The following is a 115,343-nucleotide window of genomic DNA, read 5'->3' on the forward strand; positions in this document are numbered from 1 at the left end:
TGCCCGGGACGAACTCGACTCTCAGGTGCTCCGCCAGGTAGCGGCGCCAGGGGCGGAGCCAGGCTGGCGTGGTGGGCCCGTTGAGGGTGCCGTCCGTCTTGGGCATCGGTAGCAGGTTGTTGAGGTAGAGCTGGGCGAGCGTGTTGCCGTTGGTGCGCGCGTCACCCCAGGCGCCATCGAATGCGGCCAGCACCCGGGGAGCGAACTGCATGTCGTGCTTGAAGGCGGGGCTGTACTGGTAGCGGCGCGTACCGGACTGGGGGTCATACCCCTCCAGGTACTCCCACCAGGAGATGCGCTCGTATTCATGCTTCCTGCGCTCGGGACTGGTGCATAGGTAGCGCCAGAGGCGCAGGGTGAACTGGAGGGTGTCCGTCGGCGGATGGCCGGAGGACGCGAAGCGGATTCGACTGCACTGGGCGGTGATGCCGTGGCTGCTGGCGGGCACCAGATTGTCGAACGCCCTGCGACCGGTAGGCCTGTCGTGGTCATCCAGGATGGGGGTTTCGACCATCGTGGAGAAGAGGTGGCGGTAGCAGGAGGGGAAGAAGAGGAAGCCGTGCTCGCCGGGCAGGTAGTGCACGAGCTCGACCAGGAGCTCATCCCTGTCTTCCAGCTCGGGGTAGGGGTCGTCCATTTCCCGCGCGAACTGTTCCTCCTCGTCGGCTACGAGAGCGCTCCGGGCTGGAGGAAAACCCGACCAGTACCAGTAGGCACGACCAAGCAGGTACTCATGCAGCGCCTCTGCGGTGGTCCTGCGCGTAGGGGTGCGCCCTTCGTTAAAGGGCTTGGGGATGCGGATGTGGATGATGCCTGGAAAGTATGCTTTGGGGGCGAGGTCGCTGCTGCTCAGGAACGTGTCCACCTCCTGCGGATACAGCCGCCAGTCTTGCACCACCCAGTCCCTGGAGTAGTCGTAGAACAGGCGGTACTCATCGCAGGTGGTCAACTGACCCTGTTCGGGAAAGTTGCCCAGGGCCCCCTTGGCCGCGCGCTGGAATTGCGAGCGGGCCATGCCTCCCACGGCCAGCCTGGACTCCGCCCAAGGGACGATGGCGTGGTTCCTTTCAGGCTCTCCCATTTCGTCGTACTCCTGCGCGGGCTCGTAGACGCGCACCCGGAAGCCGCGGCGGGCCAGCTCGTGCGCCGCCGTCAGCCCGGCGATTCCGGCGCCATAGATATGGACCCGGGCTGGGCCCCTTCGTACCCTGGGATTGTCGCCAGCCATGCCGTGCTCCTCAATGCGGGGGCCACCGGATGCCCGGCCAGAAGGGCCGAGGCATCGCCTCCAAAGACTCGCGTACCCTGCTCAGGAAGGACTTCAGGGCCTCGGCGCCGCTGGATGAAGCCAACGACGGGACGAGCGGCATGACGAGCGGCTCCAGGTGGAGCACATCCCAGACATGGGGCAGACCCGAGGCGAACAGCTTCGCGTCCAGCTCACGGAGCGACCCCAGCTCGGGCAGTTCATGCTGCTCGGGGTCCCAGATGCGGCAGTACTCGCCAATGGGCGTCATGCGGAAGTCGGGTGAGCCGGTCAGGGTTCCCTGGCCGCCGTAGTCGGGCACGGTGGGCGTGGCCCGCGTGCTGGCAACGCCCCGCTGCGGCGCGTTCTCCTGCGGCTTGGGGTGGGCCAGGCAGTGGTCGATGATGGCGTTGACCGCATGGCGGGCGGATTCATTGGCCGACTCCATGGTGGTCATCCGCGTGAAGGTCTTCAGATACGTGCCGGCGAAGACGAGCTTGCCCCAGTGCACCTGGTAGCCGCCGTGCCGTGCCTGCCACAGCCCCTTGGGAAGGTCCGCCTCCGACGGAGCCGCGGTGGATGGCGCCAGTGGATTCCAGGGCTCGGCGCCGGGTCTGCGGTCCCAGTCGCCCAGGATGGGAATGAGGTAGGGCGCTCGGTTCTCGATGGGGCGTTCCTTGCCGGTGGCCGGGTCCTCCTCGAAGTGGATGTGCCGGTCCATGGAGTACCAGGAGGGCTCCGGCAGGACGAAGCTGTACTGGGGCTGGGGCGCGTGGGACAGCGGAGACTGGTGCTGCTCGGTGGCCTGCTTTATCTGCCGCCACACCTCGTGGGCGATTTCGTGGCGGGAGCTGTCGGAGGGACTCTTCTGTCCGGGCTCGCGGACGTACCAGTTGCCAATGTCGACGCTGAGCACCGCGGCGAAGCCATCCTGGGCGAGGGTGGGGGGCGTGGCCCAGTACTGCTGGCTGTTGATGGCGGACAGGCCCCACGGCGCATCCAGGAAGTACAGGTAGCCCTCGGCGAGCCGGACGGAAAAGGGAAAGAAGAACTGGATGCCGGTGAGCGTCTGGAAACGGTCCCAGGGTACGTGGCCGGGGAGCACGCCGGGCGTGCGCGGCTGCTCCGGCTCGGGCCCGCGAGGGTTCGGCGGAATCCGGGTGGTGAAGCCGCGCAGCCCCTGGACGACGCCGATTTCCGGCAGGCCCTCCGTCAGCCTCTCCGCGGTCACCGCATCGGTGGCCAGGACGTAGTAGTCCACGGGGTCTTCGATGGGGTCTTCACCCTCGTCGTGCTGCTTCCCGACGCTCGTGTCCGGATATTCCCAATCCCCCGTCTTCACGTAGGGGATGAGGGTGTCCTCCTGGAGTTCGAATCGGGTCAGCCTGCCCGGGACGAACTCGACTCTCAGGTGCTCCGCCAGGTAGCGGCGCCAGGGGCGGAGCCAGGCTGGCGTGGTGGGCCCGTTGAGGGTGCCGTCCGTCTTGGGCATCGGTAGCAGGTTGTTGAGGTAGAGCTGGGCGAGCGTGTTGCCGTTGGTGCGCGCGTCACCCCAGGCGCCATCGAATGCGGCCAGCACCCGGGGAGCAAACTGCATGTCGTGCTTGAAGGCGGGGCTGTACTGGTAGCGGCGCGTACCGGACTGGGGGTCATACCCCTCCAGGTACTCCCACCAGGAGATGCGCTCGTATTCGTGCTTCCTGCGCTCGGGACTGGTGCATAGGTAGCGCCAGAGGCGCAGGGTGAACTGGAGGGTGTCCGTCTGCGGATAGCCGGACGAGAACAGGTCCTTCAGCTCCTGCAGCATTTCGAAGGGACGGGAGGCGGGAGCCCGGCGCAGGAAGCGGATGCGTCTGCCCTGGGCGGCGATGCCGTAGAAGCTCGAGGGAACGAGGTTGTCGAACACCCTGCGACCGGTAGGCCTGCCGTGGTCATCCAGGATGGGGGTTTCGACCATCGTGGAGAAGAGGTGGCGGTAGTACGAGGGGAAGAAACGGAAGCCGTGCTCGCCAGGCAGGTAGTGCACGACTTCGACCAGCAGCTCATCCTTGTCTCCCAGCTCGGGGTAGGGAGCCTCCACCTCCTGCGCGAACTGCTTCTCCTGCTCGTCCACGATGATGATCCGGTCCGGGGAGATCCGCGGTTCATCGCGGTCTCCAATCATGTAGTCGCGCAATGCCGCCGCGGCGTCACTGCGCGTAGGGGTGCGCCCGATGTCTGAGGGCATGCCGTGGTGGATGTGGACGATTCCTGGAAAGACCGCTTTGGGAAAGAAGTCCCTGTTGTGCAAGAAGTCGAACACTCTTGAGGGGTCCAACCCCGTGGTGAGCCAGTCCCCGGAGGGGTCGTAGACGAGGCGGTACTCATCGCAAGTGGTGAACTGGCCCTGCTCGCGGAAGTTACCCAGGGCACCCTTGGCGACGCGCAGGAACTGCGAGCGGGCCATGCCGCCCACGGCCAGCCTAGGGTCCGTGTCATAGGTGTCGGGGCCCGTTTCAGGCACTCCCATTTCGTCGTACTCCTGCGCGGGCTCATAGATGCGCACCCGGAAGCCGCGGCGGGCCAGCTCGTGCGCGGCCGTCAGCCCGGCGATTCCGGCACCGTAGATGTGGACCCGGGCAGGGCCCTTTCGCGTGTGCGTCGAAGGAAGGGTGTCCATGCGGCGGCTACCTCGTCCCCGGCGCGCGGGCCTTGAGCAGGGTCTCCAGCCCTTCGCGCACCTTGCGCAAGAGCTCCAGCAGGGGCTCCGCTCCGCCCGGGGTGCCGAGCGACGGAGCGAAGGGCCTCGCGAGTGCCTCCAGGTTCAGCACGTCCCAGACGTGGGGCCGGCCCTCCGCGAAGAGCTTCGCGTCCAGCTCGCGCAGCGGCGCCAGCTCGGGCAGCTCGTGCTGCTCGGGGTCCCAGATGCGGCAGTACTCGCCAATGGGCGTCATCCGGAACTCCGGCAGGCCGGCGAGCGGGCCCAGCTCGTCGCTCTGTCCTCCCGGAGCCGGAAGCGGTTGAGGGCCCGGGTCCCGGCTGCGCACCTCATGGTGCGCGAGGTAGTGGTCGATGATGGCGTTGACGGCGTGGCGCGCGGACTCGTTGGCGGACTCCATGGTGGTCATCCGCGTGAAGGTCTTCAGATAGGTGCCGGCGAAGACGAGCTTGTTCCAGTGCACCGGGTAGCCGCCGTGCTCCGCCAGCCAGAGCCCATCCACCTGGATGAGCTTCGGCGGCGGTGGGGAACGCAGTGGGTCCCACGGCTCGGTGCCGGGCCGGCGGTCCCAGTCCCCGACGATGGGGATGAGGTAGGGCGCCAGGTTCGCCACGGGGCGCGCCTCGCCGGTGGCCTTGTCGCGCTTGAAGCGGATGTTCCGGTCCACGTGGTACCAGCTCGGCGCGGGCAGGGAGAAGTCGAACTGGGCCGAGTTGGGCAGCGGCACCTTGTGCAGCTCGGTGGCCTGCTTGATTTGCCTCCACACCTCGTCGGCAATCTCGTGGTGCGAGCTGCGGGAGGGACTCTTCTTCCCCTCCTCGCGCACGAACCAGTTGCCGATGTCCACGCTGAGCACCGCGCCGAAGCCGTCCCGGTCGAACGTGGGCGGTGTGGCCCAGTACTGCTGACTGTTGATGGCGGACAGGCCCCACGGCGCGTCGAGGAAGTAGATGTAGCCCTCGGCGAGGCGGACGGAGGCGGGGAAGAAGAACTGGATGCCGGTGAGCGTCTGGAAGCGGTCCCAGGGGACGTTCCCGGGGAACACGTCCGCCGGGCGCGGCTGCTCGGGCTCGGGCCCGCGCGGGTTGGGCGGAATCGTGGTGGTGAAGCCGCGCAGCCCCTGGATGACACCGATGGGCGGCAGGTCTCGCGTCACCGCCTCCGCGGCCGCCGCGTCGGTGGCGATGATGTGGTAGTCCACCTTCTCGACGACGGCCGGGTGGCCGCCGCCCCTCAGGGGCGGGTTCGTCACCCGCGTGTCCTCCTCCTCCTGCGACTCTCCCTTGCGCCTCCAGAAGGGCTTGAGGCGGCCCGTCTCCACTTCGAGCTCGAGGCGGGTCAGCGCGCCCGCGTGGAACTCCACCTTGAGGTAGTCCCGCAGGTAGCGGCGCCAGGGCCGCAGCCAGGCCAGGGTGGTGGGGCCGTTGAGGGTGCCGTCCGTCTTGGGCAGCGGGAGCAGGTTGTTGAGGTAGAGCTGGACGAAGGTATTGCCGTTGGTGCGCGCATCGCCCCAGGCTCCGTCGAACGCGGCGAGCACGCGCGGGGCGGACTGCATGTCGCGCTTGAAGGCGTCGCTGTACTGGTAGCGGCGCGTGTTCGCCTTCGGGTCGAAGCCCTCCAGGTACTCCCACCAGGAAAGCTTCTCGTAGTCGGCCTTCCTGCGCTCGGAGCAGGTGCTCATGTACCGCCAGATTCGGAGCGTGAACTGGAGGGTGTCGGTGGCGGGGTAGCCGGAGGCCGCGAGGTCCTTCAACTCCTGGAGCATCTGCACGGGGCGGGTGGAGGGTGCGCGGCGGAGGAAGCGGATGCGGCGGCCCTGGGCGGCGATGCCGTAGAAGCTGGAGGGGACGAGGTTGTCGAAGACGCGGCGGCCGGTGAGCCGGTTGTCCTCGTCGAGGATGGGGGTCTCCATCATCGTGGAGAAGAGGTGGCGGTAGTACGAGGGGAAGAAGCGGAAGCCGTGCTCGCCGGGCAGGAAGTGCACCAGCTCCAACTGGAGACCCTCCTTGTCCTCGAGCGGCAGCGGCGGTGTGACGAGGCACTGCGCGAGCTCCTGGGCCTCGGCTTCCTCCAGGATGATGACGCGCGCCGGCTCGAGCTTCGTGTCCCAGGTGTTGGTGGCGGTCAGGAGCCGGTGCAGCGCTTCCGCGTTGCGCCGGCGCCGCTTCCGGATGGCGTCGTTCTTGCCCGGGGGGACGCGCAGGTGGAGCACGCCCTGCGTCTCGCCGCGCGTGAAGAAGCCGCACCGGTTCAGGAAGTGGTGGAGGTCGGCCTCGGCCTCATCGGGGACCTCTCCCATCCGCCCGCCCGGCTCGAAGTTCTCCGGGTACTTGAGGAACATGCGGCCCTCGTCGCTCCGCGCGTCCTCGTCGGTCCCCAGGAAGTTGCCCGCCGCGCCCCGCTCCGCGCGCATGAACTGCGTCCGCGCCAGGCCGCCCACGGCCATCCTGCGATTCAGGGGATGGGGCGCCCCTTCGAGCCGCCCTGCCTCATCGCACTCCTGGGCGGGCTCGATGACGCGCACCCGGAAGCCGCGGATGGCCAGCTCGTGGGCCGCCGTCAGCCCGGCGATGCCAGCGCCATAGATGTGGACGCGGGCCAGGCTCTTGCTGATGGGCTGGTTGGGTTCACGTTCTTGCTCATCCATCTCGGGAGCCATGGGACTCACCTCGTAGTGGGGGACCTGCAGGAGCGCCCTCGCGGCACACCGCGCGCAGCCGCGCGAGCAGCGCGGGAAACGAGGGGCAGCGCACCGCCCCGTGGACGTAGGTGACGAGCCCCTCGTGCAGCGCCATCAGCGAGGCGAGCGGGCCCACCACCTCCAGCGCGTCGGTGAGCACGGCCCGGGTGAGCGACAGCCGCGCGTCCAGCACGTCCGCGAGCACGCCCCGGCCCGTCACCAGCAGGGCCTGTGCCGCCGGTCCGGTGGACTCCACCCGCGCGCCGCCGGACTCGAAGCCGAGGAAGAAGCGCTCCGCCCCCACGCACACCTCCACCGTGTGCCCCTGGAGTTGCTCGCACATGAGGGCGTGCTGCGCCGGCTGCTCGCGCGCGAGCGCCTGGAAGGACTCGGTCAGCAGCCTTCCCACCGGCCCCTCAGTCCCGGATGAGCTCATGGACACCGGTCGCCTCCAGCTCGAAGGGTTCTCCGCCAATGCACCCGTGCGACACGACGCGGCCGCTGAGCTCGTTGATCACGGACACCGTGCGGGGCTCGCGCTCGCCCGGGGTGATGACCTGGGCCAGCTCCTCCGCGGCGAACTGGAGGTGGAAGGAGTCGCCGCCGGTGGCCACCGACAGCTCCGTGCGCGCGGGCAGGTCGCACGCCAGGCCGGGGGTGAGCAGCGCCATCTCCGGGGGCACGGTGAGGCGCCGTGTGGGTTGGAAGTGGCCGTGGTGGAGGACGCGGATGTCCCTGTCCCGGAAGGTGCGCACCGCGCCGCCGCTCCTCCAGAGGAAGAGGGACTGGTAGCGCACGCTCGTCCTGCGCCGGTCCGTCATCCGGGCGAAGACGGCGCTCCACGGGTGGGCGGCGTCGGCCGGCAGCGCGTGCGCCCACTCCCAGGAGAAGTCCCCGCCCCAGCGGAAGTGGCCCCAGTTGTGGTCGTGGTACGCGGGTGCTCCGTCCACGCGGTGCGTCCTGCTTCCGAGGGTGACGGTGCCCCGTGCCTCCAGCCGGGGGACGACGACCCACGAGAGCTGCTCCCCCGGGGCGAGCGGGTGGTTGGTGAAGAGGAGCGGCCGCATGGTGGGGACCAGCTCCAGCTCGGCGGACAGGGCGTGCTCGCGCAGGCAGACGGCGAGCAGGTAGCGGCCCTGCTCGAAGCGAAGGGTGCTGGCGCCGAAGCGCGCGTCGATGCGGCCGGGGAGGACGTGCACCTCGGACTCGGGGAAGCGCTCCATGCCGCCCTCCCACGCGTCGCCCCGGACGAGCACCGTGAGCCGCGCCACCTCCGCGCGCCGCGGGTCGGCGGCCCACGGGTCGTCCTGGAGGCTGAAGTTGATGAGCAGGTGCGCCGCACCGGCATTCACGAGGAAGTACTGCCACTCCTTGTGCCCGCCCCGCCCGCCGAGCCGCGCGGGCGAGCGCCGGAAGTAGTCGAGCCGGGGCAGCAGCTCCGCGAGCTCTGTCTGCAGCGCGCCGTGCGGGTCCTGGCGCGACATGGTCAGCGCAGCATCTCCCGGAGTCCGGGCCGCGGGGCGGCCGGTGTCTCCGCGCGCGAGGCGTCAGCGGGAGCGCTCCGAAGTCCATCAACGCCCATGGGCGTGAGCGCGGAGCACAGGTGTCCACGGAACGCGATGAGCCCGAGCACGAGGTACAGGAAGCGCCCCTCGCGGACGTCCTGTCCCCCCTCGGGCTCCGGGCACTCGGGGGGCGCGCCCGGCGGGGGCAGCAGTGCGTCCAGCCGCCGCAGGGCGGAGACGAGCCCCAGCAGCAGGAGCACGGGCAGGTTCTCGTCGCAGTAGTCGTCGCGGACTTCATCGAGGCTCGCCATCCCGGGGCTCACCTCCAGGGGAGAAAGAGGGCTCTGGCCGTGCGGCGGCGAGGTTGGGGGACTCCGCGCGCCGCAGCAGCGCGTCCAGCCACGCCGAGGGCAGGACGGTGTTCGGGTCCTCCTCCAGCATGTCCATCCCGAGCGCCCCCCACAGCTCGCTGGCATGGCGGATGAGCGGAGATGCGGCGAGCGCGGTGGCCTGGCTGTGTCCCTCCGGCGTGGCCGCGAAGCGCCGTCCCTCGGCCACCAGCGCGGAGAAGGCCGCCTGCGCCGCGACGGGGTGCTGGAGCAGCAGCAGCCGCGCCCGGTGCAGGAGCGCGACGACGTCGCCCGCGTGCGCGGGTGACCCGGCGTCATTCTCCGGCGGTGGCACCATCGGCTTCGCCTCCGTGCCCGGAGAGAGCGTGCCCTGGAGGACCAGGCGGTGGATGCGATGCAGCTCCTCCCAGATGAAGGACCGCACCCGGAGCGGGTCCAGCGCGTTGGGCGTCAGCGGCGTGCCCAGCAGCAGTCGCAGCAGCTCGTCCATGAGTCCCCCTCGGCGTCACCGGACGCGCGCCAGCACGTAGGCCACCAGCGAGTCGAGCAACCGGCGGTGCACGGAGTCGGGCAGCCACTCACGACAGGCCGCCAGTCTCCGCTCCGCGTCCTCCGCCCACTGGCGGGCCACGCCCTGGGCATGCTCCAGGCTGCCCTGGCGCTCGATGAGTGACAGCAGCAGGCGCACGTCGGCCTCCGTCTTCACCGGGCCCCGGGCGTCATGGGCGCGCAGGGCCTCGCGCAGCCGGGCCTCGCCGGGTGGCGTCAGCGCCCCTTCCTCCACCAGCCGCGAGAGCAGCGCTTCGAGCGGGATGCCGGAGCCTTCCGATGACGCGTCCCCCGGTTCCTCCGGGCGGGGCAGGCGGAGGATGCGCGCCACTTCCCGCCGCTCCGCTTCGGAGGCGCCGCGCAGCATGTGCAGCAGCATGAGCGTGCGCTTGCCCTCCCAGAGGTCCCCGGCGATTTCCTTCCCGTAGTCGGACTCCTGGCCGCGCAGGTTGAGGACGTCGTCCTGAATCTGGAAGGCGATGCCCAGCGAGCGCGCGAAGGCCGCGAGCGCGTCGATGCGCTCCTGCGGCGCCCGGGCGGTGATGGCGCCCACGGTGACGGGGGTGATGAAGCTGTACCAGGCCGTCTTCTGCTCCACCATCCGGACGTAGTCGTCATCCGTGACGTCGAGCACGCCGTGGCGAATCCACTCCAGCTCCAGCGCCTGTCCCTCCACCGACTCGCGCGTCATCCGCGCCACCGCCTGGAGGATGCGCAGCGCCGGCCCCAGCCCGAGCACCGCCACGTTGTCGAGCAGCGGCTGCAGCGCGAGGGCCAGCATGGCGTCCCCCACGTTGACGGCGATGGGCAGCCCATGCGTGCGGTGGAGGGTGGGGCCGCCGCGACGCATGAGCGAGCCATCCTCGATGTCGTCGTGGATGAGGAAGGCGTTGTGGAACAGCTCCAGCACCGCCGCCGAGCGCACCACCGCGTCCAGCTTCCCGCCCAGTGCGCGGCAGGAGGCGATGCACAGCGCCGGCCTCAGTCCCTTGGCCTCACGCAGTGGGTAGTCGAGCATCAGCGCGTAGAGCGGAGACGCCTCGCGCTGCTCGGCGGGGATGATGCGCTGGATTTCCTGGAGCGCGAGGACGCGGCAGTCCTCGAGGTAGCCCAGCAGCTCCGCCGAACCCATGAGCGCGTCTCCCTGCTTGTTTCGAGGGAGGCGGAGGGTGCCATCTTGTCTCGCCGCGCGGAGCAGTCCCCCGGTAGGGAGGCTTGTCTGGAATTGCGCAGGCCGTGAGGGGTTGGGACGGGTCGGGGGGGACTATGGGGAGGGGGGCAGTCCCGGCTAGGCTCTGCCGCGCCTCCTTCCGGACCCTTCTTCATCCATGAGCGCCTCCCCGCAACCCTCCTCGCAGTACCGTCCCGACCTGGACTGGATTCGTTTCGTCGCCATCATCCTGGTCCACGTCCACCACGTGGGGCTCATCTTCGGCCCCTTCAAGTGGATTGTGAAAAGCCCCATTCCGCTTCCGGAGTTGCGGGGCCCCATCCTCGCGGGAGGGACGGTGCGGCTGCCGCTGCTGCTGCTCATCTCCGGCGTGGCCACCGCCTACGCGTTCCGTCAGCGCTCGGTGAAGGGGCTGCTGGGAGACCGCGCGAAGCGGCTCCTGATTCCGCTGCTGTTCGGCATCTTCTTCATCACCCCGCCGCAGATCTACATCGAGCGGCTCATCCAGGGACGCTTCAGTGGCAGCTACCTGGAGTTCTGGCCGAGCGTCCTCAACTTCGTCCCGTGGCCCAGGGGCAGCCTGAGCTGGCACCACCTGTGGCTGCTCTGCTACCTGTTCCTCTACAACGTCCTGATGCTGCCGCTGTACGCGTGGCTGCGCACCCCGAGCGCCGAGCGCTTCTGCACCCGGTTCGAGGCGTGGGTGACGCGCGGGGTGAACGTGTGGCTGCTGTTCCTGCCGATCGCGGCCATCCGCGTCATCTTCGACGGCTACCCGGCGAACATGGCGCTCATCAATGACTACTGGCTGTTCAGCCACCTGCTGTACTTCTTCATCCTCGGCAACTTCCTGGGGCGCAGCCCGCGCTTCTGGGAGTACCTGGTGGAGAAGCGCAAGCCGATGGCGGTGGTGTCAGCCGTCACCTTCGCCGCCTACTGGGCGCTCCCCCGGTTCTCGCTCGTGCCGGACTCGCTGCTGCTCACCTTTGCCGGGTGGAGCTTCATGCTGGCGGCGCTCGGGTGGGCGCGCGCGCTCGTCACCACGACGAAGCCGTACCTGAAGTACGCCCGCGACAGGGCCTTCCCGTTCTACATCCTCCACGAGATGGTGCTGGTGGTGATGGCCTACCCGCTGCTGAAGCTGCCGCTGGGCGGGTGGTCGCTCTTCATCCTGCTGACGGTCACCTCGATTCTGGGGACGTGGTTGCTGACGGAGGTCTTCTTCCAGGTGCCCTTCCTGCGGCCCCTGGTCGGCCTGAAGTTCCGCCGCACGCCGCGCCAGGTCGTCGCGGAGCCGCAGGCCGCCGCGAGCCCGCCCGCCGTCTGACGAAGGACGGCGGGAAGTCCTCGGAGGGAGCCGCCTGCCCGCGCGGCTCACCTCCGTTGCCGCCCGCCTCGCCCGAGAGGGCGGGGCCGTACGCCGGGAGGAGCCGCCAGCGCTGGCAGCCCCTCCTGGCGCGTGCTTCAGCTCGCGGCCGGCGGAGTCGTGGCCGGCTGCGAGGACTCCTGCACCGCGGCCTGGGCCACGGCCGCGTGGGTGGGCGCCTGGGCGGCCTGGGCCGCCACCTGCGTGAGCAGGCCCGTCATCCGCCGCGCGAAGCGGTTCGGGTCGGAGATGGTGCTGCCCTCGGTGAGCAGCGCCTGGTCGTGGAGCAGCTCAATCCACTCCGTCACCTGCGCCGCGTCCGGCTGCCGCTCATTCACGGCCTTGAGGTGCGCAATCACGGGGTGGTTCGGGTTCACCTCCATGATGCGCTTCACGCGCGGCATGCCCATGCCCTTGCCGCGCTGCTGGAGCAGCCGCTCCAGGTACGCCGGCGAGCCGCCCTCCGGCACGACGAGGCACACCGGCGAGTCCGTCAGTCGGTCCGACACGCGCACCTCGCGCACGGAGTCCTTGAGGACGTCCTTCATCTTCGAGGTGAGCGTCTTCAGCCCCTCCGCGTGCTGCTCCTGCTCCTTCTTCTGCTCGTCGGTGGCCTGCAGCTTCAGGTCGGACGTGAGCGCGGACACCAGCGGCTTGCCCTGGAACTCGCGCAGGCCCTGCGCGGCCCACTCGTCCACCGGGTCCGTCATGTAGAGGACCTCGAAGCCGCGCTGCTTGAGCGCCTCCAGGTGCGGGCTGTCCGCCACCGCCTGCCGGGACTCGCCGTAGATGTAATAGATGGCCTCCTGGCCCTCCTTCATCCGCGACACGTAGTCCGCCAGCGAGGTGAGCCCCTCTTCGCGCGAGCTCTCATAGCGCAGGAGGCCCCCCAGCTTGTCCTTGTGCTCGGCCTCGGTGGCGAGGCCCTCCTTCACCACCGTGCCGAAGGCCTTCCAGAACTCGCGGTAGTCGTCCGGCTTGTCCTTGGCCAGCTTCTCCAGCAGGTCCACCGACTTCTTCACCACGTGCTTGCGGATGGCGCGCACCACCTGCGAGTCCTGCAAGAGCTCGCGCGACACGTTGAGCGGCAGGTCGTCCGAGTCGATGACGCCGCGCACGAAGCGCAGCCACTGCGGCACCAGCTCCTCGCAGCGGTCCATGATGAAGACGCGCTTGACGAAGAGGCGCACCCCGCGCTGCTGCTGCGCGTTCAGGTCAAAGGGCGGGTGCTTGGGCACGAAGAGCAGGCCGGTGAACTGCTGGTTGCCGTCCGCGCGGAAGTGCGTCCACGCCAGCGGCGCCTCCCAGTCGTGCGTCAGGTGCTTGTAGAACTCCTGGTACTGCTCGTCCGTGATTTCGGACTTGGAGCGCTGCCACAGGGCGCTGGCCTTGTTGACGACCTCCAGCGACGTTTCCGTCTTCGCGTCGTCCCCCGTCCCGGTGGTCTTCTTCACCTGGAGCTTGATGGGGTGGCCCACGTAGTCCGAGTACTGCGTAATCAGCGTGCGGAGGCGGTACTCCTCCAGGAACTCCTTCTGGTCCGCCTTGAGATGGAGGGTGATGGCGGTGCCGCGCGTGGCGCGCTCGGCCTTCTCCACGGTGAAGGAGCCCTTGGCGTCCGACGCCCACTTCCACGCCGGCATGTCCTTGCCGGGGGCGCGGCTGACCACGTCCACGTGGTCCGCGACGAGGTACGCGCTGTAGAAGCCCACGCCGAACTGGCCGATGAGCTGCATGTCCTTCTGGCCGCGCTGGGACAGGGCCTCCAGGAACTCGCGCGAGCCGGAGTGGGCGATGGTGCCCAGGTTCTTCACCAGCTCGTCATGCGTCATGCCGATGCCGGTGTCCTCGATGGTGAGGGTGCCCTTCTCGGCGTCGGGGGTGATGCGCAGCTCCAGGGCCGGCTCGTCCGCGAGCAGCTCGGGCTCCGTAATCGAGCGGAAGCGCAGCTTGTCGAGCGCGTCGGACGCGTTCGACACCAGCTCACGAAGGAAGATCTCCTTGTGGCTGTAGAGCGAGTTGATGACCAGGCTGAGGAGCTGGTTGATTTCCGCCTGGAAGGCGTGGGTTTCCCTCTGGGGGGAGTTCTCGACAGTCATGTGGAAAGGCCTCCAGCGCTCCCGTGGAGCGCGAGCGTCGCCTCCCCATAACCATGGAAATGGGCGTGTCGAGGGCAGAAGTCCGGAGGCAGGCCGGCCAGCCAGGCCAGCGGACGCCTCCGGGTCTCCTCCCACCCGTGGCTACGGGGCGGCGTGGATGTGCTGGTAGTTGTAACCGAAGTTGCTGTCCCAGTACGTCTGCCCGTTCACCTCGTAGCGGACGTAGAAGAGCAGCACGTTTCCGGAGATGGCCGGGAGGTGGGCCTGCCAGCGCTCGACGCCCTGGACGTTGGGGCTCTGGATGTAGGCGTAGCCGTAGGTGTAGCCGCTGACGTACGAGGCGGCGGCCTCGTGCGAGGTGGCCCAGCCGTCCGTGGTGTACACCACCGTCAAGTTCTTCGCGTAGGCGAGGTTCTTCACGTCGACGCTGACGTCCAGGTCGCCATTGTCCCGCCAGAAGCTGGAGTCCACGAGGACGTTGGTGCGCAAGAGCGGCCCGTCATTCCGGCCGAGGAGGTAGTTGGCGCCGCCGTTGTTGTCCCAGTAGGAGGTGCCGCCCACCACGAAGCGCGCGACGAACTCCAGGTCGCGGCTGGGCTGCGGGTCGGTGCCCCAGCTCTGGTACTGCTTCGTCACCTTCCACACCTCGAAGCCATTGCCGGCGGGGCCCACGTAATAGGCGGGGAGCAGCACCCAGGAGCTGTCGGGCTGCTTCTGCTGGATGTAGACGAACTTCTCGTAGGCCAGGTTCTTCACCACCAGCGTGTAGGTGACGTCCTGCCAGGACTGGCCATAGCGGCTGCTCACTGTGCTGACGGCCTTGAGCAGGCGGACCTCGTCCGCGGCGAGGGCGGGGGTGGAGGTGAAGCCCAGGGCCAGCGCGGCCACGAGGGCCAGCAGGGCACGCCAGCGGGGCGCGGAAGCGGGGGTTGTCGTTGTCATGGCGGGGGTTCCTCGCGAGCCCGGCCTTGGCGCCGGGCACTGGGGGCCTGGGTCATCCAGGGCCCGCGCATGTTGGCAGCCCGCTCGACCTGCGTCGCGCCGCGTCTGGTCAAACCGTTTCGTTGGAATCTTCCAGCTCGCGGGCCAGCCTCGCCTCGTACCTCCGCACGCAGACGCCCACGAACCTCCGGAACCTCCGGATGCCGGGCACCGAGTGGATGGGTGTCAGGTCCACCATCTCCAGGCGGGGACGGAGCGCACCCACGAGCTTGCGAGGCTGTACGCCGAGCAACTCCGCCAGGACCTGGCGTGGCCTCATCCGGGCGCGCGCGAGTTGCTCCGGCGTGGGGGCGCGGCCGACGAGCTGGCGGATGAGTTCCGGGTCGCGGAAGAGCAACCCCTCCGGCGGCGTCCTCAGAAAAAACACTCGTAGCCGCGAGGCCAGTCCTGAGTGTTGCAGGAAACCGTAGACGCGGAGCTTGTCGCGCTCCCGTTGATTGGGGCCCGGACCTTTGGAGGGACCGATCACCAGGGCGATATCCAGTTCGTTCATCAGGCGTGAGCCGGCCTCGGTGACGGCACCGTCCCAACCCCCCCCGTTCTTCAGCCGGACTCTTCCCGCGAGCTCGGGCCCGAGCAGCTTCTTCAAGACGAGCACGGCGGTGTTGCTCGAAGTGATGACGTGCGGAATCACGAGAAATCCTCCTTCTGTAGCCGGTAGCTCAACGCCCCACGCTCGACTGCCTTGCGCCACTTGATGCGGAGGGCCGCTCGCATTCCGTGCTGAAGCGCCAGGTCGATGTCCGAGCCCTGCCACAGCAGGATGTTCCGGATGGGGTGGACGCTCACGGCTCCAACCAGCGACATCGAGAGCTGGCTGCTGCTGAAGAGAAGGCCCACGGCGGCACCGGGGCGACGCTGGAGCTGGAGCGCCAGCTTCGCGATGGCCGCGAAGCCGACGGACTCGGCGTGGTCCTTCGTCTCGACGATGCAGGCCAGTCCATCGGTGTAGATGGCCCCGTCCAACTGCTCGGTGTCATTGACGTAGGGCCACACGACCCTGGCTCGCTCCAACTGGAACGCGCGCAGCAGCATGAATTCGAGCGCCCTTCCGGGTGGCCAGTCCTCCAGCACCTCCCGGGCCTTCACCCGCTCCCACAACACGCGAATCTCGACCGGTCCCATCCCCTGCACCCTCCTCGCGTATTTCTTCTCGACCCCCACGCCACCACCTCCTGTATACAACCTGTGAGGTAGAGGAGTCTATGAGCTACCCCTGACATGCCATGGGCCCGTGGGCCGCCGGTCCAGGAGCAATCCCCCTGCCACCCATCCACCACTCGCCATACAGCGAACTGGGAGGGGGCGCGGCGTTGGAGTAGGGAAGGGGACATGAACCGTACCCTCCTGTCCCTCGTCGGCGCGGTGCTGCTGTCGGGCACCGCCTCCGCCGCGGAGAAGACCCCCGCGCGTGTCCCGGATGCCACCGAGCTGCAGCGCCAGACAGCGCGCTTCGCTCCCGTGGAGCTCAAGGTCGACCTCAAGGCCCTGCCCGACGCCGAGAAGCGCGCCCTGGGCAAGCTCGTCCAGGCCTCGAAGCTGCTCGACGTCCTCTTCCTGCGCCAGCGCTGGGCCGGCAACGAGACGCTCCTGCTCGACCTGCTCCACGACGACTCGCCCCTGGGCCGCGCGCGCCTGCACGCGTTCCTCCTCGACAAGGGCCCCTGGAGCAGCCTCGACGAGGCGCGCCCCTTCATCCCCGGCGTGCCGCCCAAGCCGGACTCCGCCAACTTCTACCCGGCCGGCGCCACCAAGGCCGAGGTGGAGGCGTGGATCAAGTCGCTCCCCGAGGCGCAGCAGCACGAGGCCACCGGCTTCTACACCACCATCCGCCGCGGCCCGGACGGCAAGTTCATCTCCGTCCCCTACAGCGTCGAGTACCAGGGCGAGCTGGCCCAGGCCGCCACGCTGCTGCGCGAGGCCGCCGCCCTCACGAAGCAGCCCACGCTCAAGGCCTTCCTCACCGCCCGCGCGGACGCCTTCCTGTCCAACGACTACTACGCCAGCGAGGTGGCCTGGATGCAGCTCGACGCCACCATCGAGCCCACCATCGGGCCCTACGAGGTCTACGAGGACAACTGGTTCAACTACAAGGCCGCCTTCGAGTCCTTCCTCGGCCTGCGCGACGAGGCCGAGTCCCAGAAGCTGGCGAAGTTCAGCGGCCAGCTCCAGGGCCTGGAGAACGAGCTCCCCATCGACGCGAAGCTGCGCAACCCGAAGCTCGGCGCGCTGGCGCCCATCCGCGTCGTCAACAGCCTCTTCTCCTCCGGTGACGCCAACCGCGGCGTCCAGACGGCCGCCTACAACCTCCCCAACGACGAGCGCGTGACGGAGAAGATGGGCTCCAAGCGCGTCATGCTGAAGAACGTCCAGGAGGCCAAGTTCGAGCGCGTGCTGCTGCCCATCGCCAAGGTGGCGCTCACCGCGAAGGACCAGCAGGACGTGTCCTTCGACGCCTTCTTCACGCACATCCTCATGCACGAGCTGATGCACGGCCTGGGCCCGCACAACATCACCGTGGAGGGAAAGCAGACCACGGTGCGCCAGGCGCTGCAGGTGGCCTCCAGCGCGCTCGAGGAGGCGAAGGCGGACATCTCCGGCCTGTGGGCGCTGCAGCAGCTGGTGGACAAGGGCGTCATCGACAAGTCGATGGAGCGCACCATGTACACGACGTTCCTCGCCTCCGCGTTCCGCTCCATCCGCTTCGGCGTGGACGAGGCGCACGGCAAGGGGATTGCGCTCCAGCTCAACCACTTCCTCGACACCGGCGCGGTGAAGGTGAACGCGGACGGCACCTTCGCGGTGGTGCCGGAGAAGATTCGCGCGTCCGTCACCTCGCTGACGAAGCAGCTCATGGAGGTGCAGGGGCGCGGCGACCGCAAGGCGGCCGAGCTGCTGCTGGCGAAGATGGGCGTGGTGCGCCCCTCCGTGCAGAAGGTGCTGGAGCGGCTCAAGGACGTGCCGGTGGACATCGAGCCGCGCTACGTCACCGCTGACGAGCTGGCGCGCGACGCGACCTCCGCGGCCGATACCGCCGTACGGAAGTAGCCACCGGCCGCCGTCCCGTCCGCCGCGCGCTGCTTTTCCATGCGCGATGGACGGGGCATGGCCAGTTAGCAGGTGAGATGCACCCTTCGGCCCGCCACTCCCGTCCGGCTCCGCCCGACCCCTGGGGCATCGTCCTCGCGCTGTGCATCCTCGGCGCGTGGGGCGGGCACCTCGTGTGGCTGTTCCTGGCGCCCGGGCTGCCGTGGGACGCCCCGCTCACCTGGCTGCATATCGCCCTGCAGGCCTGGCTGTGCACCGGCCTCTTCATCACCGGGCATGACGCCATGCACGGCACCGTGTCCCGCCATCGCTGGGTGAATGAGGCCGTGGGCACGCTCGCCTGCTTCCTCTTCGCGGGGCTGTCGTACCGCCGGCTCGTGGTGAACCACCGCGCGCACCATGAGCAACCGACGGGCCACGACGACCCGGACTTCTCCACGCGCACCCAGTCCTTCCTGCCGTGGCTGGGCACCTTCATGGTCCGCTACACCACGCTGCCGCAGCTGGGCGTCATGGCGGCCAAGTTCAACGTGTTCGTCTTCCTGGGTGTGTCGCAGCCGCGCATCTTCGGCTTCTGGGTGGTGCCCGCGCTGCTGGGCACGCTGCAGCTCTTCTACTTCGGCACGTACCTGCCGCACCGGCGCCCGGACACGCAGGACATGGCGCCCCACCACGCGCGCACCCAGCCGCGCAACCACCTGTGGGCCATGCTGTCCTGCTACTTCTTCGGCTACCACTGGGAGCACCACGAGTCCCCCGGCACGCCCTGGTGGCGGCTGTGGCGGATGAAGGACGCCCGGGCCCGCGAGGCCGCGCTGGACGCCCGTGGTAACCGAAGGGGCGGGTCAGCCGTTATACAGGGGCCATGAGCGACAAGCCGCCCGCCGAGCCCCCCAGCTCCGAAGTCACGCCCGAGGCGCTCTACCTGCGCCGCCGCGAGTTCCTGAAGAACACCGGCCTCTTCGCTGGCACGGCCGCCGCCGTCGCCGGGGGCCTGTACCTCCTGGGCCGCAAGCAGACGCGGCCCATGGACGCCTTCGTCCCGGACGCGGGCCTGCTGGATTTGCCGGTGGCGAAGGCGAAGGGCCCGTACGACACCGACGAGCCGCGCACGTCGTACGAGGACGTCACCACGTACAACAACTTCTACGAGTTCGGCCTCGACAAGAACGACCCGGCCCGCTTCGCGCACTCGCTCAAGCCCCGGCCGTGGACGGTCGTCATCGACGGCGAGGTCCACAAGCCGCAGACGGTGGACATTGACCAGCTCACCTCCTGGTTCCCGCTGGAGGAGCGCATCTACCGGATGCGCTGCGTGGAGGCCTGGTCCATGGTGATTCCGTGGCTGGGCTTCCCGCTGGGGGAATTGCTCAAGCGCGTGGAGCCCACGAGCCAGGCGAAGTACGTGGCCTTCACCACGCTGCAGGACCCGGAGCAGATGCCCGGCCAGAAGCGCGGCACGCTGGACTGGCCCTACGTGGAGGGCCTGCGCCTGGATGAAGCGCAGCACCCGCTGACGCTGATGGCGGTGGGGCTCTACGGGCGGCAATTGCCCAACCAGAACGGGGCGCCGATGCGACTGGTGGTGCCCTGGAAGTACGGCTTCAAGGGCATCAAATCCATCGTCCGCATCTCCCTCACCCGCGAGGAGCCGCCCACCACCTGGAACCTCGCCGCGCCGGGCGAGTACGGCTTCTACGCCAACGTGAATCCCGCCGTGTCCCACCCGCGCTGGAGCCAGGCCTCGGAGCGCCGCATCGGCGGGGACCTCGAGCGCCGTCCCACGCTGCCCTTCAACGGCTACGCGGAGCAGGTGGCGCACCTCTACGCGGGCATGGACCTGCGGAAGAACTTCTGAGCCGTTGCCGAGCCCCAGCGAGCCCCATTCATGGCCTCACCTCCGCACCCCTGGCTCAACCCCGCCCTCACCGTGGGCGGCCTCGCTCCGCTGATGATGCTGGCCGTGCAGGGCCCTCGCGGGGATTTGGGCCCCAACGCAGTGGAGGCCGCGCTCAACCAGACGGGCCTCTTCGCGCTGGTGCTGCTGACGGCGTCGCTGGCCTGCACGCCGCTGCGGCTCGTCTTCAAGTGGACGTGGCCCGCGCGCATCCGCCGCACGCTGGGCCTCTTGGCCTTTACCTATGCGGCGTCGCACTTCCTCGTGTACGCGGTGCTGGATCAGGGGCTGAAGCTCGGCGCAATCCTGGAGGACATCGGCAAGCGCCCCTTCATCACCGTGGGCTTCACCGCCCTGATGCTGCTGGTGCCGCTGGCCGTGACGTCCACCAACGCGTGGGTGCGCCGCCTGGGCTTCCCCCGCTGGCAGCGCCTGCACAGGCTGGCCTACGTGGCCGCCGTGCTGGGCGTGGTGCACTTCGTCTGGCGCGTGAAGAAAGACCTCACGGAGCCGCTGCTGTACGCCGCCGTGTTGGCGCTCCTCTTCGCAGTGCGCGGAGCGGAGGCGATGCGCAAGCGCCGGGCCCGTGCCGCGGTGGCGGCCCGGAGCGCGGCGTCGTAGCGGCGGGCTCGGAGGCAATGCGCAAACGCCGGGCCCGTGCCGCTGTCTGTCGCGACCCGAAGCCCGGCGTCCTGGCCGCTGTGGTGTGGAGGCGGAAAAGAGAACGCCGGACCCCCTGCCGCGTCGGCGGCTCGGAGCCCGGCGTTTCGAGCCGCTGGCGCGGCGGGGACTACTTGCGCGGCAGCGGGAGGATGGTGTCCACCAGCGTCATCAGCTGCGCGCAGCTCACCGGCTTGCGGACGAAGGCGCTGATGCCGGCCTTCTGACCGAGGGCGCGGACCTCCGCCACGTTCGGGTCGCCGGTCATCATCAGGATGGGGACCTTGGACAGCTTCGCGTTGGTGCTCGCGCGAATCTGCGCCGCGAAGTCCGCGCCGTTCATCCCGTCCATGTGGAAGTCGGTGAGGATGAGGTCCACCGGGCCTGACTCGGCCACCTTCAGTCCCTCTTCGGCGGACTCCGCCTCCAGGAACTCGAAGTTGCGGGCCATCAGGTAGATCTTCAGCAGCGTCCGGATGGAGCGGCTGTCGTCCACCAGGAGGACGCGCTGGGGCGCGGCGCCAGCGGCCGGACGAGTCCCCAGAGGTCGGGTCGTCTCCGTCGTGGAGCGGTTGGGTACGGGCTCTGGAGAGGGGAGGGTTCCGGCCTTCATCGGATCATCAACCTCAGGTGGGGCTGTTCCCCTGGAAACTTTGTCATGTTGACGGAAGGACAGGCCGAAGTCAAAGCCGGGAAGCTCATGGGACTTCCAGGACGAAGGCCTGACTCTCCTCTGCGGGAAGTCCTACGCCAGAGGCGATGACCGGGTCCAGTTCGTTGGGTACCCGCCATGTCTGGCCGGTGGATTGGATCAGAACCAGGGTGTAGCGCCCCTTGGGAAGCTCCTTGAGGGGGGCGGGCGCCGCGGCATTCGCAGCGTCCAGGGCCAGCGGACGCACCGCTACCTGCAATTCCTGAATCACGGCGGGCGTCATGCGCGGGTTGCCCTGCTCATCCGTGAGGGCGGCAATGGGTCCATCCGGAACCAGGCCGGCGGCGAGCACCACGAGGCACGGCTTGCCGTCCAGGGTGCTGTCCGCGTGGAGGCAGGACAGGCTGCCGGCGTCGAGCACACCGTTGCGGTCCAGGTCGTTCTCCTCCAGCAGGGGGCCGTGCCCGGTGCCATCCAGTTTGCGCACCACCACGCGCGGCCAGAGGTCCGGCACGCCGTCCTTGTTGGCGTCGTCCGGCATGCCGTCGCGGTTGGCGTCCACGTAGCTGACCATGAAGCCAGGCGGGCGCTGGTCCACCACATTGCCCTGGAGTGTCATGCGCTGTAGGCGCAGCACCTTCGTGCTGGAGCCCATCATCCGGTCGCCCAGCACCTGGAAGGCGGGCCTGTCCAGCGGCACCCGGGCCGAGTCGGCGAAGCTCACCGAGACGCCGGTGAGGGGCTGGGGCAGGCCGTCCGCGTCCGCCGTGACTTCCAGCGTGAGGGGCACGCCCGTGCTGGGGTCCACCGCTGCGCCGCCCACGTCGCCCTCGTTGGGCTCGCTGGTGACGCCGTACCAGGGGTTGAAGTCCGGGCGGTGGCAGGGCTGCGTCGCGGTGGCGCCGCAGGTGTCCGCGTCGATGAAGCCGCGCAGCGTGTAGCGCCCCGCCGGCACCAGGCTGAAGGTGAAGGGCGCGGTGAAGGGGCCGGGCAGGTTGCCCCCCAGCGCGGGGCCGAAGAGCTGCTCCGAGGGGATGACGGTGAAGGCGATGGGGCGGCCCGTGCCCTGCGGCGGGGGCGGCCGGTCCGCGTCGTAGAGGAACACGATGGCGTTGCCCCGCGCGCGGGACTGCACCACGAGGTTGCCCTCGATGCGGGCGGTGTGGGTGTTCTGGCGGCCGTCCGCGGTGGGGACGATGGGCGGCGCCTCGCAGCCCAGGCCGATGATGGAGGTGAGGGCGAGGCCGCCGAGGGCCTTCGTCCAGGACAAGGTGGGGCGGCTCATGGAGTCACCGTCAGCGTCGCATAGACGCGCCGCTCGATGCGATTGCCGAAGGGGTGCTGCGAGTGCGCGCCGGCCAGGTGGCTGCCCACCAGGGCCACGTCCACGGTGTCCTTCACGGCCTGGTAGCCCACGCGCGCGTTGACCACGGTGTAGGCCGTCAGCGGGTTGGACAGCAGCTGGATGCTCGTGGGGTCCGCCGCGGCGGGCTCGCGCTCGATCCAGGTGGTGGACGAGGTGAAGGCCGCGTCCACGCCGAACTCCAGGTCCGCCCTGGTGCGGTAGGTGACGCCGCCGTACAGCTTGAACTGCGGCGCCTGGCTGCACGGGCCGCACTGGGCCTTCTCATCGCGGTCCGACGTCACGTTCTGGAAGGCGGCGCTCGCCTTGAGACCGAGGCCGTCCACCGGGGCCATGTTGGCGCCCACCTCCATGCCGCGCGCGGTGTAGACGGAGTCCTCGTTCTGGAAGAACGAGCGGCCGAGCAGGTACGAGCCGGTGCCCGCGTCGTAGGACTCACCCGCGGGCAGCCGCTGCACGGCGGACAGGCCGATGAGGTCCCTCACCGTGTTCTGGTAGAGGGCCACGTCCCAGTCCACGCCCAGCGTCGGGGCCTCGCCGCGCCAGCCCAGCTCGAAGGCGGTGAGGCGCTCGGCGCGCAGTTGTGTGCTGCCGGTGGTGAGCGCGCTGGCGCCGTTGACGCCCGGCACGGGCACGGGGATGCGGGTGTAGGACTCCAGGAACGTCGGCTCGCGGAAGGCGGACGCCGCGCTGGCGCGGAAGGCCTGGCCCTCGAAGGGGATGAACAGCGCGGAGATGCGCGGCGAGTGCGCCAAGCCCGGGGTGCCGTTGTCCAGCAGCGGGTGCCGGTCCACGCGGTAGCTGGCCACGAGCCGCAAGGGCTCCACCAGCCGCCACTCGTCCTGCACGAAGGCGGCGGCATGCACCTCCTCGCGCAGCGGGCCCAGGTAGTTCCAGCCCACGCGCTTGAGGCGGCCCTCCACGCCCACGTTGAGCTGGTGCTCGCCGCCCAGGTGGAAGGCGCGCGCGAAGAGCAGCTCCGCGTTGAACAGGTTGGAGCTGATGGTGGTGCCCAGCGAGCGCTGACCGATGGCCTCGTACTGCGGCCCCGCGTCACCGGAGATGTGGTTCCAGAACGTCTTCAGCTTGAGCGGCCCCAGCTCCACGTCGCCCTTGGCGTACGCGTTGAGGCCGTCCATGAAGTAGTTGCGGAGCAGGCCCAGCGGATAGATTTCCGTGGTGTAGCGGTGCACGCCGCCGGACAGGCCCACCTTGCGGTCGTCCGCGAAGGTGTAGATGGCGGACAGCGTGCCGCGCGCGCCGCGCATGCCGATGTCCGGGTCCGGGTCCTTCAGCTCCATGTCCGGCCGGCCGCTGGCGAAGTCGCGGCTCCACTTGTCCGCCTGCGAGTACGCCACCGCCGCGCGGTAGCTCAGCGCACCCGACTTGCCGTGGCTGAGGAACGAACCCGCCACGGAGTGACCGGTGCCACCGGTGGCGGAGAAGCGCGCGCGGGGGCCGGTGCCGGGGGCCTGGGTGATGATGTTGATGACGCCCAGCATGGCGTTGGCGCCGTACAGCGCGCTGCCCGGGCCGCGGATGACCTCGATGCGCTCGATTTCCTCCAGGCCGATGGGGATGGTGGACCAGAGCGTCAGGCCGAGGAAGTCCTGGTACTCGGTGCGGCCGTCCACCAGCACCAGCACCTTGTTGGCGATGCGCTGGTTGAAGCCGCGCAGGGACACGTTGGCGCTGCCCACGCCCAGCGACATGACGTCCGCGCCCGGCACGCGCCGCAAGAGGTCCGGCAGGTTGGTGGCGCCGGACAGGCGGATGTCCTCGGCGGTGATGACGGTGGTGGCGTTGGGCGCCTCCAGCGAGGACTGGGCACGGCGGCTCGCCGTCACCACGCGCTCCTCGTACGGCACCGCGCCCTCGTCGGCGGCGGAGGCGGTGGCGTCGACGCTGCCCACCGGGCCCGAGGCCACGGCGGTGGGGGCAGGGGCCGCGGCGGGAGTGCCGCCCGTGGGCATGGACTCGGCGCGCTCAATCGCCTTCTCCAGCCGCTCCAGGAGCACGCCCAGCTGCTGCTGCGCCTGGATGCTGGCGGGCGGCGGGGGCATGGGCAGCGCGGACTTGTCGTCCGGCGTGGTGGAGGCGGTGGCGTCGCCGGTCTTCAGCTTCTGCTCGAGGACGGCGATGGTGGTGGTCACCGTCGCCGCGTCCGGCGGGTTGCTGGCGAGGTAGCGCTGGTACGCGTCCAGCGCCTCGGTGAGCCGGCCGGCGTCGTGGTACGCGCGGGCGATGTTGTAGAGGACGTTGGGGTGCGGCTTGATGGCGTAGGCGGCTTCCAGCTCGGAGATGCCCTCGTCGAACTGCTTCTGGGCAATCAGGCTCATTCCGTTGCGGAAGTGGCGGCGTGCCTCCAGGCGGGCATCCGCCAGGGCCTCACTCGCGCAGAGACACAACGCGAGGAGGCCCGCACGTTTCAGGGCTGAGGGGGTTTTCACTGGTACGGGTCGTCCTTGTAGGTCGACGAGCCGGAAGCCTTGCCGGGCTTGGTGCTCGCCTTCTTCTTGGGCTGGAGCTTCTGGAGGAAGCGCGCCTCGGGGCCTTCACCCTCGGCGGTGACCTTGATGGGCTGGTAGCCCGCGAGGTTGAAGGTCAGCTCCGCGCTGGCCTTGCCGCCGTCGCTCGGTGGCACCTCAAGGTTCAGGGGCGTCTCGCCCACGTCCTTGCCACGGTACGTCACGCGCGCGCCGCTCGGCTCGCTGGAGATCAGGAATCGCACCGGCTTGACGGAGAGCTCCGCCAGCGCCAGCTCCTCGTCGTCGGCGCCGAGCGTGGTGGAGGGAGCCGTGGCCGCCGAGGGCCGCGCGGGGTTGGGGGCTTCCGACGACGGGGGCAGCGCCGCCAGGTCGGAGGGCGAGAGCGGCTGCGGGGTGGGGGTGCGCAGGGCGATGAAGGCGGCCCCGCCGGCGCCCAGCAGCAGCGAGCCCACGAACAGACCGATGGCCAGCGGGCGCCGGCTCGGGCTCGGCTTGGGCTCCTCCTCCACGGAGATGTCCAGCGCCATGGTGCTGGGGCCGGAGCCGGTGGAGCTGATGGGGCCGCTGATGGGGCCGCTGCCGGTGCCCGTCAGGCGCGAGCCGCTGAAGACGCCGCTGACGCCAACGGACGAGGCCACGCGGCGCATGGCGTCCATCACCTCGTCCATGGACTGGTAGCGCTCCACCGGCACCTTGGCGAGGCACTTCATCACCAGCGCCTCCACCTCGGCGGGCACGCCGTGGCTGGGCCAGATGGAGCCGAAGGAGGGCGGTGGCTCGTTGATGTGCTTCACGATGACGTCGATGCTCTGCGACGCGAGGAAGGGCGGGCGGCCCATCAGCATCTGATAGAGCACCACGCCCATGCTGTACACGTCGCTGCGCGGGTCGGCGACGTTGCGCGCCTGCTCCGGCGCCATGTACTGCGGCGAGCCGAGGATGATGCCGGCCTGGGTGAGCGACGTGTCCTGTTGAAGGGCCGCGTCGCCGATGAAGGACTTCACGAGGCCGAAGTCCAGCACCTTCACCACGTCATGGTCCGTCTCCTGGTTGAGGACCATGACGTTGGCGGGCTTGAGGTCGCGGTGGATGAGGCCGACCTTGTGGGCCTCGCGCAGCGAGCGGGCAATCTGCTGCGTGATGTTGAGCGCGCGCGCCCACGGCAGCGGGCCCACCTGGGTGAGGAGCTGGCCGAGCGTCAGCCCCTCCAGGTACTCCATGGCGATGTAGTAGATGCCGTCGTCCGTCTTGCCGTAGTCGATGACGGTGACGGTGTTCGGGTGGCGCAGCTTCGCGGTGACGCTGGCTTCCAGGAAGAAGCGCTTCTGGAACCCCGGGTCCTTGCCCTCGCCATACTGTGGGTTGAGGACCTTGAGGGCGACCAGCCGGTCCAGCGGTGCCTGGATGGCCTTGTACACGCGGCCCATGCCGCCGGCACCGAGGGTCTCCAGGATTCGGAAGCGCTCGTTGAGGACCCTGCCGAGCAGCGGATCCTCCAGCTCGGGCGGGGCGCCATTCGTCGGGGCGTTGCTTTCGATCATGGTTGCCCCCGCCGACCGGGAAGGCACGCGACGCTCCGGTCGTACATGCCCGTCGATGCTAGCACCGCAATCGTCCACTGCCCAAGCGACCTGCCGGGTTGGCGCAGTGCGGCAAGGGCCGAGATTCCGGCCTGGGAGGCGCAAAGTCGGGCAGCGGACACCCCGTGGGTGAGGTGCGCGGGGAGACGTGGCTCGGGACTGGAGCCTGCCTGCCTGTCCGCCTGCTTACGGACGCACTGGAACGGGCACGTTAGGGTGCCCTCCATGAATGCGCGATTGTCCGAGCTGCTCTCCTCCGCGCCGCCATATCCCCGACGGGTGGTGTGCATGACGGAGGAAACGACGGAGGTGCTCTACCGTATTGGCGCCGGGGACCTGGTGGTGGGCGTGTCCGGCTTCACGGTGCGGCCTCCGGAGGCGCGCAAGAAGCCGCGCGTGTCCTCGTTCCTGGACGCGAACTTCGAGCGCATCCTCGACCTGAAGCCGGACCTGGTGCTGGGGTTCTCGGACCTGCAGGCGGACATCGGCCGCGAGCTGTGCAAGCGCGGCGTGCCCGTGTACCTGTTCAACCAGCGCTCCATCGCGGAGATATTGCAGACGGTGCGGCTGACGGGCGCGCTGGTGGGCCGGGCGGAGGACGCGGCGCGGCTGGCGGAGGAGCTGACGGCGAACCTGGAGCGTCATGCGGAAGCCGCGGACCGGCTGCCGCGCCGGCCACGCATCTTCTTCGAGGAGTGGCACGAGCCGCTCATCTCCGGCATCCGCTGGGTGTCCGAGCTGGTGGAGTTGGTGGGCGGCGAGGACGTGTGCCGCGAGTCGCGCGCGTCGCACGGCGCGAAGGGGCGCATCTTCGAGCCGGAGGAGGTGGCGAAGCGCAACCCGGACGCCGTCATCGCGAGCTGGTGCGGGCGCAAGGCGAAGCGGGAGAAGATTGCCTCCCGCCCGGGCTGGGCGGAGGTGACGGCGGTGGTGGAGGACCAGCTCTACGAGGTGAAGAGCAGCCTCATCCTCCAGCCGGGGCCGGCCGCGCTGTCGGACGGCGTGGCGCAGCTCGCGCGAATCGTGGCGGCGGTGGCGCGCGGTGAGAGGCTGGCGGCGCCGCGGAAGGGAGATTTGCGGGCCGCGGCGTGAAGTCCGCCGCGGCGCCCGGGCCCGCGCGCTCGTGCCCGCTACGGGCAGGTCTGCCCGGCGAGGAACCAGCAGCGGGTGTGGGGCGAGCTCTTGAAGAAGTCGAGGATCATCCCTCCCACCTTGCTCTCCCCGGACGTGCTGGGATGGGTGCCATCGTTCTCGAAGTCCGCCCGTGCCCAGGTGAGCCCATCCGAACGGGGGTTGAGCCCATCCGCCCAGGGGTAGGGGCCCCAGGCCACCCAGGGGGCGACTCCCTGCGAGTAGTCGAGGTTGCCGGCGCGGGAGTCGATGGTGCCGTTCAGCTTCTGGCGGATCTGCGCCTCCACGAGCCACTTCACCGCGAAGCCGCTCTCGTAGGCATAGGGCTCCGGGTTGAGGGTCGTGGTGGCATAGCCACCGTAGCTGCGGCTGGAGATGAAGACCTGCTGGAGGTTGGGGTAGCGCACCTTGGCCGCACGCAGGATGTTCCCGATGGACGCCTCCAGCTGGTACGCGTCCGCATTGGAGGCGGGCAGGGAGACGGAGGGGTTGGGGTTGGCGGCCTTGAGCCAGACAATCTGCACCTGCTTCTCGCTGAGTCCCTGGGCCTCGAGCACGTCGACCCGGACCCGTTCGTAGTTCGCGTCGCTCGGCGCGTCCCAGGTCAGGGCGGTCTGCCCGCCCTTGGCGCCATTGGCAAGCACCAGGGTGCTCCTGTTCACCGAGGCGTCGAGGGCGGCCTTCCCCATGAAGGTCCACGCGTCGCACGGCGGCGCTCCGCTCTGCGAGCAGAACTCCTGCGTGGCGTGCGACATGCCGATGGACAGCAGCACGTACTTGCCGCTGGCGCTCGGCTGTCCATTCACGTTCAGCGGCTGGATGGCCCGCGCCTGGGCCTGGCCGGCATTGGCGTGCGCGGTGGGCATGGTGTTCCGGGCCTGCGGGTACAGGCCGCCGGTGAAGCCCAGGTAGGTGCCGGAGAGCAGGTCATTGAGGGGCACCTGTCCGGTGGCGAGGCTGCCCGCCTCGGTGCCGACGTCGCGGGGCGGCCCCGAGGGCTCGTCGCCGCTACAGGCCACGAGCAGGACGGGGAGCAGGCTGGCGATGAGGCGCGAGACTCCGCGCGGGAGGGCGGCGCGATGGATGGTGGACGTCATGACAGGGGCTCCACGAAGCAGGGATGCGGCTCGGGCGTCATGCCCTGAAACCGGGACATCCAGGTCTAGAGTCGAAATTATCGATTTTCAAGAAATCAATATATTCCTTGAGCTCTGGGTGGCGAGGCCTGTCGCGGAGGGGCCGCGCTCCCGGCCCACGCGGCCCGCCCTGGCGTCCCGGCGCGTGCCAGGATGCGCGCGTGCCACTCCCGCTGCTCGTCCTGCTCGCCGCACCGCTCACCGCGGCCCCGCTCCAGGCACCGGAGGCTCCCGCGTCTGCCGTACCCGAGCAGACGCCCCCGGCCCACGTCTCCCCGGTGACGCAGGTGGCGCCGGCCGCGGGCACGCGGGACGACCTCCAGGCGGAGAAGGAGAACTACGAGGAGTCCCTCGTCGCCTGGGCCCTGAAGGAGCAGGACCGCGTCGCGGAGCCGGCGCCCGAGGGGAAGGTGCTGGAGGAGGTGCTCGTCTCCACCGAGGAAGTCGTCGCGGAGAGCGACCCGTATCCGGACTTCCTCAACATCTTCCACGTGCGCACGCGCGAGGAGGTGGTCCGCCGCGAGGTGTTGCTCCAGTCCGGCCAGCCGTACTCCACCGCGCTCGCGGACGAGACGGCGCGCAACCTGCGCGGGCTGCGCCTGTTCTCCGTGGTGCGCCTCGTCCCGGTGAAGGGCCGTGTGCCCGGCACGGTGGCGCTGCTGGTCGTCACCAAGGACCTCTGGTCTTTGCGGCTCAACAGCGACTTCTCCGCGGTGGGCTCGCTGCTCCAGTACCTGCGCCTGCAAGGCACGGAGCAGAACTTCCTCGGCCGGGGGAAGAAGCTGGCGGTGGACTTCACGCTGCGGCTGGACACGCTCAGCCTCGGGCAGAGCTACACGGACCCGCGCGTGCTCGGCAGCCGCTGGTCCCTCGCCGAGTCCGCGGCCCTCATCATCGGCAGGGAGAGTGGCCAGGCCGAGGGTTCTCGCGGCAGCCTCTCCGTCAGCCGGCCCCTGTACTCGCTGTCCACGCCGTGGAGCACCAGCACCTCCGTGGCGTGGAACGTGGAGACCAACCGCGTCTACCGCGGCGCGGACATCTGGCAGTTGCCGTTCCCCGACGGGCCCGCGGTGCCGTACGTCTACGAGACGGAGGAGGTGGCCGGCGGTGTCTCGTATACGCGCTCGTATGGCCTTCGCTACAAGTGGAACGTGGGCGGCACGCTCGGCGCGTACCACTACGCCTATGACCCTCCGGCCGCGTCCATGCTCAGTGACGCGCAGCTGGACTGGTTCCGCCGCAACTACCTGCCGCGCGCGGAGGACGCGGGCTACGCCTCGCTGTCCCTGCGCGCCTTCGAGGCCCGCTACGAGGTGCTGCGCGACGTGGACTCGTACGCGCTCTCCGAGGACTTCCAGATGGGTCACTCGGCGTCCGTGACGGTGCGCTATGCGCCCTCCATCTTCGGCTCCGTGTCGCACTTCGCGGAGCTCGGGGTGGCCGCGCGCTACCGCTTCCGGCTGGGGGACGCGCTCACCACGGCCTCCGCCGCGGCCGCCATCCGCAGGCAGCTCGGCGAGGGCGCGGGGTGGAGCAACCGACGCTGGGCGACGGAGCTGTGGCAGGCGTCGCCCAAGGTGCTCGGTGGACGCTTCGTGGCGCGCGGGCTGCTGGATGTGAATATCGACGACCTGTTCGACCGGGTGACGTTGCTCGGCGGTGGCAACGGGCTGCGCGGCGCGCGCGTGGACGCGTACTCCGGCAAGCGGCTCCTGCTGTTCAACGTGGAGTACCGCACCGCGCCGCTCGTCGTGCGGACGGTGCACCTGGGCGGGGTGCTTTTCTTCGATTCGGGCAGCGCCTTCAACGACAGGCCGGACATGGTGCACACGGTGGGCGTGGGCCTGCGGCTCTTGTTCCCCCAGTTCAACGTGCTGCCGTTCCGCCTGGACTTCGGCTACGTGCTCAACGACGACCGTCCGCCTGTGGGCAGTCGCTTCTCCATCGCCGGAGGACAGCTCACCGATTTGCGGCCCGGCTTCCTGGATTCGCCGCTGTAGCCCCGCGGCACCGCGTCAGGCCGTTGCCTTCGCGTTGCCGGCCCGGGGGCTTCCGACGAGCATCGCGGCGGTGTCGCCGTTGTCGGAGATGGAGCAGATCAAGGCCTGCTCTCCGGAGGCATAGCTCCGCACGAACGAGCGCGTCGCCAGGCACATGGCGGCGACGCCGCTCGCCGCGCCGATGTCCCCGAAGGACGTGGCCGGGTACACCTGTCGCGAGCGGCTCGCATCGACGGAGCCGGCAAGCAGGGTCCGGGCATGGCCCCAGACGCGCGCCTTCCAGTCCTCTCCGTTGAGGTCGACGAGGAGGTCGCCCCGGAAGGGCCGGGGCAGGCCGGCCAGTCCCAGCACCTCCTCCACCCCCTCCGCAAGGTTGCGGGCCATGGCGGGTGCCAGCTTCACCCGGGACGCGCCGGGGGCGTCCTCATCCAGGGGGGCAGGAGCGGGGCGCAGGGCAGCTCCGAGGAGGCAGGCCTGCGCCGGGACCTGCCGGCGCCTCGCGGCCTCGGCGTCTTCCACCAGCACGCAGGCGGCGGCCTCTCCCGGGCACAGCCCCACGGGCCGTTCCCCACTCTTCAGGCGATTCTCCCGGACGAGCACGCCCATGCTCAGCGAGTCCAGCCAGGAGTCCACGCCCAGCACCACCACCCGCCGCGCGGCGCCCGAGCCCATGAGCCGCGAGGCCCGCTGAAGCGCGGCGGCCGTCCCCGCCGCGCCCTGCGGGAAGAAGGCGTCCGGGACGTGCTTGAAGGGAAGGCGGGAGAGGCTCTCCAGGAGCCGGCCGCAGTGCTGCTCGAGCAGGTGGGGCGTCTCCGGCCCCGGCCAGCCGAACCGCTCGAAGACGAGCTCCGGCAGCACCCAGAGCAGCGCGGTCTCCCGCCAGAAGACCGTGTCCTCGTGCGAGGGCAGCTGGCCGTACCGGACCAGGTCCTCCATGCAGGCCAGCGCGAGGCGCATCCACGCTCCCGTCTGGACGAATCCCTCCGTGAAGCCCGGGACGGGGGCACCCTGGATGGCGGCCTCCAGCTCGTCCCCGTCGTCGAAGGCCCAGTGGCCGGTCAGCGGCGCGCGCCAGGTCAGCCCGGCCCGCTGGGCCGCGCACGCCGTGATGACGTCGCTGCCCACGTTGGAGACCAGACCCAGGCCGGTGATGAGCGTGCCCTTCATGGCGTCTTGCGCGTCCTCACGGTGCTGAACTGCTCGGCGGTGCGCCATGCGTCGGGGGCGGGGAACTGGATGCGGTGGAAGAGCCTCGCCGTGCGGGGCGCGAGCGGGTGGTCCGGCGCCACCTTCAAGCCCGCTGCCTCGGCCAGCTCGAGCCACGCCAGCACCGCGGGAGAGACGTGGGCGAGGGTGGCGGCCTCATCCGGGTGGAGGGTCTCCTGGTTGCGCTCCTTCTTGATGCGCTTGACGCGCACGTCGATGGCGGCAGCCAACGCTTCGTCAAAGGCCTCCTGGTCCGCCGCGACGAGTGCCCGGCACAGGTCCAGGTGTGGGTCCGTATTGGTTCCCACGAACCCGGCGTACTCGGCCAGCAGGTGCTTCAGCGTGGCCGGGGAGGCGCCCAGGTAGAAGCGCTCCATCAGGATGCGCATGTAGAGGAAGTCCTCCTCGTACTCCTTGCCGGGGGCCAGTGTCGTCCGAGAGGCCTTCGCGATGGCCTTCGCGCCTTCCTTGTCACGGCAGGCGATGGCATCGAGGAAGGGCTCGGATTTGGAGGTCACCTTCTCTTCGTCCGGGGCCGTCTGCAGGAAATGGAGGAACGCGCGCGAGCTGCGGAAGAGGTAGTTGTAGAAGGGCTGCGGGTCGCCCCCCGCCAGCAGCGCGCCCGCCGCCATGCGGCGGTACATGAGGCAGATGTGCTGGTAGTACTTCAGCTTGGGCGCGACCTTGACGACCTCGGGCAGCACGTCCTCGAGTGACAGCCCACAGTTCTTGATGGCGACGCCGACGTAGTTGGGCTTCAACCGTCACACTCCGCGGACACTAGACCTTGTCCAGGTCGACAAAGTGGATGTTGGTCGGGCGCGGCTCCATATCGAGCCACTCACCGATGAGCCGCTCGCTCACGAAGTACGCAACGGGGTCTTCGCGGGCGCGGAACAGGTCCGGCGCCTTCTTGAGCTTCTTGGGGTCCAGCACGAACTCGTCCACTCCGACGACGTCCCCCTCGTGGTACTCGATGCGGGACTTCTTCAGGTCCAGGCAGTCGAAGGTGCCCAGGGGGTTGATGATGAAGTAGTCGGCGGAGGCGAGCCGCCGCTTGTGATTGTAGATGGCCACCGGCAGGTACTCGGTGGGCCCCTTGTTCACGCGCTCGATGCTCTCCTTCACCTTCTTGCTGACGATGAGCATGTTGCGCGTGTTGCTCACCAGGTCCGGCAGCGCGATGCCGGAGAAGTCGTCGGTCATGTAGATGCGGGCATTCTTCGGGTAGTCCTTCCCCACACGCTCGCCCTTGCCCAGCTTGTACGAGTCGAGGCCGAGGCCCTCTGGAAAGTCATCCAGGATGCAGTAGTCCGGGTCGACGGTGGGTCTGTGATTGAGAAGGTGGAAGTCCATGGCGTTCGTCAGGAGGGCTTGAGCTTCTTCAGCGCGGGGCGGATTTTCGCTGACATCCCGTCCAGGGACTGTCCCTTCCGCTTGTTGGCGCCGGTGCCCTGGGTGTTCCAGGTGAGGATGAGGGTCAGGAGGCGCTGCGAGAGCTTCTCGAGCTTCGTCTTGTCCAGTGTGGCCTTGGGTGTCTTGTGGGTCTTCTTGACCTTGTCCAGGGCGCTCTTGCAGATGTCGCGGTAACCCGTGACGATGGTCTCCAGTCCCGCACGCATGTCCATGACCAGCTGGTTGTAGAGCGGGTGGTCGGTGCACATCGCGGTGATGTCCGGCTCGTCACCGTCCTTGAGCTGGATGTGCCGTGGCAGGCCCAGGATTCTCGCCACCTCCTGGTCCTGGGGCATCAGCAGCATGTTGACCTTGTGGTTGATGTTGTACTTGGCCGTCAGCAGCGCCGCCTGGATGAGGTCACTGACCTTCACCTCCTCCTGGTGGATGCGCTCCTTCAGGGTCCCCTTGGGAATCAGGTGGTGGGCGTTGTTCCAGTAGGGCCAGGTGTCCTGCGTGAAGTTGTGTGCCCTGGGAATCTTGATCTTCTTGCCCTGGAACGTCTTGCGGGTGATGTCCCGCATGGGCCCACCGATGTCCCAGTCACCGTCCTCGGGCGGGGGCAGGACGGCGCAGTAGTAGGCCGGCGTCATGTCGCCCTTGTCGCTCTTGTACGCGGAGGTCTCGATGGGCTTGCGGATGGTCGCCGACTTGTAGCTGTGCAGCTTCTTCTTGATGGCGGCCTTGCTGTCGGCCTGCTCGTAGCCCTGGTAGCGGTAGTTGCAGCTGTTCTTCTTGTTGAAGCGGCTGAAGCTGGACTCATGTCCGGTCAGGCATGCACCGTTCTCCGTGCTGTTCTTGACCGACAGGTGCAGCTTGTTGAGGGCCCTGCCCCCGAAGTGCCCGTCATCGCCAGACATGCAAAGGTGCTCCGTTCCCGAAGCTCAGCTGGAGGCTGGGATGCGCCACGACGCAGAAGGGAGCGTAGCCTCTGGCTTCCCGGCTCAACAAGACTCGCCCGGGTAGTGGAGGCCTGCACAAGCCGCGATACATGGCTTTCTCGTAAGACGCTCGCCTGGCCGGCCGTCGAGGGCGTGGAATCACGACGCCCCTGCTCCTCAGCCACTCACGGCAGCTCGGTGCGCAGCAATTCGCGGAACAGCACCTCCGCCACATCGCGGAACAACTCCCCCGAGGCGAGCAGTCCCCCGCAGTGATGCGGCTCTCGCGCCAGCGTGAGCGCCGCCGTCTTCCCCAGCACCGCGTCCCAGAAGGGCTCCGAGCCCTCCGGCAGCAGGAACTCGCGGATGATGCCCTTCGGCCACGGCAGCACCGTCGTCGGGTCCGCGTCGCTCAGGGACGTGAAGCAGTCCAGGTCCACGTCCAGCAGCACCTGCTCCGCGCCCTCCAACACGTCCCGCACCGCGTCACCCGGGGCCGGGTGGTTCCACGCCTCCGCCGCGCGGTCCACCGTGGGCACCACCACCAGCCGGTGCGCGCGCCCGCGTGTGTCCACGTACGTCTCCCCCGCGAACGCGCCGCGAGGCCGGGCCCGCGCAATCAACAGCGCATCCCCCACCAGCCCCGCCTCCATGGCCGCGAGCAGGTGGTCGTAGTTGCGCACGTCCAGGGAGTACCGCGCGTGCTCGTCCAGCGCCCTCACTCCCGCGGAGCGGTCCGGCACCGCCTCCGGGTGCCGGGGCACCACCGTGTCCAGGTGCCTGTCCAACGACACCAGCAGCGCGGGCGGTCCGGACTCGCCGAGCGCGAAGGCCCAGGAGGGCAGGGCGAGCCGGTGCGGGTCGAAGACGTACGCGTCCGTCGGCCCCCGTCCGCCGCCCAGCCCCAACCGGATGACCCCGGCCAGCCGCAGGTGCCGCAGGGCGTCGTCTTCTGTCTCCATGACCTCGGGAATCCTCCTGCCTGCCGAGCGTTTGTGCGGGCCGCGCGGCAGCCGAGTGTAGGCTTCCCCGCACCTTTCCGTGAAAGGAGACCCGCCCCCCGCGGGTATTCGACCAAGCATGCGCCAGGTTCTCACCGCAGCGCTCTTCCTCGCGAGCCTCCCCGTCGTCGCCCAGGAGCAGAAGCCCCTACCCGTCATGTCCCAGTCTCAGCGCAAGCAAGACCCCTTCCTGCGCCAGTACTCGGAGACGCGCCGCTTCATGAGCGGCCGTCCCGTGGGCGTGAAGATTGCCCCCGACGAGAAGTCCATCCTCTTCCTGCGCACCTCGCCCACCTCGAACGTGCAGATGCTCTACGCGTTCGACATCGAGTCCGGGCAGGCGAAGGAGCTGCTCACCCCCGAGGCCATCCTCAAGGGCGCCGAGGAGACGCTCACCCCCGAGGAGAAGGCCCGCCGCGAGCGCATGCGCGTCAGCGCCCGGGGCTTCACCGGCTATCAAATCTCCGAGGACGGCACCCGCCTCCTGGTGCCCCTGTCCGGCCGCCTCTACGTGGTGGAGCGCGCCAGCGGCAAGGTGACGGAGCTGAAGACCGGCGCGGGCACGCTGGACCCGAAGTTCTCCCCGGACGGCAAGCAGGTGGCCTACGTGCGCGAGCACGACGTCTACCGCATCGACATCGCCGCCAATAAGGAACAGCGCGTCACCACGGGCGGCACCGAGACGAAGACGCACGGCCTCGCGGAGTTCGTCGCCCAGGAGGAGATGAGCCGCTTCTCCGGCTACTGGTGGAGCCCGGACGCGAAGTCCGTCGCCTACACCGAGTCCGACACCTCCGAGGTGGAGAAGCTCACCATCGTCGACGTCATGCACCCCGAGCGCGGCGGCGAGGACTTCGCGTACCCGCGCCCCGGCAAGGCCAACGCCAAGGTGCGCCTGGGCGTCGTCCCCGTCACGGGCGGGAAGACGACGTGGGTGAGCTGGGACGCGACGAAGTACCCGTACCTCGCCACCGTCACGTGGCCCAAGGGCGGGCAGCTCACCGTCCTGGTGCAGAACCGCAACCAGACGGAGGAGCAGCTGCTCGCGGTGGACCCGCGCACCGGCAAGACGCGCGAGCTGCTGGTGGAGAAGGACAACGCCTGGGTGAACCTGGACCAGGACTTCCCGCTGTGGCTGGAGGATGGCAGCGGCTTCCTCTGGTACACCGAGCGCAACGGCGGTCCCGAGGTGGAGCTGCGCAAGGCGGACGGCTCGCTGGACAAGAGCCTGGTGAAGCCGGACGCGGGCTTCCGCGCGCTGTCGCGCTTCGTCCAGAAGGACCGCACCCTCTACTTCAACGGTGGCCCCAACCCCACCGAGAGCTACATGTGGCGCGTGAAGGACGGCGGCGCCCCGGAGAAGGTGTCCAGCGGCGCCACCGGCCCCGGCACCGAGGGCGGCACCGTCTCCAAGAACGGCGGGCTGCTGATGCTCAACGCCTCGGGCCCGAAGTCGATGCCGAAGACGCTGGTGCTGCGTGCGGACGGCACCCGCGTGGGCGAGCTGCCCGAAATCGGCGAGGAGCCGCCCTTCGTGCCCAACCTCGAGGTGCGCCAGGTGGGCCCGAAGAAGTTCTGGGCCTCCATCGTCCGCCCGCGTGACTTCAAGAAGGGCCAGAAGCTGCCCGTCATCGTCGAGGTGTACGGCGGCCCCACCACCACCGTCGTCCACCAGAACATGGGCGCCCACCTGATGGCGCAGTGGATGGCGGACCAGGGCTTCCTCGTCGTGAAGTTCGACGGGCGCGGCACCCCGCTGCGCGGCGCCGCCTGGGAGCGCGAGGTGAAGTACGACTTCGCCACCGTCACGATTGAAGACCAGGCCGCCGCCATCCAGGAGCTGGCGAAGGAGGTGCCCGAAATCGACATCAACCGCGTGGGCATCGAGGGCTGGAGCTTCGGCGGCTACATGTCCGCGCTCGCCGTCCTCAAGCGCCCGGATGTCTTCAAGGCCGCGGTGGCCGGCGCCCCGGTAGTGGACTGGCTCGACTACGACACGCACTACACCGAGCGCTACCTCGGCGTGCCCCAGGAGCACCCCGAGGCGTACGAGAAGAGCTCGCTGCTCACCTACGCGAAGCAGGACAAGCCCATCGGCAAGCTGCTGCTCATCCACGGCACCGCGGATGACAACGTGTACTTCTTCCACACGCTGAAGCTGTCGGACGCGCTCTTCCGCGCCGGCAAGCAGCACGACCTGCTGCCCCTGAGCGGCCTGACGCACATGGTGCCCGACCCCGTCGTCACCGAGCGCCAGTGGGAGCGCGTCATGGACCACTTCAAGCGCAACCTGTAGTCCGCGCGGCCCGGCTCGGTCCGCGCCCCGCGCGGCCTGCTCGAGCGCCCTGTGCTGGAAAGCAAGAGGCCCGGTCCCTGGAAAGGGGGCCGGGCCTCTGTTTCATCTGCCAGTCCGGAAGGAGTGGCCGACGGACGCGTTACCCCGCGGCGCGGACGTTCTGCGCCTGCAGGCCCTTGGGGCCCCGGGTGACCTCGAACTCCACCTTCTGGCCCTCGGCCAGGGTGCGGAAGCCATCCATGTTGATGGCCGAGTGGTGGCAGAACACATCCTCACCACCGCCGTCCTGGGTGATGAAGCCGAAGCCCTTCGCGTCGTTGAACCACTTCACGGTACCGGTTGCCATTGCACTTCCTCAGTCTTGCGGGGCGGTGTGGGGAGAGCCGCCCGTTCTTCCCGCCCCCCGACTACCGGGAGACACTCCTCGTTGTAGTGAAACGGCCGGCTGGAAGTCCAGCCGGCCGCCCGGAATGCCCGAGTTGCCAAGAACCCGGGACTCATATTCAGCATGTCTCGCGCAGGTTTGGGCGCGGTGAAGCCGCGTCGCGTCAGACGTCGAGCAGCAGCCGCTCGGGGTCCTCGATGCACTCCTTCACGCGCACGAGGAACTGCACGGCCTCGCGGCCGTCGACCAGGCGGTGGTCGTACGTGAGGGCCACGAACATGATGGGGCGGATGACAATCTGGCCGTCGCGCACCACGGGGCGGTCGACGATGTTGTGCATGCCCAGGATGCCCGTCTGCGGCGGGTTGAGGATGGGCGTGGACAGCATGGAGCCGAAGATGCCGCCGTTGGTAATCGTGAAGGTGCCGCCCTGCAGGTCCGCCAGACCCAGCTTGTCGTTGCGGGCGCGGGTGCCGAGCTCGCCCACCGTCTTCTCCAGGTCCGCCAGGCCCAGCTTGTCCGCGTTGCGCACCACCGGCACCACGAGGCCGCGGCTGCCGCTCACCGCCACGCCGATGTCGTAGTAGTGCTTGAAGATGACGTCCTCGCCGTCGATCTCCGCGTTGATTTGCGGGAAGGCCTTGAGGGCCTCGACGGACGCGCGGATGAAGAAGCTCATGAAGCCGAGCTTCACGCCGTGCTTCGCCTGGAACTTGTCGTTGTACTTCTTGCGCAGGGCCATCACCTCGCCCATGTCCACCTCGTTGAAGGTGGTGAGCATGGCGGCGGTGGACTGCGCCTGGATGAGGCGCTCGGCCACGCGCTTGCGCAGCGGCGTCATGCGCACGCGCTCCTCGCGCGCGGCGTTGGGGCGGGGGCCGGCGGGCGCGGCCGGGACGGCGGGCGCCTGCACGGGGGCGGGGGCGGCCGGACGGCTGATTTGACCGAGCACGTCCTCCTTGGTGATGCGGCCACCGGCGCCGCTGCCCTTCACCTGGGTGAGGTCGACCTGGTTCTCCTCGGCCACCTTGCGCGCGGTGGGCGTCATGCGCGCGTCCACCGACGCCCCGGCGGGAGCGGCGGCGGGAGCGGGCGCCTGGGCGGGAGCGGCGGCGGCCGCGGGCTTCGCGGCGGAGGCGCCGGCACCGGCCTCGATGAGGCCCAGCACCTCGCCCACGCGGACCTTGTCGCCCTCCTTGAAGGAGATGCTGGACAGGGCGCCAGAGGTCGGAGCGGGCACGTCGATGGTGACCTTGTCCGTCTCCAGCACGACGAGAGGCTCGTCGGCGGAGACCGCGTCACCCATCTTCTTGTTCCACTTTCCGACGACGGCCTCGGTGATGGACTCGCCCAGCGGAGGCACTTTCAGTTCAACGGCCATTCTTGGTCCCTCGGAAGATGGCTTCCTCGATGATGAGCTGCTGCTCGTATTCGTGCGTCTTGGGGAAGCCGGTGGCAGGGCTGGCGGCCTCCGCGCGCCCGATGTAGCCGATCTTCACCGGCTGCTGCGAGCGCGTGGACGCCAGGTCGTGCAGGCGGGGGAACATGAAGTGCCAGCCGCCCGCGTTGCGCGGCTCCTCCTGTACCCACAGGAGCTCCGCGAGCTTCGGCATCTTCGCGACGAGGCCTGCCAGCTCGTCGTAGGCGAACGGGTAGAGCTGCTCCAGCCGGACGATGGCGATGCTGTCGTCCTTGCGCTCGTCCCGGGCCTTCACCAGGTCGTAGTACACCTTGCCGCTGCACAAGAGCAGCCGCGTCACGCCCTCGGGCGCCACCTTGTCCAGGATGACCTCCTGGAAGGTGCCCGTGGCCAGCTCTTCAATCTTGCTGGTGGCCTCGGGGCGGCGCAGCAGGCTCTTGGGCGACATGATGACGAGCGGCTTGCGCACGGGGCGCACCACCTGGCGGCGCAGCAGGTGGAAGATCTGCGCGGGCGTGGTGGGGTAGCAGACCTGGATGTTGTCCTCGGCGCACAGGTCCAGGAAGCGCTCCAGGCGCGCGCTGGAGTGCTCCGGGCCCTGGCCCTCGTAGCCGTGCGGCAGCAGCAGCGTGATTCCGCTGAGCCGGCGCCACTTGCTCTCCGCCGCGGCGATGAACTGGTCGATGATGATCTGCGCGCCGTTGGCGAAGTCGCCGAACTGGGCCTCCCACGCCGTCAGGCCGTCCGGCACGTCCAGGCTGTAGCCGTACTCGAAGCCCAGCACGCCCATCTCCGACAGGGCGCTGTTGTAGATGTGGAAGCCGCCCTTGCCGGTGACGAACTGGCGCAGGGGGACGTACTCCTCACCCGTCTGCACGTCGTGCAGCACCGCGTGCCGGTGGCTGAACGTGCCGCGCTCGGCGTCCTGGCCGGAGATGCGGACGTTGTAGCCCTCGGCCAGCAGGGTGGCGTAGGCCAGCGACTCGCCCTCGCTCCACTGCAGATCGCCGCTGTCCAGCATGCCCAGGCGCTTCTTGATGACGGTGCGCTCCACGTCGCGGTGGACGTTGAAGCCCTCCGGCAGCGTGGACAGCTTCTTCAGCGCGTCACACAGCACGTCCTTGGCCACCGCCGTGGACACCCGGGGGGCGCTCTTCAGCGCGCCGCCCTGGTACGGCTTCCACAGGCCCTCGAGCGCGTTGGGCTCCTTGAACTGGCTCTCCTGGCGCGCGCGGGTGAGCGCCGCGTCGAACTCCTGCTGGCAGCGCTGCTTGATGGCCTCGGACTCGTCCGCGGAGATGCGGCCCTTCTCCGCCAGCGCGGCGGCGTAGAGCGTGCGCACCGTCGGGTGCTTGCGGATGATGTCGTACATCGCCGGCTGGGTGAACGAGGGCTCATCGCCTTCGTTGTGGCCGTAGCGGCGGTAGCAGATGAGGTCGATGACGACGTCGCTCTTGAAGGTCTGCCGGTACTCGGCCATCAGTCGCGCCACGTGGACGCAGGCCTCCGGGTCGTCCCCATTCACGTGGAAGATGGGGATGTCCAGCATCTGCGCAATCGCCGTCGCGTAGATGGAGGAGCGCGAGTCGTGCGGGTCGGTGGTGAAGCCGACCTGGTTGTTGATGACGATGTGGACGGTGCCGCCCGTCGTGTAGCCCTTGAGGCCGGACAGGTTGAGCGTCTCGGGCACCACGCCCTGGCCCATGAAGGCGGCGTCGCCGTGGATGAGCAGGGGCATGACGCCGGTGCGCTCGGTGTCACCGCCGCGGTCCTGCTTGGCGCGCACGCGGCCCTCCACCACCGGGTCCACCGCCTCCAGGTGGCTGGGGTTGAAGGCCAGCGACAGGTGCACCGGACGGCCCTGGCGCGTGGTCCGGTCCGAGGAGAAGCCCATGTGGTACTTCACGTCGCCGCGGCCCAGGTAGGCCTTGGGGTCCTTCGGGCCGTCGAACTCGCTGAAGATCTGATCCGGCTTCTTGCCCAGGATGTTCGTCAGCACGTTGAGGCGGCCGCGGTGGGCCATGCCGATGACGACCTCCTTGAGGCCCATCGCCGTGCCCACCTCGGTGATGGCGTCCAGCATGGGGATGAGCGACTCACCGCCGTCCAGGCTGAAGCGCTTGGCGCCCACGTACTTGGTGTGGAGGAAGTGCTCGAAGCCCTCCGCGTAGGACAGCTGGGTGAGGATGTGGCGCTGGTCCTCCACCGAGAAGTCCGTGCGGTTCTCGCTGTGCTCCATGCGCTGCATCAGCCAGCGGCGGCGGCCGCTGTCGAGCATCTGCATGAACTCCACGCCGATGCCGCCGGTGTACGTGCGGTGCAGCCGTCCGAGGAGGTCCCCCAGGCGCACGCGCTGCTCGGGGAAGACGTTGTTGCACTCGACGAGCTGCTCGCGCTCGCGGGCGGAGAAGTGGCCGTCGTCCACCATGCCCACGTCGGCCACGTGCTCCAGCGGCGGGCGGGGGCGGTCCAGCGGGTCCAGCTTCGCGCGCAGATGGCCGCGCAGGCGGAAGGCCGTGATCGTCTGGTCCACCTTCGCCTGCAGCCCGAGGATGTCCTGGGCGGGCGCGGGCGCGGCGGCGGGGGCCTGCGCCACGACCTGCGTCAGGGCGGCGGTGGCCTTGCCATTCGTCTTGCCAGGGGCGGGGGCCACCGGGGCCGCGGCCGCCTCCAGCAGCTTCGTGCTGAAGATGGGTCTGCCGGCGCCATCATTGCGCTCGAACACCTCGCGCCAGCTGGCATCCACGCTGGCGGGGTCTTCGAGGTAGCGGGCGTAGAGCCCTTCGATGAAGTCGATGTTGGCGCCGGAAAGGAACGTGTCCTGGAAATTCGCCATGGCGGTGTCGTCTTTTACTGGAAGGGCGCCCCGTTGGGGGTTTTTCGCCGCATCTTTGTTGAGCCTCCGAGGCTGCCCGGACGCCGGTCCGCTCAGTGGGAAGCAGGTGGATTCATGCGCCACGTGAGTGCAGCTTCACCTTGAAGGGCTCTACGCCCGCCCCGGCATCCGTCACCTGCGCATCCGTTCCGTCCCCCTGGAGACCCGGAAACGCCCGGGATTCGTCCCGCTCCACCCGTCAGGAGTGGTAGGAAGCGCGTTTCCTTCTCTCCCATCCGACGAGGCCGCCTTTCATGCTGCTCCAAGGCAAGAAGCTGCTCATCACCGGAGTGCTGACGCCCCAGTCCCTCGCCTACGGCATCGCCGAGCTTGCGCTCGCGCAGGGCGCGGAAATCCTCCTCACCGGGTTCGGCCGCGCGAAGTCGCTCACCGACCGGAGCGCGAAGCGCCTGAAGCCCGGCCTGGAGGTGCTGGAGCTGGACGTCACCAACCCCGCCCACTTCACCGCGCTCACCGAGTCGCTGCGCCAGCGGTGGGACCGGGTGGACGGCGTGCTCCACTCCATCGCCTACGCCCCCGAGGACGCGCTCGGCGGCAACTTCCTCAACACCCCCTGGGAGAGCGTGCAGACGGCCTTCCGCATCTCCACCTTCTCCCTGAAGGAGCTGTCGGTGGCCTGCCTGCCGCTGATGACGAAGGGCGGCTCCATCGTCACGCTGGACTTCGACAACCGCATCGCCTGGCCCATCTACGACTGGATGGGTGTGTGCAAGGCGGCGCTGGAGGCCACGGTGCGCTACCTCGCGCGGGACCTGGGCCCCAAGGGCATCCGCGTCAACGCGCTGGCCGCCGGCCCGCTGTCCACCATGGCCGCGAAGGGCATCCCCGGCTTCAAGGCGCTGGAGCAGGGCTGGGGCAAGCAGGCGCCGCTGGGCTGGAGCGCCAAGGACAGCCACGACATGGTGGCCCGCACCGCCTGCGCCCTCCTCTCCGACTGGCTGCCTTCCACCACGGGCGAAATGGTGCACGTGGACGGTGGCTACCACGCGGTGGGGGCGCCGCCGGTGGATACGGAGGCCGAGGCCGCTGAGTTCCCAGCGAACGCCCCCAAGCCGGCAGCCGAGTAGCGGTTTTCCCGCGCATGCGAGGACCCCGGGAATTGTCCCGGGGTCATCTGGCACCTGCCCGCTCGCTACCACGGCGGGCCCGGGGTGCCGCTTTCTCCCGTGAGAGCGCTCACGGTAGAGTCCTGAACAGACGCAGGGGCTTCCCGCAAAGCGCGGGCCTGCGGAGGAGCCGCATCACAGTGACCACCCACAGCACCAACGTCTTGCTGGTGGACGACAGCCCGACGGTCCGCAACATCGTCAAGATCTACCTGATGAACCTCAAGGTCTCGACCGTCGAGGCGGACGATGCGACCCGAGCGCTGCAGATTCTCCGGCTCGTCCCGGTGAGTCTGGTCATCGCGGACATCAACATGCCCGGCATGGACGGCATCACCTTCGTGAAGGAGGTGCGCGCCAGCCAGATGCCCCAGGTGCGCTCGGTTCCCATCCTGCTGCTGACGGCGGAGAAGAACGCGGACCTGCGCCAGAAGGGCACCGAGGCCGGCGCCAACGCCTTCATCCAGAAGCCGGTGTCCCACCACGAATTGACGGAAACCGTCCGTCAGTTCCTCTCGAAGGCCTGATGCCGTGAGCCTGCCGTCCCTGCTGCTCGTCGACGACAGCGACGCGATTCTCGCGCTGGAGCGCGCCATCCTCTCCGGCCACTACACCATCCACACGGCCAGCAATGGCCGCGAGGCACTGGAGAAGGTGGGCCGGTTGCATCCGGAGGCGGTGCTGCTCGACCTGTCCATGCCGGAGATGGACGGCGACGAGGTCCTCCAGCGGATGAAGGCGGACCCGGCGACCTCGGGCATCCCCGTCATCATCATCTCCTCGGAGAAGTCGCGCGCCGAGGCGTGTCTGGGACTGGGCGCGGAGGCCTTCCTCGCCAAGCCCTTCCGCGCGGACGAGCTGCTGCACACCGTGGGCGAGTCCATGGCCAGCGCGCGGCGGCGGGCCCGCACGGGCTCGGTGCTGGTGCTGCGCGTGACGGTGGGCGACCTGGAGTTCGCCATTCCGCTGGACGCCGTGCGCGAGGTGCTGCTGCACCCGGCGACGCGGCCGCTGCCCACGGGCCCGGCCTACCTGCGTGAGTACGTCGAGGTGCGGGGCCACGCGCTCTGCGTGCTGGACGTGGCGCGCCGCCTGAGCGTGGAGCACAAGCTGGCGCGCGTGGAGCGCATGCTGGTGGTCATCGAGGTGGACGGCGTGGCGCTGGCGCTGGCGGTGGACACGGTGAAGGACCCCGAGGAGTACGCCGCCGCGGACGTGGAGCGTCGCGAGCTCGTGGGCGGGGCCGACCATGGCCCGCTGCGCGAGGGGCTCATCGGCATGCTGCGCTCCGCCGGGCGCGCGCTGCCCATCCTGGACCCGAAGGTCTTCATCGCCCGCGGTCTGCTGCGCGAGCTGCCCACGATGTTGGAGGCCGCGGAGGCCAGGCGGAGCGCATGAGCGGCGAGCTCGACCCGCGGCTGCTCACCCGCGCGCGGGAGGTGGTGGCCGCCATCACCGGCTTCCGCGACGACGCCATCGCCACCGAGGCGATGGAGCGCGTCATGCGGGCGGAGCTCACGCGCGGGCGCTCCGCGGGAGATCTGCTCGGAGAACTGCTGCACCCGGTGTCCTCGCTGTCCAGCACGCTGGCGCGCGCGGTGCTGGTGGGCGAGACGTACTTCTTCCGTCAGCCGGAGCACTTCCGCTTCATCGCCCAGGAGGGCGTGCCCGCGGCGCTGCGCCGGGGCGCGCTGGCCCTGCGCGGCTGGAGCGCGGGCTGCGCCACCGGTGAGGAGGCCTACTCGCTGGCCGCGTGCCTGCAAGCGTCGCTGCCGCACGGCTTCCCGGTGGAGGTGGTGGGCACGGACCTGCAGGAGTCCAGCCTGGAAACGGCCCGCCGCGCCACCTACGGCTCCTGGTCCCGTCGCGAGTCCGCGCCGCGCCTCTTCCCCCTCTACGTGGAGACGGGGGAGCGCGAAGTCACCATCCTTCCCGTCGTCCGACGCGTCACCACCTTCGCCCAGGCCAACCTGCTGGCACCCCTGCCAGAGCGGTTCGGCCGCTTCGACTTCATCCTCTGCCGCAACGTGCTCACCTACTTCACACCGGCCGCGCGTGACGCGGCGATTACGCTTCTGTCGCGCACGCTCAACCCGGGCGGGCTGCTCTTCCTGGGCGCCGTCGAGGTGGACCGCGTCCCCTCGGGCATGGTGCGGGAGGGGACTCCGGAGCTGCAGGCCTTCCGCCTCCTCGCCCCCGGCGAGCCCGCCTCTCCGTCCGTGCGCACGCGCATCCCCGAGAGCGTGCGGGCGCCCGTGCAGGCCCGGCGTCCGGCTCCGGCCGCCGCGCCGGTCCGCGTCGCCGCCGTGCCGCCGCCCACGCCCTCGCGGCTCCACCTGAATGCGCTGGAGCGCATCGAGGAGGGAGACGAGGTGGGTGCCACCGCCGTGCTGGAGGCGCTGGTCCGCCAGGCGCCGGACTACCTGCCGGGGCTGCTGGAATTGGCCCTGCTTCGCGAGCGCTCCGGCGCGCGCGAGGCGGCCGTGCCGCTGATGCGGACCCTGCGCACCCGCGCCGAGCGCCTCCCGCCCGACCAGCTGGTGGACGGGCCCGAGGCCCTGCCGGCGCGCTTCTACCAGGCGTCCGCTGACGCCTACCTCAATCAGGGGACGCTGGAATGAAGGTCACCCCGCGGACGATGGAAGATGCCCAGGAGACGGAGGCGCGCGAGCTGCTCGAGCGGCGCGCATCCCGCCTGCGCGAGCAGGGCGAGACGGCCGTCGAGGAGGCCGTCCACTGGATTGCCGAGTTCCCCCTGGGCGAGGAGCGCTACGCGCTCTCCCTGGAGACGCTGCGCGCCGCGCTGCCCCTGAAGATGGTGACGCCGGTGCCGCTGTCGGCCCCGCACGTCGTCGGCGTGTTGCGCTTCCAGGGACAGGTGCTGGCCGCGCTCAGCCTGGCGTCGCTCTTGGGCGGCCACGGCTGGCGGCAGGACCCCGCCGTGCTGCTGGTGGTGGACCGCGGCGACGGCGAGCTGTGCGCGCTGGACTGCGAGGCCATTCCCCGTCCCACCACGCTGCCCATGAGCGCGGTGGAGGCCGCGCGCGTGCGCGCGGAAGGGGCGGTGATGGAGGTCTTCACCCAGGACCGCCAGCTCATCCACCTGATTGATTTGAAGCGCCTGTTCGCCCTGCGCGGGACGGGAGGACGTCATGCCCGTTGATCCGCTGCTGCAAGGACTCGTCGCCGGCTTCGCCGTGGAGGCCCAGGAGGTCGTCCAGAAGGTCACCATGGACCTGCTGGAGCTGGAGCGCGACGGCATGGAGAGGGATGCGCTCTCCAAGCTCTACGTGCGGCTGGGCCGCCACCTGCACACCCTGAAGGGCAGCGCCTCGTCGCTGGGCATGCAGGACCTGGGCGACATCGCCCACAAGCTGGAGGACGCGCTCGCCCCGCTGAAGGCCAACCCCCAGAAGATGCCCCGGCCGGTGGTGGACATCCTCCTGCACGGCCTGGACCTCTTCATGCTGCGCGCCCAGGCGCACGCGGATGGGCGCGGGGACGCGCTGCCGGACCCGGCCGCGGCCCTGGCCCAGCTCGTGTCGGAAGCGCCGCCTCCGGAAGAGGCCGCGGCCCTGGGGGCGTCCGGCTCCCTGAAGATGTCCGTGTCCGCCGCGCAGGTGGCGGTGGAGTCGCCCGCCCCGAGCGCGGCGGCCGAGCCCGGCCCGATGGTGCCCGACGTCGTGCCCGAGTCGGCGGACACCGGCTGGCGCGTGTCGGCGCGGCAGGTGACGGCGCTGATGCGCGAGGTGGAGCGTCTGCGCGAGGTGCGGCTGCGCTTCGAGGAGCGCGGCCGCGAGCTGGACCGCGTGGTGACGCTGCTGGCGAAGCAGGGCCTGCTGGCGGAGACGGCGGAGGCGCGCTCGCAGCTGTCGGGCACGTCGCGCTCGCTGCGCACCGACGGCGAGGAGACGGGCGACATCGTCGAGGCGCTGGAGGAGGGCCTCAAGGCCATCACCACCCGCCCGGTGCGCACCATCCTGGACCCGCTGCAGCGCATGGTGCGCGACTTGTCGCGCCAGCTGGGCAAGGAGGCGCGGCTGTCGGTGGTGGGCTCGGAGCTGTCGCTGGACCGGCGCCTTTTGGAGAAGCTGCAGGGCGCGCTGGTTCACCTCTTGCGCAACGCGGTGGACCACGGCCTGGAGCTGCCGGTCCAGCGCGAGCGCGCGGGCAAGCACCACGAGGGCGCCCTGACGCTGCGCATCGAGCAGCAGGGCAACCTGCTCTTCCTCGAGTGCGCGGACGACGGCGCCGGCATCGACGTGGAGCGCGTGAAGAAGGTGGCGGAGTCTCGCGGCGTCGTCACCTCCGAGGAGACGGCGCGGCTCAATGAGAATCAGGTGAGGGACCTCATCTTCCGCCCCGGCTTCAGCACGCGCACGGACGTGACGGACACGTCCGGCCGCGGCGTGGGGCTGGACGCGGTGCGCGCCTCGGTGGAGGGCCTGCAGGGGCGGATTGAAGTGGCCAGCACGCCGGGCCAGGGCACGCGCTTCATGCTCACCCTGCCGGTGGACCTGGGCAGCTCTCCGGTGCTGGTGGTGCGCGCGACGGAGACGCTGGTGGGCCTGCCCATGCTGGCGGTAGAGGCCACGCAGCTGGCCCGCGCGGACTCGCTGCGCCTGGGCAAGCGGCGCGCGCATCTGGAATATCAGGGGCAGCTGTTGCCGGTGGTGGACCTGGGGGCGCGGCTGGGGCTGCGCGCCCTGGCGCCGCCCGCGGAAGGTCAGCCGCTGCTCATCGTGCAGAGCGGTGGCAAGCGCGTGGCGCTCGCGGTGGACGCGGTGGTGGGGGACCGGGACCTGGTCATCCGTCCGCTGCCCTCCGAGGTGCGGGACGTGCCGGCCTGGCAGGGCGCGGCCACGCTCAGCCGCGGCGAGCTGCTGCTCATCTGCCGCCCGGACTGGCTGGTGACGGACACCTCGCAGGCGCAGGTGGTGGCGCAGCGGCGGGCGCTGGTGGTGGACGACTCGCTCACCGCGCGCGCGCTGCACCGGGCCATGCTGGAGGCTGGCGGCTTCTCGGTGCACCTGGCCGCCAGCGGCGCCCGGGCGCTGGACCGGCTGGCGACGGACACGTACGACGTCGTCATCTGCGACCTGGACATGGAGGAGATGGACGGCGTGCAGCTCATCGCGAAGCTGCGCGAGCGCAAGGAGACGGCGTCGCTGCCCGTCATCCTCGTCTCCGCGCATGACAGCGCCGCGGCCCGCGAGCGCGGCCTGGCGGCGGGTGCGGACGGCTACCTCAGCAAGCGCGAGTGCGCCGCGGGCCGTCTGCTGGCGGAAGTCCTCGACGTGATGAGCCGCAGGGGGAACCGGGCGTGACGGCGAAGCGGTCCATTCGCGTCCTGGTGGTGGATGACTCCCCCACCATGGCCAACACGCTGACCGCGCTCCTCACCGAGGAGCCGCGGATTGAAGTCGTCGGCCGTGCCGGTGACGGCAACCGCGCCGTGCAGCTCGCGCGCCTGCTGCGTCCGGACGTCATCACCATGGACCTGCTGCTGCCGGGGCTGGACGGCCCGGCAGCCATCGCCGCCATCATGTCCCAGTCGCCCGCGCGCATCCTCGTGGTGAGCGCGGTGGCCGAGGAGCGCGGGGTGGACCTGGGCTTTCAAGCGATGAGCGCCGGCGCGCTGGAGCTCATCGGCAAGCCCAACGTCTCCAATGGCGAGGAGCTGCGCAAGTGGGGCCGTGATTTGGCCCACTCGGTGTGCCTGATGGCGGAGGTGCCCGTCATCTCGCGCCGTCCGCGCACCGGCGTGACGCCGCCGCCGCCCACGGGCGCCCGGGTGGACGTCTTCGGCATCGTCGCCTCCACCGGAGGCCCGCCCGCGCTGGCGGATGTGCTGACCAAGCTGCCCAAGGACTTCCCCGTCCCGCTGCTCATCGCGCAGCACATCACCGTGGGTTTCACCCAGGGCATGGTGCGCTGGCTGTCCCAGGTGACGCCCCTGAAGGTGGACATCGCCAAGGAAGGCGAGCGGCTGGAGCCGGGCCGCGTGTACTTCCCGCTGGACGGGCACGACCTGCTGGTCGACGCGGCCGGCCTGGCGCGGCTGCAGCGCAGCAAGGGCGGCCCGTGCCCCAGCGGCGACGTGCTGCTGGCGTCGCTGGCCTCCGTCTTCGGCCGGCGCAGCGGCGGCGTGGTGCTCACCGGCATGGGCGAGGACGGCGCGCGGGGCCTGCTGGCCATCCGCAACGCGGGCGGCGTCACCTTCTCCCAGGACGAGGCCTCGTCCGTCGTCTTCGGGATGCCTCGCGCCGCGATTGAGTTGAAGGCCACGGACCAGGGCGTGCCCCTGGCCTCCATGCCCGAGCTCATCCTCCAGAGTTGCTCGCTGCCCGGCTTCCGCGGCGGGGGAGGTCCCTCGCGATGAGCTCCTGTTCCCATTTCTCCCACCCGTCCCCTCGCGGGTACCGTTCTGACGTCGTCTCCCCGGTGGTGATTCCGTGAACCCTTCGCAGCCTTCGCTCACCACGCAGTTGAGCCAGCAGTTCCGCCAGTCCCTGGGGCTGGCGCCGAAGTTCATCCTCCTCACCGCGGTCATCACCGCGACGCTGGCCCTCAGCCTCACCGCCATCGCCACGCAGCGGCTGGAGAGCGGCCTGATGGCCAACCACACGGAGGAAGGGCAGCTGGTGGCCCGGAGCATCGCGGTGGCCGCCGAGCAGGGCATCACCGCGGGCGACGGCACGCTCCAGCCCATGCTGGACGTCAGCCGCGACAGCGACGACCTGGACTACATCTTCGTCCAGGACGCCAACGGCAACGTCGTGGCGCACTCCTTCGCCAGCGCCTTCCCGGAGCCGCTGAAGACCGCCGTCGTCGAGGCGGGGGACTCGGCCCTGGTGGAGCTGGAGGTTGGTGACATCCACCTGCGCGCGGTGAATGTCGCCGCGCCGGTGGCCGGCGGCAAGCTGGGCACGGTGCACGTGGGCATGTCCCTGGACCACATCGCCGGTCAGGTCTCCGCGCTGCGCTGGCGGATGGCGGGGTTCGCCCTGTTGCTGGTGGCGCTGGGCGTGGCGGTGGCAGCGCTGTTCGGCCGCAGCATCGTCCGGCCGCTGCGCAACCTGACGGAGGTGGCGGGCCACATCGTCGAGTCCGGCGACCTCACCCGTCCCATCCAGGTGAAGAGCGGCGACGAGGTGGGCCGGCTGGCCAACTCCTTCGCGCAGATGGTGGGCCGGCTGCGCGAGGTCACCATCAACCTCCAGCAGGCCGCCACCGCGCTCACCCAGTCCACCGAGCACCTCAACGCGTCCTCGTCCGACCAGGCGCAGACCATCTCCCGGCAGGCCGCTGCCCTCCAGGAGACGCAGGTGACTGCGCAGGAAATCAAGCAGACGTCGATGCTGGCCGCGCAGAAGGCGGAGAGCGTGCTCTCCGTGGCCGAGCGCGCGGACGCCCTGGCCAAGTCGGGCGAGGCCTCCATCGAGCTCACCATGGCGGGCCTCAACGACATCCGCGTCCAGGTGGGCGAGATTGCCCAGAAGATTGTCGAGCTGGGCGAGCGCACGCAGCAGATTGGCGGCATCACCCAGACGGTGAAGGACCTGGCGGACCAGTCCAACATGCTCGCGCTCAACGCGGCCATCGAGTCCGTCCGCTCGGGCGAGCACGGCAAGGGTTTTGGAGTGGTGGCCCGTGAAATCCGCGCGCTGGCGGACCAGTCCATCCAGGCCACCACCCGCGTGCGCGAGCTGCTGGACGACATCGCCAACTCCGTGACGGCCGCCGTGCGAATCACCGAGCGCGGCGCCGAGCGCATGGAGGCGGGCCTCGCCCAGGTGCGCAACAGCGGGCAGAACCTGCGCGAGCTGTCCTCCATCGTCCAGGACAACGCCGCCGCCGTCCGCCAGATTGCCGCCGCCGTGAGCCAGCAGAACGTGGGCATCAATCAAATCACCCTGGCGGTGAATGACCTCTCCAAGATGATGGACGAGACGGTGGCCCGCATCGGCTCCACCGGCGAGGCCGCCACCACGCTGCAAATCATCTCCCAGCAGCTCTCCAGCGCGGTGAAGAGCTACCGCGTCGGCTGAGGCACCGGGCCCCGCGCCCGAAAAGAGAAAGGCCCCGACTCCACCTGGGAGCCGGGGCCTTTTCATTTCCAGCGAATGGCGTTCGCTACGCCGGTGCCGCTTCGACTGTGGCGGGCTTCGTCTGCAGCTTCAGGCTGTCGCCCTCCACGTCGTAGCGGGCGACGCCGCCGTCCTTCAAGTCCCCGAAGAGGAGCGCCTCGGCGAGCGGCTTCTTCAGCGAGTTGTCCACGAGGCGGGCCATGGGGCGCGCGCCGAAGGCCGGGTCGTAGCCGTGCTCGGCCAGCCACGCGCGGGCGGCGGGCGTGAGCTCCAGCTTCACCTTCTTCTCGTCCAGCATCTTCTGGAGGAGGCGGACTTCCTTGTCCACGACCTTCAGGATGATTTCCGGCGGCAGGCCGGAGAAGAGAATCCACCCGTCGAGCCGGTTGCGGAACTCGGGGGTGAAGGTGCGCTCAATGGCCTTCTTCGCGCGGGTGCCGTCCGCGGGCTTCTGCAGGTCACCGAAGCCAATGGCCTTGGTGCTCATCTCCTGGGCGCCCGCGTTGGTGGTGAGGATGAGGACGATGTTGCGGAAGTCGGCCTTGCGGCCGTTGTTGTCCGTCAGCGTCGCGTGGTCCATCACCTGGAGCAGGATGTTGAAGAGGTCCGGGTGGGCCTTCTCGATTTCATCCAGCACCAGCACCGCGTACGGGTGCTTGCGCACGGCGTCCGTGAGCAGGCCGCCCTGGTCGAAGCCCACGTAGCCCGGAGGCGCGCCGATGAGCCGGCTCACCGTGTGCTTCTCCGAGTACTCGCTCATGTCGAAGCGCAGGAACTCCACGCCCAGCGTCTGCGCGAGCTGCTTGGCCAGCTCCGTCTTGCCCACGCCCGTGGGGCCGGAGAAGAGGAACGAGCCAATGGGCTTCTCCGGCGCACGCAGGCCGGAGCGCGCCAGCTTGATGGCGCTGACCAGGTCCTTGATGGCCGCGTCCTGCCCGAAGATGACCGCCTGCAGCTCCTTCTCCAGATTCTGGAGCTGGACGCCCTCGCTGGCGGACACGCTCTTGGCGGGAATCTTCGCCATCTTCGCCACCACGTTCTCCACGTCCGCGGCGTTGACGATGTTGGTGCGCTTGCCCTCCGGCTTGAGCCGCTCGGCGGCGCCCGTCTCGTCGATGACGTCGATGGCCTTGTCCGGGAGGAACCGGTCATTGATGTGCTTGGCGGACAGCTCCGCCGCGGCGCGGATGGCCTCGGGCGTGTACGTCACCCGGTGGTGCTCCTCGTAGCGGCTCTTCAGCCCCTCCAGGATGAGGACGGTGTCCTCCACGCTGGGCTCGCCCACTTCAATCTTCTGGAAGCGGCGAGACAGCGCCCTGTCCCGCTCGAAGGCGGCCTTGTACTCCTGGAACGTCGTCGAGCCGATGCAGCGCAGCCGCCCGCTGGCCAGCGCGGGCTTGAGCAGGTTGGACGCGTCCATGGAGCCGCCGCTGGTGGCGCCGGCGCCGACGATGGTGTGAATCTCATCGATGAAGAGGATGGCGTCCTTCTGCTCCTGCAGCGCCTTGAGCACGCCCTTGAGGCGCTCCTCGAACTGACCGCGGAACTTGGTGCCCGCGAGCAGCGCGCCCATGTCCAGCGAGTAGACGACGGAGTTCTTCAGCGCCTCCGGCACCCGGCCCTCGTGGATGTGCAGGGCCAGGCCTTCCGCAATGGCCGTCTTGCCCACGCCCGCCTCGCCCACGTAGAGCGGGTTGTTCTTCCGGCGGCGGCAGAGCACCTGGATGGTGCGCTCCAGCTCCTTCTCGCGGCCGATGAGCGGGTCGATGCGACCCTCCTTGGCCTCGATGTTGAGCTGGGTGGTGTAGGCCTCCAGCGGGCTCTTGCGGGGAGACTCGCCCTCGTCGTCATCCCCCATGGGTGCGCCGCGGCTGGCCGCGCCCTCGGAGGCCTCGCCCTCCGCGCCCTCTCCGTCCTTGGAGATGCCGTGGGAGATGTAGTTCAGGAGGTCCAGCCGGGTGACGCCCTCCTGCTGGAGGAGGTACAGCGCCTGGCTCTCCTCCTCGCGGAACATGGCCACCAGCACGTCGCCGCCGTCGATGAGCTTCTGCTCGGCGGACAGCGCATGCATGGCGGCGCGGTGGAGCACGCGCTCCACGCCAATGGTCTGCTGGGGCTCGGCCTCCACGCCCTCGGGCAGCCGTTCGACCGTCTCCTCCAGGAAGGAGACCAGGCGTTCCTGGAGGCGCTTCACGTTGGCCCCGCATGCACGGAGGACCTCGCGTGTCCGCGAGTCCCTCGTGAGCGCGAGGAGCAGATGCTCCAGCGTCAGGTACTCGTGGCGCATCTTCCGCGCCTCTTCGAGAGCGGTGCGGAAGCTGGCCTGCAACTCTTTGGCAATCAGCGGTCCTGCCACGTTTCAACCTTCCTCGGGTTCCATGGAAAGCCGCAGGGGAAAACCATTCTCCTGAGCCGCGGCTTCCACCGTCTTGACCTTCGTTTCGGCGACCTCGAACGTATAGACGCCGGCAACCCCGACCCCGTTGTAATGAACGTGCAGCATGATCTGCACGGCATCCGTCTCCGACTTGTGGAAGATCTCCTTGAGCACGGCGACAACGAACTCGCGCGTCGTGTAGTTGTCGTTGTGCAGGAGCACCTTGTAGAGGGTGGGCCTCTTGAGCTTCTGCTTGGGTGCTGACTCCGTGACGACGGAGGTATCGTGCTCGTGCTTCTGCGCCATGGGTGTATCGGGCTCCCTTTAATGACGACGGGAGGAGGGATTTTCAGGCCCCCTCCTTGAAACCGGTTTCTGCCCGCCACTGGGGCAGGCCGCCTTCCACGGCTGCCCGCTCGTGGGCCAGGAAGCCGCGCACGGCGCGGTCCAGGCCGGGGTGGAGGAGCAGGTGCGCACTGTATGTGAGGTGCGGCTCGAATCCCCGGGTGAGCTTGTGTTCTCCGCCGTGGCCCGGCTCGAAGCGTGAAAGCCCCCGGGCGATGCCCTGCTCCACCGGGTGGTACAGGCAGACGTTGAAGTGCAGGAAGGGATGCTCCTCGAAGCAGCCCCAATAACGGCCATAGAGGACGTTGGGGCCAGCGAGATTGAACGCGCCGGCCACCAGCCGTCCTTCCCGGCGGGCCTCCACCCACTCACAGCGGTGCCGGAAGCAGGCGAGCATCCGCGCGAAGAAGTCCGGCGTGAGAAACCGCATGCCCCACGGGTACTTGTCCACCGTGGAGACATACAGCCGATAGACGGTCTCCGCATCGACGTCTGCCAGCGCGTCACCCGCCAGGGTGCGCACCTCGATGCCCTGCTCGGCGGGGGCGCGCAGCTCGCGGCGCAGCTGGGTGCGCCGCTTGGAGTGGAAGCGGTCGAGGAAGTCGTCCAGCGTGCGGTAGCCCTCGTTGCGCCACTGGTACTGGACGCCCAGTCGCAGCGCGAAGCCCTGGGCCTCCAGCACGGGCAGCTCGTCCTCGGTGGGGAAGAGGACGTGGACGCCGGACAGGCGCTCGGCGCGGGCGTACTCCTGGGCGGCGGCGTACAGCTCGGCCTCGCGCGCGCGGCGGTCCTCGCCCGGGGCCACCAGCACGCGGCGGCCGGCGACGGGGGTGAAGGGCACGGTGATGACGAGCTTCGGGAAGTAGCGCAGGCCCGAGCGCTCGGCGGCGGTGGCCCAGGGCCCGTCGAAGACGAACTCGCCGTTGCTGTCGTCCTTGAGATACGCGGGCGCGGCGGCGACGAGGCGCGAGCCGCGCCACAGCGTGAGGTGGCGGGGATGCCAGCCCCGCTCCGGCACCGCGCTGCCGCTCTCTTCGAGGCATGCCAGGAAGGTCCACTCCAGGAAGGGCAGGCCGGCCTCGTCCACCAGGGCATCCCACGTGGCACGGGGGACCTCGGTGATGGAGGGCAGGATGCGCAGGGTGGTGGGCAGCGGGGTGGACATCGCGGCGGGTTCGTTCGGGCTCGGGGCGCCGAGCCCCTGGCTGGGTAGCGCGAGCCTATAACGGTGCGCCCCGGGTGCCGCCAGCAGCGCGCCGGAGCTACTTCCCGCGTGTCAACTCCGCGGCAAGGAAGCGGCCGACTTCCGCCACCCCCTCGGCGCCCCGGCGGCGGCCCTCTTCGGTCTCCATGACACGGCGCGCGGCGTCGCCCGCGGTGCCGACCTCCAGGTCCGCGAGGACGAGGAAGGCGCTCCAGGCGGGGTTGAGGGTGGCGACCTTTCCGGGGCGAAGGGGACGGTCCCCCAGCGTGGCGGCCACCTTCTCCAGAAGCCCGTCGTCGGTGAGCCGCTTCGCCTTGCCGCGAATGGCGTCCCAGGCGGCGTCGAGCAGCGTGGGCAGCATGCGCCCGGCGAGCGCGGTGGACAGCCGCTGCGAGGCCTCCTCCTCGTCGATGTTGTGGGCCTGCGCGTAGGTGGGCATCAGCTTCGCCACCACCACGGCACGGGTGGCGAGGTGGGCGAGGCGGGGAGGGTAGGGCACGGACACTCCTGGGTGCGGACTACCAACGCACCAACAGACGGTAACCCTCGGGGCTGCGTTCCTCCACGGTGATTCGCGGCTGCACGGAGGTCAGCTCCAACATCCGCTCCAGGCCGCCCGCCATCAGGTCCGGCCGGTTGTAGCGGTCCGTGAGCTGGATGCGGCGGCCGCGCTCGCCCACGGGCGTCAGCGTCACCGCGATGTCCGTGCGGCCCATCATCGCCAGGTAGCGCGGCACCCGCTCCAGGGCCCGCAGGGGGCCAATCATCGGCAGGGCCACCGCGGCGACACGGCCGATGAGCGTCTCCGCGAAGCCCGTGACGAGCTGGCGGCCGAGCAGCCGGTACGCCTGCTCCTCGCCCAGCTCCGGGTACACCTCCTGGCGAGCCAGGGCCGTCACCCGCTGCCAGAGCTGGATGGGGTAGTCCATCTCCGGCTTCTTGATGTCGTAGCCGAGCGCCGCCAGCTCCGACACCAGCCGCCCCTCCGCCTTGAGGCCTCGCACGAACAGCCCCTCGAACACGCTCGCGGGGACGCGAACCGTCGGTATGGGCGTTTCCTGGGGGCGGCGGGGGCTGCTCATCAGCATGTGCCTCCCAGTATACCTGATTCCACAGGGGGTTCTGGAAGTTCTTGGAATTCTTGTTGAAGAGCAGTGGGGAGTGGGAGAGGACGTTTGCTTCTTCGAGAGTCGGGTTGCTATGGGGCAGCGGGCGCCTTACAGGAAGGGCCTCAGGAGAATTGAATGTCGGTGAACATCCAGCTCGAGTGGACCCCGAACCCCAGCACGCTGAAGTACGTGGTCGACCGGAAGCTGTTGGCCGGCGGCGCGCTGAACTTCACGAACCGGGACGACGCCCAGGCGAAGTCGCCGCTGGCGCACAAACTGATGGACGTGCGCGGCGTGACGGCGGTGATGATTGGCAGCAACTTCGTGACGGTGACGAAGGGCGAGGAAGGCGAGTGGGACGAGCTGAATGACCAGGTCATGTCCACGCTGGACACGCACCTGACGGCCAACGAGCCGGTGGTGGACGAGGCGGCGGTGGCGGCGGCGCGCCAGGCCACGTCCGGGGCGGAGGGTGGCTCCATCCAGGCGCGCATCCAGGACATCCTGGACAGCGAAATCCGCCCGGCGGTGGCGCAGGACGGCGGCGACATCACGCTGGACCGCTTCGAGGACGGCATCGTCTACCTGCACATGAAGGGTTCGTGCGCGGGCTGCCCGTCGTCCACGGCCACGCTGAAGATGGGCATCGAGGGGCGCCTGCGTGAGGCCATCCCCGAAGTGCTCGAGGTGGTGTCCGTCTGAGGCGCAACGTCAAGGCCTCCCAGGTCCGGCGGGAGTTGTTGCCGGACCAGTCCCCGGCGCTGCTGCGTGAGCTGCACCTGCTCACGCGCGAGGGGAACCTCAACGCGGACGCGCTGCGCAAGCTCAAGCAGGTCAACCACCTGATGGGCCTGATGCGCCCCGCGATTGAGGACGTCCAGGCGCGCCACCCTGACTCCGTCATGGTGGACGCGGGCAGCGGCAACGCCTACCTGGGCTTCGTCCTCTACGAGCTGTTCCTGAAGGACGCGGACAAGGGCACCCTGCTGTCGATTGAAGGCCGGCCGGAGCTGACCGAGCGTGCGAAGGGGCGCGCGGAGCGGCTGGGCTTCGGGCGGATGCAGTTCCAGACGGCGCACATCGACCAGGCGCAGTACCCGGAGCGCATCCACCTGCTCATGGCGCTGCACGCGTGCGACACGGCGACGGACGACGCGCTGGTGGCGGCCATCCGCCACGGGGCGGACCACGTGGCGGTGGTGCCGTGCTGCCAGGCGGAGGTGGCCGCGCAGCTCAAGGAGAAGCGGCCTGTGGTGGCGGGCAGTGGCGCCATGTCGCAGCTGTACGCGCACCCGTGGCACCGGCGCGAGTTCGGCTCGCACCTGACGAACGTCATCCGCGCGCTGACGCTGGAGGCCTTCGGCTACCAGGTGACGGTGACGGAGCTGACGGGCTGGGAGCACTCGCTGAAGAACGAGCTGATTCTCGGGCGCAAGGTGCACCGGGAGAACCGCCGCGCGCGCGTGCAATTGGAGCGACTGCTGGCGGAGACGGGCGTGGCGCCGAAGCTGACGCGCGAGCTGGGCGTGAAGCCCGCCGTGCAGTCCGTCCCGGACGCAGAGACGGAAGCGGCCGCACCTGAATCCCCCGAGGCTCCCGAGCCCGTGGGCGCGTAGTTCCACGATGGGCCGCTCACGAGCGGCCACCGTCCGGGCTGGAGTAGAAGGGCCCTCATGTCAGAGACAGTGAAGCGGTCGGAGCTGGTGGCGCTCGTCGACATGGACGGGACGCTCTGCGACTACCAGGGGGCCATGCTCCGCGACCTGGAGCGGCTGCGCAGTCCTGGCGAGCCTCCGCTGACGGCGGAGTTCGAGGACTCACCATGGCTGCGGGCGCGACAGGAGCTCATCCGCGGGCAGCCGGGGTGGTGGGCGCGCCTGGAGCGACGGCAGCAGGGCTTCGATGTGCTGGAGGAGTTGCGCGCGCTCGAGTTCGAGCTGCATGTGCTCACCAAGGGCCCGTCGAACTCGACGAACGCGTGGGCGGAGAAGCTCCAGTGGTGCCAGGCGCACGTGCCGGATGCGCGCGTCACCGTCACCATGGACAAGGGGCTCGTCTACGGGAAGGTGCTGGTGGACGACTGGCCGGAGTACATCCACCGTTGGCTGACGTGGCGGCCGCGTGGGCTCGTCATCGTCCCCGCGCAGCCGTGGAACGTGGGCTTCGAGCATCCGAATGCGCTGCGCTACGACGGCACCAACCTGGCCGAGGTGCGCGCGCGGCTGCGGACCGTGAGGGATGCGGCGCTTCCGAAGTCCGGTGAGGCCTAGAACGGCGCGGGCCGCTCGAAGGTGACGGGCTGTCCGGTGCCCGGGTGCAGGAAGGACAGCGCCTCCGCGTGCAGGAGCAGGCGCTCACCGGGGTGTCCGTAGAGCCGGTCCCCGACGATGGGCGCGCCCAGGCCAAGCGGATGCGCCGCGTGGACGCGGAGCTGGTGCGTGCGGCCGGTGTGCGGGAAGAAGGCCACGCGGGTGCGCTCGCCGTTGCGCTCCAGCACGTGCCACTCCGTCACCGCGGGCTTGCCGTGGACGGGGTCGTGAATCTGCCGGGGCCGGTCATCGAGGTCCACGCGGATGGGGAAGTCGATGGTGCCCCGCTCACCCTTCACGAGCCCCTGGAGCCAGGCCACGTAGCGCTTGTGCACCGTCCGGTGGAGGAACTGCCGCTGCAGCGTCGCGTGAGTCCTGGGGTCCAGCGCCGCGACGAGCAGCCCCGACGTGTCCAGGTCGAGCCGGTGCACGAGCAGCGGGCCCGTCGCATGGGGATACCGCGCGCGCAGCCGGGTGAGCACCGAGTCCGTCAGCGACGCCTCCCGGCCGGGCACGGAGAGCAGGTCATGGGGCTTGTCCACCACGACGAGCCAGGCGTCCTCGAAGAGGATGGACAGTCCTTCGCTCGTCGCGGCGGGAGGCGCGAAGGCCCTGGGCGGGGCGACGGACAGGCCTTCCATCATGTACGGCAGCAGGGGGCCGCACTTGTCCCGGCATGCGGCGTAGAAGGCGCCGGAGACGCGGCCTCCCGAGGGCGGAGGCGCACCCCACCAGAACTCCGCGAGCGCCAGTGGCTGGAGGCCGAGCCTGAAGGCCTGCGCGAGGAGCTTCGGCGCGGCGCAGTCCGCGGCACCGGAGGGTGGCTCTCCTGAGGAGAACAAGGTGCGCAGCGGGCGACGCTCGCCCCGCGCATTCTGCACGCCGTAGGTGTCGTGGAGCCGCTTCATGAGCGCACGGCTGACGATGCGGCGCAGCCGCTCCAGGGCCCGCAGCCGCCGCTCCAGCTTCGCGAGCTTCGGCGCGAGCGCCCGCCGTTCCTCTTCCTGCACCGCGTCCAGCCGGCGCGCCTCTGCCTTGTCGCCGCGGCTCTCCTGGTCCAGCGCATGGAGCGTCGCACGCCGCGCGGCCTCATCGGGTGACGCAGTGGCCGGCTCCGGCGGACGCGGTGTCTCCGCGAGCCCCTGGCGCACGGCGTTCCCCGTCGTCAGTTCCGCCCGGCGCGCATGGCGCTGCTTCCGTCGCTCCTCGTGCCGGGCCCGCATCGCCGCGCGCTCCGAAGCATGACGTGCCTGCTGCGCTTCGAGCGCGGCCCTCAGTTCAACCAGCTCCGGCGACGCACGGTGCGCCTCCGTGCGGGCGTGGAGCGCCTTCACCACGGCCTCGCCCTCGGGCTCCAGCCGGCCTCGCACCTCCCGGTCGAACAGCGGAGGCACGAAGCCGGGCACATCCCACCGTCCCGCGAGCATCCCGGAGAAGGCGCGCAGAAACCCGATGCGTCCGTCGTGCCCACGCACCACGAGCACGCCGAACATCTTCCCGCCCTCGCGGCTGTCGAGCACCGCGGCCGGAATCCCGGGGGCCACCTGCCCCGCGCGCAGCTCCGCCTGCAACTGCTCCGCGGCCCGCCGGGCGAGCGCATGAGGTGCCTGCTCGTCGAAGGGGCTCGGGAAGCGGCCTCCGACGTCCGCCGTCGCGGGCTGCGGCTCGAACGGTGTCACCCACGTCTCCACGGCTCATCGGTAACACGAAATCGTGGAGACGCGGCGCCTCACGGGGACTGCCAGTGGGGCGGGTACTCATTCCGCGAAAGGCGGCCCGCGCGCGCCGTGCGAGGATGGCCGGATGATGGAAGGACTCGTCGAGGGAGCGGACGGAGTACAGCGGTGCAGGTGGGCGGGGAGCGCTCCGGACTACATCGCCTACCACGACACGGAATGGGGCCGGCCGGTGACGGACGACCAGCGCCTCTTCGAGAAGCTCTGCCTCGAGGGCTTCCAGTCGGGCCTGAGCTGGCTCACCATCCTCCGCAAGCGCCAGGCCTTCCGCGAGGCGTTCCTCGACTTCGACTTCACCCGGCTGGTCCGCTTCACCGAGCGCGACGTGGAGCGGCTCCTCGGCAACGCGGGCATCGTGCGCCACCGGGGGAAGATTGAGTCCGTGGTGAACAACGCGCGCCGCGCCTGCGAGCTGGTGGAGCAGGAAGGCTCGCTCGCCGCCTTCGTCTGGCGCTTCGAGCCCTCCGAGGCCAGCCGGCCCCGGCACCTCACCTGGGAGGTGCTGCGGAGCATGGCCACCACGCCCGAGTCCACCGCGCTCTCACGCGAGCTGCGCAAGCGGGGGTGGAGCTTCGTGGGCCCCACCACCTCCTACGCCTTCATGCAGGCGATGGGGATGGTGAATGACCACGTCGACGGCTGCGCGCTCCGGCATGAAGCGGAGCGCCTGCGGACGTCCCTGCGCCGGCCCGGGTAGGGCTCAGCGCGCCGGCACCGCGCTGTCGTCCAGCGAGCCGGAGCGGAGGGCCTGGTCGGCGACGCTGGACATGCGCTCGGCCATGGACTGCACGGCGCGGGTGACAGTCTGGGTCTCGTCCACGACCTTGAGCGTGCGCTGCATCTGCCCGGACAGCTCCTGGATGGCCTGGGCAATCTGGTGGGTGCCCGTGTCCTGCTGGGCCACGGCGGCGGTAATCTGGCGCACGCTCGAGCTGGTGTCGCCGATGATGGAGGCCAGCTTCTGCAGCTGCGCGCCGGAGTTGCGCACCGCGTCCAGGCTTCCACGCACGCGCTGCTCGCCCTGCTCACTGACCTTCGCGGCCTCGCGCATGCTCGTGCTCACGCCGTCGAGCACGTCGCGGATGCGCTGGGTGGCCTGGATGGACTGGTCCGCGAGGCTGCGCATCTCCCTCGCCACCACGCCGAAGCCCTTGCCGCTGTCGCCGCTGCGCACCGCCTCGATGGCGGCGTTGATGGCCAGCATGTTGGACTGGTCCGCCAGCGTCTTCACCGCGTCCACGATGCCGGCAATCTCCCGCGTCCGCGCGTCGAGCGCGAGGATGTGGCTGGCCATCTCCGACACTTCGGTGCGGATGGCGGACAGGTCCGCCAGCGTGCGCTCCAGGGCCACGCCACCGTCCTTTCCCACCTGCTCGGCCGTCTCGGCGGAGGCGGCCAGCATGCGGGCCTTGTCGGACGTCACGTGGGAGCTCTGGCGGATTTCCTCCACCGTCTGCTCCAGTTGCTGGAGCGCCGTCGCCTGGCGGCTGATGCCCGAGGTCTGCTCCTCGCTCGTGGCGCGCAGCTGCTGCACCACCGCGGCCAGCTCTCCGGCGCCGCTGCCCATGCTGTCCGCGAGCTGGCGCACTTCCTTCCTGCGCGACTCCAGCTGGCGCGCGTGCTGCGCGAGGGACTGCATCACCAGCGACGAGCGGCGTCCCACGATGCCCACGAGCGACAGCGTGAGCGCGAGGAAGCCCCAGTGCAGCTGGCTGTCCGTCGTCTCCGCCAGGCCGAGCATGGGGAGCGTGCTGTGGATGCAGAAGACGGAGAAGATGCCCAGGCCGATGACGAAGAGGCGGGCATCGGCGTTACCGCGCCAGGCCTCGACGGCCGCGACGCAGACGCAGACCAGGATGCCGGGGAGCGAATAGAGGACCATGAGCGGCAGGACCAGCTGGGCCGCGCCCAGGTCAACGAGGACGAGGACGCCCTGGATGGCGGCCGGCACGGAGACCACCGCGGCGCCGATGCGGAACCAGCGCATCCGCCCCTCGCCAATCGTGTCGGAGATGAACCACGCGAGGCCCGGAAGGATGCAGTACGCGCCCAGCAGCGTGAGCTGACTGCTGGCGACGGTCATGTCCCAGAGCGCGGGAAACAGGGCGCTCGTGCCGAGCATCATCACTCCCGAGCCACCGGCGAAGACGGTCAGCGCCATCAGCATCCGGTACTGGCGGCGAAGCAGGGCCGCGCCCGCGGCGAGAAGGCCGATGGCGAGCAGAAACGTCCCCATGACGAAGGGGGCCAGCCCCGCGCGCGTCACCGCGGCGAGCAATTCATGGCGCGGGCCCACCCGCGCGTCACGCGTCACGCCGATGGCGGGTCCGGTCCCCTGGATGCGCAGCAGGATGCGCTGGCCCTTCGCCGAGGGCGGCAGCGGCACCAGGTGCCAGGCCATGTTGTCCATGGACTCGCGGCCGGAGGGGTTCAGCTTCCCGCTCGCGTAGATGCGCTGGCCAGCAGCGTACGCCTCGAACGCGTTGGCGACGGTGCCGAGGTAGAGCGCGGGCTCCAGCCACTGCCCCTCGGGCACGGGGATGCTCAGCCACAGCAGCGTGTTCGTGCCACGGCCCGGCGGAACGCGCAGCGCGGCCACGGGCTGCCATCCTGCTTCCGCGCCCGTCTCCTTCGCCCAGCTGGGGGCCCCGTCGGGGCCGAGGGGAGAGTCGCCCCAGCGGAAGCGCCACCCTTCCTGGGCGGGCACGGGGGCCTGCGCCGTCGCCGCGTCCGCCATGGGCGCCAGCGTCAGGACGAGCAGCAGCGCGGTACCAAGGGCCGTGAGGCGTGAGCTCCTGGGCGGGCGCCCTTTCGCGAAGGACCTCGCGGGAAGGGAGTGAGCGGTAGTTACCGTGGGCACCAGGGAGAAGACGCGGGAGAGACCCATGTAACGAGTGATGCTCCGGCGTCTGAGACATGAATGTAAACGGGGTCTGATACAACCCCCGTACGCCTGCCGGCTCTGGAGCGCACGGCTTCCGCTTCTTCCGGTGTTTCATGTCAGGAATTGAGTCGCCCGGTTGGCTGCACAGCGGGCATCAACCCACTGCCGGGCGAGCACGCCAGGGCGACCGCGGCCACGCTCCAGCTGGACCGAGGCGTTACCGACGCGCGGGCGTCGAGGCCCCCGTCAGCAGCAGCCGGCACCGCAGGCCGCCGTTGCGCACGGGGAGGCTTCGCGCCCCGGGCAGGTCCAGCGCCTTCACCAGCGCGGTGTCGTCCGGGAGGATGACCGCCGCCCGCCAGCCCGCGAAGCCGCGCCGCAGGGTGTGGCCCAGCGCGCGGTAGAGGCCGGGCAGGTCCTCCGCCTCACCCACGCGCTTGCCATAGGGCGGATTGGCCACCACCAGCCCCGGTCCGGGCACAGGCGCCGTCAGCGTGCGCACGTCCTGGCGCTCCAGTGCGAGCGTCACCCCCGCGCGCCGGGCGTTGCGCCGCGCCGTGCCCAGCGAGCCCGCGTTGATGTCGAAGCCGTGGAGCGTCGCGCGCGGCGCGGGCAGGGCCTCCGCTTCCGCTCGTGCCTTGAGCCCTGCCCAGGCCGCGGCGTCGAAGCCTGGGAAGGACTCGAAGGCGAAGGCGCGCAGCAGCCCCGGTGCGCGGCGCATGGACATCCACGCGCCCTCGACGAGGAACGTGCCCGAGCCGCACATCGGGTCCACCAGCGGCTCCGTGCCGTCATACTCCGCGAGCCGCAGGATTCCCGCCGCGAGCGTCTCGCGCAGCGGCGCGCGGCTCACCTCCTGCCGGTAGCCGCGCCGGTGCAACGGCTCGCCGCTGGTGTCCGCGCTCACGGTGAAGGCGTCACCCTCCACGCGCACCAGCAACGTGAGGCCCGCGCCGCCGCCCTCCTCGTCGAGCGGGCCCGCGTGCTCCACCGAGGGCAGGCCCCACGCGTAGGCGGCGGCGGAGAACACCACGTCCGGCCCCGGCACCGGCGAGCGGTGCATGCTCACCGACAGCTTCGGCGGCGTGCGCCCGTCCCAGACGCGTGACAACTCCAGCGCGCCCAGGTGCTCGGAGAGCGCGTCGGAGTCTCCAGCGCGGAAGGCGCCCAGTCGCAGCAGCACGCGGCTCGCGGTGCGCAGGCGAAGGTTGGCCTCCTGATGCAGTCCGGCCGGGCCTTCCAATTCCACGCCGCCCTCTACGCGGCGCGGAGTCCAGCCCAGCGCGGACACCTCCGCCTCCAGCGCGGGCTCCAGGCCGGGCAGCGTGGACACATAGATTTGTTCTTCGCTTCGGGGGCTCGTCACGGCGGGGCCCATTGTCCGCGTCCCGGCGCGGGCCGCAACGACTCATTCCGGGACGCGGTCTCCACGCCTCACGGCCCGGGCGCGGCGGGCTGCTGCGGCTCCCGGCTCACGGCAGCGGCCGGAGGGGCCTCTCTGTAGACGCCGCGGTACTCGGGCGGAAGCAGGGCGGCCACCCGGCGCATCATCGCGTCCACCAGCGCCTGGCGCGCGTCGTCGGCCCCGGCCACCTCCGGCTCCAGGTCCTCCACGCGGAATGGCCGGCCGAAGCGCACGAAGACGTCGGCCTTGTACAGCCGCTCGCCGCCCATGTCGGTGTCGTTGATGGGCATCAGCTTCTCCGTACCCTGCAGCGCCACCGGCACCACCGGCACGCCCGCGCGCTTGGCAATCAGCGACACGCCCTTCTTCGCCTCCAGCAGCGTGCCCATGCGGCTGCGCGCGCCCTCCGGGAAGATGAGCACGGACTGGCCGCCCTTGAGCGTGTCCACCGCGCGCCGCATCGCCTCGATGTCGGGCGAGTTGGGCTTGATGGCGATGGTCTCCATCACCTCCGACGCCAGCCGCGTCATCGTCGTGCTCTGCAGCTTCACGCCCGCCAGGAAGAAGACCTGGCGCGGACGGAAGGCCCGGTCCAGCGTGAAGCCGTCCGCGTTGGACAGGTGGTTGCAGATGAAGAGGCAGGGCTGGTCCGGGATGTTCTCTCGTCCCTCCACCACCTCGTTCGCCAGCGTGTCCCAGACGCGGTTCATCAGCGCGCGCACCACGCGGCGGCGCGCCCGTTCCGGCAGCATCGACATCAGCTCAAAGAGAATGCGCAGCACGCGTCGGTCGCCTCCATCTCGGGACGGCCCGAGAGCATGGCTCGGCTGGAGCCCGGGCGGGCGGTCAACATTTCTGTCGCCCCAGTCCCGCCACTACCCACCAGAAGATGTAGTCCCGCCCGGCGGCACCGGTCATCACCCACGACTGCCCGCTGTTCGCCTGCACGGCCGGCCGTCGGGCAGCCAACGCTCCCCACCGACCGCGGGACAGACCCCCTCCACCTCCTCGCGGCCACGGTCCATGGGGTAGGGGACGCGCCGCTCCGCGTCAGACGCGGAGCGTAATGGCGGCGGCGCGGGGGCCCGGGTTGGGCTATGGGAAGGGGGCATGAGCGCCGAAGCCACCGTGTCGCGCAGCAGGAAGCCCGTGGAGTACGAGGTCACCGTCGCCCGCGTGCGCATGGACACGCATGACACGGCCACCCTGTTCCTCGACTTCGGCGGCGCCCCGCTCGACTACAAGGCCGGCCAGTTCATCAACATCGACCCGCACCAGTTCCCCGCGCTCGGGCGGCTGTCCGCGTACCTGCAGGAGCAGAAGGGCCGCAAGGAGCCGCAGCGCTCGTACTCGCTCGCCTCCGCGCCGCACGAGCCGCTGGTGGCCATCACCGTGAAGGACGAGGAGTTCATCCCCGGCCTCACGCGCTACCCGCCGCTGCTGTCCCCCTTCCTCGTGCACGGCCGGCTCACCGGCGCGCGGATGAAGGTGCTGGGCTTCATGGGGCCCTACGTGTTGCCGGACGACGTGGAGTCGCGCACCGAGCACATCGTCCACCTCGTGGCCGGCTCCGGCGCGGTGCCCAACTTCGCCATCCTCAAGGACGCGCTCCACCGCGGACTGAAGCTGCGCCACACCTTCCTCTTCTCCAGCAAGACGTGGGGCGACGTGCTCTACGGCGACGAGCTGGAGTCCCTGGCGCTCAACCACCCGGACCGCGTGCGCGTGGTGCACACTCTCACCCGCGAGACAGACGAGTCACGCTTCGGCCCCCACGTGCGCAAGGGGCGCGTGGCGGAGGCGCTGCTGGAGGAGCTGATTCCGGACCGCGACACCTGCCTCGTGTACGCGTGCGGCCCGGCGATTACGCCGTGGGACCGGCGCAAGGCGCTGGAGACGCGCACGCCCGCCACGCCGCGCTTCATGGAGACGGTGCTCGGCCACCTCCACGCGCTGGGCATCGGGGACAAGCGCATCAAGCGGGAGACCTACGGGTAGAAGCGGGCGCGCCGCTTTCCTGCCTCGCTCGACACCTCCAGTCGCGTCTGGAAGGTTGTCGTCATGTCTCAGCCCCAGAGTTTCCCCCGTCGTGAGAAGGTGGCCATCCTCGGTGGAGGCATGGCCTCGCTCTCGGCCGCCTTCGCCCTGACCGATACGCCGGAGCTTCGCGCGCGCTACGCGCTCACCGTGTACCAGGACGGGTGGCTGCTCGGCGGGAAGGGCGCCAGCGTCCGCAACCGGGACGCGCGCGGGCGCATCGAGGAGCACGGCCTGCACGTCTGGCTCGGGTACTACGAGAACGCCTTCACGCTGCTGCGTCGCTGCTACGAGGAGCTCGGCCGCCCTCCCGGCGCCGCGATGCGCACGCTGCGCGACGCCTTCGTCAAGCACGGCGCCATCAGCGTCGGGGAGAAGACCCGTCGCGGCTGGGAGCACTGGAGCGTCACCTTTCCGGAGACCTCCGAGTGGCCCGGCGACGGGCGTCCACTCCCAGGGGCCGGGGAGGCCATCCGCGGTGCCGCGGCCCACGTGCTGCGGTATGCGCTCGCCTGGTGGAAGCAGGGGAAGGGCGCCCGCCCCGAGGTCGCCGACGTGACCGGGCAGCTCCGGGGCCTGCTCCAGCGCGTGCTCGCAATGGAAGGTTCGCTGCTCGTCGGCGAGGCGGCGCGGGCCCTCGCGGACGGTGTCCGCTCACTGCTCGAGCGGCTCCGCTCCCTGGCGCGGCGCGACCTGGAGGCCGACACCCAGCTGCGGCGGGTATGGGTCGTCCTCGAGTTCAGCGCCGTCTCGCTCATCGGCATCCTGCGCGACGGCATCCTCGGACCGGACGTAGACGTCGAGGCGCTCGACGCAATCGAATACAGCGACTGGCTCCGCAAGCACGGCGCCTCCGAGATGACGGTGTCGAGCGGGCTGATTCGCGCCTTCTACCACTTCGCCTTCTGCGACGGCGACGGGTCGGGCGCGGGGCTCGCCGTCCTCGGCATGCTGCGCATGTTCACCTGCTACCGGGGCGCCGTTTTCTACAAGATGCGCGCGGGCATGGGAGAGACGGTCTTCGCGCCCCTGTACGAGGTCCTGCGCCGGCGCGGCGTCCGCTTCGAGTTCTTCCACCGCGTGCGGCGGCTGGAGCTGTCCGTTGACCAGCGGCGCGTGGAGCGCGTCGTCGTGGACCGGCAGGCCACGCCCACGGACGGCGTCTATCGCCCGCTCATCGACGTGGGCGGTCTGCCGTGCTGGCCGGAGCAGCCCCTCTACGGCCAGCTCGTCGAGGGCGAGGCGCTCTCCCGCCACGGCGCGGGCCTCGCCTCCTTCTGGAGCGACTGGACCCCCGTCGAGCAACGGACGCTGCGGCATGGCACCGACTTCGACCGGGTCCTGCTCGGCATCTCGTTGGGCGCGCTTCCGTCCGTCGCCTCGGAGCTCATCGCGGCGAGCCCGAGGTGGCGGCGCATGGTGGAGCACGTCAAGACGGTCCGCACGGTGTCGGCGCAGCTTTGGGTGACCGAGCCCCTCGGGCCGCTCGCCTCGAGCGCGGACGCGCCCATGATGACCGCCTACCAGGTGCCGCTCGAGACCTGGGCGGACATGTCACATCTCATCCCCACCGAGGGCTGGAAGGCGGGTGACGGCGTCCAGGGCATCCTCTACGCCTGCGGCCAGCTCGGGCACGGCGATGACCCCGTCGCCGCGAGCGACCCGCGCGTCGGCGACCGGGCGGCGCTGGAGGCTGTCGCCCGCGGCGCCGTCGGTGAGCAGCTCGCGCACCTCTGGCCGGGCGGAGCCGACGCGCGCGGGGGGCTGCGGTGGGAGCTCCTCTTCGATGCGGAAGGGCGCACCGGGCCCGAGCGCCTGCGCTCGCAATACCTGCGCGTCAACGCGGACCCCTCGGACCGCTACGTGCTGTCGGTGCCGGGCTCGCAGAAGCACCGCATCGCCCCCGACGCGTCGGGCTTCGAGGGACTGGTGCTGGCGGGTGACTGGACGCGGACCGGCTATGACCTGGGTTGTATCGAAGCGGCGACGATGTCCGGCCTGATGGCGGCGCGGGCGCTCGGCGCGGAGGTCTCCATCGTCGGTGAGGTTCCGCGGCCCCGCGCCGAGCCGGAGGTCTCCCTTCCCCTCTACGTCGACCGCCCCGGTGAGATGTCATTGCGCTCACCCTATGTGATGGAAGACGTGTGGCTGACCGCGCTCGTGCTGCGGGCCCGGCAGGGCGCGCTCGGCGCGCTGTTGGATCGGTACCTGAACGTCCCGGCGCGGGGACACGTCCGGTACGTGCCCGCGGCGCCCTTCGTCGTGCTCACCTCGGCCTTCGCCGGGCGCGCCTTCTCCGGAGACCCCGAGCACCGCCGCCTCGGCTACATGCCGGAGACGGACATCGCCTTCTGGGTGCCGGCCTGGGCCATGCGAGCGGGGACGGGTGGGCTCATCCCCGAGCGGCTGGTCTGGTTCATGCCGCATGTCTTCGTTTCGACGGGTGCCGCCGCGGCGGCCGGGCGCGAAATCTACGGCTTCCCCAAGAGCGTGGTCGACGTGGAGGTGCGCCGCTCGGGCCGCGCGCTTGAGCACCTCTCGGTGCTGGGGGAGGTCCTCGCGCGGCACAGCCCCGAGACGCGCGGCGAGCGGGCCCGCATCCTGGAGGTAACGCGGAGCGAGGTCTCCCCCGGGCCGGTGCGCTCCGTCGCCGAGGTCATCGGCGAGCTCATCAGGCCGATGGATTCCTCGGGCGGGTGGGCTTCGTCGATCGCGCGGAGCTTCGCCATGAACGACGTGACGATTGCGTTCTTGAAGCAGTTCCGCGACGTCCAGCACACCGACCGCGCCTGCTATCAGGCCATCATCGAGGCGAAGGCTTCCGTGCGTGCGCTGCGAGGCTACGGTCCCCTCCCTGGCACGTTCCACGTGAGCTGGGGCGACCACGCGAGCCACCCCTTCACGACCGACCTGGGCCTAGATCCTGGAGGGCAGCAGGCCATCGCGGCCACCTGGGCCGAGTTCGACTTCGTCATGGAGTCGGGCCGGGAGCTCTTCCGCGCGGGTGGGCAGGTCCCCTGAGCATGCGTCGTACGTGCTGACGACCTGCGTGGTCTGACCCGGAGGCGGTGGCCGGCCTACTCCATTCATCGCGTCGACCTCTATCGAGTGTATAACCCTGAACGGTCCTCGAACCGGAGTTCCCGTGATGCTGTTACACCGCAATGTCTGGAGCAGCGTCCTGGCCCTCGTGGGGAGCGCGCTCCTGTGGTCCTGCGCGAAGGAGGGCCCGGAGCCCGCCGACGGCAACGTCGTGGCCTCCATCGCCGCGCCCCTGGCCGTGGCCCCCGGCTGGACCGCGACCGCGTCCATGGCCGCTCCGCGCGCGCAGCATGCCGCCTTGCTGCTCGGCTCCGGCAAGCTCCTGGTCATCAATGGCGTCAGCAGGACGGGCTTCGTCACCACCGCGGAACTCTACGACCCGGCCACCAATACCTGGACCTCCGCGGGAGCACCCGGCATCCAGGGCAACGTCACGCTGGCCGTGCTCCTCCCCAATGGCAGGGCGCTCGCGCTGACGGATGGGTCCGCGGTCGGGCGCCTCTACGACCCCGTGACGGGTGCCTGGACGGCCACGGGCCCCATGGCGGCCACCCGCGGCCTGCCCACCCTTACCGCCCTGGACTCGGGGAAGGTGCTGGTCGCCGGTGGCACGGGGAGCGGAGGCGTCCGGCTCACCTCCGCCGAGCTGTACGACCCCGCCACCAACACGTTCTCCCCCGCCGGCAACATGACCCTGGGCCGGGGGGCGCACTCCTCCACGCGGCTCCAGGACGGCCGGGTGCTCGCGGTGAGCGGCTTCGACCAGGCCGGTGAGGTCCCCGGCGCCGACCTCTATGACCCCGCGACGGGCACCTGGACCGCCGCCGCGCCACCCCTCGTCGCGCGGCACTACTTCACCAGCACGCTGCTTCCCGATGGCCGCGTGCTGATTGCCGGCGGCTTCACCAGCGGCGGCAGCACGACCCAGGCGGAGCTGTATGACCCGGCGAGCAACACGTGGACCGCCACGGGCAGCCTGGCCTTCGCACGCTCGGGCCACATGGCCACGCTGCTGCCGGACGGCAGGGTCCTGGTCACCGGCGGCTCCGTTTTCCGCGCGGCTCCGCAGCAGGTCTCGGAAATCTATGACCCCGCCACCGGGCTGTGGTCCGCCGGGGGCACGATGGTGGTTGGGCGGGAGAACCACACCGCGACGCTGCTGCCGTCCGGCAAGGTGCTGGTCGCGGGCGGCTACACCCAGGCGCCGAGCCTGACCTTCTTTGAGAGCACGGAGCTCTATGACCCGGGCGTCAACGCGTGGACCCCGGCCGGCGCGCCAGGCGGCGCCCGGGTGGACCCCGTGGTGGCCCTGCTGCCCACGGGCCGGGTCCTCGTCGCGGGTGGACGCGACGGCGGCGGCGCGGCGCTGGCCTCGGCGCAGCTCTATGACCGGACGGGCAACACCTGGACGCCCGCGCCGAACCTCTCCATCCCTCGCGAGCGCGCCACGGCGACCGTGCTGCGCTCGGGCGCGGTGCTCGTCGTGGGTGGCTCGAACGGCGGAACCTCGGTGGCCTCCACCGATCGCTACGATGCGACCGCCAATGCCTGGAGCCCGGCGGCAGCGCTCGTCGGCGCCCGGCACTTCCACACCGCCACGCTCCTCGCCGACGGCAGGGTGTTCGTCGTGGGCGGGCAGCGCGACGCCACGGTGCTCGCGACGACGGAGCTGTATGACCCCGCGGCCAACACGTGGACCCCCGCGGCCTCCCTGGCCACGGCCCGGTCCGCGCATGCCGCCGCGCTGCTTCCCGATGGCAGGGTGCTCGTCGCGGGCGGCCGCGACGGCGGCGGTACGGCGCTCGTCACGGCGGAGGTGTACGACCCGGCCAACAACACCTGGGCTCCCGCCTCCGGACTGGGGCAGGGCCGCGAGGGTCTCACGCTGACGCTGCTGCCGTCCGGGCAGGTGCTGGCGGCGGGCGGGCTCTCGGGCGCCTTCGGGCTCACGTCGACGGCGCTCTATGACGCCGCCACCAACTCGTGGGCCGGGGGGCCCCCGCTCCCCCAGGCACACGGGTACCACACCGCGACGCTCGCGCCGTCGGGCAAGGTCCTGGTCGCGGGGGGCCTGAGCGCGCCGGGCACGCCCTCCACCTCGGCGGAGGTCTATGACCCCTCCATTCGCGACTGGACGTCCGTCAGTGCTCCGTCCGCGCGCGGGGGGCTCATCGCCGTGGCCCTGCCCTCGGGCGAGGTGCTGCTCGCGGGTGGCACGGCCGCGACGGGGGCCGAGCTGTACGACGACACCGGCGCGCAGCCCGCGTGGCGCCCGGTGGTGAGTCAGCCGGATGTCCTCGTCCAAGCCTGTCCGAGCGTCCTCCAGGGCCTGCGCTTCCAGGGCGTCTCGGGCGCGAGCGGCGGCTCCTACTCTGACTCCCCGACGGACTTCCCCCTGGTGCGCCTGCGGGGCGCGGAGGGCGGGCGACTCTGGACGCTTCCCGCCACCGGCATGTCCCGCACGAGCGCGACAGTGACCGTCCCGGCCGACGTCCCGCTGGGGCCGTATGCGCTGTCCGTCTTCGCCAATGCCATCCCGGGCGGGCGCATGGTGACGGTGGTCCCCAATGCCGCGCCCACGGCGCAGCCGCAGACGGTGTCCACGACCCCCGGTGTTCCCGTGGCCATCACCCTCGTGGGGACGGACCCGGACGCGGGGCAGACGTTGAGCTGGACGGTTGTCACGCCTCCCCAGCACGGGACGCTGAGCGGCACGCCGCCGAACCTCACGTACACGCCCACGCCGGGCTACGCGGGCCCCGACAGCTTCACCTTCCGGGTCCGGGACTGCGGCCTGGACAGCAATGTCGCCACGGTGGACCTCAACGTCACGAACACGGGCCCCGCCATCACCTGCCCCGCGAACACCGTGAGCGAAGCGACGGGCCCCAACGGCGCCCCGGGAAGCTGGCCGCCCGCCACCGCCACCGACGTGGAGACCCCCAACCCCACCATCACCTATTCGCCTCCCAGCGGGAGCACCTTCCCCCTCGGGAGCACCACTGTCACGGCCACCGCGACGGACGGCTCGGGCAGCACGGCGACGTGCACGTTCCAGTTCACCGTCGTGGACACGCGGCCTCCCACCCTCAGGTGTCCCGCGTCGCGGAGGGTGGAGGCCACGAGCGCCGCGGGGGCCACCGACACCTGGGCACCGGGGACGGCTTCGGATGTCGTCACGACCAATCCCACCGTGACGTCCTCGCCGGCCTCGGGCAGCACCTTCCCGCTCGGCACCACGGATGTCACCGTCACCGCCACGGACGCGGCGGGCAACACGGCCACGTGCACGTTCCAGGTCATCGTCGAGGACACCACGGACCCGACCGTGACGTGCCCGGCGGACGTGGAGTTGGCCCCGGAGGGGCCCTCGGGCACACCCGTGACGTACGAGCCCCCCGTGGTCTCCGACGCCGTCTCCGTGCCGACGGTGACCGCCTCGCCGCCCTCGGGCAGCCGCTTCCCGACGGGGGTCTCGCGCGTCTCCTACACCGTCACGGACGCGGCCGGTAACTCGGCGCAGTGCTTCTTCCAGGTGACGGTGCAGACCCCGGTGGTGTCCATCGCCGGAGGCGGCTGCCAGAGCACGGGCAGCGGGACGGCCGCGTCGCTGGTGCTCCTGGTGGCAATGGCTTTGTGGAGCGGCCTGCGCCGTCGCCGCTCCTGAACAGCTCGCACGAACCCCCTTCTTCGCGAATGGACCTCTCCTTGCGTACACAGGCTCCGTGCCGGGCGCTGGCCGCGCTGCTGGCCGTCTTCCTCGCCCCCGCCGCTCTGGCCCAGAGCGCCGGGCCCGTCCTCCCCATGGACCTGGAGCGCCTGCGCTTCAGTCCCGGGGCGACGGACTCGATGCTGGTGGACACCGGCCACGTGCTCCCCGAGGGCGGCTACCGGCTGATGCTCATGGTCGGCTACGAGCGCGGCATCCTGCTGCTGGAGGGCGCTGATGGCGTGGAGCGCGACATCATCGACTACCGCGTGGCGAGCTGGCTCGCCGGTGCGTGGTCACCCACCGAGCGCCTGGAGTTGTCCGCGAAGCTGCCCGTCATCATCACCCAGGGCGGCAGTGGCGCGGACCAGCTGGTCGGCGTGACGGAGCCGAAGTCCTTCGGGCTCGGGACGCCGGAGCTGGGCGCGCGCTACTCGCTGCTTCGCCGCGAGGACGGTGCGCCGGTGTTCCTCGGCCTCGGCCTGGACATCGGACTGCCCGGCGGTACGGCGAGCGCGTTCGGCCGGCAGGACGGCTGGGCCGGGTTCCAGGTCGCGCCCCGGGTGGCCGTGGGACGCGAGGTGGGCCCGGTGTCGCTGGGCGCCAGCGTGGGCGTGAGGATTCGCTCCACGGAGGTCCAACCCGGCCGCGACTTCGGAAGCGAGCTGGAGCAGTCGCTGGTGGTGGCCACGCGCGGCGAGGGCCTGCGCGGCGAAGTCGCCCTGCAGGCGTCCGAGTCGCTCGTGGAGTCGGATGTGGCGCTGGAGCTGCTCGGCGGCTTGCGGCTGCCGGTGGGCCACGGCTTCGAGGCCTTCGCGCTGGCGGGGCATGGCTTCACGGACATTCCGGGCACGCCCTCGCTCCGCATCAACGCGGGCATCGCCTGGGCCCACACGCCGCCTTCGCGCGAGGACCCGTGCAAGGGCGGACGGACCCACACGCCCGAGCAGTGCCCGGACCTGGACGACGATGGCGACTCGGTGGCCAACGCGCAGGACCGCTGCCCGCTCGAGGCCGGCGTGGTGGAGAACGCGGGCTGTCCGGATGGCGACTCGGATGGGGACAGCGTCGTGGACCGCCTGGACAAGTGCCCCTCCGAGCCGGGGCTCCCGCGCTACCAGGGGTGCCCCGCGCCCGACGCGGATGGCGATGGCATTCCGGATGACGAGGACGCCTGCCCCAAGGAGGCCGGCGTCGCGGCGAATCGCGGCTGCCCCGTCAAGGAGGAGAAGCCCGCCGAGGCGCCGCCTCCGGAAGCTCCGCGCGAGGAGCCGCCTCCTGCCGCGCCCCCGGCAGAGCAGACCGAGCCGCCGATGGACCACCACGTCCTCTTCCCGGTGGGACAGTCGACCCTCGAGGACGAAGAGAAGCGGCAGCTGGATGCCGTCGCGGCCTATCTGAAGGCCCACCCCAGGCTCACGGTCCGCATCGAGGGGCACACGGACAACACCGGTCCGGAGACGCTCAATCGCACGCTGAGTCAGCAGCGCGCGGACATGGTGCGCAGGTACCTCATCCAGCGCGGCGTCTCGGGCTCCCGCCTGGTCGCCAAGGGCTACGGGTCCGACCGCCCCGTGAATGGGAACGGCACCCCCGAGGAGCAGCGCCTGAACCGCCGCGTCGAGTTCGTGACGAAGTCCTCAGGCAAGGCACCGAAGCGCTGAGTCCGCCGCGCGAAGGCAGAACGGCGACCCGGTGAAACCGGGTCGCCAGCCCTGGGTCCTCGACGTGCGCCGGAGGAGCCGCCTCAGTGCGGCAGCTCCTCGGCCCCGGTCGTGGCGGGGCGGATGTTCTGATTCACGTGGAAGAGGTTGTCCGGGTCGTAGCGCTTCTTCACCTCGACCAGCCGGGCGTAGTTGTCCCGGTACGTGGCCTGCACGCGCTCCTGGCCCTCATCCATCATGAAGTTCACGTAGGCGCCGCCCGCGGAGTAGGGGTGCAGCGCGTTCCAGTAGTCCTTCGTCCAGGCGGAGATTTCCTGCGCCTTGGCGGGCGAGGGGTCCACGCCGACGATGACCTCGGCCCAGCGCACATCCCGGAAGCTGAAGGCGGTCTCGTCGGGGCGCACCCGGTGCACCGCCCCGTCGATGGGATAGAAGTGCATGGTGGAGTGCATCGTCGGCAGCTGCTCGCCGAACTCCGCGTGCCTGGCGATGGCCGCGTCTGACAATTCCTTCACGAAGTCCGCGCGCCAGTACCACTGCAGGCCGGGCGGGTAGAGCCCGTCGAACATGCTCTGCAGGGCGGGGTAGGGCATGGGCTGCACGCCGTGCAGCGCCGGGGAAAGCGCCCGCACCGGCGCGAATATCTCATCCGCGCGCGCCGGGTCCCCGGTGTAGCACCACACCACCGCGCACATCTTCTTGAGGTGCAACTGCTCGGGGAAGGGCGCCACGGGCGGCACCGTCATGAAGGCGAAGAAGCCGCCGAGCTCCTCCGGCGCGGCGGTGATGAACTCGCGGTACCACTGCATCACCTCCACCGCGCGCTCCACGGGCCAGAGGGTGGGGCCGCCGATGACGTTGTCCACCGGGTGGGCCCGGAAGAGGAAGGAAGTGACGACGCCGAAGTTGCCGCCGCCGCCGCGCACCGCCCAGAACAGGTCCGGGTGCTGCTCGGCGCTCGCGGTGACGAAGCGCCCATCCGCGAGCACCAGGTCCACGGCGAGCAGGTTGTCGATGGTGAGGCCGTAGCGGCGCGAGAGGTGGCCCAGGCCGCCGCCCAGGGTGAGCCCCCCCACGCCCGTGGTGGAGATGATGCCCGAGGGGACGGCGAGGCCGAACGCGTGCGTGGCATGGTCTACGTCACCCCAGACGTTGCCACCGGCGACCCGCACCGTGCGCGCGGCGGGGTCCACCCGCACGCCCCGCATTCGCGACAGGTCCGCGACCAGGCCCCCCTCGCAGATGCCCAGTCCGCCGCCGTTGTGCCCACCTCCGCGAATGGCCAGGGTGACGCCCTGCTCGCGGGCGAAGCCGACCGAGGCGATGACATCCGCCACGTCGGCGCACCGGGCGATGAGTGCCGGGTGCTTCTGAATCATGGCGTTGTAGACGCGGCAGCTCTCCTCGTAGTCGGCGTCTCCGGGCCGGACGAGTCCGCCCCGCAGCTGAGCCCGAAGTTGCTCCACCAGGTCAGGCGTCATCCCGGGCGGAAGCCCGCCGCCCGCCCGGGCCTGTGCACGCTGGGTTTCCAGGGTCATGGTGCTCTTCCTCCGCAGGGGGGCGCGGTCGGAGCGTCCCCGCACCTCCCAAGCTAGGAATGGCCGGTGCACACCTGGGCAGGCACGCGGGACGGGGCGCCCCGGCACGCACCGCGCGGGGGCGGCGGGCGCGGCGCTCGGCGGGTCCGACGCCGGTGACCTGGCAGGCCTCGAAGGCTATTTCCCAATCCACGCCGCGAAGCGCTTGTCCAGGAGCGCCGCCGCCTTGTCGACGGCGTCCCAGGTGTCGTCATCGAGCTTCGGCTCGTCGTGGCCGAAGCGGCCCGCGCGCTTTCCGAACGTCTTCTTGAGGTCGGCCGTAATCCACAGCCCGTTCATGTTGTGGAACCAGCGCCACGCCATCGTGCCAAGCCCCGGAGCATCGCGGAGGTGGTCGTCCCAGAGGCCGCGCGGAAGCGCCTGCTTCACGAGCTCCGAACCCTTCGCCTTGCGCGCCGCGACTGCCGCGAGCAGCTCGCGGTGCGCCGGGAACCGCGAGGTGTCGAGCAGGCCTCGGGTCGCGGCATAACCCACGAAGAGCCCCGTCGTGACGTCCGGATACCGCATGAGCGCACCGCCGCCCTTCACGCCGAGCGTGACGGTGATGACGTCGTCGAACTCAATCTCGAGCTCCACCTGCGCTCCGGTGTCGAGCGCGTAGGTCCAGTAGGCGACGGTGAGCTCATCCTCGTCCGCGAAGGAGGACCGGCGGCCGGTGGGCGCTCCGAGCAGCTTCGTGAGCTCCGCCTCCGAGGCCCCCTTCCACGGCACCCCCAGCACGGTCTCCTCGATTTTCGACCGCACCCATGCGGAGGCGACGTAGGGGATGAACGTCTTGGGGGTCTTGGGGATGGGCGGATAGGCGTCGTTCAGGATGTCGTGTGAGAAGACGAGCTCGACGCCGTGCTTCGGTGCCTCGACATTCACTGAGTCATTGTTCTCGCTGGTCGATGGCGGCACCTTCTTGCCGAGCACCCCGGTCACATAGGCGATGACCTCGGGGGCGTCCGCGCGCTTTCCGAGAATGGACGCGAGTGCTCGAGTCTTCGGGCCGAGCTTCTTCATCACCGCGGTCGGCGCATTCTTTCTGACGGGGGCCGCCGGCGCGGGCGGGGCCGCGGCGTCACCGTCGAGCCAGGCCGCGAAGTCGAAGTCCTTCGCCTTCGGCACCTTGACCTTCTGCGTTTTGAGCCACGCAGCCAGTGCTTTCCGGCCGGAGGCTCCCTCCTCGTCGTCGAGCTCGTCGATGTCTGTCTCGCCCTTGGACCACAGCGTCAGGAACTCCTCGAGGCTGTTCGCGACGGTCCGCGCCTCGCCCTCCGAGCCGAGCAGCGCCACCGCGGGCGGGGTCTTGGCTCCCGTGTTCACGAGCGCGAGCAGCGAGCCGTCCGGAAGCTGCAGGAACGCGAAGGCGTCTCGCCGGAGTCGGGCTGCGTTCTCCGGATTCCATTCCTTCGGAATGGCCTCGGCCGCGAGCGTGTCGAACCAGCCCAGGGTTCCGTGGGTCTGCCGGCCCACCCAGGCGCCGACGTCCTCGAGCAGCGGCGGAAGTTGATGACCTGCTGGAACCTTGGAGAGCTTGACCGTGTATTTCGCCATTCGCGTCAGCTTCGGCCACCTGTTCTACGGCGTAAAGGTCGCGGTGGGCCGGTGCGGAAGGGTTCGTCCCCAGGTCCCCGGAGTCGAGTCCGCTCAGCACGTCGCCTGGCTCTCCTCGCCGGAGTCCAGCCCCGGCGGGTACCGCCTTCCGGCCGTCTCCGTTGGCGACTCCGGGTCCACCGGCAGCTCGACGACGAACGTCGTTCCTCCTCCGGGCGTGTCCTCCACCTGGATGGAGCCCCCATGCGCCTGGACGATCTGCCGCGTCACATAGAGCCCCAGGCCGAAGCCGGAGATGTTCGTCCCCCGCACCGCCCGCTCGAACACCTGGAAGATGCGCTCCCGGTCCTTCGGCGCGATGCCCGGTCCCTGGTCCTGCACCATCAGTCGCACCCGGTCGTCCCGGGCCCTCGCGGACACGAGCACGGGTCTCTGCTCGCCATACTTGATGGCATTGCCCACCAGGTTCGCGACCACCTGTTCGATGCGGGGACGGTCCCACCGCGCGTGGATGGGCCCGTCCTGTTCGAAGCGGATGGGGATGCGGCCCCGGGACAGCTCCTCGTCGAGCCCCGCGAACACATTCCCCACCACCTCGGACAGCTCCACGTCTCCGAAGCTCAGCTCCATCCGCCCGGTGAGGATGCGCGACACGTCGAGCAGGTTGTCGATGTGCTCCCGCAGCCGGTTCAACTGGCGGTCCGCCAGGCGGAGCAGCCGGGTGATGCGCGCGGAGTCCGGCGCGGGCCTGGCGCGCAGCGCCTCCCGCTCCACGGACTGCAGGTGCAGCTTGAGCGACGTGAGCGGAGTCTTCAGCTCGTGGGAAGCGATGGAGAGGAACTCCTCGCGCGCCTGTGTCGCCTCGCGGGAGCGGCGGTAGAGCCGCGCGGCATCGATGGCCAGTCCCCCGCGCTGGGAGACCTCTTCGATGAGCGCCAGCTCCGCCTCGGAGTACGCCGGGCGCCCGGGCTCCGGGTAGAGCACGTACAGGCCCAGCACCTCGCCCCGGACGCGCAGCGGCGTCGCCCAGGCGGGAGGAGCGTCCGGCGAAGACACCCTGGCAGGTGCACTCGCGCCGCGCCCGTCACGCACGGCCTCGAGCCATCGCGAGAGCTGCTTCGGGGAGACCTCCAGCCCTCGTTCCCGCTGGCTCCGCTCCCGTGCCGCATCCGCGTCGGCGAACACCGTCCGCCAGCGGGAGCCTCCTTCGTCCGTGGGCTCCTGGACCAGGAGCACGCAGGCGCGTGCCAGCGCGGGGATGAGCAGGTGCGCCACCGTGTCGAGCGTCACGTCGAAGTCCAGGGAGGAGGCGAGCCGGCGGCTGGTGTCCGACAGCAGCCGCAGGGCCTCTTCCGCCCGCTTGCGCTCGGTGATGTCGGTGGCGATTCCACACACCGCGTGGATGGCTCCGGTCGCGTCCCTCAGCGGGAACTTCTGAATCAGATAGGTGTGCGGCCCGTCGGGCCCCGGGAAGACGTCCTCGGACTCCAGGCTCACGTTCTCCTCGAGCACCTGACGGTCCGCCGCCCGGAAGCGCTCCGCGACTTCCGCCGGGAAGAGCTCCGCGTCGGTCCGGCCAATCAGCTCCCCCCGCTCGCGAGCGCCCAGCACCTCCGCGAACCGGCGGTTGATGCTGAGAATCCGCCCTCGCGCGTCCTTCACGCAGATGAGGGCCTGCGAGCACTCGACGAGCGAGCTGACGATGTGCAGTTGTCCCGCGCGGTGCGCCGACTGGAGCAGCCGTGCCTGGGTCTTCCGCAGCGCTTCCTCGGCCCGTCTCCGGGGGGTGATGTCGACCACCGTGCCCTCGATGAGGTCGCGGTCCGGGTACCGGGAGGCCGAGAGGGCCAGCCAGCGAAGGCCCCCCTTCCCGTCGGGAAGCTCGAGCTCGTACTCGGGGACCGCGCTGCCCCCGGTGAGCTGCTCGCGCAGCGCCGCCGCCGTTGCTCCGAGCGCGTCATCCAGGGACTGGCCCTCGAGCCCGGCCGGCTCCGCATGCCCGAACAGGTTCGCCGCCTTCCGGTTGGCGCGGACGAAGCGGCCGCCGGACACCTGCCACAGCCCCACGAGCGCACCCTCGAACAGGGCCCGGTGCATCTCCTCGCTTTGCCGGACGGTCCGCACCGAGGCATCGAGCGGGAGCACGACGCGGTGGTAGACGAACAGCAGGAGCACGGTGAACAGGCCAAGGCCCGCCAGGAGCGTGGCCCCCTGCAGCCAGCGCAGCCGCTCCAGTGTCTGGTCGCTCCGCCCCTGGAGGCGGGCCACGTACCAGTCCGTCTGCTCGACGAGCTCTCCGGACTTCCGCTGGATGCTGTCGATGTGCGGGTTGTGCGTCAGCTCGCCGCGCTCGGCGCGCAGCGCCATGACGCCCGCGTACCCCAGGTCGTGGAACCCCTTGTCGAGCGCTCCCAGCGAGTTGCGCAGGTCCGGGTTCCGGGTGGCGGGAACGGTGACCTGGAATCCGCCCAGCTCCACGGTGCCGCCCACGCGCAGGGCCGACACGCGCTCGTGGAACTGGCGGGCGGTCAGCTGTGCCTCCGCGCGCTCATCCAGGAGCAGTCCCCAGTCCCGCTGGGACAGCCCCACCAGGGCCAGGTTCGTCTCGCGCGTGTACCGCTCGGCCAGCATCCGGAGCGAGCCCGCGACGTTGAGGATGGCGGCGTCCGCGCGCTTGGCCCGGGCCACCTCGGCCATGAGTCCCTGCGACACGCCCAGGAAGAGCAGGAACAGGGAGAGCAGCAGGGCGATTCGCAGCATCAATCCGGACCGCAGCCGTGCCAGGTCTCTCCCAAACCGCATCGCGTTCCTCACCTGAGGCTCAGGAACCCGGTCCGCTGCGCGAGCGCATGACGGCGGCGGATTCCATCGTAGTGGGCGTCCTTCACGGGCTCGAAGCGGCTGAGCAGCGCCGCGTCGAGAATCCGGCGTCCCTCCGCGTCCTCGTGCATGTGCGTCAGCGCGAAGCCCATGCGTCGCCGCAGCTCCGGGTCCATCTTCGTCGACACCACCACAGGGGGGATGGCCTCGGGCCCCAGCGACATCAGCACGCGGACCTTGCCGGCGGACCCGAAGTGCAGCTGCCTGTCGTAGTCGAGCACCAGGCTGTCGACGAAGCTCGCATCGGCCTCTCCGCTCGCCACCATGCGGATGGACTCCTCGTGCGAGCCCGAGCGGATGACCTTCCCGAAGAACCCCTGCGTGAGCCCGCGCTCGATGAGGAAGGAGCGGGGCATGTTGTAGCCGGAGTTCGAGGTCTCCTCGTTGTAGACGAGCGTCGCGCCCTTCAGGTCCTCGAACCGGCGGAAGCCGCTGTCTTCGCGGACGATGAGGTCGGAGAAGTAGACGGGCTGGTCCCGATAGCGGGGGGCCTTCATCACCGGAGCGGCCAGCACGTCGATGACGGGCTCGGGCCGGTCATGCTTGAGCACGTAGGGGTAGCCACAGATGAAGGCCACGTCCACGGCGCCGTCGTCGATCATCTCGTCGATGGTGCCGTAGGAGAAGCCGCTCACGAATTCGACCTTCCGGCCGAGCTGCCGCGCGAGCCAGTCCGCGAGCTGTGAGTAGACGACGATGCCCGACTCGGACACGAAGGCCGCGCTCATCGCGATGCGGATGGGCGGCCCTGGGAGCTTCTGCTCGCGGGCTGCTGGCGCCTGCATGGAGGCGGTCGTCTGCCCGTCGGAGGGCGAGACACGCGAGTCCTCCCGCCCGGTACACCCGGAGAACAGCAGGGCCCAGCCGAGCAGCCCCAGGGCCAGCGGCCCCCTGACGAATCGCGACATCACGTTCCCCCGGTATCTGGGGAAACATCGTCACAGCGGAGACTTCTGCCGAGGGTGAAGAGAGCGTCCGGCTGCCTCCGTGGTTCGGTGCAAGACCGCGAGCCCTGAGAACCCCTGGCGTGCACCGCGGGATGCCGCTACGACGGCCGCCGACTCACATTCCAGGAGACACGCTCATGACCCGCATCACCTTGAAGGGCAATCCCATCAACACCGCGGGCAGCCTGCCCGCGGTGGGCAGCACGGCGCCGGACGCCACGCTCACGGGCCTGGACCTCGCGGACAAGAAGCTCTCGTCCCTCCCGGGCAAGCGCGTGCTCAACATCTTCCCCAGCATCGACACCGGGGTGTGCGCGACGTCGGTGCGCACGTTCAACAAGCGCGCGACGGAGAAGCCGAACGTCACCGTCATCAACGTGTCCATGGACCTGCCGTTCGCGCTCAAGCGCTTCTGCGGCGCGGAGGGCATCGACAAGGCGCTGTCCTTCTCGGGCTTCCGCGGCGACTTCGGCAAGCAGTACGGGGTGACCATCCAGGACGGAGGGATGGCCGGGCTCTACTCGCGCGCCGTCGTGGTCCTCGACGAGAGCGGCAAGGTCGTCCACGCCGAGCAGGTGCCGGAGATTGGCCAGGAGCCCAACTACGAGGCGGCCCTGGCGAAGCTGTAGGGCACGCACCCTCGCTGACCCCGCGATGAGCGCGCCCGGCAGGGGAGGGGACCTGCCGGGCGCTCCGTAGCGCGGATGCGCTCGGACTCAGCGAAGGCGCTGGGACAGCTCTTATGAGGTTGCCTCCTGGGACGGCGAGGCGCGCGAACCCGCCTCCCGGGTCGGGCGGGAGATGCCCAGCGCGGTGCCCGCAGCGACCAGCGCCACGAGCGAGGCGAACCACCAGCCCCGGAAGAACGTGTCCCCCTGGCCCGTCGCGTCGGCTCCGCCCAGGATGACGACGAGGATGCTGGTGCCGAGGACCATGCCCACCTGCCGGCTCATGTTGACCACGGCGCTGCCGGTGGAGCTCTGGTGCGCGGGCAATTCCACCGTCGCGGAGGCGATGGCCGTCGGAAACGCCAGGCCATTTCCCGCGCCCACCAGCAGCCAGCCGGGAAGGATGGCGGTGACGTAGTCCGGGCTTGGACCGACGGCCAGGAGGATGACGGTGGCTCCCAACCCTTGCAGCAGCGCGCCCAGGCCGGTGACGATGCCCACCGGGAGCTTCCGGCTCAGGCGTTGGCCGAGGAGCGCGAAGATGGGAACCATGCAGGGGCCGGGCGCCACGGCGAGGCCCGTCTGCAGCGCGGACCAGTGCCAGCGCTGCTCCATGAAGAGGATGACGGACAGCAGCTCCGCGGCGAACGTCACCGACAGCAGCAGCACGGTGATGTTGGACCAGGCGAACGTCCGGTGCTTCATGAGCGACAGCTCGATGACCGGACTCGGGTGCTTCGCCGAACTGTAGACGAACGCCCCCAGCGCGGCCGCGGAGATGACCCAGCAGAGCGTGGCCGCGGTGCTGCTCCACCCCCAGCCGGGTGCTTCGATGAGCCCCAGCGCGAGCGTGCCGATGGCCACGATGAGGAGCCCCCCGCCCAGGAAGTCCGGCAGGTGCGCGGCGCGCTCCTGCTTCACGGACGGGACGAACTTCGCGGCCGCCAGGACCGCGGCGAGCCCGATGGGCAGGTTCAGCAGGAAGATGCCCCGCCATGAGCTGGCGACGAGCAGCCCGCCGACCACCGGCCCCGCGGCCCCCGCCAGCGCGCCACTGGACGCCCAGATGCGGATGGAGCGGGAACGGTTCTCCTCGGGGAGCGTGGTGAGGACGAGCCCGAGGCTCGCGGGCGTGAGCACCGCCGCGCCTACCGCCTGGAGGCAGCGGAATGCGACCAGCACCCAGAGGTTGCCGCTCAGCGCGCAGCCGAGGCTGGCGAGCGTGAACAGCACCAGCCCGAGCTGGAAGCCCGCCTTGCGCCCGAGCGAGTCCGTCAGGCGCCCCGCGGGGACCAGCAGGGCGCCGTAGAAGATGGTGTAGCCATTGAGCACCCAGCTCAATTGCGACAGCGAGCCCTCGCCGAAGTCGGTGCCGATGGCGCCCAGGGCGACGTTCACGATGAACAGGTCCAGGGCGGCCATGAACACGGCCGAGCAGAGAATCACGAGGACGACGCCCGGACGGGCCGCCGTCGCGGCGGGCCTGGGACTCACCACTGGAGCTTGATGGCCGAGCGGAGGGCGGTGTCGAAGGCCGGGTCATCCAGCTTCGCGCGCAAGGCCAGGAGCGCCTCCGCGTCGGCGCCGGCGGGCCAGCGGAACCGCTGCTCGGGCGCTTCCACGGCGTCGGCGATGGTGCGCGCGATGGTCTCCGGCGGCGTCATCTTCTCCCGGGGGCGGAACTGTCGCTCGGCCTTGAGCGGCAGGTACGGGTCGTTCTCCCCGAAGTACGCGCGAGGCGCGTCGAGCGCGCCCGTCCCAATCTCCCCCGGCTCCACCAGGACGACGCGGACCCCGAAGTGGCCGAGCTCCAGGCGCAGCGACTCGCTCAGCGCCTCCAGCGCCCACTTGGTCGAGCTGTAGACGCCCGTCAGGGGGAGCGAGACGCGCCCGACGACGGACGAGATGTTGACCACCGTGCCGGCGCGGCGCTCGCGCATCGCCGGGGTGACGGCCTGAATCATCCGGAGCGCCCCGAAGACGTTGATGTCGTAGAGGTTGCGCACCTCCTCGAAGGGAATCGACTCCAGTGGCGCCACCGCGATTTCCGCCGCGTTGTTGATGAGCACGTCCACCCGGCCGGCCTGCTCCACGGCGCGCCGGACCGAGGCCTCGCTCGTCACGTCGAGCGACAGGCGCTGGGCGACGGGCAGGTCCGCGAGTGTCTCCACCTTGCGCGCCGTCGCGATGACCTCGTGCCCCCGGCGCGCGAGCTCCAGCGCGGTCGCCCTGCCCAGCCCCTTCGAACTGCCCGTGATGAGAATGCGTGACATGGAATCGTCCTCTCCAATGGGGTAAATTGAGTGTAGATACAGGTATTGAGCTGAAGAAGAGGGCGGCGGGGTGGGGCCCGGCCGCCCTCGGGTGTCGTGAGTCAGTCTGGCGCGGCGCCCGCGGCCAGCTTCGGCAGGGTGCGGAACGCCGCGTCCCAGGTCGTCGTGGCGACGCGCTGCTGGAGGCGCTCCTGGACGGCGCGCCAGCGGGGCACCGCCTTCGCGAGGACCTCCTGTCCGGCCTTGGTGATGGTGATGTGCTTCTCGCGCCGGTCCTTGCCGGCTCGGGTAGCGACCCAGCCCTCCTGTTCCAGCAGGCGCAGGTTGCGCGTCAGCGTCGTCTCCTCGAGCTGGAGCCCTGACGCCAGGTCTCTCACCCGCACGCCTTCGCTTCCGTTGAGGTGGGCCAGGACGGAGAACTGCGTCGTCCGCAGGTTCACCGGCCTCAGGGCGTCGTCGTACATCCGCGTCACCATGCGTGCGGCACGGCGAAGCGTCTCGCACATGCAGGTCGTCGGAATCGGGCTCTCGGGGGACGCGGGCTCCATATTGCCTGTATATTCAGGCAATGGAGGCTCGGCAACGGAATCACGGCTGACTCCCCGGGGGGCAGGGGAGCCTCCCTTGACGGCTCCGGGCCTTTCTATTTCTGTCCGCTGCATGACTCAGGTGACGCCGGGCCTCAGCGACCGGAAGACGTGGGCGGACAGCAGCTTCAGGCTCCTCAACAAACTGCGGCAGGTCGGCGACCCGGAGGCCGACGAGGCCGTGCGGCGCTTCGTGGAGCACAACGGCCGGGAGAAGGCCGCCGAGGCGGCGAGCACCTTCATGCTGAGCCTGGGCCGCAGCCCCTGGCCCAGCGTGGACCATGCCCGGCAGAGCCTCCGGCCCCAGCCGGAGCAGTCGGCCGCGCTGCAGGAGTTCCTGGACCGGCATGCCGTCCTGCCCACCTGGGCCGACCCGAAGCGCATCGAGCAGGGGCAGGAGCTGTTCGTGCGGCATGGGCCCATGGCGCTGGCCGCCCTGCTGTGCGCGTCGCTCCCCGAGTGCTACTCGCACAAGAACGGCGCGCTCGTGCTCTGGCACACGCAGAAGCTCAAGGACCACGCCGTCCGGCGAGTCTACGAGACGGCGAAGATGCTCATCGACGTGATGACGCCGGGCGCGCTCGAGCCCAGGACGGGCAGGGCCGCGCTCACCGCCGTCAAGACGCGGCTGCTCCATGCGACGATGCGCTACCTCATCCTCCACGAGCCGCCGCGGCCGCCGAAGTCCCCGCTCTCGCTCGCCGACGAGATGCTGAACAGCCAGTGGGACGCGAAGCAGTTCGGGGTGCCCGTCAACCAGGAGGACAACGCCTTCACGCTGCTGGCCTTCTCCTACGTCGTGCTGCGCTCGTGGAAGCGGCTGGGGGTGTCCCTCTCCCGCGACGAGGACGCGGCGTACCTGCACTGCTGGAACGTGCTGGGCCACTACCTGGGCATCCCCCCGGAGCTGTGCGCGACCACGTGGGACGACGCGGAGTTCATGTACGAGCGCCTCCAGGCCCACCAGCAGGCCCCGTCCGACGAGGGCCGGCAGCTGAACGCGGCCCTCTCGCCGGTGATGCAGCAGATCATCCCGCCCGAGCACCTGGCGCAGCACATCGAGCACACGCTGATGCGCTTCTTCATGGGCCCGCACACGGCGGAGGTCCTCGGGGTGCCGCCGGAGGAGCCCGTCGACCGCATCATCCAGGTGGGCGTCGACCTCTGGATGCTGCTGAACAAGGGGGCCAACGTCGTGGCGAACGTCGCGGTGACGGTCAACGAGCACCTGCCCATTCCGGTGCCGGGCTTCGTCACGCGGGCCATCGACGAGCTGGCGTGGCGGGCCGGAGCGCTCGTCACCCACGTGCTCGTGGAACGGGTGAGGCCGAGCCCGCGCGACTCCGGACACCCGCTGGAGGCCGTCCGGGAGAACCTGAAGGAGAAGCTGCGCAGGGGCGGACCGACGGGGCCCTCCAACGGCCCCCCGACGCCGGAGGAGATGCTGCGCCACATGGGCAAGCAGTTCGTGCTGAAGCTCGAGGAGCGGACGCCCACCAATGACCGGCCGCCGTACGAGCTTCCGGAGCACCTGCGCAAGGCCTGGGAGCTGCCGCCCCGGCAGGGCCTGGGCGGCAACGTCCCGTAGTCACGGCACCTCAGCTGGTGAGCGCGTCCTTGACCAGGCGCGCCACCAGCCCCGCCGAGCGCCCCGCCTCGGTGCGCACGTCCCGCGCGAGCATGGCGAACAGCGGCAGCACCCGCCCGCGCAAATCGAAGTTCTTCCGCACCGAGGCCGGCCCACCGAAGTAGCCCCACGCCGCCAGGCGCGCGAGCGGCAGCAGCGTGAAGGTGGTGGGGCACCGGCGCTCCGGGTCGGTGAGCCGCCAGTGCGGCGGACAGAGGCCCGAGTCCTTCAGGAGCGTGAAGATGTTGCGCGCCGCCTCGTCCGCGGTGCGGGTGCCCTCGCGAAACGCGTCCACCTCCGCCGACGCGCTCCGGAACAGCGCCATGAACTCCGGCACGTCGGTGGACTGCGTGCCGCGGTGGGGCGCCTGGTCGAAGCGGTCGAAGTGGGCCGGGTCCCCGTCATTCTCGTACCGGGACAGGATTTCCACGTGCCCCGTCGCGCCGAAGGTGCTGCCCAGCATCCACACCCGGTGCCACGCGTTCCAGAGCGCGAAGTCGCTCATCGCCGTGTACGACGTGGCCACCATCCGGTCATGGTGCAGGAGGCCCTTCTTCATGATGGCCTCCAGCGGGGCGAAGCGCTCCACGCGGTAGTCGCGCTCGCGCACCGCCTGGATGAGCCGCCAGCCGAGCCCGTTGACCGCGGACGCCGTCAGCGACAGCCCGCTGGAGAAGAGCGCGTCCACGAAGCCCAGCGAGTGGGGCATGAGGAAGAAGCGCTCTCCCACCACGCGCTCGGCCGAGTACTGGGCGCGCCCGGTGGCCACCCACTCGCGCGCCGCTCGCGCCCCGCCCAGGTGCGCCTGGACGCTGGGGAACTTCCGGACGAACTTCCAGAACTCGTCCTCCGCGGACACGCCCTCCGGGCGCGGGTAGCGGTCCACGTCCAGGCTCAGCCCCACGCTGCACAGCGGGTTGGTGGAGCTGGAGTGGTTGTCGAACGGAATCACCCAGAACCAGCCGCCGGGGAACAGGTGGTGCAGCGTCCCTTCCGCGAAGGGATAGGCGAGGCCGCGCTCGCGCGCGCTCGGGCCGATGCTGTCGTACGCGGGCACGTTGACCATGTGCGTGAAGAGGGTGCGCGTGCGCGTCTGCAAGGGACACGGCGTCTGCCGAAGCCCGAGCTGCCGGGCGAGCGGCGAGGCATGTCCGGCGGCATCCACCACGAAGTCGGCGAGCAGTTCCTCGCCCCGGTCCAGGGCGAGGCGCACGCCGCCCTCGTCGAACTCGACGGTCTTGATTTCGCGGCCCTGGAACGCGGCGGCGCCGTAGCGCACCGCGACGGCGAGGAGGTACGCGTCCGTGTCCTGGCGGAACAGGTGGACGTCCGGACCGAAGGGGGGCCCCCAGGTGGGGAACTGCGTGCTCTCGGCGGGGCGCTGCGGCTCGCCCTCGCGGTGGTACACGAAGGAGAAGCCCCGCTTGATTCCACACGCGGAGGTGACGTGGCGGCGGATGGCCTGGTGGTTGCGCAGGTGGCTCAACTCCGGGACGTCGTAGCGCCGGGCGAGCACCTCCAGGAGGAACGTGGTCTCCGGCACCGTCGACTCACCGACGGCGAAGCGCGGGTGCGTGCCCTTCTCGACGATGGCCACGCGCACGCCGTGCCGCGCCAGGACCACCGCGAGCAGCGTCCCAGAAATGCCCGACCCGATGATGGCCACATCGAACCGCTTGCTCATGTGTTGCCTCCCGCGCTGGCCCGGACGCCGTCACCCTGACGGGCCGGGAAGTCTGATTCTCCGTCCACTTCAATCGGATGCCCGGACAGCGCGCGCGCTGCCTGCATGCCGGCCATCACGGCCGACTCGATGCATCCCAGATTCAGCCCCGTGCGCACCCAGTCCCCCGCGAGCCACAGGTTGTCGAACCCCGACGCGTCGGCGCGCAGCCGGTGTCGCGCGCTGCCCGGCACGGCGAGCACGTAGCGGTCGCTCGGGTTGACGTTGGCGCGCCAGTACTGGCCGTCGAAGCGCTGCGCTCCCTCGCCCTCGCCGCACAGCAGCGACAGGTCCAGGCCGTGCGGCGCCGCCGCATCCGTGGCGGCGGGCCAGAGGTGGCCGGCGTGACGGGCCAGCCAGTCCAGGCTGTCGCGCTTTGCCTCGGCAGCTGCCCGCTCCGGGTAGCCGTGGTCGTCCTTCGGAGGCGGCGTCTCGTGTCCGGGGAGCGGGCCGCAGAGATAGGCGAGCGAGCGGGGGACGTCACCCGTCCACGCCTCGCGCGGGAGCAGATGCGAGAAGTCGGCCCAGGTGCTGAACGGAAAGGCGTACGCCGTCAGCACGGGCGGTGGGTGCGACCAGCCGAGCCCCTCCAGGCCGGGCCGCAGCCACAGCTGCATGGCTTGCGTCGGCACCGTGCGCACGTGCTCCACCATGCGCCGCCACGTGTCCCGCGCGGAGATGAGCTCGCCGCAGACCTCCGGCAGCACGCTGACGGGCAGGCCCAGCACCACGTCGTCGAAGTGCTCGCCGCGCCGGAGTTGCTCACGCCCCACGTCCTTCCACGGCGTCCACCACGACTCCAGGTCGATGCCGCGCGCCTCCAGCTCCGGGCCCTCGACGAGCTGCTCGTGGAGCGGCTCGGAGGGCCAGCAGGGCAGGCCGTCCACGTCGATGAGGGGCCGGTAGTCGCCGCTGGCCACCGTGGCCTGGTGGGCGATGTCGAGGGTGTCGACGGTGCGCCCGTCCGCCGCCAGGCCGACGTGGTCCACGCGCCGGAAGAACTCGAAGCGCACGCCGCGGCGCCGGAGCACCTCGTAGAGCGGGGCGAAGACCGCCTCGCCCATGCCCGCCTGCATCTTGTAGAAGATGGAGCCGCGGTAGGAGAACAGCATGCGCAGCGTCACCCGCAGCATGGTGCCGGCGCCGAGGCTGGGCCGCGCGGCGTCTCCGCCGTCGTACGCGAAGACGAAGTCGTACAGCGAGCGGATGAGCCCCGAGCGCAGCGTCAGCTCGGACGCGCCGTGGCGCCGCAGCCAGTCGCGGAGGTCATACCCGTCGATGGCGTCGAAACCCTCCGTCACCACCCGGTCGGCAATCATGCCCACCGTCAGCGCATAGACGAGGTCCGTGCCAATCCAGAAGCGGCGCGCCTCGTCGTCCTGCTCGAGCGGCTCGCGCAGGGCCTCGAAGAGGCGGGCCCGGAGCACGCGCAGCGGCTCCAGGAGCGCGTCGCCCGGCGCGGCCATCACCCGGCTGGCGAGGTTGAGCGAGACGACCGCCGCCTCGAGGAGCGCCCCCCGCACGTACCGCTTCAGCGAGGGCGCCTGCTTCATGTGGTACCAGACGCCCAGCACGCGGGGGATGAGCGCCTGCACGTACTCCCAGGGGGACTCCACCTCGAAGCCGTCCCCGGGCAGGCCGGGCCGGGGCTTGAAGGGGCCGGGCCAGTGCCGCCAGCCGCCGCCGACCTCCTCCTCCCAGGCGATGAAGTCGTGCGGCTTGAAGGCGTCGTGCCACGCGGCGAGCGGCTCCGAGGGCGCGCGGCCCAGCTCCGCGTAGCAGCGCCGCATCAGCCGGAAGGCGTTGTCGTAGAAGCCCATCCAGACGTGGAGTCCGTGCTCCTCGATGCGGTGGGCGCGCCGGCGGTTGCACCCGCTCGCTCCCTTTCCCCCCAGGCGGAAGCCTGCCTGGTAGACGGTGACGTCGAAGCGCTCGCGCAGCCCGGGGGTGTCCGTCAGCTCATAGGCCGCCGAGAGCGCGGCGATGCCTCCACCCAGCACGGCCACCTTCCTGCGCTCACCGCCCGGCCGCGTCGATGCCGTCCGAATGGTCCTCGCCTCCCTGGCCACGGTTGCGCGCCCTTCTAGCATGGTGGCGTCCTGCCAGGCCCTTCGAGAATCCAGGGTGTCGTCTAGGATGTGGTCGCCCCGCGTTCGCGCGCCCATGGAGCACGGCCTCATGTTGCTGGAAATTCCGGGATACGAGCTCAGCCAGAAGATTCACGAGAGCCCGCGTTCACTCGTCTACCGAGGCCGCCGCCAGGCCGACGGCGTCGCCGTCATCGTGAAGATGCTCCGCACCGAGCGCCCGGGGCCCGAGGAGGCCGCCCGCTTCAAGCGCGAGTACGAGATTGGCCGGAGCCTGGACCGCGAGAGCGCCGTCACGCCCCAGGCCTTCGAGCGCAGTCCCACGCGGCTGGCCATCGTGATGGAGGACTCGGGCGCCATCGCCCTCAAGAGCTTCCTCGCGCGCACGCGCCTGGAGCTGGAGGAGGTGCTCGTCCTCGCCTCGCGCATCGCGGGCGCGCTGGCCGGCGTCCACCAGCGCAACATCATCCACAAGGACATCAACCCGGCGAACATCGTCATCCACCCCGAGCGCCGGGACGTGAAGCTCATCGACTTCGGCATCGCCGCGGCGCTGTCGCGGGAGACCTCGTCGCTGCGCAACCTCAACGTCCTGGAGGGCACGCTCGGCTATCTCTCCCCGGAGCAGACCGGACGGATGAGCCGCGCCGTGGACTACCGGGCCGACTTCTATTCGCTCGGCGCCACGCTCTACGAATTGCTCGTGGGCGAGCCGCCCTTCGTGGGCAGCGACGCGGTGGAACTGGTGCACGCGCACATCGCCCGCGCGCCCATCCCCCCGCACGTGCGGCGGCCCGAGATTCCTCCCGCCGTCTCGGACATCGTCCTCAAGCTGCTGGCGAAGGACCCGGAGCACCGTTACCAGAGCGGGCACGGGCTCCAGGCGGACCTGGACACCTGCGTGGCGCGCCTGCGCGCCCAGGGCACGGTGCCGTCCTTCGAGCTGGGCACGCAGGACCGCTCGGACAAGTTCCAGATTCCGCAGCGGCTCTACGGGCGCAAGGAGGAGGCCGCCGTCCTGATGTCCACGTTCGAGCGCGTGGCGTCCGGCCGCGCGGAGATGCTGCTCGTCGCGGGCTACTCCGGCGTGGGCAAGAGCGCGCTCGTCCACGAGGTGCACCGGCCCATTGTCGAGAAGCGGGGCTACTTCATCTCCGGCAAGTTCGACCAGCTCCAGCGCGACATCCCGTACCACTCGCTCATCCAGGCCTTCCAGGGGCTCGTGCGTCAGCTCCTGTCCGAGCCGGAGGCGCGGCTCCAGGCGTGGCGCGAGCGGCTGCGCGCGGCGCTCGGGCCCAACGGCAGCGTCATCACCGGCGTCATCCGCGAGGTGGAGCTCATCCTCGGCGAGCAGCCCCCCGCCGAGGAGCTGCCGCCCGCCGAGGCGCAGCACCGCTTCAACTTCGTCTTCCAGAGCTTCGTCCAGGCCTTCGCCGCCGCGGAGCACCCGCTGGTCATCTTCCTGGACGACCTGCAGTGGGCGGACGCGCCCTCGCTCAAGCTGCTGCAGTTGCTGGTCAGCGACGCCGCCGCGCAGCACCTGCTCGTCATCGGCGCCTACCGCGACAACGAGGTGTCCAGCACGCACCCGCTGGTGCTGGCGCTGGAGGCGCTCGACAAGGCGGGGGCGGTGACTCGCACGCTCACCCTCACGCCGCTGCGCCTGGAGCACATCGCCGAGCTGCTGGGAGACACCCTCAAGTGCGGCCCCGAGCGCTCGCTGACGCTGGCGCAGCTCGCGCTGGAGAAGACGGACGGCAACCCCTTCTTCCTCGGGCAGTTCCTGCGCGAGCTGTACGAGGACGGGCTCATCGCGTTCGACGCGGCGTCCCGCACCTGGCGCTGGGACCTGGCGGAGATTCGCAACCGCAGCATCACCGACAACGTGGTGGAGCTGCTCACCGGCCGGATTCGCAAGCTGGGCGTCCTGGGACAGCACGTGCTGCAGCTGGCGGCGTGCATCGGCAGCACCTTCGATTTGCGCACGCTGTGCACCGTGGGCGGGGCGTCGTTCTACGAGACGGCCTCCGGCGTCTGGGAGGCCCTCACGCATGGCCTGCTGGTGCCCGTGGACGAGTCCTACCAGCTCGCGCAGCCGGCGAGCCTGGACGTGGGCGCCACCGAGGTGCCCGACGTGTCGTACCGGTTCCTCCATGACCGCGTGCAGCAGGCGGCGTATTCGCTCATCAGCGAGGACTCGCGCCAGTCGGTCCACCTGGAGGTTGGCCGGCTGCTGCTGAAGGCCACGCCGGAGGACATGCTGGACGAGCGCATCTTCGACCTCGTCCACCAGCTCAACCTGGGCAGCGGACTCATCGTGTCGGTGCCGGAGCGCTACGCGCTGGCCCGCCTCAACCTCCGCGCGGCGCGCAAGGCCAAGGCGTCCACCGCCCACGAGCCGGCGCTGCGACACCTGACGGCGGCGCTGGCCCTGCTGCCGCCCGGAGCGTGGGACGACGAGTACGAGCTGGCCATGGCGCTCCACCTGGAGGCGACCGAGGAGGAGTACCTCAACGGCAACTTCGAGCGCGCGCGAGAGCTGAGCATCCTGTCGCTGGCGCACGCGCGGACGCTGCTGGAGAAGGTGCGCGTCTACGAGAGCCGCGTCCTCTTCCACACCGCGCGCACCGAGTACGAGGACACCATCCGCGTCGCCACGGAGGCCCTGAAGCTGCTGGGCGTGGAGATGCCGCCGCCGGAGGCCGTGGACATGGCGCGCGTGGGCGCGGCCCTGGGGCAGACGGCGGGGCTGATTGGTGGCCGCAGCATCGCCGACCTGGCCAACCTGCCGGAGATGACGGACCCGGAGAAGCTGGCGACGGTGCGGATGCTCGTGCTGCTCGCGGCGCCCACGTACATCGCGAACCCGATGTCGTTCCCCCTCGTGGCCTGCGAGCTCGTCCGGCACTGCCTGCTCTACGGCAACTCGCGCGCGTCGCCGTACGCCTTCGTCATCTACGGCGTCATCCTCGCGGGCGCGGTGGGCGACGCGGCCGCGGGCAATGCCTACGGCGACCTGGCGCTGACGCTGCTCGACAAGCTCAACGCTCGCGAGTTGCGTGCCAAGGTGTACACGCTGCTCGGCCTGTTCGTGCGGCACTGGAAGTTCCCCGCGCGCCAGACGGTGCCGCTGTCGGTGGACGCGGTGCAGGCCGCGCTGGAGAGCGGGGACCACGAATACGTGGGCTACGCGGCGGACAACTTCGCCGCGATGGTCTTCTACGTTGGAGACCCGCTGGACCACGTCCTCGCCGAGCACGCGCGCTACCACGAGCTGCTGACGCGGCTGAAGCACGCGTACCCGGGCAAGCACGTGGCCATCTTCCTGCAGACGGCGCGCTGCCTCGCCGGCCAGGCGCCGGGGCCCCTGCGGATGGTGGGCGCGGAGTTCGACGAGGACACCGACGTGCGCCTCTTCCAGGAGGTGAAGAGCCTCACCCTGCTGGGCGTCTACTACACGTGCAAGACGAACCTCGCGTACGTGTTCGGCGACTACCCGCTGGCCGCGAGCCTGGCGGAGCAGGCGGCGCCGTACATGGGCGCGGTGCTCGGCCAGCTCACCGTCGTCCACCAGGCCCTCTACCAGTCCCTGGCCCTGCTGGCGCTCTACGCGGGCGCGGGCGCGGATGCGCGGCACAAGACGCTGGAGACCGTCGAGCGCCACCTGACGCAGCTCAAGGCCTGGGCCGCCGCGTGCCCGGAGAACTTCGAGAACAAGGTCTGGCTGGTGGAGGCCGAGCGGCACCGGGTGCTGGGCCGGGTGGCCGAGGCGATGGAGGCGTATGACCGCGCCATCGAGCTGTCGGTGCGCAACGCGTACGTCCAGGAGGAGGCGCTCGCGGCCGAGCGCGCCGGGGCGTTCTACCTGGAGCTGGGCCGGACGAAGCTGGCCGCCGTCTACCTGGCGGATGCGCGCTACGCGTACCTGCGCTGGGGCGCGGGCGCGAAGGTGGCGCAGCTGGACGCGCAGCACCCGGGGCTGGCGCCGGCCCGTGCGCCGGCCTCGGAGAGCGGCGGCCTGAGCACGCACATCTCCACCACCGCGAAGACGACGGAGCTGGACCTCACCACCGTCATCAAGGCGGCGCAGGCCATCTCCGGCGAAATCGTGCTCGGGCGCGTCGTCGACAACCTGATGCGCATCGTCATCGAGAACGCGGGGGCGCAGCGGGGCCTGCTCATCGTCGAGCGGGACGGGACGCTCGCCGTGCAGGCCGAGCGGCGGGCTGACAGCGCGGAAGTCCCCACGGGCACCGGGGACGCCGCGGAGTCGTTCCCCGCGTCCGTCGTCCAGTACGTGCAGCGCACGCGCGAGGCCGTCGTCCAGCACGACGCCGCCAGCGAAGGCATGTTCACCGCGGACCCCTACGTGGCCCGAGCGCGGGCGCGCAGCGTGATGTGCCTGCCCCTGGCGAACCAGGGCAAGGTGATGGCGCTGCTGTACCTGGAGAACAACCTGGCGGCGGGGGCCTTCACCAAGGACCGGCTGGAGGTGCTGCGCATCCTGTCCGCGCAGGCGGCCCTGTCCCTCTACAACGCCACGCTCTACGCGGACCTGCAGCAGGCCTCCTCGCGGCTGGAGCACACCAACCAGCAGCTCGAGGAGTACAGCCGCACGCTGGAGCAGAAGGTCGCCGCGCGCACCACGGAGCTGAGCGACAAGAACCAGGAGCTGGGGGACACGCTGACGCGGCTGCGCGACACGCAGCGGCAGCTGGTGGCGCAGGAGAAGCTCGCGTCGCTGGGCGCCCTCACGGCGGGCATTGCCCACGAGATCAAGAACCCGCTCAACTTCGTCAACAACTTCTCCGCGCTGGCCGGGGAGCTGGTGGCGGAGCTGGAAACCGCCATCCAGCCGGACCTGGAGCGGCTGGCCCCGCGCGCGTGGACCACGGCATCGGAGCTGCTCGGGGACCTGCGGAAGAACACGCGCAAGATTCACGAGCACGGCCGGCGCGCGGACGACATCGTGCAGAGCATGCTGCTGCACTCGCGGGTGTCCGGCGGCGCCGTGGGTGAGACGGACCTCAACGCGCTGCTCGCGGAGAGCCTCACGCTGGTCTACCAGGGCATCCGCAGCAAGGACCCGTCCTTCAACATGAGGGTGGATGCGCAGTACGACGCGTCCTTCGGCACCGTCGAGGCAAACGCGCGCCAGCTCAGTCGCGTGTTCATCAACATCATCAACAACGCCTGCTATGCGATGCGCGAGAAGCGCCGCGCGGAGGGGCCGGTGCTGACGGTGCGCACGAGAGACCTCGGTGAGCGCGCGGAGGTGTGCATCCGCGACAACGGGCCGGGGATTCCGGCCTCGGTGCTGCCCAGCATCTTCCAGCCCTTCTTCACCACCAAGCCGCCTGGTGAAGGCACGGGGCTGGGGCTGTCGCTGAGCCGCGAAATCATCGTGGACGGCCACAAGGGCGAGCTGCAGGTGCGCACCGAGGAGGGGCAGTTCACCGAGTTCATCATCACCCTGCCCAAGCGCGGCGCGGGGGAGAGTGCCACCGCTCCCGGGCAGGCCCGGTCGGCGGGGAACACGTAGGTCGCGGTGGTGGCTCGGTGTTCGTGAGGGCCGCGCCGCTCGTGGCCGTGTCGCCGGTCAGGGAATGCTGGCGGAGGTCCTGCTGCCCGGCTCGTCGGGCAGCCACAGCTCGAAGCGGGCGCCGCCGCCGGGCCGGGCCGTGGCGCGCACCGTCCCCCCGTGGGCGAGCACCACGCGCCGGACGATGGCCAGCCCCAGCCCGCGCCCGTTGGCGCGGGTGAGGAAGAAGGGCTCGAAGATGCGGCGCGGGTCCACGTCGGGGATGCCGGGGCCCTCGTCCTCCACCACCAGGCACACGCCGCCGTCCGCGGGCTCCACCGCCATGCGGACGCGGCCGCCGGTGGGGGACGCCTGCACCGCGTTGCGCACCAGGTGCGTCACCGCGAGCTGGAGCAGCATCTCATCGCCTTCGATGGTGGGCGTTTCGGGGGCCTCGTCCACGGTGAAGCGCAGCGTGGGCGCATCCGGCGGACCGTGGAGCTGTCCGAGCGCTCGGCGCACCAGCTCGCCCACCTGGACGGGCCGGGGGCGCGGCTCCAGCGGGCGCACCACGTCGAGCAGGTCCTTGACGATGTCCTCCAGCCGGATGACCTCCTCCTCCAGCATGCCCACCGCGGCCTGTCCGGTGGGGCCCAGGTGGGCCTCGCGCCGCAGCACCGCCACCGCGTTGAGGATGGCGCCCAGCGGGTTGCGCACCTCGTGGGCGACCACGCCCGCGGCCTCGCCCAGCACCGTCAGCCGCTCGCGCGCCACCAGCTCGTCCTGGAGGCGGGACACCTCCTCCAGCCGCACCGCCAGCGTCTGGTGGTGGCGCACGTTCTCCAGCGCGCCGCCCAGCAACTGCGCGAAGAGCTCCAGCGTGCCCGCGCCCGCGGGCGTGAGCGTGGTGCCCTGCACGGAGAGGATGCCGAAGGGCTCATCGTCCACGATGATGGGGGCGTCCAACCCCTGGGCCTCGGGCGGGTAGAGCTTGCGGATGCTCTCCACCACCTCCGGTGGGTGGATGCGGCTCACCGTGGCGAAGATGTCCTGGTGGAAGGCCGCCTTGCGCTGTTGCAGCACCTCGCGGAAGTGCGGCACAGCGGCGGAGGGAATGCGCACGTCGCCAATGGGCATGCCGTAGAGCTTCTCCGCCTCGGCCACGCTGGCGGCCTCCTGGCGCATGGGGCCGTGCCGGAAGATGTCCCCCTCCAGGCGCATGACGGACACGTAGAAGCCCTGGCGGTGCACGGCGTCCACGGCCTTCTCCAGCACCGCCTGCTCGTTGCGGCAGTGCAGCATCTCCGCGGCGGCCGTCGCGAGCGCCCCGGTGAGTCGCCGCACGGAGTCCTCGCCCTCCGCGCCCTGCATCAGCACCAGGGTGTCTTCCGGGACGAGCCCCGGTGCGTGGTGCACACTCAGGGTGCGCTCCTGGCCGTCGGCTCGCCGCACGCGGACCCAGCGGGGCTGCTCCGGACGGGGGCCTCCCCGGGAATACGTCTCGTAGAGGGGCTCCACCCAGCCTCGCTCCTCGGGGACGAAGCGGGCGATGATCTCGGTGACGGGGGTGGCGAGCAGCTCGGCGGCCGGCGCGCCCAACAGGGCCGCCATCGCGGCATTGACGTGCAGCAGGTGCTCGCCGCGGACCACGGCGGCGGCAATGGGGAGCCCTTCGAGCAACCGGTAATCAACAGAGGGGGAGGACACGGCCGTCATCCTGGGGGGCACCCCGGGCCTCCGCAAGCGACTCCCGGCGAGGCTCGCGCGGCTCCGTGCAATGGGTTTCGTCGTACCCCGTAGGAAAGGGGGAGGGGCAACACCGGAGGTACCGACAATGAGCTTCCTGAACCTGATGGGCCGCGATGACCTGGAGTTGAAGGCAGTGATGGCGGTGATGGCCGCCTTCGTGATGACCGGTGCGGTGTTCCTCGGACAGATGCTCTAGCCGAGGCCGACGCCCGGCCTCACTTCTTCACGGGCTTCGCGCGGACGAGGAACTTCTGGATGAACTCCTTCTCCTCCGGGCGCAGGTGGCTGAGCCGCAGGCCGTAGCCACGCGGATTCTTGCCGTCCTCCAGCGAGTTCTCCCAGATGACGGAGCTGCGCAGTGTCATCACTCGCGCCGGGTCATCGAAGCGCAGCGTCAGCTCCACCTGGGTGCCCAGCCGCAGCGGCTTGTCCGTGGCGATGAACAGGCCACCGGACGACAGGTTGATGATGCGGTGGTCGGTGAAGATGCCCGCGTTCTGCATCGACACGCGTACGTCGGCGTGGATGCGGTCGTCGGAGCGCCGCTCCAGACCCACGAACTCGGCGGCGGAATACGCGGGCGCCGCCGTCGCCTTGCGCACGGACGGCGCGGGCGCGGGAGCAGGCGCCTGCGAAGGCAGCGTATGCGTGCGCTGCGCGGGCATGGGTGAAGGCGCCGGATGGGTGCGCATCACCGGCGCGGGAGCGGGCGCGATGGGCGCGCGTGCCGGCATGGGCGCCGCGGACGCCTGCACCACCGGCGGAGGACGGGCCGGCATCACCGGCGCGGCGGGCGCCCTCACCGGAGCCACCGGCGCCACGACGGGCGGCGCGGCGGCGGCGCCATTCAAGTCGAGCCGGGGCGGCGCGGGCCGGGGCTGCTGCACGCCCTGCGTGTAGAGCGCCTCCGCCTCGCGCATGCGCCGCGAGAGGAACTCGAAGATCTCCGCCGACACCTTCTTCAGCTCCGGATGCGTGTCCGGGGCCATGTGGTCCGGAGTGAAGCGCTTGGCCATGCGGAAGTAGGCCAGGCGCAGCTCGTCCAGACTCGAGTGCGGCTTGACGCCGAAGATGTCGTGAGCCGACAGGTTCTGCAGACCGCGCAGCTGCGTGCGCAGCCGCTCCGCCTGCTGCTGCTCCACGGACTGTGTGGGGCTCGCGGTGGCGAACAAGTCGCGCAGCTCGGGCAGCTCCTGGAGGGCCACCCAGGTGTTGCCGTCCCGCGAGGCCCGCACCGCCGCCTTCAACCGCCCGGAGGCGATCAGCTCCCTCAGGGCCTGGAGGGCCAGCGGCCCCAGCACGCGTCCGAGGTTGTCCGCAACCCAGTAACCGACAGCAGGAGACGACACGCAGACACCCCGTGAATCAGTGAGCCAGCGCCTGGCGCACGGCCGAGGCGATTTCCAGCGGGTGGAAGGGCTTGCCCACGAAGCCCACGGCGCCCGCGGCCATTGCCTGCTCCACTACGGGCTCGGCGTCCATGCTGCTGATGACCAGCACGCGTGTTCCCGGCGAGACGCTCTTGATGGCCCCCAGCACTTCCAGGCCGCTCTTCTTCGGCATGAAGAGGTCCAGGAACATCACCGCGGGCTTCTCGCGAGCGGCCACTGCCAGCCCCTCTTCTCCGTCCGCCGCCTCGAGGAGGCGCAGCTCGATGCCTGTCTCGGAGATGACGTCCTTGAGGATGCGGCGCACGAAGCTGTCGTCGTCGACGAGCAGCAGAGTCGGGGTTTCGGCCATGGCGCGGCATGATACGCGGACCTCGGAACATCCGCGCGGGGGACGTGCAGCGCCTGCCTGCCTTTTGGGTTATGGGGGCCGCATGTCCACCGACAAGGCACTCTTCCACTTCGAAGCCCAGAAGCACGCCTACCTCGAGGACCTCAAGGCCCTCGTGCGGATTCCCAGCGTCTCATTTCCTGGCTTCGACGCGGCTGAGGTCCGCCGCGGCGCCGAGGCCACCGCGAAGCTGCTGAGGGACCGTGGGTTTGAAAACGTTCAGCTCCTTGAAATCGAGGGGGCGCATCCGTACGTCTACGGAGAGGTGCTCAAGGCACCGGGCAGGCCCACGCTGCTGCTGTACGCGCACCATGACGTGCAACCGGCGGGAGATGCGGCGGCCTGGAAGAGCCCGCCCTTCGAGCCCGTGGAGCGGGACGGGCGGCTGTATGGGCGTGGCTCGGCGGACGACAAGGCTGGCATCGTCGTGCACACGTCGGCGGTGGATGCATGGCTGAAGGGCGCGGGCCGGCTGCCCCTCAACGTGAAGGTCATCATCGAGGGCGAGGAGGAGATTGGCAGCAACCACCTGTCCGCCTTTCTCCAGAAGCATGCGGCGCTCTTGAAGGCGGACGCCATCGTCCTCACGGACACTTCCAATTTCGACACGGGGCTGCCGTCCATCACCACCGCGCTGCGCGGGCTCGTCACGGTGGACGTGGAGGTGCGGGGGCTGAAGCAGGCGGTGCACTCGGGCATGTGGGGCGGGCCGGTGCCGGACCCCGTCATGGCGCTGTGCCGGATGCTGGCCACGCTGACGAACCCGGACGGCTCCATCGCCATTGAAGGCATCCGCGAGAAGGTGCGGCCGCTGACGGACGCGGAGCGTGCGAGCATCCACTCGCTGCCGGGGAACGAGGCGTACTTCCGCGAGCAGGTGGGTCTGTTGCCGGGTGTGCAGGTGCTGGGCGGCGGGCAGCACCCGTTCGAGATGAACTGGCGGCAGCCGAGCATCGCCATCAACGCCATCCAGGCCAGCAGCCGCAGGGACGCGCGCAACATCATCTGCGACTCGGCCTGGGCGCGCGTGGGCATCCGCATCGTTCCGGACCTGGAGCCGCGCGACGTGGAGCAGCGGCTGAAGGACCACCTGCGCAAGGCGTGCCCGTGGGGGCTGGAGGTGGACTTCCACACGGAGGGCGCGTCCGGCTGGTGGTACACGGACCCGTCGCACCCCGCGTTCCAGGCGGCCTTCCGCGCGCTGGAGAAGGGCTACGGCGGCAAGGCGGTGGCCATCGGCTGCGGCGCGTCCATTCCCTTCGTGGAGCCCTTCGCGCGCGAGCTGGGTGGCGTGCCCGCGCTGCTCATCGGCGTGGAGGACCCGTACACGTACGCCCACTCGGAGAACGAGAGCCTGCACCTGGGCGACTGGGAGAAGTCCATCCGCAGCGCCATCCACATCTACGAGGAACTGGCCACGGCACTGGGCGGCCGCTGAGGTGCTGCCCCGGAGGGCGGGGCGGGTGTCCGCTTCCGCGCCCTCACGGGGAAGCCTGGCCGTCCCGGGCCGGCGGCCGGGGGCCGAAGAAGAGCGGGACGCTCACCACCACCAGCCGGGGCTCGCCGGACAGGATGAGCCCGGTGCGCAGCAGCTCCGGACGGTGGCCCTGCGAGAGGCGTGGCAGCCACCGCCACTCGAGCGGCTCGGGGAGCACGACGGCCACCACGCTTCCGGGCGCCTCGTGTACCCGCTGGAGGCAGTACTCGCGCAGGGGGCGGACGAGCTCGCGGTACGGAGAGGCGACGAGCTCCAGGTGGGGCGCCGGGTGCCCGCGCGCGGCGAGCGGCCCTTCCACGAAGCGCGCCCAGTCCGCCGCGAGCTCCGCGCCGCCGTCCTCGCCCGTCACCACGTGCACCGCGTGCACCTCTCGCGACAGCTGGAAGGCGAAGACGAGCGCGCGCTCCGCGGCGCGAGACCAGCGACCCACCGGCACCACCACGACGAGCGGAGCCTCGGAGGACAGGTCGATGGGACGCGCGAGCGCCGTCTCCCGGCGCGCGCGCCGTGCCGCCGCCCGGAGCGTCGTGAAGAGCGCCATGGCCAGGGGGATGAGGAGGACGGAAATCCAGGCGCCGTACGCGAACTTGGACACGAGCAGCACGACGAGCGTGAGGCCCGTTCCCAGCGCGCCCGCCGCGTTGAGCAGGCGCGCGCGGCGGGCGCCGTCCGGACGGACGCGGCGCCAGTGGCGCACCATGCCCGCCTGCGAGAGCGTGAAGGCCAGGAACGCGCCGATGGCGAAGAGCGGGATGAGCCGGTCCGTGACGCCCCGGAAGGCCACCAGCAGCGCCCCCGCCAGCAGGGCGAGCACGATGATGCCGCGCGAGTAGCCGAGGCGGCGTCCCCGGTGCGCGAAGCCCACGGGGAGGTAGCCGTCGTGCGCGAGCAGGTGGCAGACGCGGGGGAAGTCCGTGAAGCTCGTGTTGGCCGACAGTGAGAGCACCGCGAGGACAGCCGCGCTGGCCACCGCGTAGAAGACGCCGCGTCCCATCACCGCGCCGATGAGCTGCGAGAGCACGCTCTGGTAGCTCGGAGCTCCGGGGACGGTGGCCGTCACGCCGTAGGCCCGGGCGAGCAGGGTGACTCCGAGCAGCAGCGCGACGAGCAGTCCCACCACCAGGCCGAGCGTGGCGCGCGCCCGGCGCACCGAGGGCGCGCGAAAGACGGGCACCGCGTTGCTGATGGCCTCCACGCCCGTCAGTGCCGTGCAGCCGCTGGCGAACGCGCGCAGCACCAGCCAGACGCCCACGGCCTGGGTCGCGGCCGGGGCCGCGGGAGGGGTCACCACGGCGACGGGCGCCCCTCCTGAAGCCAGCGCGCGGACCGCTCCGACAGCCATCACCACTGCGAGGGTGAGGATGAACAGCCAGGTCGGCGCGAGGAAGGCGGCGCCCGCCTCGCGCACGCCGCGCAGGTTGACCAGCGTGAGCAGTCCCAGCAGGCCCAGGCACAGCTCCAGCGTGTACGGGTGGAGCGCGGGCACGGCGGAGACCAGCATCCCCACGCCCGCGGAGATGCCGACCGCCACGTTGAGCGTGTAGTCGAGCAGCAGGGCGGACGCGGCGAGCAGGCCCGTCCGGGGCCCGAGGTTCTCCCGGGCCACCGTGTAGGAGCCTCCGCCGTTGGGATACGCCCCCAGCGTCTGGCGGTACGACGCGGCCACGAGGACCAGCAGCAGCACGATTGCAAGGGTAATGGGGGCGAGCAGCCAGGGCCCCGCCGGGCCCAGCGGCCGCAGCATGGTGAGCGCCGCCTCGGGGCCGTAGGCCGCGGAGGAGAGGGCGTCCAGCCCGAGCACGGCCAGCCCCGCGCCCACGCCGATGCGCTCGTGTCCCTCCTGCCCCGCCGCCAGGGGCGGGCCGAGCAGGATGTCGGCCACGCGCCGTCCGCCTGGATTCCCCACGCTGGCCGGCCGAGTTCCCATTCCTGCTGGGAATGTGCACCGCCCAACGTGGCGGGAAGGTCCAGGCGCTCCAGGCGGCCGCCCCCACCACTGCTTCGAGGCGGACATGCCTGTCGTGTTGACGCGCCGTCGGGTGGGGTAGACCCTTCCTCCGAGGGAGGGGTGCTCACATGGCTTCAGGCGTGGACACCGGCGTCGTCGCCAGCTTCGTGGCGGCCATCGCCTTCGACGTGCTGATGCCGGTGGCGGTGGTGCTGTGGGCCCGCCGCCGGCTGGGCGTGGCGTGGAAGGTGGTGGGCTGGGGCGCGGTGACCTTCGCGCTGTCCCAGCTCCTCACCCGGGTGCCGCTGGTGCAGTTCTTCCAGTACCTGCTGCGCGATGAGCTGAAGGCCTCCCCGGTGTTCATGGGCGTGTGGATTGCCCTTCTGTGCATCACCGCGGGCCTGTTCGAGGAGACGGCGCGCCTGTGGGTGTTTCGCGGGCCACTGAAGGACTTCCGTCGCTGGCGGGACGCGGTGGGCTTCGGCGTGGGGCACGGCGGGCTGGAGTCGGCGGTGCTGATTGCCGGCATGGCCGTGCTGGGGCTCATCAACCTGGTGGCGCTGTCGCAGCTGGACCCGTCCACGCTGAAGGTTCCGCCCGACGTGGTGGAGCAGGTGCGGCAGACGAAGGCGACGTTCGCGGCGCTGCGCTGGTGGGAGCCGCTGCTGGGCGCGTACGAGCGCGCCCCGGCCATGGTGTTCCACGTCGCGATGTCCGTGCTCGTGCTCCAGCGCTTCGTCCGCGGCGGGGTGGGGTGGTACTGGCTCGCGGTGGCCTGTCACGCGCTCTTCAACGGGGTGGCCGTGGTGGCAGGCAAGCTCGCGGGCGCGGTGGCGGCGGAGGGCGCGGTGACGGTGGGCGCGCTCGTGTTCCTGTGGGTCATCCTCCGCCTGCGTCCCAAAGAGCCGGAGCCCGGGCCGTTGGCTACCGCGCCTTGAAGCGGTCCGTGGCCTCGACCAGCGCGGACGTGTTGCCGGGCTCGTTCGCGGAGTGGCCCGCGTCCGGGACGATGATGAGCTCCGCCTCCGGCCAGGCCTTGTGCAGCGCCCAGGCGCTCTCCGGCGGGCACACCACGTCGTAGCGTCCCTGGATGATGACGGCCGGGATGTGGCGGATGCGGTGCACGTCGTCGAGCAACTGCGTGTCACTGTGCAAAAAGCCCTTGTTGACGAAGTAGTGGCACTCGATGCGCGCGAAGGCGAGGGCGAAGGTGTCCTGGGCGTTGCGCGCCACCAGCTCCGCGTTGGGGTACAGGCAGCTGGTGCGGCCTTCCCACACGCTCCACGCGCGCGCCGCCTCCTGCTGCACCTTCGCGTCGTTGCCCATCAGCCGGCGCGCGTAGGCGGACAGCAAATCGCCACGCTCCTCGGGGGGAATGGGCGCGAGGTAGTGCTCCCACGCATCCGGGAAGAGGGCATCCGCGCCGCGCTGGTAGAACCAATCAATCTCGCGCTTGCGCAGCAGGAAGATGCCGCGCAGCACCAGCTCCGTGACGCGCTCGGGGTGCGCCTCCGCGTAGGCCAGCGCCAGCGTGCTGCCCCACGAGCCGCCGAAGAGCTGCCACCGGTGGATGCCGAGGTGCTCGCGCAGCCGCTCCATGTCGGCGACGAGGTCCCAGGTGGTGTTCTCCTCCAGGCTCGCGTGCGGGCTGCTCTTGCCGCAGCCGCGCTGGTCGAAGAGGACGATGCGGTACGCGTCCGGGTCGAAGAAGCGCCGCTGCCTCGGGTCCGTCCCGCCGCCCGGGCCGCCGTGGACGAAGACCACCGGCTTGCCGTTCGGGTTGCCGCACTCCTCGAAGTACACCTCGTGGAGCGATGACACGCGCAGTCGCCCGGTGCGGTAGGGCTCCAGCGGCGGGTACAGCGTACGCAGCGGCTTGGGGGAGGCGGACACGGGACTCACTTCTCACGGGTGGGAAGAGTGCCGTCACCGTACCAGAGCGCCTCCGTCCGCCAGACACCCCTTCACCTCCGCGCGGGCTCCGCCTTCGGGGCAGGGAGACGTCCGTCAGTGGACGCTGGCCCGCCTGCCCTCCGGCCCCGCGGGCGCCACCCGTTGCGATGTGACGGCGAAGTTGCCCGGCCGCAACGCTGACTTTGCGGGCGACGTGGACACTTCCGTGGACTCCCAACCCCCGGAGCGTCCCGTGAACATCGCCTCCCTGATGACCCCCCCGAAGGCGCGCGTCACCCCGGCTCGCGAGCCCCGGCTGCGGCTCGTGCGCGTGCAGGCCACCGTCCTCGCCCAGGGCGCGTGGAGCGCGATGAAGGACAGCGTGCGGGCGTTCCGCCACATGCGGGACGTCCTCACCGGCGGCTACGCCGACGTCCGGTCGTAGCGTCCGGAAGCGCAGGGCCCGACCCCGTGGAGCCAGGGGGCCGGGACAATCTCAGGAGGGCGCGCCCGGGCTCGGGCTGGTTCCCGGGCTCTTCGGCGCGTCCTCCTTCGGCGGCGGAGGCGGCACGCCCTTGCCCGCGGGCGCCACCATCCGCACCTCGGTCCGGTCATCCAGCGCGAGCCCGTCGCCCTTCGGCTCCGTCTCCGTCACCGCGATGACGTCCCCGCGGTTGAGCTGCATGAAGCGCTCGTTGCGCTCGTTGCGGTGCCGCTCCTGCATCGCCAGGCCCACGCGCCCTTCCGGGCCGCAGCCGATGTAGCGCTTGCGCCCCTTGCCCTCCAGCGGCTCGGAGACGATGCGGAACAGCCGTCCCGGCGGAAGCTCCGGCCAGGCTTCTCCCTTCGGCGCCAGCACGAGGTAGCTCATCTTGAGCGACTCCTTGTGCAGGCTCGCCGCGCGCGCAATCTCCTCCACCACCTTGGGCATGGGCCAGGGCCGCTCCGCGTGGCACCAGTCCGTCTCCTTCACCAGCGCCGGGCACGCGCCCCGGTACATGCACGGCGCGCGCACCGCGTAGCCGCGCTCCACCATGGCGTCGCGCACCTGGAGCAGGCCGCGGCTCGTCTCGCGCAGCGCGGGCTCCATGACGAGCAGGCTGCCGCCGCGCTTCACCTTCGCCAGCGCCGCCTCCAGCAGTGCCGCGCGCGGGGCCGTGGCGGACTCGCCCGTGCCGTACAGTTCGTTGATGACGTGGCCCATCGTAATCAGGTCGAAGTTGCCCTCCGGCAGCGCCGCGCCCTTCTTCGTCGGGTCCCAGTCGCGCGTGGCCAGCGCCTCGCCGGCCTCGGTGGCCAGGCTGCGTGCGAGGTTGAGCGCGGCCTTGCTGCGGTCCGCGGCCGTCACCTCGCCCGCGCCCGCGTCCATGGCCGCGAAGGCCACCGGGCCCGGACCGCTGCCCAGATCGAGCACCTGCCGGGGGCGGCTCGGCAGCTCGCCCAGCACCTGCCGCGCCTGCGCGTAGGACACCGGCCAGTAGAAGAGCAGGTAGGCGCCGAGCAGGCGCGGGTCGTCCATGTACCGGGCACCGGCGAGCTGCCGCTCCCGCGTCAGGCCGAGGGAGAGCTGGCGGACGCCCGCGCCCACCTCCTTCACCTCCTGTGGCGTGAGGCGCGTCTCCGGCCCGTCGCCCCTGCCGCGCGAGGCGCGCCACACGGCGATGAGCCTCGGCATCCACCGCTCCAGGTCCTTGCTGTACGCGTTGCTCATCCCGCCCAACCTTCACGCGTGGCGCACCACCCGGGGGCGGCCACGTCAATCCGTTGTCATCCCGCCAAGGCTTCAACTGGGAGGTCGCCACCCGGGGGCGACCGCGTTAAACCCTGGTTCCACATGATTTCCGTCCGCGGCCTGCGCAAGCACTACAAAGTCCACAAGCGCCCGCCGGGCCTGAAAGCGGCCCTTCGCTCGCTCGTCCACCGCAGCTACACCACGGTGAAGGCCGTGGACGGTATCTCCTTCGACATCCGTCCGGGGGAGCGCGTGGGCTTCCTGGGCCCCAACGGCGCCGGAAAGACGACGACGCTCAAGGTGCTGTCCGGGCTGCTCCACCCCTCCGAGGGTGAGGTGACGGTGGACGGCCACGTGCCGCGCCTCCGGGAGGAGGCCTTCCTCAAGAAAATCATGCTCGTCATGGGGCAGAAGCAGCAGCTCCTCTGGGACCTTCCTCCCGCGGAGACCTTCGAGCTCAACCGCGCCATCTACGACGTGCCGGCCGCCCAGTACAAGCAGACGATGGACGAGCTGATCTCCCTGCTCGACATCGGCGACCTCATCGGCAAGCCCACCCGGCAGCTCTCCCTGGGTGAGCGGATGAAGTGCGAATTGGCCGCGGCGCTCATCCACCGCCCCCGCGTGCTGTTCCTCGACGAGCCCACCATCGGCCTGGACGTGTCCATGCAGGCCACCATGCGGACGTTCATCAAGGACTACAACGAGAAGTACGGCGCCACGCTCATCCTCACCAGCCACTACATGGACGACGTGGCGGCGCTGTGCCCCCGGGTCATCGTCATCGACAAGGGCCTGTTGTCCTACGACGGCAGCCTGGACGCGCTGGTGCAGCGCATCCGCCCGGAGAAGCGCGTGGTGCTGCGGCTGTCCGAGCAGGTGGACGCCGCGCGCCTGGCCCCGCTGGGCGGCAAGGTGGTGACGCACGAGGCCGGCACCGCCGTACTCCAGGTGCGCCAGGAGGCCGTCAACGCCACCATCAGCCGCGCGCTGGCGGGGCTGCCGGTGACGGACCTCACGGTGGAGAACGCGCCGCTGGAAGAGGTGATGAGCGAGCTGTTCGCGGAGAACAAGGCCCGCCGTGAGGCGGCCGCCCACGAGGCCCCCGCGAGCGAGTCGGTGCCGGCATGAGCTTTCGCAACACGATGCGCGCCATGCCCACGCTCTTGAAGGTGGGCTTCGCCGAGGCGGTGGCCTACCGCGCGGAGATGCTCATCTGGGTGCTGTCCACCACCATGCCGCTGGTCAACATGGTGCTGTGGATGGCGGTGGCCCGGAACGCGCCGGTGGGCCGCTTCGGGCAGGCGGACTTCGTGGGCTACTTCCTCGCCACCTTCGCGGTGCGCCAGCTCACCAGCTCCTGGGCCGCGTGGCTCATCAACTGGGAGGTGCGGCAGGGGACGCTGTCCATGCGCCTGTTGCGCCCCATCTCTCCGCTGTGGGCCTATGCGGCGGAGAACATCGCCGGCTTCCCCATGCGCCTGATCGTGGCCATCCCGGTGACGGTGCTCGCCGTGGTGCTGGTGGGCAGCAAGGCGGTGCCCCAGCACGCGTGGCAGTGGGCCTTCTTCGTGCTGGCGGTGCTGGGCGGGTGGGCCATCTCCTTCCTGGCCAACGTCACCATCGGCGCGCTGAGCTTCTTTCTGGGCAGCAGCCAGAAGGTGATGGAGGTGTGGCTCGTCCTGTACTTCGTCTGCTCCGGGTACATGTACCCGGTGGAGCTCTTGCCCGCGGGGCTGCGCACGCTCATCAACTGGCTGCCCTTCCGCTACCAGATTGGCCTGCCGGTGGAGCTGATGACGGGCGCGCACGGCTGGCGCGAGGCGCTGGTGCTGTTGGGCGCGCAGTGGGCCTGGGTGGCGGTGCTGGGCGCGCTCACCGTGGCCGTGTGGAAGCAGGGCGTGCGGCGCTTCGCGGCGTTCGGAGGGTAGGGGCATGGGCATGGTGCGGCGCTATTGGCGGCTGCTGGGCATCCAGCTCAAGGCGTCCGGCCTGCTGGCGCTCCAGTACCGCGCGGACTTCTTCACGGAAGGGATTACCTCTCTCTTCTGGACCTTCACCGCGCTGGCGCCGCTGTTCGTCGTCTACGGCGAGCGGTCCGTGGTGGAGGGCTGGGGCTTCGCCGAGGCGCTGCTGGTGGTGGGCTGGTTCACGCTGCTGCAGGGCATCCTCGAGGGCGCCATCAACCCCAGCCTCACCGGCGTGGTGGACCACATCCGCAAGGGCACGCTGGACTTCGTGCTGCTCAAGCCCGCGGACGCGCAGTTCCTCGTGTCCACCCAGCGCTTTTTGCCCTGGCGCGCCTTCAACGTGCTCACCGGGCTGGGGCTGTTCGTCTACGCCTTCGCGAAGCTGGGGCACGGGCCGTCGGTGACGGGCGTGCTGGCGTCGGTGCTGCTGCTGGGCACCAGCACGCTGCTGCTCTACTCGCTGTGGATTCTGACGGTGAGCGCGGCCTTCTTCGTCGTGCGCGTGGACAACCTCACGTACCTCTTCACGTCCATCTTCGACTTCGCGCGCTGGCCGTCCTCCGTCTTCCAGGGCGTGGCCCGGGGCGCGCTGACGATTTTCTTCACGTACGTCATCCCGCTGGCGCTGATGACCACCTTCCCCGCCCAGGCCATGCTGGGGCGCCTGCCGCTGCCTGCGCTCGCCGGCGCCGTGGTGGGCTCGGCCGCCTTTGCCTGGGTGGCCCGCAGGGTGTGGCTGCGCTCCATCGGCCACTACACGTCCGCCAGCAGCTAGCGCGCGCAGCCCGCCTGCCTGCCCCATGGGGCTGGGTGTCTACGACCCCACCCCGTGGATTGTTCAGTTCTGACCGGTGCAATGGCCTCGCGAGCACGGGGTGGAGTAAACGCGGCAGAACGTGGGCCCCCGCCCACCTTCCCCCCCAAGTCGGAAAAAGGACCTCCTCCTTATGAATTGCCCTGCTGGGTTCGGCCGTATGGCCGCGCTCGTGTTGACGCTCGCCATGGCGGGCTGTTCACACGAGGATTTTGCAGAGCCGCTGAATAATCCGGAAGTCATGACTGCGGGACTGGGCGAAGGCACGACCTGGTCGACCGTGGCAAGCATGTCCTCGCAGCGCGTGGACCACACCGCGACGCTGCTGCGCTCCGGCGCGGTGCTGGTGGCCGGTGGCCAGACAGCGAGCGCGGAATTGTACGACGCGAAGCTCGCACGCTGGTCCAACGTGGGCTCGCTGGTGGCCGTGCGGCGCCGCCACACCGCGACGCTGCTGCCGTCCGGAAAGGTGCTCGTCGTGGGCGGCGACTCCAGCGCGTCCTCCACCGGCACCGCCGAGTTGTATGACCCGGCCACGGGCCTGTGGACGGCCACGGGCAGCCTGGACTCGCTGCGCTCCGGCCACACCGCGACGCTGCTGTCCAACGGCAAGGTGCTGGTGGTGGGCGGCGAGGATGGCGCGAGCGGCGGGCTGGAGACCGCGCGGCTCTACGACGTGACGACGGGCACGTGGGCGGCGACGGGCAGCCTCTCCACGAAGCGCGTGGGCCACACCGCGACGCTGCTGGTGTCCGGCAAGGTGCTGGTGACGGGCGGGCGCAATCGCCCCAGCGGCACCTTCCTGCGGACCGCGGAGGTGTATGACCCGGCCACCGGCACGTGGACGTCGGTGGCGCCCATGAGCACCGTGCGCTCCGGCCACTCCGCCACGCTGCTGTTGTCCGGCAAGGTGCTGGTGGCGGGCGGCCTGGTGGACGACTTCACCGCCTCGCGCACCTCCGAGCTCTATGACCCTGCCACCGGCGCGTGGACGCCCACCGTCAGCTTCCTGCCCATGGAGCGGGCGACGCACACCGCCACGTTGCTGCACTCGGGCGAGGTGCTCGTCACCGGCGGCACCGACGGCGGCGAGCCGTACCTCCAGACGGTGGCGCTGTATGAGCCGACCAGCAGCCGGTGGTTCACCACGTACTCCATGGGGACGAGCCGGCTCGGCCACACGGCCACGCTGCTGAACACCGGCGACCTGCTCGTCGCCGGAGGCCGTCCGGATGGCGGGCCGGGCACCGCGAGCGCCGAGCGCTACACGCCGCCGTCGCCGCCCTGGCGGCTGACGGGCGCCATGGCCGCGGCGCGCTACTACCACTCCACCACCACGCTGGACTCCGGCACGGTGCTGGTGGCGGGCGGCACGGCCACCGGCAACAGCGCGCTCATGGGCGCCGAGCTCTACGACGAGCACGCGGGGACGTGGGTGGCGGCGGGCACGCTCACCACGTCGCGCTTCCTGCACAGCGGCACGAAGCTGCCCTCCGGCAAGGTGCTGGTGGCGGGAGGGCAGGGCAGCTCGTCCGTCTACCTCTCCTCCGCGGAGCTGTATGACCCGGCGACGCACGTCTGGGCGCCCACCGGCGCGCTGGCCACTACGCGCTCGCGCCACACGGCGACGCTGCTGGACTCGGGGCAGGTGCTGGTGGCGGGTGGCCGCATGGGCTCCAGCTTCAGCAGCATCCTCAGCACCGCCGAGCTGTATGACCCGACGGTGGGCACGTGGCGCGCCGCCCCGAGCATGAGCCGCAAGCGGCTCAACCACACCGCCACGCTGCTGCAGTCCGGCCGCGTGCTGGTGGTGGGCGGCACCACGCCGGACGGGGACACGGCCACGGCGGAGCTGTACGACCCGGCCACCGACACGTGGACCTCCACGGGCTCCATGGCGGCCACGCGGTACGGGCACGCGGCGGTGCCGCTGCGCGACGGCAAGGTGCTGGTGGTGGGCGGCTGGAGCGGGCGCGCCGTGGCCACCGCCGAGCTGTATGACCCGAGCACCGGCCTGTGGACCACCGTGGCGCCCATGTCCGCCGCGCGCTACGGGCCCATGGCCACGCTGCTGGAGCCCTCCGGCCGCGTGCTGGTGCTGGGCGGCGACGGCGGCACGGGCGTGGGTCTCCTGGACTCCTCGGAGGTGTATGACCCGGGCACCGGCCTGTGGACCTCCGCGGGCTCGATGTCCGCGCCGCTGACCAGCGCGGGCGTGGCGAAGCTGACGAGCCTCGGCCGCGTGCTCGTCTGCGGCGGCCTGGGCACCAGCGGCTCCCTCGCCTCCACCGAGCTGTACACGCCCGCGCTCTGAGCGCGCCCTCCGCGCACCGTCCGCCCCTTTTTGTACGGGGGCGGACGGACCCGACTGGGGGTGAGATTCGACCCGTTGACTCAAATGTCAACCGGCCTAGGGTTGCGCTGCTCTCCCAGGCAATCCGGGAGTAGCAGGTGTTCCAAAACCCCCTCGGTAGATTGAAGGAGCCGGTGATGAAGAGGCTTCAAGCGGTCCTCGTGACAGCGGTGTGCGCGGGAGTGCTCGGGCTTGCCCCAGAGGCCCACGCGGGTGCGGCGAAGACGACGTACCCGGTGGTGTTCGCCCACGGCATGGGCGGGTTCGACGACCTGCTCGGCTACGACTACTGGGGCAACGACTACGGCATGTTCGTGGGAGACGCGTGTGACGCGCTCCTCGAGGTGGACTGCAACGAGGACATCGACGCGGGGCAGAAGTCCTTCGTGGCGCAGGTGGCGCCGTTCCAGTCCTCCGAGGTGCGGGGGCTGGACCTGGCGAACGACATCGAAGGCTTCATGGCGACGTCGGGTGCGGCGAAGGTGAACCTCATCGGCCACTCGCAGGGTGGCATCGACGCGCGCAAGGCGGCGCGGGTGCTGCGCGAGCGGCGCGGCGTCACGGCGGTGGCGGTGCTGGTGAGCGTGTCCTCGCCGCACCGGGGCTCGCCGGTGGCGAAGTACATCCTGGACCTGAAGCCGGGCGTGACGAGCGTCATTGCCGCGCTGGCGAAGTACTACGGCAACGTCGTGTACAAGGCGGGCAATGACGCGTACGCGGGCGCCAAGCAGCTCGTCTACAACGACTACTCGTCCACGGACGGCGTCACCACGGGCATGAAGGCGTTCAACGACCTGTACCCGGTGAGCACGAGCTACGCGGGCCGCTACGTGTCGCTCATCACCGCGCAGAACGGCGCCAACGTGAATCCGGCGCTGTACCTCTTGAGCGAGTTCTTCTTCGACATCGACGGGGACGGGTACTGCGCGAACGACGGCGACAACGACGGCGCGGGCGGCTGCGGCGACGGCGTGCGCAACGAGGCGGATGACGACGGCCTGGTGGGCATCAACTCGCAGCAGATGGGCACCCGGCTGCGCTACTCGGAGTCGACGTTCGGGTTCGACTCGGTGACGAACGACACGTCCGTCGCCGCGGTGACGAGCCTCAACGCGCCGACGAGCGCGCAGATGACGTCCACCTCCAGCGTCATCTCCCAGGACCACCTGGACGTGGTGGGCGTGGGGCCGGACACGTTCGACGAGCCGGAGTTCTACGCCGCCATCTTCCAGTACATCGCGACGTACGACTGAGCGGTGACACGGGCGGGGCCCGGGAGTCGCCGGGCCCCTGCTAGTGCGCGGCTCGCGGTGCGCGTCGCAGCCAGTACGAGGGGCGCTGGCGAGCGTGGGCAATCGCCAGGATGAACACCCGCTCGTTGAAGACCATGTACGGCAGGCCGTAGGGAAACCGCACCATGACGAAGCGATGGATGCCCAGCGGCTTCGCGCGCGCGTCCGGCCAGAGCGGCCAGGTGTGAGGGCTCGAGGCGATGGCCCTCAGATGTCCCTGAAGGTCCGCGAAGAACTCCGCACCCAGGCCGGCACGTCGCTCCTCGTACCAGTCCACGATGATGCCCACTTCCTGGGCGGCTTCGGGGTGGAGCTCGATTTGCAGCATCAGCGCCGGGACTTCAGTCGGGCGGTGATTCGGGCCTCGACTTCTTCCCAGGGGACCGTCTGGACGCGGCCCTGCCGGATGTCCTCGGCACGACGCTCCAGCTCCGGAGCCCACTCGGCCTCGACGTTTCCATCGTCCGGACTCTCATCCAGGCTGAGCAGCAGCTTGTGCGCGACTTCAGCGCGCTCCTCGGGAGGAAGCTGGAGCACGTCCGTGAGCAGTTCGTCCTTGGTGGCCATCGGAGTGAATCCTACCCGGCTGGAGCCGCGCTGGCATGTCATGTCGCTCGCTGCCGGACTTCCGGGACTTCACGCGCCCGGCTGCGTCTCCTCGGCCTCCACGCCGTAGTACGCGAGGCACTCCACCTCGCGGCCGCGCACCACGCGCCTGCCGTCGAGCGGGCCACCGTGCGCGGTGACGACGGTGCACTGGCCCTCCTCGTCGTCCTTGTCGAAGTACAGCACCACCCAGTCCTTCGTGGTGCCCTGCTGGTGCGCCAGCGCCGTGTTGGAGAACAGCGCCCGGAAGTTCCACCCGTCCACCGTGCGGCGCAGCACCGGCAGCCACGCCTCGCCCGACGGGTTGAACCTGCGCGGCGCAATCTTCCGCAGGCTTCCCGCCGCCGCGCGCCGCCGGTACTCCTCGTCCATCTCCAGCAGCAGTCCAATCTCCGGCTGCGCCCCCTCGGCCGTGGCCGCCTGCAGCCGCGCCGCCCCGCGCCGCTGACGTCCGAGCCGCGCCGCCAGCAGCTCGCGCACCTGCTGTCCACGCCGGGGCCCGAAGCCTTCCACCTGCTCCAGGCTTCCGTCGTGCGCCGCCTGCTCCAGCTCCTCCAACGAGCGCACTCCCAGCTCCGCGTGGATGCGGTGCGCCAGCTCCGGGCCGATGCCGGGCACGCTCGCGAGCAGCTGCTCCGGCGACGCCTCGGACTCCAGCCGCTCGAGCAGTCCCAGCGCCCCCGTCCGCACCCACTCCGCCACCGCCGCCGCGATGCTCTTGCCCACCCCGGGCAGCTCGCGCAGCCCCGCCTCACCCTCCGCGGCGAGCACCTCCGCCACCGGCTTCGGCCACTTCGCGATGCTCGTGGCGGCCTTCCGGTACGCATTCACCCGGAAGGGCATGGCGTCCTGCGCCTCCAGCAGGTCCGCCACCCGCTCCAGCATGTCCGCGACGTCGATGTTGTCCTTCCATTCCACGCCCATGGCTACCCCGAAGGTGGGGCGGCGCGGGGCCAACTGCCAGTCCCACCCCGTCTCACGTCCAGGAGGGCAGGCGAGCAGGCGGGGAGAGCGACTTCACGTCCCAGGGAAAGGCCCGCTCCGCCGCCCGGGCTCCGGCCTGACCGCCCGGGGCTCGTT

87 protein-coding genes are annotated in these 115,343 nt (G+C 70.4%); 35 read left to right on the top strand and 52 right to left on the bottom strand.

All coding sequences use genetic code 11. The annotated features are described in order from the left end of the window. The 8 genes from G4D86_RS32460 to G4D86_RS32495 all read right to left on the bottom strand — a co-directional run. On the bottom strand, positions 1-1,228 hold a 1,228-nt coding region (locus G4D86_RS32460; RefSeq protein ID WP_163997973.1), incomplete at its 3' end, for an NAD(P)-binding protein. Between the two features lie 10 nt (positions 1,229-1,238). Further along, on the bottom strand, positions 1,239-3,905 hold the full coding sequence (locus G4D86_RS32465; RefSeq protein ID WP_163997974.1) for an NAD(P)-binding protein: 2,667 nt from the start codon (positions 3,903-3,905) through the stop codon (positions 1,239-1,241). Between the two features lie 7 nt (positions 3,906-3,912). Then, positions 3,913-6,603, bottom strand: a complete 2,691-nt coding sequence (locus G4D86_RS32470) for an NAD(P)-binding protein (RefSeq protein ID WP_163997975.1) — start codon at positions 6,601-6,603, stop codon at positions 3,913-3,915. Then, complete coding sequence (locus G4D86_RS32475; protein WP_205519919.1) at positions 6,584-7,060, bottom strand: sterol-binding-like protein; 477 nt, start codon at positions 7,058-7,060, stop codon at positions 6,584-6,586. Before G4D86_RS32475 ends, G4D86_RS32470 begins: the two co-directional genes overlap by 20 nt. Then, the gene (locus G4D86_RS32480) at positions 7,041-8,108 is read right to left on the bottom strand and encodes a hypothetical protein (protein WP_163997976.1); all 1,068 of its coding nucleotides are present in this window, start codon (positions 8,106-8,108) and stop codon (positions 7,041-7,043) included. Before G4D86_RS32480 ends, G4D86_RS32475 begins: the two co-directional genes overlap by 20 nt. Before the next feature lie 2 nt (positions 8,109-8,110). After that, positions 8,111-8,440, bottom strand: a complete 330-nt coding sequence (locus tag G4D86_RS32485; RefSeq protein ID WP_163997977.1) for a hypothetical protein — start codon at positions 8,438-8,440, stop codon at positions 8,111-8,113. Beyond that, positions 8,424-8,969 carry a hypothetical protein gene (locus tag G4D86_RS32490; protein WP_163997978.1) on the bottom strand — a complete coding sequence of 182 codons (546 nt, stop codon included), beginning with the start codon at positions 8,967-8,969 and terminating at the stop codon, positions 8,424-8,426. Before G4D86_RS32490 ends, G4D86_RS32485 begins: the two co-directional genes overlap by 17 nt. Before the next feature lie 15 nt (positions 8,970-8,984). Beyond that, positions 8,985-10,160 carry a polyprenyl synthetase family protein gene (locus G4D86_RS32495; protein WP_163997979.1) on the bottom strand — a complete coding sequence of 392 codons (1,176 nt, stop codon included), beginning with the start codon at positions 10,158-10,160 and terminating at the stop codon, positions 8,985-8,987. A 196-nt stretch (positions 10,161-10,356) separates the two neighbouring features. Between G4D86_RS32495 and G4D86_RS32500 the strand changes: the two genes are divergently transcribed. Then, positions 10,357-11,526: an acyltransferase family protein gene (locus tag G4D86_RS32500; protein WP_163997980.1), complete on the top strand. Its 1,170-nt coding sequence runs from the start codon at positions 10,357-10,359 to the stop codon at positions 11,524-11,526. A gap of 137 nt (positions 11,527-11,663) precedes the next feature. On the opposite strand, the gene htpG is transcribed toward G4D86_RS32500, so the two are convergent. From htpG to G4D86_RS32520, 4 genes are all read right to left on the bottom strand, one after another. Further along, positions 11,664-13,664: a molecular chaperone HtpG gene (gene htpG / locus G4D86_RS32505; protein WP_240360592.1), complete on the bottom strand. Its 2,001-nt coding sequence runs from the start codon at positions 13,662-13,664 to the stop codon at positions 11,664-11,666. 141 nt (positions 13,665-13,805) lie between these two features. Beyond that, complete coding sequence (locus G4D86_RS32510) at positions 13,806-14,606, bottom strand: carbohydrate-binding protein (RefSeq protein WP_163997981.1); 801 nt, start codon at positions 14,604-14,606, stop codon at positions 13,806-13,808. Between the two features lie 109 nt (positions 14,607-14,715). Continuing rightward, positions 14,716-15,300 carry a hypothetical protein gene (locus G4D86_RS32515; RefSeq protein ID WP_163997982.1) on the bottom strand — a complete coding sequence of 195 codons (585 nt, stop codon included), beginning with the start codon at positions 15,298-15,300 and terminating at the stop codon, positions 14,716-14,718. Next, positions 15,297-15,791, bottom strand: coding sequence for a hypothetical protein (locus G4D86_RS32520; protein ID WP_163997983.1), 495 nt, complete (start codon positions 15,789-15,791; stop codon positions 15,297-15,299). The genes G4D86_RS32515 and G4D86_RS32520 overlap by 4 nt, the downstream gene beginning before the upstream one ends. Before the next feature lie 207 nt (positions 15,792-15,998). On the opposite strand from G4D86_RS32520, the gene G4D86_RS32525 reads away from it, so the two are divergent. The 4 genes from G4D86_RS32525 (at position 15,999) to G4D86_RS32540 (ending at position 20,232) form a co-directional block, all read left to right on the top strand. Then, positions 15,999-17,714 (top strand): dipeptidyl-peptidase 3 family protein, encoded by a 1,716-nt coding sequence (locus G4D86_RS32525; RefSeq protein ID WP_163997984.1) that lies wholly within the window; start codon positions 15,999-16,001, stop codon positions 17,712-17,714. A gap of 77 nt (positions 17,715-17,791) precedes the next feature. Next, positions 17,792-18,583 carry a fatty acid desaturase gene (locus G4D86_RS32530; RefSeq protein WP_163997985.1) on the top strand — a complete coding sequence of 264 codons (792 nt, stop codon included), beginning with the start codon at positions 17,792-17,794 and terminating at the stop codon, positions 18,581-18,583. Beyond that, positions 18,580-19,572, top strand: coding sequence for a protein-methionine-sulfoxide reductase catalytic subunit MsrP (msrP, locus tag G4D86_RS32535; protein WP_163997986.1), 993 nt, complete (start codon positions 18,580-18,582; stop codon positions 19,570-19,572). Before G4D86_RS32530 ends, msrP begins: the two co-directional genes overlap by 4 nt. Positions 19,573-19,602: 30 nt before the next feature. Then, positions 19,603-20,232: a protein-methionine-sulfoxide reductase heme-binding subunit MsrQ gene (locus G4D86_RS32540; protein ID WP_163997987.1), complete on the top strand. Its 630-nt coding sequence runs from the start codon at positions 19,603-19,605 to the stop codon at positions 20,230-20,232. Positions 20,233-20,401: 169 nt separating this feature from the next. On the opposite strand, the gene G4D86_RS32545 is transcribed toward G4D86_RS32540, so the two are convergent. The 4 genes from G4D86_RS32545 to G4D86_RS32560 form a co-directional block, all read right to left on the bottom strand. Then, positions 20,402-20,884: a response regulator gene (locus tag G4D86_RS32545; RefSeq protein ID WP_163997988.1), complete on the bottom strand. Its 483-nt coding sequence runs from the start codon at positions 20,882-20,884 to the stop codon at positions 20,402-20,404. Positions 20,885-20,969: 85 nt separating this feature from the next. Further along, positions 20,970-22,208 (bottom strand): hypothetical protein, encoded by a 1,239-nt coding sequence (locus G4D86_RS32550; RefSeq protein ID WP_163997989.1) that lies wholly within the window; start codon positions 22,206-22,208, stop codon positions 20,970-20,972. Then, positions 22,205-24,736 (bottom strand): TonB-dependent receptor domain-containing protein, encoded by a 2,532-nt coding sequence (locus G4D86_RS32555; RefSeq protein ID WP_240360593.1) that lies wholly within the window; start codon positions 24,734-24,736, stop codon positions 22,205-22,207. Before G4D86_RS32555 ends, G4D86_RS32550 begins: the two co-directional genes overlap by 4 nt. Further along, positions 24,733-26,316 (bottom strand): serine/threonine protein kinase, encoded by a 1,584-nt coding sequence (locus G4D86_RS32560; RefSeq protein ID WP_163997990.1) that lies wholly within the window; start codon positions 26,314-26,316, stop codon positions 24,733-24,735. Before G4D86_RS32560 ends, G4D86_RS32555 begins: the two co-directional genes overlap by 4 nt. A gap of 264 nt (positions 26,317-26,580) precedes the next feature. Between G4D86_RS32560 and G4D86_RS32565 the strand changes: the two genes are divergently transcribed. Further along, positions 26,581-27,447 (top strand): cobalamin-binding protein, encoded by an 867-nt coding sequence (locus G4D86_RS32565; protein WP_163997991.1) that lies wholly within the window; start codon positions 26,581-26,583, stop codon positions 27,445-27,447. Between the two features lie 38 nt (positions 27,448-27,485). On the opposite strand, the gene G4D86_RS32570 is transcribed toward G4D86_RS32565, so the two are convergent. Then, the gene (locus G4D86_RS32570; protein ID WP_163997992.1) at positions 27,486-28,583 is read right to left on the bottom strand and encodes a hypothetical protein; all 1,098 of its coding nucleotides are present in this window, start codon (positions 28,581-28,583) and stop codon (positions 27,486-27,488) included. A gap of 200 nt (positions 28,584-28,783) precedes the next feature. Here G4D86_RS32570 and G4D86_RS32575 point away from each other — a divergent pair, with 200 nt between their 5' ends. Continuing rightward, on the top strand, positions 28,784-30,622 hold the full coding sequence (locus tag G4D86_RS32575; protein WP_420821876.1) for a BamA/TamA family outer membrane protein: 1,839 nt from the start codon (positions 28,784-28,786) through the stop codon (positions 30,620-30,622). A gap of 15 nt (positions 30,623-30,637) precedes the next feature. Here the strand turns inward: G4D86_RS32575 and G4D86_RS32580 are convergent, their stop codons facing one another. The 5 genes from G4D86_RS32580 to G4D86_RS32600 all read right to left on the bottom strand — a co-directional run bounded on the left by G4D86_RS32580 (position 30,638) and on the right by G4D86_RS32600 (position 35,126). After that, a complete protein-coding gene (locus tag G4D86_RS32580; protein ID WP_163997993.1) occupies positions 30,638-31,789 on the bottom strand; it encodes a hypothetical protein in 1,152 nt (383 codons plus the stop codon). Next, on the bottom strand, positions 31,786-32,589 hold the full coding sequence (locus G4D86_RS32585) for an immunity 49 family protein (protein ID WP_163997994.1): 804 nt from the start codon (positions 32,587-32,589) through the stop codon (positions 31,786-31,788). Before G4D86_RS32585 ends, G4D86_RS32580 begins: the two co-directional genes overlap by 4 nt. Positions 32,590-32,608: 19 nt before the next feature. After that, a complete protein-coding gene (locus G4D86_RS32590) occupies positions 32,609-33,184 on the bottom strand; it encodes an imm11 family protein (protein ID WP_163997995.1) in 576 nt (191 codons plus the stop codon). 8 nt (positions 33,185-33,192) lie between these two features. Further along, on the bottom strand, positions 33,193-34,143 hold the full coding sequence (locus G4D86_RS32595) for an AHH domain-containing protein (RefSeq protein ID WP_163997996.1): 951 nt from the start codon (positions 34,141-34,143) through the stop codon (positions 33,193-33,195). A gap of 206 nt (positions 34,144-34,349) precedes the next feature. Continuing rightward, positions 34,350-35,126 carry a UPF0489 family protein gene (locus tag G4D86_RS32600; RefSeq protein WP_163997997.1) on the bottom strand — a complete coding sequence of 259 codons (777 nt, stop codon included), beginning with the start codon at positions 35,124-35,126 and terminating at the stop codon, positions 34,350-34,352. A gap of 118 nt (positions 35,127-35,244) precedes the next feature. Between G4D86_RS32600 and G4D86_RS32605 the strand changes: the two genes are divergently transcribed. After that, entirely contained in the window at positions 35,245-37,461 is a 2,217-nt protein-coding gene (locus G4D86_RS32605; protein ID WP_163997998.1) for a S9 family peptidase, read from the top strand. A 139-nt stretch (positions 37,462-37,600) separates the two neighbouring features. Here the strand turns inward: G4D86_RS32605 and G4D86_RS32610 are convergent, their stop codons facing one another. The 3 genes from G4D86_RS32610 to G4D86_RS32620 form a co-directional block, all read right to left on the bottom strand. Further along, complete coding sequence (locus G4D86_RS32610; protein WP_120526528.1) at positions 37,601-37,807, bottom strand: cold-shock protein; 207 nt, start codon at positions 37,805-37,807, stop codon at positions 37,601-37,603. Between the two features lie 202 nt (positions 37,808-38,009). Next, positions 38,010-39,227, bottom strand: a complete 1,218-nt coding sequence (odhB, locus tag G4D86_RS32615; RefSeq protein ID WP_163997999.1) for a 2-oxoglutarate dehydrogenase complex dihydrolipoyllysine-residue succinyltransferase — start codon at positions 39,225-39,227, stop codon at positions 38,010-38,012. Then, positions 39,217-42,102, bottom strand: a complete 2,886-nt coding sequence (locus tag G4D86_RS32620) for a 2-oxoglutarate dehydrogenase E1 component (RefSeq protein ID WP_163998000.1) — start codon at positions 42,100-42,102, stop codon at positions 39,217-39,219. The genes odhB and G4D86_RS32620 overlap by 11 nt, the downstream gene beginning before the upstream one ends. A 293-nt stretch (positions 42,103-42,395) precedes the next feature. Between G4D86_RS32620 and fabI the strand changes: the two genes are divergently transcribed. From fabI to G4D86_RS32660, 8 genes are all read left to right on the top strand, one after another. Further along, a complete protein-coding gene (gene fabI / locus G4D86_RS32625; RefSeq protein ID WP_163998001.1) occupies positions 42,396-43,229 on the top strand; it encodes an enoyl-ACP reductase FabI in 834 nt (277 codons plus the stop codon). Positions 43,230-43,408: 179 nt separating this feature from the next. Beyond that, the gene (locus G4D86_RS32630) at positions 43,409-43,795 is read left to right on the top strand and encodes a response regulator (protein ID WP_163998002.1); all 387 of its coding nucleotides are present in this window, start codon (positions 43,409-43,411) and stop codon (positions 43,793-43,795) included. 4 nt (positions 43,796-43,799) lie between these two features. Next, the gene (locus G4D86_RS32635) at positions 43,800-44,666 is read left to right on the top strand and encodes a response regulator (RefSeq protein WP_163998003.1); all 867 of its coding nucleotides are present in this window, start codon (positions 43,800-43,802) and stop codon (positions 44,664-44,666) included. Continuing rightward, positions 44,663-45,889 carry a CheR family methyltransferase gene (locus G4D86_RS32640; RefSeq protein ID WP_163998004.1) on the top strand — a complete coding sequence of 409 codons (1,227 nt, stop codon included), beginning with the start codon at positions 44,663-44,665 and terminating at the stop codon, positions 45,887-45,889. Before G4D86_RS32635 ends, G4D86_RS32640 begins: the two co-directional genes overlap by 4 nt. Next, positions 45,886-46,431 (top strand): chemotaxis protein CheW, encoded by a 546-nt coding sequence (locus G4D86_RS32645; protein ID WP_163998005.1) that lies wholly within the window; start codon positions 45,886-45,888, stop codon positions 46,429-46,431. The genes G4D86_RS32640 and G4D86_RS32645 overlap by 4 nt, the downstream gene beginning before the upstream one ends. Further along, positions 46,421-48,595 carry a hybrid sensor histidine kinase/response regulator gene (locus G4D86_RS32650; RefSeq protein WP_163998006.1) on the top strand — a complete coding sequence of 725 codons (2,175 nt, stop codon included), beginning with the start codon at positions 46,421-46,423 and terminating at the stop codon, positions 48,593-48,595. Before G4D86_RS32645 ends, G4D86_RS32650 begins: the two co-directional genes overlap by 11 nt. Continuing rightward, positions 48,592-49,650: a chemotaxis protein CheB gene (locus G4D86_RS32655; protein ID WP_163998007.1), complete on the top strand. Its 1,059-nt coding sequence runs from the start codon at positions 48,592-48,594 to the stop codon at positions 49,648-49,650. The genes G4D86_RS32650 and G4D86_RS32655 overlap by 4 nt, the downstream gene beginning before the upstream one ends. Positions 49,651-49,723: 73 nt before the next feature. Beyond that, a complete protein-coding gene (locus G4D86_RS32660) occupies positions 49,724-51,319 on the top strand; it encodes a methyl-accepting chemotaxis protein (RefSeq protein WP_163998008.1) in 1,596 nt (531 codons plus the stop codon). A gap of 85 nt (positions 51,320-51,404) precedes the next feature. Here the strand turns inward: G4D86_RS32660 and clpA are convergent, their stop codons facing one another. The 5 genes from clpA to G4D86_RS32685 all read right to left on the bottom strand — a co-directional run bounded on the left by clpA (position 51,405) and on the right by G4D86_RS32685 (position 56,366). Then, on the bottom strand, positions 51,405-53,714 hold the full coding sequence (gene clpA, locus G4D86_RS32665; RefSeq protein ID WP_163998009.1) for an ATP-dependent Clp protease ATP-binding subunit ClpA: 2,310 nt from the start codon (positions 53,712-53,714) through the stop codon (positions 51,405-51,407). A gap of 3 nt (positions 53,715-53,717) precedes the next feature. Then, a complete protein-coding gene (locus G4D86_RS32670) occupies positions 53,718-54,041 on the bottom strand; it encodes an ATP-dependent Clp protease adaptor ClpS (RefSeq protein ID WP_163998010.1) in 324 nt (107 codons plus the stop codon). Between the two features lie 43 nt (positions 54,042-54,084). Further along, complete coding sequence (locus tag G4D86_RS32675; RefSeq protein WP_205519920.1) at positions 54,085-55,245, bottom strand: GNAT family N-acetyltransferase; 1,161 nt, start codon at positions 55,243-55,245, stop codon at positions 54,085-54,087. 97 nt (positions 55,246-55,342) lie between these two features. Beyond that, positions 55,343-55,783, bottom strand: coding sequence for a hypothetical protein (locus tag G4D86_RS32680; RefSeq protein ID WP_163998011.1), 441 nt, complete (start codon positions 55,781-55,783; stop codon positions 55,343-55,345). 19 nt (positions 55,784-55,802) lie between these two features. Next, positions 55,803-56,366 carry a DUF2378 family protein gene (locus tag G4D86_RS32685; RefSeq protein WP_163998012.1) on the bottom strand — a complete coding sequence of 188 codons (564 nt, stop codon included), beginning with the start codon at positions 56,364-56,366 and terminating at the stop codon, positions 55,803-55,805. Positions 56,367-56,528: 162 nt separating this feature from the next. Here G4D86_RS32685 and G4D86_RS32690 point away from each other — a divergent pair, with 162 nt between their 5' ends. Genes G4D86_RS32690 through G4D86_RS32700 form a run of 3 tightly spaced genes read left to right on the top strand, consistent with a single transcriptional unit; the run spans position 56,529 to position 58,663 of the window. Next, positions 56,529-57,095, top strand: coding sequence for a NifU family protein (locus G4D86_RS32690; protein ID WP_163998013.1), 567 nt, complete (start codon positions 56,529-56,531; stop codon positions 57,093-57,095). Positions 57,096-57,133: 38 nt separating this feature from the next. Beyond that, complete coding sequence (locus tag G4D86_RS32695) at positions 57,134-58,009, top strand: class I SAM-dependent methyltransferase (protein ID WP_420821877.1); 876 nt, start codon at positions 57,134-57,136, stop codon at positions 58,007-58,009. Between the two features lie 57 nt (positions 58,010-58,066). Continuing rightward, positions 58,067-58,663, top strand: coding sequence for a 5' nucleotidase, NT5C type (locus G4D86_RS32700; RefSeq protein WP_163998014.1), 597 nt, complete (start codon positions 58,067-58,069; stop codon positions 58,661-58,663). On the opposite strand, the gene G4D86_RS32705 is transcribed toward G4D86_RS32700, so the two are convergent. After that, positions 58,660-60,393 carry an RluA family pseudouridine synthase gene (locus G4D86_RS32705; RefSeq protein ID WP_163998015.1) on the bottom strand — a complete coding sequence of 578 codons (1,734 nt, stop codon included), beginning with the start codon at positions 60,391-60,393 and terminating at the stop codon, positions 58,660-58,662. The two genes, G4D86_RS32700 and G4D86_RS32705, sit on opposite strands and share 4 nt — an antisense overlap. Positions 60,394-60,505: 112 nt before the next feature. Here G4D86_RS32705 and G4D86_RS32710 point away from each other — a divergent pair, with 112 nt between their 5' ends. After that, complete coding sequence (locus G4D86_RS32710; RefSeq protein WP_240360594.1) at positions 60,506-61,135, top strand: DNA-3-methyladenine glycosylase I; 630 nt, start codon at positions 60,506-60,508, stop codon at positions 61,133-61,135. Positions 61,136-61,138: 3 nt separating this feature from the next. On the opposite strand, the gene G4D86_RS32715 is transcribed toward G4D86_RS32710, so the two are convergent. The 3 genes from G4D86_RS32715 to G4D86_RS32725 all read right to left on the bottom strand — a co-directional run bounded on the left by G4D86_RS32715 (position 61,139) and on the right by G4D86_RS32725 (position 65,509). Next, the gene (locus G4D86_RS32715; RefSeq protein ID WP_163998016.1) at positions 61,139-63,325 is read right to left on the bottom strand and encodes a methyl-accepting chemotaxis protein; all 2,187 of its coding nucleotides are present in this window, start codon (positions 63,323-63,325) and stop codon (positions 61,139-61,141) included. Positions 63,326-63,539: 214 nt separating this feature from the next. Then, the gene (locus tag G4D86_RS32720; protein WP_163998017.1) at positions 63,540-64,700 is read right to left on the bottom strand and encodes a THUMP domain-containing class I SAM-dependent RNA methyltransferase; all 1,161 of its coding nucleotides are present in this window, start codon (positions 64,698-64,700) and stop codon (positions 63,540-63,542) included. Positions 64,701-64,756: 56 nt separating this feature from the next. Next, positions 64,757-65,509, bottom strand: coding sequence for a lysophospholipid acyltransferase family protein (locus tag G4D86_RS32725; RefSeq protein ID WP_163998018.1), 753 nt, complete (start codon positions 65,507-65,509; stop codon positions 64,757-64,759). A 328-nt stretch (positions 65,510-65,837) separates the two neighbouring features. On the opposite strand from G4D86_RS32725, the gene G4D86_RS32730 reads away from it, so the two are divergent. The 4 genes from G4D86_RS32730 (at position 65,838) to G4D86_RS32745 (ending at position 75,179) form a co-directional block, all read left to right on the top strand. Continuing rightward, positions 65,838-66,725, top strand: coding sequence for a ferredoxin reductase domain-containing protein (locus G4D86_RS32730; RefSeq protein WP_163998019.1), 888 nt, complete (start codon positions 65,838-65,840; stop codon positions 66,723-66,725). A gap of 63 nt (positions 66,726-66,788) precedes the next feature. After that, on the top strand, positions 66,789-69,785 hold the full coding sequence (locus G4D86_RS32735; protein WP_163998020.1) for an FAD-dependent oxidoreductase: 2,997 nt from the start codon (positions 66,789-66,791) through the stop codon (positions 69,783-69,785). A 127-nt stretch (positions 69,786-69,912) separates the two neighbouring features. After that, positions 69,913-73,473 carry an HYR domain-containing protein gene (locus tag G4D86_RS32740; RefSeq protein ID WP_163998163.1) on the top strand — a complete coding sequence of 1,187 codons (3,561 nt, stop codon included), beginning with the start codon at positions 69,913-69,915 and terminating at the stop codon, positions 73,471-73,473. 41 nt (positions 73,474-73,514) lie between these two features. Beyond that, a complete protein-coding gene (locus G4D86_RS32745) occupies positions 73,515-75,179 on the top strand; it encodes an OmpA family protein (protein ID WP_240360595.1) in 1,665 nt (554 codons plus the stop codon). Between the two features lie 83 nt (positions 75,180-75,262). Here the strand turns inward: G4D86_RS32745 and G4D86_RS32750 are convergent, their stop codons facing one another. The 4 genes from G4D86_RS32750 to G4D86_RS32765 all read right to left on the bottom strand — a co-directional run bounded on the left by G4D86_RS32750 (position 75,263) and on the right by G4D86_RS32765 (position 82,104). Further along, positions 75,263-76,717, bottom strand: a complete 1,455-nt coding sequence (locus tag G4D86_RS32750) for an FAD-binding oxidoreductase (RefSeq protein WP_163998022.1) — start codon at positions 76,715-76,717, stop codon at positions 75,263-75,265. A gap of 177 nt (positions 76,718-76,894) precedes the next feature. After that, positions 76,895-78,316, bottom strand: a complete 1,422-nt coding sequence (locus G4D86_RS32755) for a hypothetical protein (protein ID WP_163998023.1) — start codon at positions 78,314-78,316, stop codon at positions 76,895-76,897. Between the two features lie 93 nt (positions 78,317-78,409). Next, positions 78,410-81,118: an ATP-binding protein gene (locus tag G4D86_RS32760; protein WP_163998024.1), complete on the bottom strand. Its 2,709-nt coding sequence runs from the start codon at positions 81,116-81,118 to the stop codon at positions 78,410-78,412. Positions 81,119-81,126: 8 nt separating this feature from the next. Further along, positions 81,127-82,104 carry a PhnD/SsuA/transferrin family substrate-binding protein gene (locus G4D86_RS32765; RefSeq protein ID WP_163998025.1) on the bottom strand — a complete coding sequence of 326 codons (978 nt, stop codon included), beginning with the start codon at positions 82,102-82,104 and terminating at the stop codon, positions 81,127-81,129. Positions 82,105-82,280: 176 nt separating this feature from the next. Between G4D86_RS32765 and tpx the strand changes: the two genes are divergently transcribed. Beyond that, a complete protein-coding gene (gene tpx / locus G4D86_RS32770; protein WP_163998026.1) occupies positions 82,281-82,772 on the top strand; it encodes a thiol peroxidase in 492 nt (163 codons plus the stop codon). Positions 82,773-82,883: 111 nt separating this feature from the next. Here the strand turns inward: tpx and G4D86_RS32775 are convergent, their stop codons facing one another. The 3 genes from G4D86_RS32775 to G4D86_RS32785 all read right to left on the bottom strand — a co-directional run bounded on the left by G4D86_RS32775 (position 82,884) and on the right by G4D86_RS32785 (position 85,548). After that, positions 82,884-84,305 carry an MFS transporter gene (locus G4D86_RS32775; RefSeq protein WP_205519921.1) on the bottom strand — a complete coding sequence of 474 codons (1,422 nt, stop codon included), beginning with the start codon at positions 84,303-84,305 and terminating at the stop codon, positions 82,884-82,886. Further along, complete coding sequence (locus tag G4D86_RS32780; RefSeq protein WP_163998027.1) at positions 84,302-85,084, bottom strand: SDR family oxidoreductase; 783 nt, start codon at positions 85,082-85,084, stop codon at positions 84,302-84,304. Before G4D86_RS32780 ends, G4D86_RS32775 begins: the two co-directional genes overlap by 4 nt. 101 nt (positions 85,085-85,185) lie before the next feature. Continuing rightward, positions 85,186-85,548, bottom strand: coding sequence for a MarR family winged helix-turn-helix transcriptional regulator (locus G4D86_RS32785; protein ID WP_163998028.1), 363 nt, complete (start codon positions 85,546-85,548; stop codon positions 85,186-85,188). A 196-nt stretch (positions 85,549-85,744) separates the two neighbouring features. On the opposite strand from G4D86_RS32785, the gene G4D86_RS32790 reads away from it, so the two are divergent. Further along, positions 85,745-87,259, top strand: a complete 1,515-nt coding sequence (locus G4D86_RS32790) for an oxygenase MpaB family protein (RefSeq protein ID WP_163998029.1) — start codon at positions 85,745-85,747, stop codon at positions 87,257-87,259. Between the two features lie 10 nt (positions 87,260-87,269). On the opposite strand, the gene G4D86_RS32795 is transcribed toward G4D86_RS32790, so the two are convergent. Both G4D86_RS32795 and G4D86_RS32800 read right to left on the bottom strand, forming a co-directional pair. Next, a complete protein-coding gene (locus G4D86_RS32795) occupies positions 87,270-88,982 on the bottom strand; it encodes an NAD(P)/FAD-dependent oxidoreductase (RefSeq protein WP_163998030.1) in 1,713 nt (570 codons plus the stop codon). Then, complete coding sequence (locus G4D86_RS32800; RefSeq protein WP_163998031.1) at positions 88,979-91,021, bottom strand: FAD-dependent oxidoreductase; 2,043 nt, start codon at positions 91,019-91,021, stop codon at positions 88,979-88,981. The genes G4D86_RS32795 and G4D86_RS32800 overlap by 4 nt, the downstream gene beginning before the upstream one ends. Before the next feature lie 178 nt (positions 91,022-91,199). On the opposite strand from G4D86_RS32800, the gene G4D86_RS32805 reads away from it, so the two are divergent. Next, positions 91,200-96,650: a trifunctional serine/threonine-protein kinase/ATP-binding protein/sensor histidine kinase gene (locus G4D86_RS32805; protein ID WP_163998032.1), complete on the top strand. Its 5,451-nt coding sequence runs from the start codon at positions 91,200-91,202 to the stop codon at positions 96,648-96,650. A gap of 57 nt (positions 96,651-96,707) precedes the next feature. Here G4D86_RS32805 and G4D86_RS32810 read toward each other — a convergent pair whose 3' ends face one another. The 3 genes from G4D86_RS32810 to G4D86_RS32820 form a co-directional block, all read right to left on the bottom strand. Further along, positions 96,708-98,345: a sensor histidine kinase gene (locus G4D86_RS32810; protein WP_163998033.1), complete on the bottom strand. Its 1,638-nt coding sequence runs from the start codon at positions 98,343-98,345 to the stop codon at positions 96,708-96,710. A 248-nt stretch (positions 98,346-98,593) separates the two neighbouring features. Then, positions 98,594-99,727, bottom strand: a complete 1,134-nt coding sequence (locus G4D86_RS32815) for a TIGR02266 family protein (RefSeq protein ID WP_240360596.1) — start codon at positions 99,725-99,727, stop codon at positions 98,594-98,596. Positions 99,728-99,743: 16 nt separating this feature from the next. Further along, positions 99,744-100,118, bottom strand: a complete 375-nt coding sequence (locus G4D86_RS32820; protein WP_163998034.1) for a response regulator — start codon at positions 100,116-100,118, stop codon at positions 99,744-99,746. Positions 100,119-100,200: 82 nt separating this feature from the next. On the opposite strand from G4D86_RS32820, the gene G4D86_RS32825 reads away from it, so the two are divergent. Further along, entirely contained in the window at positions 100,201-101,595 is a 1,395-nt protein-coding gene (locus tag G4D86_RS32825; RefSeq protein WP_163998035.1) for a M20/M25/M40 family metallo-hydrolase, read from the top strand. 43 nt (positions 101,596-101,638) lie between these two features. Here G4D86_RS32825 and G4D86_RS32830 read toward each other — a convergent pair whose 3' ends face one another. Then, on the bottom strand, positions 101,639-103,537 hold the full coding sequence (locus tag G4D86_RS32830) for an APC family permease (RefSeq protein ID WP_240360597.1): 1,899 nt from the start codon (positions 103,535-103,537) through the stop codon (positions 101,639-101,641). Between the two features lie 194 nt (positions 103,538-103,731). On the opposite strand from G4D86_RS32830, the gene G4D86_RS32835 reads away from it, so the two are divergent. Next, positions 103,732-104,541, top strand: coding sequence for a YhfC family intramembrane metalloprotease (locus G4D86_RS32835; RefSeq protein ID WP_163998037.1), 810 nt, complete (start codon positions 103,732-103,734; stop codon positions 104,539-104,541). Here G4D86_RS32835 and pip read toward each other — a convergent pair. Further along, complete coding sequence (gene pip / locus G4D86_RS32840; protein WP_163998038.1) at positions 104,528-105,496, bottom strand: prolyl aminopeptidase; 969 nt, start codon at positions 105,494-105,496, stop codon at positions 104,528-104,530. The genes G4D86_RS32835 and pip overlap by 14 nt on opposite strands. A 253-nt stretch (positions 105,497-105,749) precedes the next feature. Here pip and G4D86_RS32845 point away from each other — a divergent pair, with 253 nt between their 5' ends. Next, complete coding sequence (locus G4D86_RS32845; RefSeq protein ID WP_163998039.1) at positions 105,750-105,941, top strand: hypothetical protein; 192 nt, start codon at positions 105,750-105,752, stop codon at positions 105,939-105,941. 51 nt (positions 105,942-105,992) lie between these two features. On the opposite strand, the gene G4D86_RS32850 is transcribed toward G4D86_RS32845, so the two are convergent. Next, positions 105,993-107,207, bottom strand: a complete 1,215-nt coding sequence (locus G4D86_RS32850; RefSeq protein WP_163998040.1) for a small ribosomal subunit Rsm22 family protein — start codon at positions 107,205-107,207, stop codon at positions 105,993-105,995. A 123-nt stretch (positions 107,208-107,330) separates the two neighbouring features. Here G4D86_RS32850 and G4D86_RS32855 point away from each other — a divergent pair, with 123 nt between their 5' ends. From G4D86_RS32855 to G4D86_RS32875, 5 genes are all read left to right on the top strand, one after another. After that, positions 107,331-108,359 carry an ABC transporter ATP-binding protein gene (locus G4D86_RS32855; protein WP_163998041.1) on the top strand — a complete coding sequence of 343 codons (1,029 nt, stop codon included), beginning with the start codon at positions 107,331-107,333 and terminating at the stop codon, positions 108,357-108,359. Then, positions 108,356-109,159: an ABC transporter permease gene (locus G4D86_RS32860; RefSeq protein ID WP_163998042.1), complete on the top strand. Its 804-nt coding sequence runs from the start codon at positions 108,356-108,358 to the stop codon at positions 109,157-109,159. Before G4D86_RS32855 ends, G4D86_RS32860 begins: the two co-directional genes overlap by 4 nt. A gap of 10 nt (positions 109,160-109,169) precedes the next feature. Next, positions 109,170-109,973, top strand: a complete 804-nt coding sequence (locus tag G4D86_RS32865; RefSeq protein WP_163998166.1) for an ABC transporter permease — start codon at positions 109,170-109,172, stop codon at positions 109,971-109,973. A 328-nt stretch (positions 109,974-110,301) separates the two neighbouring features. Further along, complete coding sequence (locus G4D86_RS32870; protein ID WP_240360598.1) at positions 110,302-112,326, top strand: Kelch repeat-containing protein; 2,025 nt, start codon at positions 110,302-110,304, stop codon at positions 112,324-112,326. Between the two features lie 176 nt (positions 112,327-112,502). After that, positions 112,503-113,618, top strand: a complete 1,116-nt coding sequence (locus tag G4D86_RS32875; protein WP_163998043.1) for an esterase/lipase family protein — start codon at positions 112,503-112,505, stop codon at positions 113,616-113,618. Between the two features lie 40 nt (positions 113,619-113,658). On the opposite strand, the gene G4D86_RS32880 is transcribed toward G4D86_RS32875, so the two are convergent. The 3 genes from G4D86_RS32880 to G4D86_RS32890 form a co-directional block, all read right to left on the bottom strand. Beyond that, positions 113,659-113,985 carry a type II toxin-antitoxin system RelE/ParE family toxin gene (locus G4D86_RS32880; protein ID WP_163998044.1) on the bottom strand — a complete coding sequence of 109 codons (327 nt, stop codon included), beginning with the start codon at positions 113,983-113,985 and terminating at the stop codon, positions 113,659-113,661. Next, the gene (locus tag G4D86_RS32885; protein ID WP_240360599.1) at positions 113,985-114,224 is read right to left on the bottom strand and encodes an addiction module protein; all 240 of its coding nucleotides are present in this window, start codon (positions 114,222-114,224) and stop codon (positions 113,985-113,987) included. The genes G4D86_RS32880 and G4D86_RS32885 overlap by 1 nt, the downstream gene beginning before the upstream one ends. Before the next feature lie 69 nt (positions 114,225-114,293). Further along, positions 114,294-115,187 (bottom strand): helix-hairpin-helix domain-containing protein, encoded by an 894-nt coding sequence (locus G4D86_RS32890; protein WP_163998046.1) that lies wholly within the window; start codon positions 115,185-115,187, stop codon positions 114,294-114,296. Positions 115,188-115,343 lie beyond the last annotated feature (156 nt).

The sequence above is a fragment of the Pyxidicoccus caerfyrddinensis genome (assembly GCF_010894405.1).
Classification (GTDB): domain Bacteria; phylum Myxococcota; class Myxococcia; order Myxococcales; family Myxococcaceae; genus Myxococcus; species Myxococcus caerfyrddinensis.

What these genes read in the sequence shown, in the direction of transcription:
- G4D86_RS32465 (WP_163997974.1), bottom strand. Translation starts at nt 3,905, where the DNA reads ATGGACACCCTTCCTTCGACGCACACGCGAAAGGGCCCTGCCCGGGTC.
- G4D86_RS32470 (WP_163997975.1), bottom strand. Translation starts at nt 6,603, where the DNA reads ATGGCTCCCGAGATGGATGAGCAAGAACGTGAACCCAACCAGCCCATC.
- G4D86_RS32475 (WP_205519919.1), bottom strand. Translation starts at nt 7,060, where the DNA reads ATGAGCTCATCCGGGACTGAGGGGCCGGTGGGAAGGCTGCTGACCGAG.
- G4D86_RS32480 (WP_163997976.1), bottom strand. Translation starts at nt 8,108, where the DNA reads ATGTCGCGCCAGGACCCGCACGGCGCGCTGCAGACAGAGCTCGCGGAG.
- G4D86_RS32485 (WP_163997977.1), bottom strand. Translation starts at nt 8,440, where the DNA reads ATGGCGAGCCTCGATGAAGTCCGCGACGACTACTGCGACGAGAACCTG.
- G4D86_RS32490 (WP_163997978.1), bottom strand. Translation starts at nt 8,969, where the DNA reads ATGGACGAGCTGCTGCGACTGCTGCTGGGCACGCCGCTGACGCCCAAC.
- G4D86_RS32495 (WP_163997979.1), bottom strand. Translation starts at nt 10,160, where the DNA reads ATGGGTTCGGCGGAGCTGCTGGGCTACCTCGAGGACTGCCGCGTCCTC.
- G4D86_RS32500 (WP_163997980.1), top strand. Translation starts at nt 10,357, where the DNA reads ATGAGCGCCTCCCCGCAACCCTCCTCGCAGTACCGTCCCGACCTGGAC.
- htpG (WP_240360592.1), bottom strand. Translation starts at nt 13,664, where the DNA reads ATGACTGTCGAGAACTCCCCCCAGAGGGAAACCCACGCCTTCCAGGCG.
- G4D86_RS32510 (WP_163997981.1), bottom strand. Translation starts at nt 14,606, where the DNA reads ATGACAACGACAACCCCCGCTTCCGCGCCCCGCTGGCGTGCCCTGCTG.
- G4D86_RS32520 (WP_163997983.1), bottom strand. Translation starts at nt 15,791, where the DNA reads ATGGGACCGGTCGAGATTCGCGTGTTGTGGGAGCGGGTGAAGGCCCGG.
- G4D86_RS32525 (WP_163997984.1), top strand. Translation starts at nt 15,999, where the DNA reads ATGAACCGTACCCTCCTGTCCCTCGTCGGCGCGGTGCTGCTGTCGGGC.
- G4D86_RS32530 (WP_163997985.1), top strand. Translation starts at nt 17,792, where the DNA reads ATGCACCCTTCGGCCCGCCACTCCCGTCCGGCTCCGCCCGACCCCTGG.
- msrP (WP_163997986.1), top strand. Translation starts at nt 18,580, where the DNA reads ATGAGCGACAAGCCGCCCGCCGAGCCCCCCAGCTCCGAAGTCACGCCC.
- G4D86_RS32540 (WP_163997987.1), top strand. Translation starts at nt 19,603, where the DNA reads ATGGCCTCACCTCCGCACCCCTGGCTCAACCCCGCCCTCACCGTGGGC.
- G4D86_RS32545 (WP_163997988.1), bottom strand. Translation starts at nt 20,884, where the DNA reads ATGAAGGCCGGAACCCTCCCCTCTCCAGAGCCCGTACCCAACCGCTCC.
- G4D86_RS32550 (WP_163997989.1), bottom strand. Translation starts at nt 22,208, where the DNA reads ATGAGCCGCCCCACCTTGTCCTGGACGAAGGCCCTCGGCGGCCTCGCC.
- G4D86_RS32560 (WP_163997990.1), bottom strand. Translation starts at nt 26,316, where the DNA reads ATGATCGAAAGCAACGCCCCGACGAATGGCGCCCCGCCCGAGCTGGAG.
- G4D86_RS32565 (WP_163997991.1), top strand. Translation starts at nt 26,581, where the DNA reads ATGAATGCGCGATTGTCCGAGCTGCTCTCCTCCGCGCCGCCATATCCC.
- G4D86_RS32570 (WP_163997992.1), bottom strand. Translation starts at nt 28,583, where the DNA reads ATGACGTCCACCATCCATCGCGCCGCCCTCCCGCGCGGAGTCTCGCGC.
- G4D86_RS32580 (WP_163997993.1), bottom strand. Translation starts at nt 31,789, where the DNA reads ATGAAGGGCACGCTCATCACCGGCCTGGGTCTGGTCTCCAACGTGGGC.
- G4D86_RS32590 (WP_163997995.1), bottom strand. Translation starts at nt 33,184, where the DNA reads ATGGACTTCCACCTTCTCAATCACAGACCCACCGTCGACCCGGACTAC.
- G4D86_RS32595 (WP_163997996.1), bottom strand. Translation starts at nt 34,143, where the DNA reads ATGTCTGGCGATGACGGGCACTTCGGGGGCAGGGCCCTCAACAAGCTG.
- G4D86_RS32600 (WP_163997997.1), bottom strand. Translation starts at nt 35,126, where the DNA reads ATGGAGACAGAAGACGACGCCCTGCGGCACCTGCGGCTGGCCGGGGTC.
- G4D86_RS32605 (WP_163997998.1), top strand. Translation starts at nt 35,245, where the DNA reads ATGCGCCAGGTTCTCACCGCAGCGCTCTTCCTCGCGAGCCTCCCCGTC.
- G4D86_RS32610 (WP_120526528.1), bottom strand. Translation starts at nt 37,807, where the DNA reads ATGGCAACCGGTACCGTGAAGTGGTTCAACGACGCGAAGGGCTTCGGC.
- odhB (WP_163997999.1), bottom strand. Translation starts at nt 39,227, where the DNA reads ATGGCCGTTGAACTGAAAGTGCCTCCGCTGGGCGAGTCCATCACCGAG.
- G4D86_RS32620 (WP_163998000.1), bottom strand. Translation starts at nt 42,102, where the DNA reads ATGGCGAATTTCCAGGACACGTTCCTTTCCGGCGCCAACATCGACTTC.
- fabI (WP_163998001.1), top strand. Translation starts at nt 42,396, where the DNA reads ATGCTGCTCCAAGGCAAGAAGCTGCTCATCACCGGAGTGCTGACGCCC.
- G4D86_RS32640 (WP_163998004.1), top strand. Translation starts at nt 44,663, where the DNA reads ATGAGCGGCGAGCTCGACCCGCGGCTGCTCACCCGCGCGCGGGAGGTG.
- G4D86_RS32645 (WP_163998005.1), top strand. Translation starts at nt 45,886, where the DNA reads ATGAAGGTCACCCCGCGGACGATGGAAGATGCCCAGGAGACGGAGGCG.
- G4D86_RS32650 (WP_163998006.1), top strand. Translation starts at nt 46,421, where the DNA reads ATGCCCGTTGATCCGCTGCTGCAAGGACTCGTCGCCGGCTTCGCCGTG.
- G4D86_RS32670 (WP_163998010.1), bottom strand. Translation starts at nt 54,041, where the DNA reads ATGGCGCAGAAGCACGAGCACGATACCTCCGTCGTCACGGAGTCAGCA.
- G4D86_RS32675 (WP_205519920.1), bottom strand. Translation starts at nt 55,245, where the DNA reads ATGTCCACCCCGCTGCCCACCACCCTGCGCATCCTGCCCTCCATCACC.
- G4D86_RS32685 (WP_163998012.1), bottom strand. Translation starts at nt 56,366, where the DNA reads ATGAGCAGCCCCCGCCGCCCCCAGGAAACGCCCATACCGACGGTTCGC.
- G4D86_RS32690 (WP_163998013.1), top strand. Translation starts at nt 56,529, where the DNA reads ATGTCGGTGAACATCCAGCTCGAGTGGACCCCGAACCCCAGCACGCTG.
- G4D86_RS32700 (WP_163998014.1), top strand. Translation starts at nt 58,067, where the DNA reads ATGTCAGAGACAGTGAAGCGGTCGGAGCTGGTGGCGCTCGTCGACATG.
- G4D86_RS32710 (WP_240360594.1), top strand. Translation starts at nt 60,506, where the DNA reads ATGATGGAAGGACTCGTCGAGGGAGCGGACGGAGTACAGCGGTGCAGG.
- G4D86_RS32715 (WP_163998016.1), bottom strand. Translation starts at nt 63,325, where the DNA reads ATGGGTCTCTCCCGCGTCTTCTCCCTGGTGCCCACGGTAACTACCGCT.
- G4D86_RS32720 (WP_163998017.1), bottom strand. Translation starts at nt 64,700, where the DNA reads ATGGGCCCCGCCGTGACGAGCCCCCGAAGCGAAGAACAAATCTATGTG.
- G4D86_RS32730 (WP_163998019.1), top strand. Translation starts at nt 65,838, where the DNA reads ATGAGCGCCGAAGCCACCGTGTCGCGCAGCAGGAAGCCCGTGGAGTAC.
- G4D86_RS32735 (WP_163998020.1), top strand. Translation starts at nt 66,789, where the DNA reads ATGTCTCAGCCCCAGAGTTTCCCCCGTCGTGAGAAGGTGGCCATCCTC.
- G4D86_RS32740 (WP_163998163.1), top strand. Translation starts at nt 69,913, where the DNA reads ATGCTGTTACACCGCAATGTCTGGAGCAGCGTCCTGGCCCTCGTGGGG.
- G4D86_RS32750 (WP_163998022.1), bottom strand. Translation starts at nt 76,717, where the DNA reads ATGACCCTGGAAACCCAGCGTGCACAGGCCCGGGCGGGCGGCGGGCTT.
- G4D86_RS32755 (WP_163998023.1), bottom strand. Translation starts at nt 78,316, where the DNA reads ATGGCGAAATACACGGTCAAGCTCTCCAAGGTTCCAGCAGGTCATCAA.
- G4D86_RS32760 (WP_163998024.1), bottom strand. Translation starts at nt 81,118, where the DNA reads ATGCGGTTTGGGAGAGACCTGGCACGGCTGCGGTCCGGATTGATGCTG.
- G4D86_RS32765 (WP_163998025.1), bottom strand. Translation starts at nt 82,104, where the DNA reads ATGTCGCGATTCGTCAGGGGGCCGCTGGCCCTGGGGCTGCTCGGCTGG.
- tpx (WP_163998026.1), top strand. Translation starts at nt 82,281, where the DNA reads ATGACCCGCATCACCTTGAAGGGCAATCCCATCAACACCGCGGGCAGC.
- G4D86_RS32780 (WP_163998027.1), bottom strand. Translation starts at nt 85,084, where the DNA reads ATGTCACGCATTCTCATCACGGGCAGTTCGAAGGGGCTGGGCAGGGCG.
- G4D86_RS32785 (WP_163998028.1), bottom strand. Translation starts at nt 85,548, where the DNA reads ATGTACGACGACGCCCTGAGGCCGGTGAACCTGCGGACGACGCAGTTC.
- G4D86_RS32790 (WP_163998029.1), top strand. Translation starts at nt 85,745, where the DNA reads ATGACTCAGGTGACGCCGGGCCTCAGCGACCGGAAGACGTGGGCGGAC.
- G4D86_RS32795 (WP_163998030.1), bottom strand. Translation starts at nt 88,982, where the DNA reads ATGAGCAAGCGGTTCGATGTGGCCATCATCGGGTCGGGCATTTCTGGG.
- G4D86_RS32805 (WP_163998032.1), top strand. Translation starts at nt 91,200, where the DNA reads ATGTTGCTGGAAATTCCGGGATACGAGCTCAGCCAGAAGATTCACGAG.
- G4D86_RS32810 (WP_163998033.1), bottom strand. Translation starts at nt 98,345, where the DNA reads ATGACGGCCGTGTCCTCCCCCTCTGTTGATTACCGGTTGCTCGAAGGG.
- G4D86_RS32820 (WP_163998034.1), bottom strand. Translation starts at nt 100,118, where the DNA reads ATGGCCGAAACCCCGACTCTGCTGCTCGTCGACGACGACAGCTTCGTG.
- G4D86_RS32825 (WP_163998035.1), top strand. Translation starts at nt 100,201, where the DNA reads ATGTCCACCGACAAGGCACTCTTCCACTTCGAAGCCCAGAAGCACGCC.
- G4D86_RS32835 (WP_163998037.1), top strand. Translation starts at nt 103,732, where the DNA reads ATGGCTTCAGGCGTGGACACCGGCGTCGTCGCCAGCTTCGTGGCGGCC.
- G4D86_RS32850 (WP_163998040.1), bottom strand. Translation starts at nt 107,207, where the DNA reads ATGAGCAACGCGTACAGCAAGGACCTGGAGCGGTGGATGCCGAGGCTC.
- G4D86_RS32855 (WP_163998041.1), top strand. Translation starts at nt 107,331, where the DNA reads ATGATTTCCGTCCGCGGCCTGCGCAAGCACTACAAAGTCCACAAGCGC.
- G4D86_RS32860 (WP_163998042.1), top strand. Translation starts at nt 108,356, where the DNA reads ATGAGCTTTCGCAACACGATGCGCGCCATGCCCACGCTCTTGAAGGTG.
- G4D86_RS32865 (WP_163998166.1), top strand. Translation starts at nt 109,170, where the DNA reads ATGGTGCGGCGCTATTGGCGGCTGCTGGGCATCCAGCTCAAGGCGTCC.
- G4D86_RS32870 (WP_240360598.1), top strand. Translation starts at nt 110,302, where the DNA reads ATGTCCTCGCAGCGCGTGGACCACACCGCGACGCTGCTGCGCTCCGGC.
- G4D86_RS32875 (WP_163998043.1), top strand. Translation starts at nt 112,503, where the DNA reads ATGAAGAGGCTTCAAGCGGTCCTCGTGACAGCGGTGTGCGCGGGAGTG.
- G4D86_RS32880 (WP_163998044.1), bottom strand. Translation starts at nt 113,985, where the DNA reads ATGCTGCAAATCGAGCTCCACCCCGAAGCCGCCCAGGAAGTGGGCATC.
- G4D86_RS32885 (WP_240360599.1), bottom strand. Translation starts at nt 114,224, where the DNA reads ATGGCCACCAAGGACGAACTGCTCACGGACGTGCTCCAGCTTCCTCCC.
- G4D86_RS32890 (WP_163998046.1), bottom strand. Translation starts at nt 115,187, where the DNA reads ATGGGCGTGGAATGGAAGGACAACATCGACGTCGCGGACATGCTGGAG.